Annotated in this window: 110 protein-coding genes, 4 tRNA genes and 1 riboswitch (2 of these 115 only partly in view); of the genes, 66 read left to right on the top strand and 48 right to left on the bottom strand. The window is 71.3% G+C overall.

Annotated features, from left to right (window positions below):
* On the top strand, positions 1-245 hold the 3' portion of the coding sequence (locus tag AC1Z4A_RS09080) for a hypothetical protein (protein ID WP_483677364.1). Its footprint begins 217 nt before the window's first position; only the last 245 of its 462 coding nucleotides appear in the window; the start codon falls outside the window, past its left edge; its stop codon occupies positions 243-245.
* A 76-nt stretch (positions 246-321) separates the two neighbouring features.
* Here AC1Z4A_RS09080 and AC1Z4A_RS09075 read toward each other — a convergent pair whose 3' ends face one another.
* Complete coding sequence (locus tag AC1Z4A_RS09075) at positions 322-1,464, bottom strand: Fic family protein (protein WP_483677363.1); 1,143 nt, start codon at positions 1,462-1,464, stop codon at positions 322-324.
* Positions 1,465-1,677: 213 nt separating this feature from the next.
* Between AC1Z4A_RS09075 and AC1Z4A_RS09070 the strand changes: the two genes are divergently transcribed.
* Both AC1Z4A_RS09070 and AC1Z4A_RS09065 read left to right on the top strand, forming a co-directional pair.
* Positions 1,678-2,037 carry a hypothetical protein gene (locus tag AC1Z4A_RS09070; protein ID WP_483677362.1) on the top strand — a complete coding sequence of 120 codons (360 nt, stop codon included), beginning with the start codon at positions 1,678-1,680 and terminating at the stop codon, positions 2,035-2,037.
* A gap of 4 nt (positions 2,038-2,041) precedes the next feature.
* Positions 2,042-2,130, top strand: a riboswitch (ZMP/ZTP riboswitch).
* 20 nt (positions 2,131-2,150) lie between these two features.
* Complete coding sequence (locus AC1Z4A_RS09065; RefSeq protein WP_483677361.1) at positions 2,151-2,936, top strand: maleylpyruvate isomerase family mycothiol-dependent enzyme; 786 nt, start codon at positions 2,151-2,153, stop codon at positions 2,934-2,936.
* Between the two features lie 39 nt (positions 2,937-2,975).
* Here AC1Z4A_RS09065 and AC1Z4A_RS09060 read toward each other — a convergent pair whose 3' ends face one another.
* On the bottom strand, positions 2,976-3,323 hold the full coding sequence (locus tag AC1Z4A_RS09060; protein ID WP_483677360.1) for a DUF1330 domain-containing protein: 348 nt from the start codon (positions 3,321-3,323) through the stop codon (positions 2,976-2,978).
* A 290-nt stretch (positions 3,324-3,613) separates the two neighbouring features.
* Between AC1Z4A_RS09060 and AC1Z4A_RS09055 the strand changes: the two genes are divergently transcribed.
* The 3 genes from AC1Z4A_RS09055 (at position 3,614) to AC1Z4A_RS09045 (ending at position 6,966) form a co-directional block, all read left to right on the top strand.
* Entirely contained in the window at positions 3,614-4,897 is a 1,284-nt protein-coding gene (locus AC1Z4A_RS09055; protein ID WP_483677359.1) for a sensor histidine kinase, read from the top strand.
* Positions 4,894-5,547, top strand: a complete 654-nt coding sequence (locus AC1Z4A_RS09050) for a response regulator (RefSeq protein ID WP_483677358.1) — start codon at positions 4,894-4,896, stop codon at positions 5,545-5,547. Before AC1Z4A_RS09055 ends, AC1Z4A_RS09050 begins: the two co-directional genes overlap by 4 nt.
* Before the next feature lie 159 nt (positions 5,548-5,706).
* Complete coding sequence (locus tag AC1Z4A_RS09045) at positions 5,707-6,966, top strand: serine hydrolase domain-containing protein (protein WP_483677357.1); 1,260 nt, start codon at positions 5,707-5,709, stop codon at positions 6,964-6,966.
* 85 nt (positions 6,967-7,051) lie between these two features.
* Here AC1Z4A_RS09045 and AC1Z4A_RS09040 read toward each other — a convergent pair whose 3' ends face one another.
* The gene (locus AC1Z4A_RS09040; protein ID WP_483677356.1) at positions 7,052-8,275 is read right to left on the bottom strand and encodes a hypothetical protein; all 1,224 of its coding nucleotides are present in this window, start codon (positions 8,273-8,275) and stop codon (positions 7,052-7,054) included.
* Between the two features lie 193 nt (positions 8,276-8,468).
* Between AC1Z4A_RS09040 and AC1Z4A_RS09035 the strand changes: the two genes are divergently transcribed.
* From AC1Z4A_RS09035 to AC1Z4A_RS09010, 6 genes are all read left to right on the top strand, one after another.
* Complete coding sequence (locus AC1Z4A_RS09035; RefSeq protein ID WP_483677355.1) at positions 8,469-9,602, top strand: redoxin domain-containing protein; 1,134 nt, start codon at positions 8,469-8,471, stop codon at positions 9,600-9,602.
* 43 nt (positions 9,603-9,645) lie between these two features.
* A complete protein-coding gene (locus AC1Z4A_RS09030; RefSeq protein ID WP_483677354.1) occupies positions 9,646-10,266 on the top strand; it encodes a TetR/AcrR family transcriptional regulator in 621 nt (206 codons plus the stop codon).
* 57 nt (positions 10,267-10,323) lie between these two features.
* A complete protein-coding gene (locus tag AC1Z4A_RS09025) occupies positions 10,324-10,986 on the top strand; it encodes a hypothetical protein (RefSeq protein WP_483677353.1) in 663 nt (220 codons plus the stop codon).
* Positions 10,987-11,095: 109 nt separating this feature from the next.
* A complete protein-coding gene (locus tag AC1Z4A_RS09020) occupies positions 11,096-11,878 on the top strand; it encodes a sulfite exporter TauE/SafE family protein (protein ID WP_483683541.1) in 783 nt (260 codons plus the stop codon).
* 262 nt (positions 11,879-12,140) lie between these two features.
* A complete protein-coding gene (locus tag AC1Z4A_RS09015) occupies positions 12,141-13,088 on the top strand; it encodes a trypsin-like serine peptidase (RefSeq protein WP_483677352.1) in 948 nt (315 codons plus the stop codon).
* Positions 13,089-13,172: 84 nt separating this feature from the next.
* The gene (locus tag AC1Z4A_RS09010) at positions 13,173-14,279 is read left to right on the top strand and encodes a hypothetical protein (protein ID WP_483677351.1); all 1,107 of its coding nucleotides are present in this window, start codon (positions 13,173-13,175) and stop codon (positions 14,277-14,279) included.
* Positions 14,280-14,333: 54 nt separating this feature from the next.
* Here the strand turns inward: AC1Z4A_RS09010 and AC1Z4A_RS09005 are convergent, their stop codons facing one another.
* Positions 14,334-15,050, bottom strand: a complete 717-nt coding sequence (locus AC1Z4A_RS09005) for a SanA/YdcF family protein (RefSeq protein WP_483677350.1) — start codon at positions 15,048-15,050, stop codon at positions 14,334-14,336.
* 187 nt (positions 15,051-15,237) lie between these two features.
* On the opposite strand from AC1Z4A_RS09005, the gene AC1Z4A_RS09000 reads away from it, so the two are divergent.
* The 4 genes from AC1Z4A_RS09000 (at position 15,238) to AC1Z4A_RS08985 (ending at position 21,717) form a co-directional block, all read left to right on the top strand.
* Complete coding sequence (locus AC1Z4A_RS09000; RefSeq protein ID WP_483677349.1) at positions 15,238-16,629, top strand: deoxyguanosinetriphosphate triphosphohydrolase; 1,392 nt, start codon at positions 15,238-15,240, stop codon at positions 16,627-16,629.
* A 152-nt stretch (positions 16,630-16,781) separates the two neighbouring features.
* A complete protein-coding gene (locus AC1Z4A_RS08995) occupies positions 16,782-18,041 on the top strand; it encodes an NAD(P)/FAD-dependent oxidoreductase (protein WP_483677348.1) in 1,260 nt (419 codons plus the stop codon).
* 376 nt (positions 18,042-18,417) lie between these two features.
* Positions 18,418-20,328, top strand: a complete 1,911-nt coding sequence (dnaG, locus tag AC1Z4A_RS08990; protein WP_483677347.1) for a DNA primase — start codon at positions 18,418-18,420, stop codon at positions 20,326-20,328.
* A gap of 141 nt (positions 20,329-20,469) precedes the next feature.
* Positions 20,470-21,717: an RNA polymerase sigma factor gene (locus AC1Z4A_RS08985; RefSeq protein ID WP_483677346.1), complete on the top strand. Its 1,248-nt coding sequence runs from the start codon at positions 20,470-20,472 to the stop codon at positions 21,715-21,717.
* Positions 21,718-21,739: 22 nt separating this feature from the next.
* On the opposite strand, the gene AC1Z4A_RS08980 is transcribed toward AC1Z4A_RS08985, so the two are convergent.
* Both AC1Z4A_RS08980 and AC1Z4A_RS08975 read right to left on the bottom strand, forming a co-directional pair.
* Entirely contained in the window at positions 21,740-23,176 is a 1,437-nt protein-coding gene (locus AC1Z4A_RS08980) for an FGGY family carbohydrate kinase (RefSeq protein WP_483677345.1), read from the bottom strand.
* Between the two features lie 87 nt (positions 23,177-23,263).
* The gene (locus AC1Z4A_RS08975; protein ID WP_483677344.1) at positions 23,264-23,563 is read right to left on the bottom strand and encodes a YtxH domain-containing protein; all 300 of its coding nucleotides are present in this window, start codon (positions 23,561-23,563) and stop codon (positions 23,264-23,266) included.
* 185 nt (positions 23,564-23,748) lie between these two features.
* Between AC1Z4A_RS08975 and AC1Z4A_RS08970 the strand changes: the two genes are divergently transcribed.
* The 5 genes from AC1Z4A_RS08970 (at position 23,749) to AC1Z4A_RS08950 (ending at position 26,785) form a co-directional block, all read left to right on the top strand.
* A tRNA-Asn gene (locus AC1Z4A_RS08970) sits at positions 23,749-23,821 on the top strand.
* A 7-nt stretch (positions 23,822-23,828) separates the two neighbouring features.
* A tRNA-Asn gene (locus AC1Z4A_RS08965) sits at positions 23,829-23,901 on the top strand.
* Positions 23,902-24,083: 182 nt separating this feature from the next.
* Positions 24,084-24,157, top strand: a tRNA-Ile gene (locus tag AC1Z4A_RS08960).
* Between the two features lie 471 nt (positions 24,158-24,628).
* Positions 24,629-26,305, top strand: coding sequence for an NRAMP family divalent metal transporter (locus AC1Z4A_RS08955; RefSeq protein WP_483677343.1), 1,677 nt, complete (start codon positions 24,629-24,631; stop codon positions 26,303-26,305).
* 63 nt (positions 26,306-26,368) lie between these two features.
* Positions 26,369-26,785 (top strand): ArsR/SmtB family transcription factor, encoded by a 417-nt coding sequence (locus AC1Z4A_RS08950; protein ID WP_483677342.1) that lies wholly within the window; start codon positions 26,369-26,371, stop codon positions 26,783-26,785.
* 4 nt (positions 26,786-26,789) lie between these two features.
* Here the strand turns inward: AC1Z4A_RS08950 and AC1Z4A_RS08945 are convergent, their stop codons facing one another.
* Complete coding sequence (locus AC1Z4A_RS08945) at positions 26,790-28,166, bottom strand: ABC transporter ATP-binding protein (protein WP_483677341.1); 1,377 nt, start codon at positions 28,164-28,166, stop codon at positions 26,790-26,792.
* A 27-nt stretch (positions 28,167-28,193) separates the two neighbouring features.
* Positions 28,194-29,948 carry an ABC transporter permease gene (locus AC1Z4A_RS08940; RefSeq protein ID WP_483677340.1) on the bottom strand — a complete coding sequence of 585 codons (1,755 nt, stop codon included), beginning with the start codon at positions 29,946-29,948 and terminating at the stop codon, positions 28,194-28,196.
* 228 nt (positions 29,949-30,176) lie between these two features.
* On the opposite strand from AC1Z4A_RS08940, the gene trxA reads away from it, so the two are divergent.
* The 3 genes from trxA (at position 30,177) to AC1Z4A_RS08925 (ending at position 31,733) form a co-directional block, all read left to right on the top strand.
* Positions 30,177-30,572 carry a thioredoxin gene (gene trxA / locus AC1Z4A_RS08935; RefSeq protein ID WP_483677339.1) on the top strand — a complete coding sequence of 132 codons (396 nt, stop codon included), beginning with the start codon at positions 30,177-30,179 and terminating at the stop codon, positions 30,570-30,572.
* Positions 30,565-31,203: a histidine phosphatase family protein gene (locus AC1Z4A_RS08930; RefSeq protein WP_483677338.1), complete on the top strand. Its 639-nt coding sequence runs from the start codon at positions 30,565-30,567 to the stop codon at positions 31,201-31,203. The genes trxA and AC1Z4A_RS08930 overlap by 8 nt, the downstream gene beginning before the upstream one ends.
* Positions 31,204-31,307: 104 nt before the next feature.
* Positions 31,308-31,733, top strand: coding sequence for an OsmC family peroxiredoxin (locus tag AC1Z4A_RS08925; protein ID WP_483677337.1), 426 nt, complete (start codon positions 31,308-31,310; stop codon positions 31,731-31,733).
* A gap of 18 nt (positions 31,734-31,751) precedes the next feature.
* On the opposite strand, the gene AC1Z4A_RS08920 is transcribed toward AC1Z4A_RS08925, so the two are convergent.
* Together AC1Z4A_RS08920 and AC1Z4A_RS08915 are read right to left on the bottom strand one after the other, a co-directional pair.
* Positions 31,752-32,348, bottom strand: a complete 597-nt coding sequence (locus tag AC1Z4A_RS08920; RefSeq protein ID WP_483677336.1) for a class F sortase — start codon at positions 32,346-32,348, stop codon at positions 31,752-31,754.
* Positions 32,349-32,469: 121 nt separating this feature from the next.
* Positions 32,470-33,069 (bottom strand): hypothetical protein, encoded by a 600-nt coding sequence (locus AC1Z4A_RS08915; protein ID WP_483677335.1) that lies wholly within the window; start codon positions 33,067-33,069, stop codon positions 32,470-32,472.
* 183 nt (positions 33,070-33,252) lie between these two features.
* Between AC1Z4A_RS08915 and AC1Z4A_RS08910 the strand changes: the two genes are divergently transcribed.
* Entirely contained in the window at positions 33,253-33,768 is a 516-nt protein-coding gene (locus tag AC1Z4A_RS08910; RefSeq protein WP_483677334.1) for an isochorismatase family protein, read from the top strand.
* A gap of 41 nt (positions 33,769-33,809) precedes the next feature.
* On the opposite strand, the gene AC1Z4A_RS08905 is transcribed toward AC1Z4A_RS08910, so the two are convergent.
* Positions 33,810-34,253, bottom strand: coding sequence for a MarR family winged helix-turn-helix transcriptional regulator (locus tag AC1Z4A_RS08905; RefSeq protein WP_483677333.1), 444 nt, complete (start codon positions 34,251-34,253; stop codon positions 33,810-33,812).
* An 88-nt stretch (positions 34,254-34,341) separates the two neighbouring features.
* Between AC1Z4A_RS08905 and AC1Z4A_RS08900 the strand changes: the two genes are divergently transcribed.
* Genes AC1Z4A_RS08900 through AC1Z4A_RS08890 form a run of 3 tightly spaced genes read left to right on the top strand, consistent with a single transcriptional unit; the run spans position 34,342 to position 36,641 of the window.
* Positions 34,342-35,382: an NADP-dependent oxidoreductase gene (locus tag AC1Z4A_RS08900; RefSeq protein ID WP_483677332.1), complete on the top strand. Its 1,041-nt coding sequence runs from the start codon at positions 34,342-34,344 to the stop codon at positions 35,380-35,382.
* 44 nt (positions 35,383-35,426) lie between these two features.
* Positions 35,427-35,855, top strand: a complete 429-nt coding sequence (locus AC1Z4A_RS08895) for an organic hydroperoxide resistance protein (RefSeq protein ID WP_483677331.1) — start codon at positions 35,427-35,429, stop codon at positions 35,853-35,855.
* Between the two features lie 18 nt (positions 35,856-35,873).
* Entirely contained in the window at positions 35,874-36,641 is a 768-nt protein-coding gene (locus AC1Z4A_RS08890; RefSeq protein ID WP_483677330.1) for an EI24 domain-containing protein, read from the top strand.
* A gap of 146 nt (positions 36,642-36,787) precedes the next feature.
* Here AC1Z4A_RS08890 and AC1Z4A_RS08885 read toward each other — a convergent pair whose 3' ends face one another.
* A complete protein-coding gene (locus AC1Z4A_RS08885) occupies positions 36,788-37,510 on the bottom strand; it encodes a carbon-nitrogen hydrolase family protein (RefSeq protein WP_483677329.1) in 723 nt (240 codons plus the stop codon).
* A gap of 7 nt (positions 37,511-37,517) precedes the next feature.
* Positions 37,518-38,861: a pyroglutamyl-peptidase I gene (locus AC1Z4A_RS08880; protein WP_483677328.1), complete on the bottom strand. Its 1,344-nt coding sequence runs from the start codon at positions 38,859-38,861 to the stop codon at positions 37,518-37,520.
* 114 nt (positions 38,862-38,975) lie between these two features.
* On the opposite strand from AC1Z4A_RS08880, the gene AC1Z4A_RS08875 reads away from it, so the two are divergent.
* On the top strand, positions 38,976-39,773 hold the full coding sequence (locus AC1Z4A_RS08875) for an MgtC/SapB family protein (RefSeq protein WP_483677327.1): 798 nt from the start codon (positions 38,976-38,978) through the stop codon (positions 39,771-39,773).
* Positions 39,774-40,074: 301 nt separating this feature from the next.
* Here AC1Z4A_RS08875 and AC1Z4A_RS08870 read toward each other — a convergent pair whose 3' ends face one another.
* Complete coding sequence (locus AC1Z4A_RS08870; protein ID WP_483677326.1) at positions 40,075-41,019, bottom strand: SGNH/GDSL hydrolase family protein; 945 nt, start codon at positions 41,017-41,019, stop codon at positions 40,075-40,077.
* A 241-nt stretch (positions 41,020-41,260) separates the two neighbouring features.
* Between AC1Z4A_RS08870 and AC1Z4A_RS08865 the strand changes: the two genes are divergently transcribed.
* Together AC1Z4A_RS08865 and AC1Z4A_RS08860 are read left to right on the top strand one after the other, a co-directional pair.
* The gene (locus AC1Z4A_RS08865) at positions 41,261-41,755 is read left to right on the top strand and encodes a DUF3145 domain-containing protein (protein WP_483677325.1); all 495 of its coding nucleotides are present in this window, start codon (positions 41,261-41,263) and stop codon (positions 41,753-41,755) included.
* 73 nt (positions 41,756-41,828) lie between these two features.
* Positions 41,829-42,713, top strand: a complete 885-nt coding sequence (locus AC1Z4A_RS08860) for an NAD(P)-dependent oxidoreductase (RefSeq protein ID WP_483677324.1) — start codon at positions 41,829-41,831, stop codon at positions 42,711-42,713.
* A 93-nt stretch (positions 42,714-42,806) separates the two neighbouring features.
* Here AC1Z4A_RS08860 and fabF read toward each other — a convergent pair whose 3' ends face one another.
* The 5 genes from fabF to AC1Z4A_RS08835 all read right to left on the bottom strand — a co-directional run bounded on the left by fabF (position 42,807) and on the right by AC1Z4A_RS08835 (position 47,757).
* On the bottom strand, positions 42,807-44,069 hold the full coding sequence (fabF, locus tag AC1Z4A_RS08855; protein WP_483677323.1) for a beta-ketoacyl-ACP synthase II: 1,263 nt from the start codon (positions 44,067-44,069) through the stop codon (positions 42,807-42,809).
* A gap of 73 nt (positions 44,070-44,142) precedes the next feature.
* A complete protein-coding gene (locus tag AC1Z4A_RS08850) occupies positions 44,143-44,391 on the bottom strand; it encodes an acyl carrier protein (protein ID WP_483677322.1) in 249 nt (82 codons plus the stop codon).
* Between the two features lie 105 nt (positions 44,392-44,496).
* Positions 44,497-45,501, bottom strand: coding sequence for a beta-ketoacyl-ACP synthase 3 (locus AC1Z4A_RS08845; protein WP_483677321.1), 1,005 nt, complete (start codon positions 45,499-45,501; stop codon positions 44,497-44,499).
* 13 nt (positions 45,502-45,514) lie between these two features.
* On the bottom strand, positions 45,515-46,483 hold the full coding sequence (locus AC1Z4A_RS08840) for an ACP S-malonyltransferase (protein WP_483677320.1): 969 nt from the start codon (positions 46,481-46,483) through the stop codon (positions 45,515-45,517).
* A gap of 98 nt (positions 46,484-46,581) precedes the next feature.
* Positions 46,582-47,757, bottom strand: coding sequence for a PucR family transcriptional regulator (locus tag AC1Z4A_RS08835; protein WP_483677319.1), 1,176 nt, complete (start codon positions 47,755-47,757; stop codon positions 46,582-46,584).
* Between the two features lie 80 nt (positions 47,758-47,837).
* Between AC1Z4A_RS08835 and AC1Z4A_RS08830 the strand changes: the two genes are divergently transcribed.
* Positions 47,838-48,512, top strand: coding sequence for a pirin family protein (locus AC1Z4A_RS08830; RefSeq protein WP_483677318.1), 675 nt, complete (start codon positions 47,838-47,840; stop codon positions 48,510-48,512).
* Positions 48,513-48,601: 89 nt separating this feature from the next.
* On the opposite strand, the gene AC1Z4A_RS08825 is transcribed toward AC1Z4A_RS08830, so the two are convergent.
* Positions 48,602-49,420 carry a serine hydrolase domain-containing protein gene (locus AC1Z4A_RS08825; protein ID WP_483677317.1) on the bottom strand — a complete coding sequence of 273 codons (819 nt, stop codon included), beginning with the start codon at positions 49,418-49,420 and terminating at the stop codon, positions 48,602-48,604.
* 88 nt (positions 49,421-49,508) lie between these two features.
* On the opposite strand from AC1Z4A_RS08825, the gene AC1Z4A_RS08820 reads away from it, so the two are divergent.
* Complete coding sequence (locus tag AC1Z4A_RS08820) at positions 49,509-49,982, top strand: MerR family transcriptional regulator (RefSeq protein ID WP_483677316.1); 474 nt, start codon at positions 49,509-49,511, stop codon at positions 49,980-49,982.
* 7 nt (positions 49,983-49,989) lie between these two features.
* Positions 49,990-51,018, top strand: a complete 1,029-nt coding sequence (locus AC1Z4A_RS08815; protein ID WP_483677315.1) for an aldo/keto reductase — start codon at positions 49,990-49,992, stop codon at positions 51,016-51,018.
* A 116-nt stretch (positions 51,019-51,134) separates the two neighbouring features.
* Here the strand turns inward: AC1Z4A_RS08815 and AC1Z4A_RS08810 are convergent, their stop codons facing one another.
* The 5 genes from AC1Z4A_RS08810 to AC1Z4A_RS08790 form a co-directional block, all read right to left on the bottom strand.
* Complete coding sequence (locus AC1Z4A_RS08810; RefSeq protein ID WP_483677314.1) at positions 51,135-51,809, bottom strand: response regulator; 675 nt, start codon at positions 51,807-51,809, stop codon at positions 51,135-51,137.
* Positions 51,806-53,155: a sensor histidine kinase gene (locus AC1Z4A_RS08805; protein WP_483677313.1), complete on the bottom strand. Its 1,350-nt coding sequence runs from the start codon at positions 53,153-53,155 to the stop codon at positions 51,806-51,808. The genes AC1Z4A_RS08810 and AC1Z4A_RS08805 overlap by 4 nt, the downstream gene beginning before the upstream one ends.
* A 236-nt stretch (positions 53,156-53,391) precedes the next feature.
* Positions 53,392-54,261 carry a DUF4429 domain-containing protein gene (locus AC1Z4A_RS08800; RefSeq protein WP_483677312.1) on the bottom strand — a complete coding sequence of 290 codons (870 nt, stop codon included), beginning with the start codon at positions 54,259-54,261 and terminating at the stop codon, positions 53,392-53,394.
* A 65-nt stretch (positions 54,262-54,326) separates the two neighbouring features.
* Positions 54,327-55,574: an alpha/beta hydrolase gene (locus tag AC1Z4A_RS08795; protein ID WP_483677311.1), complete on the bottom strand. Its 1,248-nt coding sequence runs from the start codon at positions 55,572-55,574 to the stop codon at positions 54,327-54,329.
* A gap of 99 nt (positions 55,575-55,673) precedes the next feature.
* Complete coding sequence (locus tag AC1Z4A_RS08790; RefSeq protein WP_483677310.1) at positions 55,674-56,336, bottom strand: TetR family transcriptional regulator; 663 nt, start codon at positions 56,334-56,336, stop codon at positions 55,674-55,676.
* A gap of 112 nt (positions 56,337-56,448) precedes the next feature.
* On the opposite strand from AC1Z4A_RS08790, the gene AC1Z4A_RS08785 reads away from it, so the two are divergent.
* Together AC1Z4A_RS08785 and AC1Z4A_RS08780 are read left to right on the top strand one after the other, a co-directional pair.
* Positions 56,449-58,041, top strand: coding sequence for an MFS transporter (locus tag AC1Z4A_RS08785; protein WP_483677309.1), 1,593 nt, complete (start codon positions 56,449-56,451; stop codon positions 58,039-58,041).
* 105 nt (positions 58,042-58,146) lie between these two features.
* On the top strand, positions 58,147-58,611 hold the full coding sequence (locus tag AC1Z4A_RS08780) for a peptidase inhibitor family I36 protein (protein WP_483677308.1): 465 nt from the start codon (positions 58,147-58,149) through the stop codon (positions 58,609-58,611).
* 202 nt (positions 58,612-58,813) lie between these two features.
* On the opposite strand, the gene aceE is transcribed toward AC1Z4A_RS08780, so the two are convergent.
* Entirely contained in the window at positions 58,814-61,546 is a 2,733-nt protein-coding gene (gene aceE / locus AC1Z4A_RS08775; RefSeq protein WP_483677307.1) for a pyruvate dehydrogenase (acetyl-transferring), homodimeric type, read from the bottom strand.
* Between the two features lie 501 nt (positions 61,547-62,047).
* Between aceE and AC1Z4A_RS08770 the strand changes: the two genes are divergently transcribed.
* From AC1Z4A_RS08770 to AC1Z4A_RS08745, 6 genes are all read left to right on the top strand, one after another.
* Positions 62,048-62,470, top strand: a complete 423-nt coding sequence (locus AC1Z4A_RS08770) for a DUF3052 domain-containing protein (protein ID WP_483677306.1) — start codon at positions 62,048-62,050, stop codon at positions 62,468-62,470.
* Between the two features lie 329 nt (positions 62,471-62,799).
* Entirely contained in the window at positions 62,800-63,258 is a 459-nt protein-coding gene (locus tag AC1Z4A_RS08765; protein ID WP_483677305.1) for a peroxiredoxin, read from the top strand.
* A 177-nt stretch (positions 63,259-63,435) separates the two neighbouring features.
* A complete protein-coding gene (locus AC1Z4A_RS08760) occupies positions 63,436-64,011 on the top strand; it encodes a TerD family protein (protein WP_483677304.1) in 576 nt (191 codons plus the stop codon).
* A 129-nt stretch (positions 64,012-64,140) separates the two neighbouring features.
* Positions 64,141-64,716, top strand: a complete 576-nt coding sequence (locus AC1Z4A_RS08755; protein WP_483677303.1) for a TerD family protein — start codon at positions 64,141-64,143, stop codon at positions 64,714-64,716.
* A gap of 48 nt (positions 64,717-64,764) precedes the next feature.
* Complete coding sequence (locus AC1Z4A_RS08750; RefSeq protein WP_483677302.1) at positions 64,765-65,916, top strand: DUF475 domain-containing protein; 1,152 nt, start codon at positions 64,765-64,767, stop codon at positions 65,914-65,916.
* 98 nt (positions 65,917-66,014) lie between these two features.
* Complete coding sequence (locus AC1Z4A_RS08745) at positions 66,015-66,761, top strand: TerD family protein (protein ID WP_483677301.1); 747 nt, start codon at positions 66,015-66,017, stop codon at positions 66,759-66,761.
* Positions 66,762-67,077: 316 nt separating this feature from the next.
* Here the strand turns inward: AC1Z4A_RS08745 and AC1Z4A_RS08740 are convergent, their stop codons facing one another.
* On the bottom strand, positions 67,078-67,998 hold the full coding sequence (locus AC1Z4A_RS08740; RefSeq protein WP_483677300.1) for a TerD family protein: 921 nt from the start codon (positions 67,996-67,998) through the stop codon (positions 67,078-67,080).
* A 209-nt stretch (positions 67,999-68,207) separates the two neighbouring features.
* On the opposite strand from AC1Z4A_RS08740, the gene AC1Z4A_RS08735 reads away from it, so the two are divergent.
* From AC1Z4A_RS08735 to AC1Z4A_RS08720, 4 genes are all read left to right on the top strand, one after another.
* Positions 68,208-69,389 carry an HpcH/HpaI aldolase/citrate lyase family protein gene (locus AC1Z4A_RS08735; RefSeq protein WP_483677299.1) on the top strand — a complete coding sequence of 394 codons (1,182 nt, stop codon included), beginning with the start codon at positions 68,208-68,210 and terminating at the stop codon, positions 69,387-69,389.
* Entirely contained in the window at positions 69,386-71,938 is a 2,553-nt protein-coding gene (locus AC1Z4A_RS08730) for a phosphoribosyltransferase (protein WP_483677298.1), read from the top strand. The genes AC1Z4A_RS08735 and AC1Z4A_RS08730 overlap by 4 nt, the downstream gene beginning before the upstream one ends.
* The gene (locus AC1Z4A_RS08725; protein WP_483677297.1) at positions 71,935-72,759 is read left to right on the top strand and encodes an HAD family hydrolase; all 825 of its coding nucleotides are present in this window, start codon (positions 71,935-71,937) and stop codon (positions 72,757-72,759) included. The genes AC1Z4A_RS08730 and AC1Z4A_RS08725 overlap by 4 nt, the downstream gene beginning before the upstream one ends.
* A 108-nt stretch (positions 72,760-72,867) precedes the next feature.
* Entirely contained in the window at positions 72,868-73,533 is a 666-nt protein-coding gene (locus AC1Z4A_RS08720) for an O-methyltransferase (protein ID WP_483677296.1), read from the top strand.
* 18 nt (positions 73,534-73,551) lie between these two features.
* Here AC1Z4A_RS08720 and AC1Z4A_RS08715 read toward each other — a convergent pair whose 3' ends face one another.
* The 3 genes from AC1Z4A_RS08715 to AC1Z4A_RS08705 form a co-directional block, all read right to left on the bottom strand.
* Complete coding sequence (locus tag AC1Z4A_RS08715; RefSeq protein WP_483677295.1) at positions 73,552-73,770, bottom strand: FmdB family zinc ribbon protein; 219 nt, start codon at positions 73,768-73,770, stop codon at positions 73,552-73,554.
* A gap of 33 nt (positions 73,771-73,803) precedes the next feature.
* Positions 73,804-75,162, bottom strand: coding sequence for a hypothetical protein (locus AC1Z4A_RS08710; protein ID WP_483677294.1), 1,359 nt, complete (start codon positions 75,160-75,162; stop codon positions 73,804-73,806).
* Between the two features lie 101 nt (positions 75,163-75,263).
* Entirely contained in the window at positions 75,264-76,031 is a 768-nt protein-coding gene (locus tag AC1Z4A_RS08705; RefSeq protein ID WP_483677293.1) for a DUF4097 family beta strand repeat-containing protein, read from the bottom strand.
* Positions 76,032-76,284: 253 nt separating this feature from the next.
* On the opposite strand from AC1Z4A_RS08705, the gene AC1Z4A_RS08700 reads away from it, so the two are divergent.
* Positions 76,285-76,359 (top strand) — tRNA-Val (locus tag AC1Z4A_RS08700).
* 135 nt (positions 76,360-76,494) lie between these two features.
* On the opposite strand, the gene AC1Z4A_RS08695 is transcribed toward AC1Z4A_RS08700, so the two are convergent.
* Both AC1Z4A_RS08695 and AC1Z4A_RS08690 read right to left on the bottom strand, forming a co-directional pair.
* On the bottom strand, positions 76,495-77,346 hold the full coding sequence (locus tag AC1Z4A_RS08695) for a nuclease-related domain-containing protein (protein ID WP_483677292.1): 852 nt from the start codon (positions 77,344-77,346) through the stop codon (positions 76,495-76,497).
* Between the two features lie 124 nt (positions 77,347-77,470).
* Positions 77,471-77,995, bottom strand: coding sequence for a hypothetical protein (locus AC1Z4A_RS08690; protein WP_483677291.1), 525 nt, complete (start codon positions 77,993-77,995; stop codon positions 77,471-77,473).
* A 210-nt stretch (positions 77,996-78,205) separates the two neighbouring features.
* Between AC1Z4A_RS08690 and AC1Z4A_RS08685 the strand changes: the two genes are divergently transcribed.
* The 3 genes from AC1Z4A_RS08685 to AC1Z4A_RS08675 all read left to right on the top strand — a co-directional run bounded on the left by AC1Z4A_RS08685 (position 78,206) and on the right by AC1Z4A_RS08675 (position 81,237).
* Positions 78,206-79,330 carry an NsdA family TPR-like regulatory protein gene (locus tag AC1Z4A_RS08685; RefSeq protein ID WP_483677289.1) on the top strand — a complete coding sequence of 375 codons (1,125 nt, stop codon included), beginning with the start codon at positions 78,206-78,208 and terminating at the stop codon, positions 79,328-79,330.
* A 35-nt stretch (positions 79,331-79,365) separates the two neighbouring features.
* Positions 79,366-79,806, top strand: coding sequence for a 2'-5' RNA ligase family protein (locus AC1Z4A_RS08680; RefSeq protein WP_483677288.1), 441 nt, complete (start codon positions 79,366-79,368; stop codon positions 79,804-79,806).
* A 138-nt stretch (positions 79,807-79,944) separates the two neighbouring features.
* The gene (locus AC1Z4A_RS08675) at positions 79,945-81,237 is read left to right on the top strand and encodes a hypothetical protein (protein WP_483677287.1); all 1,293 of its coding nucleotides are present in this window, start codon (positions 79,945-79,947) and stop codon (positions 81,235-81,237) included.
* A gap of 985 nt (positions 81,238-82,222) precedes the next feature.
* Here the strand turns inward: AC1Z4A_RS08675 and AC1Z4A_RS08670 are convergent.
* The gene (locus tag AC1Z4A_RS08670) at positions 82,223-83,194 is read right to left on the bottom strand and encodes a LysR family transcriptional regulator (protein ID WP_483677286.1); all 972 of its coding nucleotides are present in this window, start codon (positions 83,192-83,194) and stop codon (positions 82,223-82,225) included.
* 267 nt (positions 83,195-83,461) lie between these two features.
* Between AC1Z4A_RS08670 and snpA the strand changes: the two genes are divergently transcribed.
* Positions 83,462-84,127 carry a snapalysin gene (snpA, locus tag AC1Z4A_RS08665; RefSeq protein WP_483677285.1) on the top strand — a complete coding sequence of 222 codons (666 nt, stop codon included), beginning with the start codon at positions 83,462-83,464 and terminating at the stop codon, positions 84,125-84,127.
* Positions 84,128-84,218: 91 nt separating this feature from the next.
* On the opposite strand, the gene AC1Z4A_RS08660 is transcribed toward snpA, so the two are convergent.
* The 3 genes from AC1Z4A_RS08660 to AC1Z4A_RS08650 all read right to left on the bottom strand — a co-directional run bounded on the left by AC1Z4A_RS08660 (position 84,219) and on the right by AC1Z4A_RS08650 (position 86,444).
* Entirely contained in the window at positions 84,219-84,872 is a 654-nt protein-coding gene (locus AC1Z4A_RS08660) for a DedA family protein (protein ID WP_483677284.1), read from the bottom strand.
* Positions 84,873-85,151: 279 nt separating this feature from the next.
* Complete coding sequence (locus AC1Z4A_RS08655) at positions 85,152-85,637, bottom strand: DoxX family protein (RefSeq protein ID WP_483677283.1); 486 nt, start codon at positions 85,635-85,637, stop codon at positions 85,152-85,154.
* Between the two features lie 165 nt (positions 85,638-85,802).
* Positions 85,803-86,444, bottom strand: coding sequence for an HNH endonuclease family protein (locus AC1Z4A_RS08650; protein WP_483677282.1), 642 nt, complete (start codon positions 86,442-86,444; stop codon positions 85,803-85,805).
* Positions 86,445-86,783: 339 nt separating this feature from the next.
* Between AC1Z4A_RS08650 and AC1Z4A_RS08645 the strand changes: the two genes are divergently transcribed.
* The 8 genes from AC1Z4A_RS08645 (at position 86,784) to AC1Z4A_RS08610 (ending at position 92,789) form a co-directional block, all read left to right on the top strand.
* A complete protein-coding gene (locus tag AC1Z4A_RS08645) occupies positions 86,784-87,518 on the top strand; it encodes an ABC transporter permease (protein ID WP_483683540.1) in 735 nt (244 codons plus the stop codon).
* A 214-nt stretch (positions 87,519-87,732) separates the two neighbouring features.
* Positions 87,733-88,314 carry a TMEM165/GDT1 family protein gene (locus tag AC1Z4A_RS08640; RefSeq protein WP_483677281.1) on the top strand — a complete coding sequence of 194 codons (582 nt, stop codon included), beginning with the start codon at positions 87,733-87,735 and terminating at the stop codon, positions 88,312-88,314.
* A 112-nt stretch (positions 88,315-88,426) separates the two neighbouring features.
* On the top strand, positions 88,427-90,088 hold the full coding sequence (locus AC1Z4A_RS08635; RefSeq protein WP_483677280.1) for a serine/threonine-protein kinase: 1,662 nt from the start codon (positions 88,427-88,429) through the stop codon (positions 90,086-90,088).
* Between the two features lie 30 nt (positions 90,089-90,118).
* A complete protein-coding gene (locus AC1Z4A_RS08630) occupies positions 90,119-90,553 on the top strand; it encodes a hypothetical protein (RefSeq protein WP_483677278.1) in 435 nt (144 codons plus the stop codon).
* Complete coding sequence (locus AC1Z4A_RS08625; protein WP_483677276.1) at positions 90,517-91,425, top strand: amidase domain-containing protein; 909 nt, start codon at positions 90,517-90,519, stop codon at positions 91,423-91,425. The genes AC1Z4A_RS08630 and AC1Z4A_RS08625 overlap by 37 nt, the downstream gene beginning before the upstream one ends.
* On the top strand, positions 91,425-91,859 hold the full coding sequence (locus AC1Z4A_RS08620) for a hypothetical protein (RefSeq protein ID WP_483677275.1): 435 nt from the start codon (positions 91,425-91,427) through the stop codon (positions 91,857-91,859). Before AC1Z4A_RS08625 ends, AC1Z4A_RS08620 begins: the two co-directional genes overlap by 1 nt.
* Before the next feature lie 2 nt (positions 91,860-91,861).
* Positions 91,862-92,302, top strand: coding sequence for a hypothetical protein (locus AC1Z4A_RS08615; RefSeq protein ID WP_483677274.1), 441 nt, complete (start codon positions 91,862-91,864; stop codon positions 92,300-92,302).
* Between the two features lie 151 nt (positions 92,303-92,453).
* Positions 92,454-92,789, top strand: a complete 336-nt coding sequence (locus AC1Z4A_RS08610) for an NIPSNAP family protein (RefSeq protein ID WP_483677273.1) — start codon at positions 92,454-92,456, stop codon at positions 92,787-92,789.
* Positions 92,790-92,938: 149 nt separating this feature from the next.
* Here the strand turns inward: AC1Z4A_RS08610 and AC1Z4A_RS08605 are convergent, their stop codons facing one another.
* Together AC1Z4A_RS08605 and AC1Z4A_RS08600 are read right to left on the bottom strand one after the other, a co-directional pair.
* Positions 92,939-93,586: a hypothetical protein gene (locus tag AC1Z4A_RS08605; protein ID WP_483677272.1), complete on the bottom strand. Its 648-nt coding sequence runs from the start codon at positions 93,584-93,586 to the stop codon at positions 92,939-92,941.
* A 171-nt stretch (positions 93,587-93,757) separates the two neighbouring features.
* On the bottom strand, positions 93,758-94,057 hold the full coding sequence (locus AC1Z4A_RS08600; RefSeq protein ID WP_483677271.1) for a DUF6255 family natural product biosynthesis protein: 300 nt from the start codon (positions 94,055-94,057) through the stop codon (positions 93,758-93,760).
* A gap of 372 nt (positions 94,058-94,429) precedes the next feature.
* On the opposite strand from AC1Z4A_RS08600, the gene AC1Z4A_RS08595 reads away from it, so the two are divergent.
* On the top strand, positions 94,430-94,738 hold the full coding sequence (locus AC1Z4A_RS08595) for a putative quinol monooxygenase (RefSeq protein WP_483677270.1): 309 nt from the start codon (positions 94,430-94,432) through the stop codon (positions 94,736-94,738).
* An 8-nt stretch (positions 94,739-94,746) separates the two neighbouring features.
* Complete coding sequence (locus AC1Z4A_RS08590) at positions 94,747-95,982, top strand: helix-turn-helix domain-containing protein (RefSeq protein WP_483677269.1); 1,236 nt, start codon at positions 94,747-94,749, stop codon at positions 95,980-95,982.
* A 35-nt stretch (positions 95,983-96,017) separates the two neighbouring features.
* Here the strand turns inward: AC1Z4A_RS08590 and AC1Z4A_RS08585 are convergent, their stop codons facing one another.
* Positions 96,018-96,374 (bottom strand): deoxyxylulose-5-phosphate synthase, encoded by a 357-nt coding sequence (locus tag AC1Z4A_RS08585; RefSeq protein ID WP_483677268.1) that lies wholly within the window; start codon positions 96,372-96,374, stop codon positions 96,018-96,020.
* 135 nt (positions 96,375-96,509) lie between these two features.
* Here AC1Z4A_RS08585 and AC1Z4A_RS08580 point away from each other — a divergent pair, with 135 nt between their 5' ends.
* Positions 96,510-97,196 (top strand): HdeD family acid-resistance protein, encoded by a 687-nt coding sequence (locus AC1Z4A_RS08580; protein ID WP_483677267.1) that lies wholly within the window; start codon positions 96,510-96,512, stop codon positions 97,194-97,196.
* Positions 97,197-97,227: 31 nt separating this feature from the next.
* On the opposite strand, the gene AC1Z4A_RS08575 is transcribed toward AC1Z4A_RS08580, so the two are convergent.
* Positions 97,228-97,860, bottom strand: a complete 633-nt coding sequence (locus AC1Z4A_RS08575) for an AAA family ATPase (RefSeq protein ID WP_483677266.1) — start codon at positions 97,858-97,860, stop codon at positions 97,228-97,230.
* Between the two features lie 69 nt (positions 97,861-97,929).
* On the opposite strand from AC1Z4A_RS08575, the gene AC1Z4A_RS08570 reads away from it, so the two are divergent.
* Positions 97,930-98,295, top strand: coding sequence for a cupin domain-containing protein (locus AC1Z4A_RS08570; protein ID WP_483677265.1), 366 nt, complete (start codon positions 97,930-97,932; stop codon positions 98,293-98,295).
* A 41-nt stretch (positions 98,296-98,336) separates the two neighbouring features.
* Here the strand turns inward: AC1Z4A_RS08570 and AC1Z4A_RS08565 are convergent, their stop codons facing one another.
* Positions 98,337-98,993: an HAD-IA family hydrolase gene (locus AC1Z4A_RS08565; protein WP_483677264.1), complete on the bottom strand. Its 657-nt coding sequence runs from the start codon at positions 98,991-98,993 to the stop codon at positions 98,337-98,339.
* Between the two features lie 213 nt (positions 98,994-99,206).
* Between AC1Z4A_RS08565 and AC1Z4A_RS08560 the strand changes: the two genes are divergently transcribed.
* The gene (locus AC1Z4A_RS08560) at positions 99,207-101,282 is read left to right on the top strand and encodes an MFS transporter (RefSeq protein WP_483677263.1); all 2,076 of its coding nucleotides are present in this window, start codon (positions 99,207-99,209) and stop codon (positions 101,280-101,282) included.
* A gap of 16 nt (positions 101,283-101,298) precedes the next feature.
* Here AC1Z4A_RS08560 and AC1Z4A_RS08555 read toward each other — a convergent pair whose 3' ends face one another.
* Positions 101,299-101,832 (bottom strand): GNAT family N-acetyltransferase, encoded by a 534-nt coding sequence (locus AC1Z4A_RS08555; protein ID WP_483677262.1) that lies wholly within the window; start codon positions 101,830-101,832, stop codon positions 101,299-101,301.
* A gap of 102 nt (positions 101,833-101,934) precedes the next feature.
* Positions 101,935-102,261 (bottom strand): antibiotic biosynthesis monooxygenase family protein, encoded by a 327-nt coding sequence (locus AC1Z4A_RS08550; RefSeq protein ID WP_483677261.1) that lies wholly within the window; start codon positions 102,259-102,261, stop codon positions 101,935-101,937.
* Positions 102,262-102,490: 229 nt separating this feature from the next.
* On the opposite strand from AC1Z4A_RS08550, the gene AC1Z4A_RS08545 reads away from it, so the two are divergent.
* Positions 102,491-104,479: a bifunctional glycosyltransferase 87/phosphatase PAP2 family protein gene (locus AC1Z4A_RS08545; RefSeq protein WP_483683539.1), complete on the top strand. Its 1,989-nt coding sequence runs from the start codon at positions 102,491-102,493 to the stop codon at positions 104,477-104,479.
* 27 nt (positions 104,480-104,506) lie between these two features.
* Here the strand turns inward: AC1Z4A_RS08545 and AC1Z4A_RS08540 are convergent, their stop codons facing one another.
* From AC1Z4A_RS08540 to AC1Z4A_RS08525, 4 genes are all read right to left on the bottom strand, one after another.
* A complete protein-coding gene (locus tag AC1Z4A_RS08540; RefSeq protein ID WP_483677260.1) occupies positions 104,507-105,190 on the bottom strand; it encodes a hypothetical protein in 684 nt (227 codons plus the stop codon).
* A gap of 162 nt (positions 105,191-105,352) precedes the next feature.
* Positions 105,353-105,766, bottom strand: a complete 414-nt coding sequence (locus tag AC1Z4A_RS08535; RefSeq protein ID WP_483677259.1) for a DUF6114 domain-containing protein — start codon at positions 105,764-105,766, stop codon at positions 105,353-105,355.
* Positions 105,753-106,373: a DUF6230 family protein gene (locus tag AC1Z4A_RS08530; RefSeq protein WP_483677258.1), complete on the bottom strand. Its 621-nt coding sequence runs from the start codon at positions 106,371-106,373 to the stop codon at positions 105,753-105,755. The genes AC1Z4A_RS08535 and AC1Z4A_RS08530 overlap by 14 nt, the downstream gene beginning before the upstream one ends.
* Before the next feature lie 192 nt (positions 106,374-106,565).
* On the bottom strand, positions 106,566-107,816 hold the full coding sequence (locus tag AC1Z4A_RS08525; protein WP_483677257.1) for a cytochrome P450: 1,251 nt from the start codon (positions 107,814-107,816) through the stop codon (positions 106,566-106,568).
* Positions 107,817-108,102: 286 nt separating this feature from the next.
* On the opposite strand from AC1Z4A_RS08525, the gene AC1Z4A_RS08520 reads away from it, so the two are divergent.
* Entirely contained in the window at positions 108,103-109,272 is a 1,170-nt protein-coding gene (locus AC1Z4A_RS08520; protein ID WP_483677256.1) for a steroid 3-ketoacyl-CoA thiolase, read from the top strand.
* Here AC1Z4A_RS08520 and AC1Z4A_RS08515 read toward each other — a convergent pair.
* Positions 109,256-109,645, bottom strand: partial view of an ECF transporter S component gene (locus AC1Z4A_RS08515; protein WP_483677255.1) — the 3' end only. It continues 558 nt past the right edge of the window; the window shows 390 of its 948 coding nt (coding positions 559-948); its start codon lies beyond the right edge, outside the window; the stop codon is at positions 109,256-109,258. The two genes, AC1Z4A_RS08520 and AC1Z4A_RS08515, sit on opposite strands and share 17 nt — an antisense overlap.

The following is a 109,645-nucleotide window of genomic DNA, read 5'->3' as shown; positions in this document are numbered from 1 at the left end:
CGAGAGCCGCATGGTGGCTGCTGCCCCTCGGGACTGGCTACCGTCTCATCGGTGCGGCAGGAGTGACGCTGTACGCCGCCGGGCGGACGCTCCTCGCGCCTTCGCCCTCGACGTTCGTACGGGACCGCGTCTGGATCATGCCGGCCCGGAATGCCATGTTGACCTGGTCTGATGATCTGCGCGAGGCGTTGGAAGCCGTGCAGAAGCTGACCGAGGCAAGGGGAAGGGGGTTCCCATGCCGATGAGCCGCCGGACCGTTCCGAAGTCCGGATCCACCCGGGCCGAGGTCAGGCCGACGAGGACCAGTCGCTCGCCCTCGTACTACGTTGCGTAGGGGTTGGCGATCGTGTGCGGCCGCTGTGCGGTGGCCAGTACGTCCTTCGGGAACTCAGGTCCGGCGACGTAGTAGCGGCCCTTGGTCTGGCCCACGGCGGTGAGCAGCCCGGCGCGGGTGAGGGCCTGCATGTCCCGCGTCGCCTGCTGTGTGTTGAGCCCTTCGGCCTCCTCGTAGCGCGAGCGCCGGACACGGCCCGCCATCGCCACCTCGTGCAGGGCCGTCACCTGCCGCTCGGTGACTCCGCCGGTCTCGGCCGCCGCCATCAGCTGCATCCAGCACTCGTTGGACCGGTCGACGCGGCGTTGCACCCGCTGGGCCTGCTGGTGGTAGGCGAGGAGGTTGAACTTGATCCACGGCAGGGTGTCGCGTTCGGGCGACCAGACAGGGCCGCCGACTTCGCGGAGCACCTTGTAGTACTCCCAGGTGTTGCCCGGCATGCCCAGCCACTCCTCGATCGAGGAGAACTCGGGCGCGAGGACGCCGCCGCGGGCGATGAGCAGGGTCTGCAGGGAGCGGGACATCCGGCCGTTGCCGTCGGACCGCGGATGGATCTTCACCAGGTTCAGGTGCGCCATGGCGGCCCGGATCAGGACGTGCTGATCGAGGTCGCCCTCGTTGAGCCAGCCGACGAGTTCGCTCATGAGCCCGGGGACCAGCTCCTGGCCCGGCCCCTCGTAGTCGGTGGCGAGTTCGTCGCCGGGGGCCGTGATGCGGATGTGGGTCCTGCGCCACTGGCCGGCGGTCCTGATCGGGTGGTGGCGGCCCTGGAGCATCCAGTGCAGAGCGTTCAGCAGCTCCTTGCTGTACCGGAAATCGGCCACATCGTGGAGGGACTGGATGTACGTCATGGCCTGCTGATAGGCCAGTGTCTCCGCCTTGTTCTCCTCGCTCGCCTCGACGGCCTCGCGCTCGCCGTCCATCAGGTCGGCGACGTCCTTGGCGTCGACGCGATAGCCCTCGATCGTGTTCGACGCTGCTATCGCGCTCGCCGTGAGCGCCTTGTGCAGATCCTGGGTCCACTTCATCGGGATCTGCTGCACCGCACGACGCAGCTGTTCCCGCATGGCATCGACCTGGTTCAGGACCTCACGATCGACGGGCTCCAGGCGCGGCGTCTCATACAGCATGAATCAATCATTGCTACATATCTCCTGTCATTGCGTCGATGCTGGGATCTCGGTCCCCGGGGCGTGCCGTGACCGGGTGTTCACGGGGTGGGCTGCCGTGCCCCGGCCAGGCGGCCTCAGGGGATATTGGCTGGCTGATAGCTGGTTGGGCCGGTATGGTCCGAGCCCTTGATCCATTGCCTCGGCAGCCAACACGCCCGGAAAGTGACCCTCATGACCAGCCGACCCGCAACGACAACCCTGTGGCGCCCGACGGGCCCCGTGGAGCTGGAGCTGGTCCGGCAGCTGGAGTGGCGGGCCTGGCCGCCCCGTCTGCCCGAGCAGCCGATCTTCTATCCGGTCCTCAACGAGGACTACGCGATCAGGATCGCCAGGGACTGGAACGTCAAGCACGACGGCGCCGGCTTCGTGACCCGTTTCGAGGTCGAGACCGAGTTCCTGGCCAGGTATCCCGTGCAGCAGGCAGGTGGGCAGACGATCCTCGAACTGTGGGTCCCGGCCGAGGAGCTGGATGACTTCAACGCTCACATCGTCGGTGAGATCAAGGTGATTCACGAGTTCCACACCTCGTAGGGTGAGTGAGGGCCGTGACTGGCGCTGAAGGTGGAGTACCACCGGGGAGCGGCTCGGCCGTCGTGGCCTGTGCCGCGCGCCTGGGCGATTCACGGCAAGGCTCAGGAGTGTGCGTGACCAGTCCCGTTGCGTTGAGTACGACCGACATCGATGGCCTGATCGATGACGTCGTCCGGTCGAGCAGCCGGCTTACCGAGGCCGTAGCCGGCCGGACCGACGCCGAATTGCGAGCCCCCTCGCGGCTCGAGCGCTGGACGCGTGGCCATGTGCTTGCCCACGTGGCCCGGACCGCCGACGCCTACGTGTGGCTGCTGCGCCTGGCCCGTACGGGCACCGAGCCGGGGCCGCGTGGGGATGCGGCCGCCCTGGCCCGGGCGACGGAGGAGACCGCCGCGCTGCCCGCTGCCGACCTCGTCGCCGAGGTACGTGGCTGCCTGGCGCGGTTCGCGGCGGAGACGCAGCGCATGCCTGCAGCGGCGTGGGGCAGCATGGTCACGGCCCTGGCAGGGTGGCGGCACCCCGCCTGGTACATCCTCCGGCGGTGCCTGCGGGAACTGGAAACCCATCACCTGGACCTGGACGTCGGCTACCGCACGGCGGACTGGCCGACTGCCTACGTGTCCTGGGCACTCGACGACACACTCGCCGCACTCACGGCCCAGGGCTTTGCCCTCTCCTCGGTCGAAGCAGTGGATCTCGGCCGGTCCTGGAAAGTCGGCGACGACGGCGGTCATGCGATCGTCGGTCCCGGACACGCACTGCTCGGCTGGCTCAGCGGCCGGACTTCCGTCGCCGGGCTCGTGTCCGACCAAGTGCCGACGGCGCTGCCGCGTCCGCCGGCCTGGCCGCAACCGCCGTCCCCGGGCTGGGGGCGGGTCGGCGAAGGCGGCGGCGTATGAAGCAGATCGCGCCATGCACGCCCGGCCCGAACCCGAGGGCTACTCGGTAGGCAGGGCCTTTCGCATCGCCTCTGCCGTGCCGGCCGGGTCGTAGTCCTCGGGCACGCCCGGGACAAGGATGATGTCGCCCTCGATGTGCCGCGAGCGCAGCGGTGCGATTTCCTGGTACGCGGGTGACTCCCACCAGGCCCGCGCCTCGGTGATCCCCGGGAAGGAGATCACCACGACGTGTCCGGGCCAGCTGCCCTCCTTGACCTCGTGCTGAGTGGCGTGCACGAGGAAACGGCCGCCGTACGGCTCGAAGGTGGCGGTGATGCGCTCGATGTACTCGGCGATCTCCGGGTGCGGGGCGGCTTCCTGCAAGTGAGCTATGGCGTAGGCGGGCATGACGTCCTTCCGGTCGGTCCGGCTCCGTACGCCGACGATCGTGGCATGCGGGCGTGCCGGGGTCGATGACCTGACAGGTAAGGGCCCTCGGACGCGGGGCGGCGGCTGGGATCGGGGCTGGAGCGGCGAACTCCGTTTGTCCTCGCCCGGCATCCCCGGCACCGCGCCCCCCCCGGAAGCTACCCGCACCCCATCAGGGGTATCGCCGCGGGTAGGCCCCAAAGCCGCCGATAGTCAGGCGAAAGAGTGCGAGCTGGAGCCCGTCCGCCCCACCAGTCGATACTGTCCTGATGTTCGACACGTTCGACCGGATTCGCGGCCCCTGGAGTCAACGGAGTCCCTGGGCCGTCGACGCCCTGATCACCGTCGTCGTCCAGGCGGCCGTGACCATTCCCTTCGTCGTGCCTCGCTCGGCCGATGTGCCGCCCGCGACCTGGGCGTTCTACGGGATGACCACGTTGTCCGTCCTGCCGCTCCTGTGGCGCACCCGGGCGCCGCTGGTCTGCCTGCTGGCGATCACCCTGGCCGGGTTCGCCTATCTGCCGATGGACGGGCCCGGCCAGCCGATGCCCTACAGCCCGCTGGTGGCGATCTTCACGGTCGCCGCGCAGGGAGGGGTGCGGCAGCGGCGGGTGACCATCGGCATCGGGCTGCCGCTCGTCGCCGCCGCGGTCGCCCTGCGGACCAACACCGCGCGCGAATACCTCTTCGCCTTCTTCCTCTTCACGATGGCGTACGTGCTCGGTGTGCTGGCCCGGACCCGGCAGGCGTACACGCAGGCTGTCGAGGCGCGTGCCGCCGCCTTGGAGCGGGCGCGGGAGAGGGAGGCCGAGCAGGCCGCCGAGAGGGAACGCGCCCGGATCGCCCGCGAGATGCACGACGTCCTTTCGCACGCCGTCAGCCTGATGGTGGTTCAGGCCGAGGCCGGCCCCCTGGTCGTACGGTCGGATCCCGAGCGGGCGGAGGCGGCGTTCGATGCGATCGCCGGGGCCGGGCGGGACGCCATGGTGCAGTTGCGGCGCATGCTGGGCGTGCTCAGGGAGGAACCGGCCGGCAGCACGCTCACGGCTCGCGCCCGTAGCCCTCAGCCCACGCTGGACGGGCTCCACGACCTGGTCGGCCAGGTGCGGCGGGCCGGGCTCTCCGTGGCTCTGCTGACGGAGGGCGAGCCACGGCCGCTCGCAGCCGACGTACAGGTCACCGTCTACCGCGTCGTCCAGGAGGCGCTGACGAACGTCCTCAAGCACTCCGACGCCCGCACCGTGACCGTGCGGCTCGCCTGGGCGTGCGGTGGCGCTCCCGACCGGCTGACGGTCACCGTGACCGACGACGGCTCCGGCGTCCGCAAGCCCGGCGGTGAGGGGAGCGGCAGGGGCTTGATCGGCGTCCGCGAGCGGGCCGTCGCACACGGCGGGACGGCGTCGGCCGGGCCGGGGCCGGACGGCCGCGGCTACCGCGTTTGTCTGCGCCTGCCCTTCGTGGTCTCCTCACAGGCAGGTGTTGCAAGTGCTGCAGATGTTGCAGGTGTTTCTGCGGAGGCGGGGGAGATGGGGGAGATGGGGGAGATGACGTGACGATCCGTGTGGTGGTGGCCGACGACCAGGAGCTGGTGCGGAGCGGCTTCGCGATGATCCTGTCCGCTCAGCCGGACATCGAGGTCGTGGCGGAGGCCGGTGACGGCGCCGAGGCCGTGGCGGCCGTTCGCCGGCACGCGCCCGACGTCGTCCTGCTCGACATCCGTATGCCGCGCATGGACGGCATCGAGGCGGCCCGGACGATCTGCGCGGAGAGCGCCTGCAAGGCCGTCATGCTCACCATCTTCGATCAGGACGACTACGTCTACGAGGCGCTGCACGCGGGTGCGAGCGGGTTTCTGCTGAAGGACGTGCGCCGGGACGACCTCGTGCACGCCGTACGCGTCGTCGTGGCCGGGGACTCCCTGCTCGCGCCATCCGTGGCCCGCCGCCTGGTCGCCGACTTCACCAGCCGCGGGCAGGCCGCTGCCGCCGGGCCGGAGCTGGCGGCGCTCACCGCGCGCGAGCGGGAGACTCTGGTGCTGCTCGGGCGCGGCCTGTCGAACGCGGAGATCGCGGCCGAGCTGGTGGTCAGCGAGCACACCGTGAAGACCCACGTCAGCAATGTGCTGTCGAAGCTGGGGCTGCGCGACCGGATCCAGGCGGTCATCTGCGCGTACGAGACCGGACTGATCGCCCCCGGCGGCTGACCCGGTCCGCCCGCCACTGCGCAGTCGGTCCTCGGCGTCTCCCTCGCGCGAGGGAGACGGACCGCGGCCGATACCCCTCGCGTCGGCGATTCGCCGGCCGGCACGGATCACGAGGATGGAATCCGTTGTGAAGATCCGGCATCACCAGGGGGAATCCTCATGCGCCGTAACCGCATTGCCGTCCTTGCCGCCATCGCCGTCGCGTTGGGGGTGACGGCCGCGCCCGCCATTGCCGCGGCCTCCCACGTCACCTCTCAGGCATCTCGGGCATCTCAGGCCTCCCAGGTGACCACCCATGCCTCCGCGACTCCGGCGCCGTCCGCCGCCAAGGCCGCTGCGCTGCAGAAGGCGATCGACGGTCTGCCGGACGGCACCGCCACGGCCGCGCAGGTCCGCTACAAGGACAAGGACCTGCGCTGGAGCGGGGCTTCGGGACAGGCCGACGTGTGTACGCGCCAGCCGGTCAAGGGCGATGAGCGGTTCCGCGCGGGCAGCATCACCAAGACGTTCACGGCGGCCGTCGTACTGCAGCTCGTCCACGAGGGGAAGCTGGACCTGGACGGGACGGTGCAGCACTACCTGCCGGACCTGCTGCCCGCCCGCTACCCCGACGTCAAGGTCGGGCAGTTGCTCAACTACACCAGCGGCCTGCCGGGCGGCGACACCCGGGGGACCCCGAAGGCCCCCGACTGGGACAAGGGCCGCTACACCACCTGGGACCACAGCGCCCTTGTCAAGGCAGGTTTCGGCAAGCCCATGGAGTTCACGCCCGGCACCCAGCAGCACTACTCCAACATCGGCTACAACGTGCTGGGCCTGCTGATCGAGAAGGTCACGGGACGGACGTACGAGCAGGAGCTGCGCGACCGGGTGATCGATCGGGCCGGTCTCAAGGACACCTACAGCCCGGGGACGAGCTTCGGCATCAAGGGCCGCCACACGCACGGCTACGAGGCGCTCAAGGACGACAAGGGCGTCACCCGGCTCGTCGACACGACCGAGTGGGACCAGTCCGAGACCTGGGCCTCCGGTGACCTCATCACCACGACCGCGGACCTGGACCGTTTCATCTCCGCCCTCTTCTCCGGCCGCATCGTGCCGAAGCCCGAGCTGGAGCTGATGTTCACGGTGCCGAAGGTCCCCCAGTACGAGGGCACGGAGGTCCCCCGGCCCGGGGGCACGAAGCCCGCCGTCTACGGCAGCGGCCTGGCGCGCGTCCAGCTGACCAAGGACGGCCCCGTCTACTGGGGCAAGACCGGCAGCCGCTACGGCTACCTGAGCGGCTTCGCCGCGACGAGGGACGGTTCGCAGTCGCTGATCTACTCCGTGAACTCCACGGACGCGAAGAGCGAGGACGCCTCGCCGGACTCGCGCGTCGGCCGGATCATCGCGGCCGGGTTCGGCAAGCCGGCCGCGTAGAGGGGGTCTCGCCGCTCCGGCCAACCCCATCGAGCCTCAAGGTCAACTACTGGAGGCTCTTGAGTGCACCGCGGCGATACGCCCATCAGCCCATGTTGGCCCCGGGCTCGTAGTTGGTGAGGACACAGCCCGGGACGGACGCCTTCTCCAGCCGGTAGCCCTGGGGCGCGCTGAAGCCGGGCTCGCAGTTCAGGTAGAGGAACTGCTGCTGGTAGAGGCCGACACGGGCGGCTTGGTTATTGGTCTCCACCGCGATGTTCTGGCCGACGAGCACCATGCTCGCCGTGGCCTTGAGACGGCCGTCGTCCTGCAGGTCCTGCAGCTGTGCGGCCTTGGCCTTCGCCTGGAACGCCGCCATGTCGTTCACGGTGTCCAGCCAGGTGAGGTCGTGGGCACGCATGCCGCCGGACGCCGGGTATCCGCACATGCCGCGGTCGCTGATGCCCCAGGCGTGGGGATCGCCCGTCACGGCGGGCTGGTAGTCGATGGACTGGATGCCGACGGACTGGGGATCCGTGGTGAACTTCTTGCAGTCGACGCTCGAGCCGATCAGCTTCTTCAGGTCGGCCATGCTGTCGGCACGCGGCAGCCCCATGCTGCTCGTATCCGGCGTCCGCGGCTCACCGCTCGCGCCGCCGGGCGTGGCCTCGTCCTGGTGCGGCTGTTCGGGATTCGCACTGCCCCGCCCGTCCGTACTGTCGACGAAATTGCTGAGCACACAGCCGTCGACGAGGGCCTGCTCCTTCTTGTACCCGTCGGGCACGGCGAAGGTCGGGTTGCACGTCAGGACGCGCAGCCCCGACTTGGCGAGTGAGACGGCCGTCTTCGTCTCCGTCGGCTCGACGGCGAAGCCCTTGCCGACGAAGACGTGGCTGAAGAGGCCGTACGTCGGCTTCTTGGCAAGGTGGTCCATGACGCGCTTCTTGTAGCTCGCCTGGAACTCCTTCATGTCCGAGACGACGTAGAGGGAGTTGCGCCCGCGGTCGGGCCGGTCTTCGCAGATGCCGTGCGCGGTGATGGACCACTGCCCCACGTGGGCGAGCGAATCGTGGTCGAAGTGCTTGTCGTAGACGGCGCTCGGGTCGTTTTCGTCGGCCAGGTTCTCGCACGAGGTGTACTTCTGGACGTACTTCTGCGCTTCGGCCAGGGAGTTCGCCGTCGGCGTCCGCGTCACGGACGGTGCGATGACGCCGCCACCCGGCGGTGCCGCGGGCCCGTTGCTGTGCGCACTGCTTCCCTGTCCGCCGCCTTTGCAGGAGGCGAGGGCGGCGAGTGCCGCGGTTACGGCCAATATTCGCTTGATGCGCATGTGTTGCTTTCGTCGCGTGGGGACGGGACGCCCGGCCGGACAAGACCGGATCGGGCCTGGTCTGGATGGCGTGCACATGCTAGTGGGCTGCCGGGTGAGGGGTGGTCGGCGTTTCGGCAGGATGGTTGACGCCGTGGCGATAACGCTGTTTTTATTGAGTAACAGCGTTTTTCGAAACGGAGGGGGAAGCGCCATGCGCACGACTGCGACTGCGATCACGACCGCGACCGAGAGCACCACCCGGACCGTCCTCGGGCTGACAGTCCTGGACGACCACGTCGAGAGCCGGGCCGACGCCGAGTTCCGAGCCGCCGAGGACGGCGCGGGCCCGCACGTGTGGCTCGCCTTCGCAGACGCCGAGCGCACGCTCGGCTTCACGCGCAAGCCGCAGGGCTGGTGCCGGGGTGACGTCTGCATCCCGGCGGCCGCCGTCGCGCGGATCGAGGGCGCAGATGCAGGCGCAGACGCCGGGATGCTGGACGTCACCGCCTTCGCCGAACTGCTGGGCCGGCCGGTGGCGGTGGAGCCCGATGCGGGGGTCATGGCGCTCGGTGCGTCGGCGGCAGACCGGTCGGCGGCCCTGGTCGGCGGCGTGGCACCCGACTTCACACTGCCGGACGCCGACGGTGTCGAGCACTCGCTGGGCGAGCTGCGCGGGCGGAAGGTGGCGCTCGTCTTCTGGGCCTCGTGGTGCGGCTGCCGTTACGACCTCCCCGAGTGGGAGCGCCAGCACGCGGCGTTGGCCGCCGTGGGATTCTCGGTGCTGAGTGTCGCCGTGGACCGCCGGATCGAGGACGCGGCGCCCTGGATCGCCGAGGCCGCGCCGACGCACCCCGCGCTGATCGACGTCGACGGCCGGGTCGCGGACCTGTACCAGCTGCTGAACGTCCCGACCGTGGTCTGGATCGACGAGGAGGGCCGCATCGCCCGTCCCAACGACACCCAGTTCGCGACCGACCTCTTCCGCTCCATGAGCGGCCTGGACTCCGCGAAGGCGCTCGGCGCGCTGCGGCGATGGGTGACGACCGGCGACTCGGGCCTGGACGCCGACTCGGTCGCCGAGCTGACCCGGTCGAGCACCCCGGAGCAACAGCGTGCCCGCACGGAGGCCGCGCTGGCGCTGTGGCTGCTGCGCCACGGCCACCAGCAGGCCGCGCAGCGGCACTTCGCGGTGGCGTCCGAGCTGGCGCCGGAGGACGTGACGACATGGCGCAGCGCGATGCCGCTCCTGGGGGTGGACCCGATGGGCGACGAGTACTTCGCCCGGCGGGCGGCGCTGGAGGAGGCCGGCGTGCCGGTCTACCGGCCGTTGCCGGACTGGCAGTAGCGGCCGGCCGCCGCGCCCGACAATCACCAGGAGGAACGTTCCCATGCCCGCCAGTTCACCCACCGGCGCCTTCGCCCGGGCCCAGGCCCAGGGCGAGGCGGCCCTGCGCGCCGCCATGCTCGACATTGCCGCCGGGCTGCTGGCCGCCGAGGGCCCGGCCGCGCTGAGCATGCGCCGCCTGGCCGCCGCCGCCGACTGTTCGACCACCGTCCTCTACCGTCTGTTCGGCGCCAAGGACGGCATCGCAGCGGCGCTGTACCGCGAAGGCTTCGCCCGGCTGAGCCGCCGCCTCGGTGCCGTGCCGCGCGGCGACGACCCGGCCGAGTACCTCGCCGCCCTCGGCCGCGCCTACCGCGCCAACGCCCTGGAGGAGCCCAACTTCTACCGCGTCATGCACGGCGAGGCCATCCCAGGTTTCGTTCCGGATGAGGAGTCCCGCGCTGCAGCCGCGGCCAGTCTGGACGTGCTGCGGGAGGCGGCCCGTGCCGCTGTCGAGGCGGGCGTGCTGCGAGCGGACGCCGACGTCGACGAGATCACCGACACGCTGTGGGCGGCGGCCCACGGGGTGATCAGCCTGGAACTCGGCGGGCACTTCCCGGGCGGCCTGGGCGACGAGCGGTTCCGGACCCTTACCCGGGCGGCGGTGGGGGCGTTCCTGCCCTGAGGGCGGATGCCTCCTGTGACGGTACGTCAGGACATGGGCCGTTGATACGTTCTCGACATGTCACAGACACACGCATCAGCGACCCCCGCCCGCACCCCCGTCACCCCCGACGACCTCGAGGAAGTCATCCGCCTCGCCGTCGGCTTCCTGCGTGCCGCGCCCGCCGACAGCTGGGCCGTGCCGGCCGGGGAGCTGGAGTGGGACTGCTGGGAGGCCATCGAGCATCTCGCCGATGACATGTTCTGCTACGCCCTGCAACTGTCCCCGCCCGTCCCGCCGCTGGACGGGTACGTGCCCACCGTGCTCAATCGGCTGCGGCCCGGCGGGCCCAACGAGACCGTGCACGCCGATCGTGACGCCGGACTCGACGGGTTGGTCCAGGTCCTCGAGGGGTGCACGGGGCTGCTGGTCGCCGTCGTGCGGACCAAGTCGCCCGCGACCCGGGCCTTCCACTCCTACGGCGTCTCGGACCCCGAAGGGTTCGCCGCCATGGGCATCATCGAGGCCGTTGTGCACATGTACGACGTCGCCAAGGGGCTCGGTGTCGCCTGGGAGCCGCCTCTCGGCATCTGTGAGCGCGTGATGGCGAGGCTGTTCTCCGATGTGGTCATCGGGGACGAGGGGGCGTGGCAGGCCCTGCTCTGGGCCGCGGGGCGCATCGAGCTGCCTGGGCGGGCCCGACGGGACTCGTGGCGGTGGAACGGTGCCCCCTTGGCCTGAGGTCTGAGCACCAACTGGCTTCACGACGGGCCCTTTTGCGGTTGATCGGCAGCCCATTCATGGGTGACCCGCCGTCGCCCACGCCCGTACGATCACGCCGGTGAACCTCATCTCCGACATATCCCCGGCGACGCTCCTGGCCCTCTGCCTCGCCGCCGCAGCCGCCGGGTGGATCGACGCCGTGGTCGGCGGCGGTGGGCTGCTCCAGCTCCCGGCGCTCATGGTGGGGCTGCCTCACGTGGCGCCCGCGCACGTGCTCGGCACCAACAAGGCCGTGGCCATTTGCGGGACGACCGCCGCCGCCGTCGCGTACAGCCGCAAGGCGTCCCTGGACCTCCGCACCGCCGTGCGGATCGGGCTCGCCGCCCTCGGCGGTTCGCTCGCGGGGGCGTTCTTCGCGTCCGGGATCAACAGCGCCGTACTGCGGCCGCTGATCATGGCCGTGCTGCTGGCCGTGCTCGCCTTCGTCCTCCTGCGGCCCTCCTTCGGTTCCGCGAACCCCTCCACCGAGCCGCCCACCCGCCGCCGGGTCCTGGCCGCGATCCTCGTGGCCGGGCTCGGCATCGGCTTCTACGACGGGCTCATAGGTCCCGGCACCGGGACGTTCCTCGTCCTCGCCCTCGCCGGAATCCTGCACATGGACCTGGTCTCGGCCTCCGGCACGGCGAAGATCGTCAACGTCTGCACCAACATCGGCGCCCTGGTCACCTTCTCGCTCCAGGGCTCCGTGCTGTGGCAGGTGGCGGCGCCGATGGCCGTCTGCAACCTCACGGGTGGGGCGCTGGGGGCGCGGATGGCGCTCAAGAGGGGGAGCGGATTTGTGCGCGGGGTGTTGCTCGTCGTCGTGGTGGCGCTGGTGTGCAAGCTGGCGTACGACCAGTGGGGCGGGTGAGACGAGGGCCGGCGCATGGTTCCGTTTGATGCCGATCGGCCGGCGATGGGCCAAGTCCGGGGTGATCGTCCCCTACAGCCTGTTCATCTCCTGTGCACCCTATTCATTCCCTGTGAATCCGCCCGTTCGCTTGCCCCCTGCCGTCACGGGTGACAGATTCGACCAGGGTTTGTCAGTCATTCGTACTACTGACCATGCGGAAAGCAGTCCGGTGCCAGGTGAACCGGTTGGTTCCGGTTAGCCTGTCGACTACCTTCCTGACGTGGTGGGGGTGCATGTGCGTTTCTCCCGGTGGCGGCGGGCCCGGTGGGTCCGGGCCGTGCTCGCGGGGCTCTATGTGGTCACGCTGGCGGCCGCCGTGCCCAGGGGGGCCGGCGGGCACGGCCGGGACGGCAACTGGTCCAGCGAGGAGGCCCGGCGGTTCTGGGGCCCCTCGCGGATGTCGACCGCGACCCAGGAGGACGACGCCGACGGCGATGCCGCGGACGGCGCCCAGCGCATCACCGGCAGCGCCCGCCACTTCGACGGGGTGCCCTCGGTGGGGGTGCTTTTCTACGTCGGTGACGACCTGAAGGACCACTACTGCACGGCCAGCGTGGTGCACAGCCCCAAGGGCAACATGCTCATCACCGCCGGGCACTGCTCGCACACCGACGAGGCCCCGTCCGCCTTCGTGCCGGACTACCAGCAGGGCTCGGACAAGCAGCCGTACGGCGTGTGGGCCGTCGACCGCTCCTTCGTCGATCCCCGCCGTGACAGCACCGGCGAGGGCTCCGACCTCGACTTCGCCTTCGTCACCCTCAAGCCCGACCGCCTCGGCCGCCAGATCGAGCGCGTGACGGGCGCCAACCGGCTGATCCGCACGCCGGACTGGACGAACCGGACCACCGTCATCGGCTACCCCAGCTCGGACGCCGACCCCGTCGACCGGGCCATCCGCTGCACGGCCATGACCACCCGGCTGGACGGCTACAAGCAGCTGAAGATGCTCTGCAACGGCTTCTACTCCGGCACCTCGGGCAGCCCCTGGCTCGTCCACTTCAACGAGAAGACGAAGACCGGCGACCTGATCGGAGTCCTCGGCGGCCTCAACGGCGGCGGCCCCGACGGCGAGGAGAGCGACAAGGTCTCGTACAGCCCCATAAACGACGACGAGATCTTCAAGCTCTACCTCGACGCCATAAACGACCGGGAGCCCAAACGCGGCTGACGGAAACCCGCCAGTCGGCGCATTACCGGCGCCGGCCGGGACGGCGGCGGGCAGGGTGTGTCCTCCACACAGAGGGGGACAGCCATGCCTCACATACCTCGTCGGAGTCGTGCCGTCGTGGTGACGGCCGTGCTCGGCGGTCTGCTGGTGCCGGCCGCCACCGGTACCGCTTCGGCCGCCGGGCCGAATCCGGGTACGAGCAGTACGAGCACAGCAGCGCAGCAGAGAGCTGACGAACCGTCGGGGCCGCAGCTTCACGCCCGCGTGCTTGCCAGGCTCAACGGCGACTTCGGCATCGCCCGCGCGATCAACAAACACGGCGACGTCGCCTACCGCACCGCCGACGGCGTGCCCACGGTCTGGAATCCGCGCACCGATCGGCGCCGGGTGCTGGAGGCGCCGGGGGGCGGGATGCCGACCGACATCGCCGACGACGGCAGGGTCGTGGGCATCATGGGCGGCGGGCTGGCGCTGTGGGACAGCGCGGGGGCTCCCACCGTTGCCGGTGTGCCGGACGGTGAAACATGGGTCCAGGGCGTGCCCCGGCTGGGGGAGGACGGCACGGTGCTGCTGGAGGCCGGCCACTGGATCATCGGCTGGCCGGGCGGTCACCCGCGCGTGGTTTCGTCGTACTACCGCTGGCAGGCCGGCGCCGGGTTCCAGAAGATCGCCGGTCCGGGCGACGGCAGCGTCCCCTACGCCATCAACGACGAGGGTCTGATCGTCGGTTGGACGTCCGCGTCCGCCACCGCCTGGCGGCCCGACGGCCGGACCGACGCCTACGCCGCGACGCCGGGGCACATCTCCCGCAGCTGGGCGTGGGGCGTCAACAACAGCGAGACGCTCGTGGGCGGTCAGCTGCGCCCGGACGGTCTGACGAGCACGCCCACGAAGTGGGCCGCGCCCGACGCCCCGGAGGAGCTGACCGACCTCGGCTTCGGAGGGTCGGCCACCGGAATCAACGACCGGGGCTGGATCGCCGGCCACGTCCGTACGGAGTCGGCCGGCGGCCCCGACGTCGCGGTGGTGTGGGACCCGCACGGCGGACTGCACCGGCTCGACGAGCTGCTGGATCCCGGGGAGGGCGGCAGGCCGGAGACGGTCGAGGCGATCGGCGACCACAACGAGCTGCTGGTCCTCGTGCGCGGTGCCGACCAGAAGGTGTCCCGGCTGATCGTCCAGCTCGACTGAATCCCGATTCGAGTCCCCACGCGAGTCCCCACTCGGGGGCCGGTCGCCGCCCCGCTATCGGCCCCCGCCCGTCAGCGCCCGCTCCACCCCCGGCTCGTGCGGGCCCAGGAACGTCGGCGACGGGCGCAGCAGCGCGTCGAACGCCGCCTTGCCCGACGCGAGGACCTCGCGGGCGCCGCCCGCGTACCAGGTCACGTCATGGGCGTCGCCCGCCGCCCCGACCCCGTACGCGTCGATGCCCGCCGCCTCGCACAGCGCCAGCGCGCGCCGTATGTGGAAGCCCTGGCTCACCAGCACCGCCTTCTTCACGCCGAAGACGCGCTCGGCGCGGGCGCACGAGTCCCAGGTGTCGAAGCCCGCGAAATCGCTGACGATCCGCCCGGTGGGCACGCCGTGCCGGACCAGGTATGCGCGCATGGCGTCCGGCTCGTCGTAGTCGTCGCGGCTGTTGTCGCCGGTCACCAGCACCACGCGGACCTTGCCCACGCGGTACAGCTCCGCCGCCGTGTCCAGCCGGTGCGCGAGGTACGGGGACGGTTCGCCCTCCCACAGGCCCGCGCCGAAGACCATCGCCACCGGCGCCGGGGGCACGTCCGCCAGGCCCCGTACGCGCGGCGTGGCCGAGACCCACACCCAGGTGACGGGCGCGAGCGCCAGTACGCAGGCCGTCATGAGCGCCCACAGGGCGCGCCGCTTGCCGCGCCTGGTCGAGGGCAGCCGGAAGCGCGGCCGCAGCCGGACCGACGACAGCAGCCTTCGTGCCGAACCCATGCGGACCTACCTCCCCGTTCGCCAGTGATCAACGCCCCCGGCCGCCGCGCGGTTCCCGGCACGCGGCTCCGATGTGCGGCTCCGATGTGCGCCCGGACCTGCGGAAAGGAGCCGGGACGGCCGGAGCCGCACCCCTCGGGACGGACGCGTATCGCCGCTGTCAGACCCGGCGGCTACCGTCGGGGATATGAACGGCAGCAGCTCAGGCAGCAGGAGTCCGCACACCGGCGTCGGCCCGCAGAGCGGCGGCGGTCCGCACACCGGCACCGCGACCGAGAACGGCATCGCCGGATACGACGCGGCCGACCTGGAGCGGTGGGCCCCCGAGCCCGACAAGCGGCCCGGCCGCACCGCCTTCCAGCGCGACCGGGCCCGCGTGCTGCACTCCGCCGCCCTGCGCCGCCTCGCCGGCAAGACCCAGGTCGTCACCCCGGGCGTGAGCGCCCAGGCCTGGGATGCCAGCCCCCGCACCCGCCTGACCCACTCCCTGGAGTGCGCGCAGGTGGGCCGGGAGCTGGGGGCCGCCCTCGGCTGCGACCCCGACCTGGTCGAGGTCGCCTGCCTGGCGCACGACCTCGGCCACCCGCCCTTCGGGCACAACGGCGAGCAGGCGCTCGACGAAGTCGCCGCGCCCTGCGGCGGCTTCGAGGGCAACGCCCAGTCGCTGCGCCTGCTCACACGGCTGGAGCCCAAGCGCTTCGTGCCCGGCCCCGGTGCGGGGGAGCTGGTCAGCGTCGGCCTCAACCTCACCCGCGCCGCCCTCGACGCCGCCACCAAGTACCCCTGGCCGCGCGGCGGGCACCCCACCGACCCGGCCTCCCGCAAGTTCGGCGTCTACGCCGACGACGTGCCCGTCTTCGAGTGGTTCCGGCAGGGCGCGCCTGCCCACCGCAAGAGCTTCGAGGCCCAGGTCATGGACTGGTCCGACGACGTCGCCTACTCCGTGCACGACGTGGAGGACGGCCTGCACGCCGGCCACCTCGACCCCAACGTCCTGCTCGCCGACCCCGAGCGCCGCGAGGTCTTCGAGGTCGCCGCCGCCCGCTACGCCCCCGGGGCCGCCCACGAGGAGCTGGCCGATGCCCTCAACCGGCTGCTGGAGCAGGAGTGGTGGCCGCACGGCTACGACGGCTCGGCCGTCGCCCAGGCCCGGCTCAAGGACGCCACCAGCCAGCTCATCGGCCGCTTCTGCCTCGCCGCGGAGGGGGCCACCCGGGCCGCGTGGGGGCCCGGCCGGCTCGGCCGCTACCGGGCCGAGCTGGTCGTCCCGCGGGAGACCAGGCTGGAGTGCGCGGTGCTGAAGGCCGTCGCCGACCGGTACGTCATACAGCGCGAGGACCAGGAGAAGCTCCGCGCCGAGCAGCGCGTCGTCATCGCCGAGCTGGGCGAGGCGCTGGCCGCCCGCGCGCCCGACGGCCTCGACCCGCAGTTCCGCACCCTGTTCACCGAGGCCCCGGACGACGCCGGGCGGCTCCGCGCGGTCGTGGACCAGATCGCGGCCCTCACCGACAGCTCCGCGCGGTCCCTGCACGCCCGGCTCACCGGGCGGCCGGACGGCCCCCGGGTGGTGCCCGCGTGACCCCTTGCGGGCCGTTACCCGTCCGGGGTAGTCCCTCTACCGGCGGCACCCGGGGTGCGGGACGCTCGGCAGTGGCGCTTTCGGACCGGGGGCGACTAACGCAGGCGTGAGACCGACCGATCACGGACTGCGCGGCAGCGAGGAGGCAGCAAGTGGTGGACGCACACGAGACGTTCGTCATCGTCGGAGGAGGTCTGGCCGGTGCGAAGGCCGCCGAGACCCTCCGCAGTGAGGGCTTCACCGGCCGGGTGATCCTCATCTGCGACGAACGCGAGCACCCCTATGAGCGCCCGCCGCTCTCCAAGGGGTACCTCACGGGCCGCGACGCCCGCGACAGCGTCTTCGTCCACAAGCCCGACTGGTACGCCAGGGCCGACGTCGAACTGCACCTCGGCCAGCCCGCCGTCCACCTGGACCGCGCGGCCAAGTCCGTGCGCCTGGGCGACGGCACCCTCGTCCACTACGACAAGCTGCTGCTCGCCACCGGCGCCGAGCCCCGCCGCCTGGACATCCCCGGCACCGGTCTGGCCGGCGTCCACCACCTGCGCCGCCTCGCCCACGCCGAGCGGCTGCGCCAGGTGCTCGGTGCCCTCGGCCGCGACAACGGCCACCTCGTCATCGCCGGAGCCGGCTGGATCGGGCTGGAGGTCGCGGCGGCCGCCCGCGGCTACGGGGCCGAGGTGACGATCGTCGAGCCCGAGCCCACCCCGCTGCACACCGTCCTCGGCCCCGAACTCGGCCAGCTCTTCACCGAGCTGCACAGCGAGCACGGCGTCCGCTTCCACTTCGGGGCCCGCCTCACCGAGATCGCCGGGCAGGACGGGATGGTCCTGGCCGCCCGCACCGACGACGGCGAGGAGCACCCCGCCCACGGCGTCCTCGCCGCCATCGGGGCCGCCCCGCGCACCGCCCTCGCCGAGGCCGCGGGCCTCGCGCTCGTCGACCGCGCCGACGGCGGGGGCGTCGCCGTCGACGCCTCGCTGCGCACCTCCGACCCCGACATCTACGCGGCGGGCGACGTGGCCGCCGCCGAGCACCCGTGGCTGGGCACCCGCCTGCGCGTCGAGCACTGGGCCAACGCCCTCCACGAGGGCCCGGCCGCGGCCCGCGCCATGCTCGGGCAGGAGGTCTCCTACGACCGGGTGCCCTACTTCTTCTCCGACCAGTACGACCTGGGCATGGAGTACTCCGGCTACGCGCCGCCGGGCTCGTACGACCAGGTGGTGTGCCGGGGGGACGTGGGCAAGCGCGAGTTCGTCGCCTTCTGGCTGGCGGAGGGGCGGCTGCTGGCGGGCATGAACGTGAACGTGTGGGACGTCACGGAGCCGGTCCAGCGGCTGATCCGGTCCGGGGCGCGCCTCGATCCGGAGGCGCTGGCGGATCCGGCGGTGCCGCTGGATTCGCTGGAGTGACTTTTCCCCACCCCGCCCCTTCCCGAACTGGGGCTGCGCCCCAGACCCCGGGCCCCTCGCGCTGCGCGCGGCAAGGCTCGGGGGCTCCGCCCCCGGACCCCCGGTCCTCAAACTCCCCCAGCTACCTCCCCCAGCTACCGCTGGGGGTGCCCCCAGGAGGTGCCCCCAGACGGGCTGAATTTCAGCCCGTCCGGCGTTTGAGGCTGCGCTCGATTTGCGGCTCCGCCGCGTGGCGCGCGCAGCGCGGTCCCGGGGTCTGGGGCGCAGCCCCCCACGCGGCGGAGCCGCAAATCGATACAGCCGGGAAGGGGCGGGATCGGGGAAAGAAACAGCCGGCCCGGCCAGGCATGTCCTACCCCCGCCGTAGAATTCACGCGTGGCAGGCAGGATCAACGATGACGATGTGAGGGCGGTCCGGGACGCGGTCCCGATCGACGCCGTCGTGTCCGAGTACCTCCAGCTGCGCAACGCGGGCGGCGGCAATCTCAAGGGCCTGTGCCCGTTCCACGACGAGAAGTCCCCATCCTTCCAGGTCAGCCCCGCCAAGGGGCTCTTCTACTGCTTCGGCTGCCAGGAGGGCGGGGACACCGTCGACTTCATCATGAAGATCGACCACCTCTCCTTCACCGAGACGATCGAGCGCCTCGCCTCCCAGGCCGGCATCACCCTGCGGTACGAGGAGGGCGGCTACACCCCCGGCCGCCAGCAGGGCGAGCGGATCCGCCTGGTCGAGGCCCACAAGATCGCCGCGCAGTTCTACGCCGAGCAGCTGGCGAGCCCCGAGGCCGAGATCGGCCGCACGTTCCTCGCCGGGCGCGGCTTCGACCAGGCCGCCGCCGAGCACTTCGGCGTGGGCTACAGCCCGGCCGGCTGGGACCACCTCACCCGCTTCCTGCGCGGCAGGGGCTTCTCCGACAAGGAGCTGCTGCTCTCCGGCCTCGCCCAGGACAGCCGCAGCGGCAAGCCCATCGACCGCTTCCGCGGCCGGCTGATGTGGCCCATCCGCGACATCACCGGCGAGGTCGTCGGCTTCGGCGCCCGCAAGCTGCGCGACGACGACAACGGCCCGAAGTACCTCAACACCCCCGAGACCGCGATCTACAAGAAGTCGAACGTCCTCTACGGCATCGACCTCGCCAAGAAGGAGATCGCCAGGACCAACCGCGCCGTGGTCGTCGAGGGCTACACCGACGTCATGGCCTGCCACCTGGCCGGCGTCACCACCGCCATCGCCACCTGTGGCACCGCCTTCGCGGGCGACCACATCAAGATCCTGCGCCGGCTGCTGATGGACAACGCAGCCTCGGAGGTCGTCTTCACCTTCGACGGCGACGCCGCCGGGCAGAAGGCCGCGCTGCGCGCCTTCGAGGACGACCAGAAGTTCGCCGCCGAGACCTCCATCGCCATCACCCCCGGCGGTATGGACCCCTGCGAGCTGCGCCTCGCCGAGGGCGACGCGGCCGTGGCGGCCCTGGTCGAGTCCCGCACCCCGCTGTTCGCCTTCGCCATCCGGCAGGTCGTCGCCCGGCACAACCTGGACACCGCCGAGGGGCGCGCCGCCGCCCTGGAGGCCGCCGCGCCCATCGTCGCGAACATCAAGAACGGCGCCATCCAGCACGAGTACGCCGTCCAGCTCGCGGGCATGCTCGGCATCCTCGACACCCAGTTCGTGGTGCGCCGCGTGGGCCAGCTCGCCCGCTGGGCCCGTGAGCGCGGCGCCCGGCGTCCGGGTGCGGAGCAGGGGCGCGGCCCGCACGGCGGGGCGGCCGCGGCCGTGCAGGCGCCCCCGCAGGCCCCGCGCGGCGGCCCCGCGCTCAACCTGCGCAGCCCCGCCCACCGCACCGAGCGCGAGCTGCTCAAGCTCGCCCTCCAGCGCCCCGAGCTGGTCGCCCCCGCCTTCGACGCCTACGGCGCGGACGAGTTCACCGCCCCGCCCTACGCCGTGGTGCGCGGCTGCATCGAGCAGGCCGGCGGCGTCACCGCGGCCGGCGGCGACTACCTCACCGCCGTCCGCGAGGCCGCCCCCGACGACACCGTCCGCGCCCTGGTCACCGAGCTGGCCGTGGAGGCGATCCACGCCCGTACGGTCGACGAGGTCTACGCCGGCACCCAGCTGGTGCACGTCCGGCTGCGGGCCGTGGAGCGCCGCGTCGAGGAGGTCCAGGCGAACCTCGTGCGCCTCGGCCCGCACGCCGCCCCCGAGCAGCTGGCGGCCGTGCAGAACGAGCTGTGGGTCCTCCAGCAGTACGGCAAGTCCCTCAAGGACCGCGGCGCGGCCGCGCTGTAAGCGCCGGGGCGGCCCTCCTGAGCGGTGGAGGCCGGGCCCGTAAGCGGTGGGGGCCGGCCCCCTTCGCCGCCGCCCTGTAACCGCCCGGTCACGGTCCGGGCTCAGAAAGTGCCCGCACGCCCCTCGTGGCGGGCCCGCGTCGTGCCCCACACTGGTGGGCGGTGCCCGAGTCCCGGAGCGCGGCAGGTCCGGCCTGCCGGCCCGAACTCCCCCCGAGCCGCGCCGGCCCCCGGCACGGGCGGCGGCCCGGCGGTCGCCGCGCCCGACTGCTCCGCCGCACGTTCTGCCGCACGCTCTGCCGCCTCAGCAGCGATCACACTGGAGGTCGCCCCCGTGCAGACCCGGACCCCGACCCTGCCTCAGGCCCCGGCCCCGCCGGCACCGACCGTGCCGCAGCAGGCCGAGCCCCCCGCGTCCGAGACCCTGGCCCTCACCGAGGAGGCGGCGCCGGAGCCGGCCGTGCGGGCCGATACCAGCGGTCCCTCCTCCGACCTCTTCCGCCAGTACCTCCGCGAGATCGGCCGCATCCCGCTGCTCACGGCGGCCGAGGAGGTGGAGCTGGCCCGCCGCGTCGAAGCGGGCCTCTTCGCCGAGGAGAAGCTGGCCAGCACCCCCGACCTCGACACCCAGCTCGCCCTGGACCTCGACCGGCTGGTCGTCCTCGGCCGGATGGCCAAGCGCCGCCTCATCGAGGCCAACCTGCGCCTGGTCGTCTCCGTCGCCAAGCGCTACATCGGCCGCGGGCTGACCATGCTCGACCTCGTCCAGGAGGGAAACCTCGGTCTCATCAGGGCCGTCGAGAAGTTCGACTACGCGCGCGGCTACAAGTTCTCGACCTATGCGACCTGGTGGATCCGCCAGGCCATGTCGCGGGCGCTCGCCGACCAGGCCCGTACGATCCGGGTCCCCGTGCACGTGGTGGAGCTGATCAACCGTGTGGTGCGGGTCCAGCGGCGCATGCTCCAGGAGCGCGGCTACGAGCCCACCCCGGAGGAGGTCGCCGCCCACCTCGACCTGTCCGAGGAGCGGGTGAGCGAGGTGCTGCGCCTGGCCCAGGAGCCGGTCTCGCTGCACGCGCCCGTGGGGGAGGAGGACGACGTCGCCCTCGGCGACCTCATCGAGGACGGGGACGCCACCTCGCCCGTGGAGTCCGCCGCCTTCCTGCTGCTGCGCGAGCACCTGGAGGCCGTGCTCTCCACCCTGGGCGAGCGCGAGCGCAAGGTCGTCCAGCTGCGGTACGGGCTGGTCGACGGGCGGCCCCGGACCCTGGAGGAGATCGGGCGGATATTCGGCGTCACGCGGGAGCGGATCCGGCAGATCGAGTCGAAGACGCTCAACAAGCTCCGCGACCACGCCTTCGCCGACCAGCTGCGCGGCTACCTCGACTGATCCCGGGCCTGGGACGGGGTCGTCAGACGGCGTCGAAGGCCCCGGGGTGGGTCTGCTCGCGCACGGTCGTGTACTGCTGCCGCACCGACTGCCCGACCGCGAGATCGTCGCCCGTCGGCTCGAACACCTGGCTGGCGGCGGCCGGCCACAGCGGGGCCTGCTGCGGGGAGAGCGTGCCCTCCTGCACGCCCAGCGCCCAGGCCGCCTGCCGGGCCGCGCCGATCGCCGCGTAGTCGGCCGGCTGGGGTACGACGACCTGCGTGCCGAACAGCGCGGGGGCCATCGCCTGCACGGCGGGCAGCTCCGCCGCCGCGCCCAGCAGGAAGACCCGCCGCACCTCCACGCCGCGCCCGCGCAGCACGTCCAGCGCGTCCGTCAGCCCGCAGAGCATGCCCTCGAAGGCGGCCCGGGCCAGGTGTTCCCGCTTCATGCTCTCGCGCCGCAGGCCGGTGAGGGTGCCCGCGGTGTGCGGCAGGTGCGGGGTCCGCTCGCCCTCCAGGTAGGGCAGCAGCACCATGCCGTACGAGCCGGGCGAGGAGTGCAGCGCGAGGTCGGAGAGGCCCGGCAGGTCCGTGCCCAGCAGCTCGGCGGTGCCGCGCAGGACGCGCACGGCGTTGAGGGTGTGCACGACGGGCAGGTGCAGGCCGGTGGCGTCCGCGAAGGACGTGATGGTGCCCGTGGAGTCCGCGAGCGCCGAGTGGTGCACGGCGAAGACCGAGCCGGAGGCGCCCAGGGAGATCACCGCGTCGCCGGGGCCGACGCCCAGGCCGAAGGCCGCGGCCATCGTCTCGCCCGTCCCGGCGGAGATCAGCAGGCCCTCCGGGGTGTGCCCGGCCGGCTCGGCGGGGCCCAGCACGTCCGGCAGCACCGCCTGCCGGCCCAGCGCCAGCTCCACGAGGTCCGGCCGCCAGTCGCCGGTGGCCGCCGACCAGAAGCCCGTGCCGGAGGCGTCCCCGCGGTCCGTCGTACGGCGCAGGGGGCGGCCCAGCAGCTGCCAGACCAGCCAGTCGTGCGGCTGGAGCACGGCCGCGACCCGGGCCGCGGACTCCGGCTCGTTCCGGGCCATCCAGCGCAGCTTCGCCAGCGGCTGCGCCGCCTGCGGCACCGTTCCGACGGCCTCCGCCCACGCGCCACGGCCGCCCAGGGCCTCGGTGAGTTCGGCCGCCGCGGCCTGCATGCGCTTGTCGTTGCCGAGCAGGGCGGGGCGTACGAGCACCCCGCCGGCGTCCAGGGTGAGCAGCCCGTGCTGCTGGGCCGAGACGCCGATGGCCTGGACGCCCTCCAGCAGGCCGCCGGTGGCGGCTTCACCGAGCGAGATCAGCCATGCCTGCGGGTCGCCCTCGGGCGAGGAGGCGGGATGGGGCGCATAGCCCTGCCGGAGCACGGCGCCCGTGTCCGTATCGCAGACCACGATCCGCGTGCTCTCTGAGGAACTGTCCAACCCGGCGACTATGCCCATGCCGAGATGATGCCAAACCTTTGACCGCGGAACCGCATCCGGCCGGGATCCGGTCAGGATCCGGCCGGGGATGTACCGGCTGTTCGCTCAGGTGTTGCTGGTGCCCCAGTCGTCCTCGTCCGAGGCGCGCTGCTCCCGCAGCGAGCGGACCCGCTCGGCCACGGAGCCGGGCAGCCGCTCGCCGACCCTGTCGCCGATCTTGCTGCAGGTCTTGGTGACCAGTGCGCGGCCGTTCACCGCGGCCGATTCCGCGGTGTTGCGGACCACCGGGTTCTGCGCGATCCGCTGCGCCCCCTTACGCAGCTCCTCGTACCGCTCGCGCCCGGCCCGCGCGCCGAGCACATAGCCGACAGCTGCTCCGGTGATGAACGTCAGCCGGTAGCGCATCGCGCCCCATCCTTCCGTCGGATCCGCCGTGCCCGCCGCCTACCCGGCCGGGCCGAAGGTCACTCCCGGGCCCGCGGGCATACCGATTGGCGGAGCACCCCCCTGCTTGCGCTAATGTATGTCTCGCAGCGAGCGCGCGCCGCCCGGGAGACCGAGCGGACGGGCATTCGAGGCACACGCGCCGATCCCCTGTAGCTCAATTGGCAGAGCAGCCGGCTGTTAACCGGCAGGTTACTGGTTCGAGTCCAGTCGGGGGAGCGCGCGATCCTCTGTAGCTCAATTGGCAGAGCAGCCGGCTGTTAACCGGCAGGTTACTGGTTCGAGTCCAGTCGGGGGAGCGGTAGGAAGAGAGGACTCCTGAGGGGGTCCTTTTTTCATGCCGGGTGGGAACCGAACCGGCGTGATCGAAGTCCTCATGGTCAGACCGATCACACGATACGGCCCCACCGGGGCAACAGATCGTATGAGCGGCTATGCTGCGGCAGACGGCGCGCACAGATGTGCGCGACGCGCCGTGAACGGGGCGGTAGCTCAGCCGGTTAGAGCAGCGGACTCATAATCCGTCGGCCGTGGGTTCGAGTCCCACCCGCCCCACTTCACGTTGCAGGTGCAGAAACGATCTGTCCTGCGCTTTCGGAGCCCCGCCCGGTGATCACCGGGCGGGGCTCCGTGCTGTCGGGGGTAGATCGCGGGCCCGGCCGGGCGGGCGTCAAAGCTTGGGTCAAGTACTTGCGTGTTTGCGCAAGTATCACGCTATGCTGCTGGACGGTCCTGTCACGGCGCCCGCGTGCGCCCCGGCCGGGAGGAGGCGAGAGACATGGACGGCAGTAGTCACAGTCCGGGTCACAGTAGGCCCCGCATCCGTATGTCCTCGTTGACCTCCGGTACGCGGTAACGACCTTCCCTGCGCGCGTCCCACGCGCCACAGCGCATCCATGCGCCACAGCTCCCGCAGTCGGTACCCGTGCGGCACCCCGCCGCCTCGGGTCCTCGTGCTGCCCGCTCGCAGGGGGGATTGCTGCTGCGTGCCCCAATCCTCCCCCGGACGGGGGACGGGAGGCTGTCATGACCGACCTCACCACCACCGCAGGCACCACCGCACCGACCGTGTCCGCACCACCGGTTCCCGCCCCGCGCACCGCCGTGCTCGACGACGCCCACGTCGGCGACATCCGCGGCGCCCTGGGCACCATCAGGCTGGACGACACCGCCCCGCGCCGGGGGCTGTCCGCCAGGCTCAAGACGCTGCTCGCGATCGTCGGCCCGGGCCTGATCGTGATGGTGGGCGACAACGACGCCGGTGCCTTCGGCACATACGGCCAGGCCGGGCAGAACTACGGCACCAGCCTGCTGTGGACGCTGCTCCTGCTGATACCGGTGCTCTATGTGAACCAGGAGATGGTGCTGCGGCTCGGCGCGGTCACCGGGGTCGGGCACGCACGGCTGATCCTGGAGCGCTTCGGCAAGTTCTGGGGCGCCTTCTCCGTCATCGACCTGTTCCTGCTGAACGCGCTGACCATTGTCACGGAGTTCATCGGCATCACCCTGGCCGTGGGCTACCTGGGCCTGCCGAAGGTGCCCAGCGTGCTGCTGGCGGCCGTGATCGTGGTCGCCGCCGCGTCCACCGGATCGTTCCGCCGGTTCGAGCGCACCGCGATCCTCCTGTGCGCGGGCTCGCTGCTGCTGATCCCGGTCTACTTCATCGTCCACCCCTCGACCGGACAGATGGCGCACGACTTCGTCGTGCCGGGCATGCCGCACGGCTCCCGGCTCTCGGACGTCATGCTGCTGATCATCGCCATCGTGGGCACCACCGTGGCGCCGTGGCAGCTGTTCTTCCAGCAGTCGTACGTCATCGACAAGCGCATCACCCCGCGCTTCATGCGCTACGAGAAGGCCGACCTGGTCCTCGGCATCGGCATCGTCGTCATCGGCGCCGCCGCCATGATGGGCTTCTGCGCCGCCGCGTTCGCCGGCCACCCGGAGTCCGGCACCTTCACCGACGCCGCCGGCGTCGCCGCCGGGCTGGAGAAGTACGCGGGCAAGACCGCGGGCGTGCTGTTCGCCATCGCGCTGCTCGACGCCTCGATCATCGGCGCCAGCGCCGTCTCCCTGTCGACGGCCTACGCCATCGGCGACGTCATGGGCCTCAAGCACTCGCTGCACCGGGGCATCGGCGGGGCCAAGGGCTTCTACGCGGTCTTCGCCGGGCTGATCCTGACGGCCGCGATCGTCGTGATCATCCCGGGCTCGCCGCTCGGCCTGCTCACCGAGGGCGTCCAGACCCTGGCCGGCGTCCTGCTGCCCTCCGCCTCGGTCTTCCTGCTCCTGCTCTGCAACGACAAGACCGTCCTGGGCCCCTGGGTCAACGGGCGCGCGACGAACATCTTCACGTCCGTCGTCGTGGCCGTCCTGGTCACCCTCTCCGTCATCCTGACCGCCGCCGTCGTCTTCCCGGACATCACCTCCGGGGCGATCCTCGACATCATGGGCGTGTGCGGCGTCGCGGGCATCCTGGCCCTCGGCTACGCCGAGACGCGCCGCCGCCGCAAGGGCTGGGCCGTGGCCGGGCCCGTCGACCGCACGGGCAAGGAGGACTGGCGGATGCCGCCGCTGGAGCAGCTGCCCAAGCCGGTCATCTCCACCGGCCGCAAGGTCGGCCTCACGGCCCTGCGCACCTATCTGCTCGCCGCGATGGTCCTCGTGATCGTCCGCATCGTGCAGCTCGCGCTCGGCCACTGACCGCCCGGATTCCCGGTGATCTTCCTCCTCGCCGGGGACCACGCGGCGTCCTAGACTCCTTGCATGGATGCGCAAGATTCACCGGATGCCGCCCCGAGGATCGAGCAGGCCGTCGCCGTGCTGAAGGCCGTGGCCGACACGACGCGCTTCCAGGTGCTGTGGGCGCTGGCCCAGCGGGAGCACTCCGTGGGGCAGCTCGCCGAGCTGGCCGGTGCCCATGTGGCGGCGGTCTCCCAGCACCTGGCGCGGCTGCGCACGGCGGGGCTGGTGGTCTCGCGCCGCGACGGCACGCGTATCTACTACCGGGTCGCCGGGGACCACGTGCGGACGCTGCTCGAGGGCGCCGTGCTGGCCTCCCAGGCCGAGCCGGCGGCGGACGGGGCGGCAGACCGGACGGAGACCGCCGCCGCGGCGGAGGCCGCCGTGGTGAAGGGCGCGGTACGGGGCCGCCTGCGGCCGCGGCCCGCGCCGGGCGGCTGACCCGTCAGACACCCCCCGGGCCGGCGCCGCCCTCGTCGAGCGCGTACTGCTCGGGCCCGGCGTCGTAGGAGTACAGCTCGGCGTAGCGGCCCCAGTCGGTGGCCGTCTCCAGCTGCTGGACGACCTGCTCGCTGGTGTAGTGGTGGGCCAGCAGGTCGCGGAAGAAGCCGGCGCGCAGGGTGCCGTCGCTGCGCTGGAGGCTGGTGAGGACGAGGCGGACCAGCGGCGCGGTGTCCAGGACGGCCCGGGCGAAGATCTTCTTGGACTCCTGGACGTCCGCGCCCGCGAAGTCGCGTCCGGCCGGGGTGAGCATCAGCTCGCCGTTGCGGACGACGGCGAAGCCCAGCAGGTCCAGGGCGTCGACCAGGGGCAGCAGGTCGTCGACCTCCAGGCCCAGCTCCTCGGCCAGGTCGGCGAGGTCGCAGCGGTTGCCGTGCCGGCCGAGGATCTCGGCCAGGCCGGAGATGCCGTCGACGCCGGCCTGGGGCAGCGGGGTGCCGGCGACGGTGCGCTTCGCGGGCTCGCCCGCCTCGTGCCCGCCCCGGCCCAGCAGGGCGGGGGCCGCGGCCTTCTCACGGCCCGTCATGACGTGGTAGATGCCGTCGATGAGGGCGTCGAACTCGGGCGCGTTGCGGTCCCGGGGGTGTTCCAGGGGCACGTCGAAGGACGCCTTGAGGGAGCCGGGGCGGGAGCCGAGCACGAGGACGCGGTCGGCCATCAGCACGGCCTCCTCGATGTTGTGGGTGACCAGGAGGACGGCGCGGGTGGGGAACTGGCCCGAGGCCCACAGCTCCATCAGCTCGCCGCGCAGGTTCTCGGCGGTGAGCACGTCGAGGGCGGAGAACGGCTCGTCCATCATCAGCACGTCGGGCTCGACGACCAGGGCGCGGGCGAAGCCGACGCGCTGGCGCATGCCGCCGGACAGCTCCTTGGGGTAGGCGGACTCGAAGCCGTCGAGCCCGATGAGGTCGATGGCCTGGAGCGCGGCGGCCGCGCGCTGCCCGGCGGGCACGCCGCGCGCCTCGAGGCCGAGTTCGACGTTCTGCTGCACGGTGAGCCAGGGCAGCAGCGCGAAGGTCTGGAAGACCAGGGCGGTGCCGGGGTTGGCGCCGGACAGCGGCTTGCCGCGGTAGGCGACGGTGCCCGAGCTGGCGGGGATGAGCCCGGCCAGGCAGCGCAGCAGCGTGGACTTCCCGGAGCCGGAGCGGCCCAGCAGGGCGACGATCTCCCCGGCCCGCACCTCCAGGTCGATGCCGGCCAGGACGGGCAGTTCGCGGTCGGCTCCGGCGTAGGACTTGGTCAGGGCCCGGGCGGCGAGCAGCACCTCGCCGTCGGCGGGGCGGGGGCGGGCGGCCCGGTCGGGGCCGGCGTGGGACGCCATGGCGAGGCTCCTTTCGAAGGGCCGGGGTCAGAGGGAGTAGCGGGTCTCGGCGAGGCGGAGGAGCCTGCGCCACAGCAGCCGGTTGAGGCCGACGACGTAGACGGCCATCACCGCGATGCCGGCGATCAGGTGCGGGTAGTCGCCCTCCGACGTGGCCCGGGAGATGTAGGCGCCCAGGCCGGTGGCGGTCAGCGTGGTGCCTCCGAAGGTGACGATCTCGGAGACGATCGAGGCGTTCCAGGCGCCGCCCGAGGCGGTGATCGCGCCCGTGACGTAGGCCGGGAAGATGCCCGGGATGATCAGGCGTTTCCACCGCTGCCGGCCGTGGACGCCCAGGTCGTCCATGGCCTCGCGCAGGTCGGTGGGGATGGCGGAGGCACCGGCGATGGTGTTGAAGAGGATGTACCACTGGGCGCCCAGCGCCATCAGGAGCATGCCGCCGACGTTCAGCGACAGCCCGGTGCGCAGGAAGAACCAGGTGGCCAGCGGGAAGAGGAAGTTGGCGGGGAAGCTCGCCAGGATCTGCACCAGCGGCTGGGCGATCCGGGCCAGCCGCGGCGAGAAGCCGATCCGCACCCCTACGGGCACCCAGACCAGCGTCGCCACCGCCACCAGCACCACGACGCGCGCGAGCGTCGCCAGACCGAGCAGCAACGGCTCCCAGAAGACGCCCAGGCCGGTGCGGTGGTCGAGGTAGCCGAGCAGGTCGGCCAGCCCCCAGGCGATCAGCCCGCCCGCCACCACGCCGAAGGCCAGGTCGCCGGCGCGCCTGCGGCCCGGGCTGACCCTCAGCGGCCGGTCGTCGACGCCGAAGACCCGCCCGGCCCGGCCCAGCAGTTCGCCGACCGGGCGGAGCAGGCGCCCCAGCAGGCGCGGCCAGGACGAGCGGCGCAGGAAGTCCAGCACCAGCGACCGCGGGACGTCGGTGGCCTCGGACTGCTCGTTCTTGAACCGCTCGGTCCACGCGGTCAGCGGCCGCCAGAAGAAGAAGTTCACCCCGACGACCATCACGGTCATGGCCGCCACCGCCCAGCCGACCTTCCCCAGGTCGCCCTCGGCGATGGCCGTGCCCGCGAACGACCCCACGCCGGGCAGGGCGTACTTGTGGCTGGAGACGCTGATGGCCTCGGAGGCGACGAGGAAGAACCAGCCGCCGCCGAAGCTCATCATCCCGTTCCACACCAGGCCGATGGCCCCGGCGGGCAGCTCCACCTTCCAGAACCGCATCCAGCGGGTGAACCCGAACGAGCGCGAGACCTCGTCCAGTTCACGCGGCAGGGTGATGAGCGAGTGGTAGAAGCCGAAGGTCATGTTCCATGCCTGCGACGTGAAGATCGCGAAGATCGACGCGCACTCCAGCCCCAGCACCGAGCCCGGGAAGAGCGAGACGAAGCCGGACACCGCCACTGTCAGGAAGCCCAGCACCGGCACGGACTGGAGGATGTCCAGGGCCGGGATCAGCACCCGCTCCAGCCGCCGGCTGCGCGCCGCGGCATAGCCGTACACCAGCGTGAAGACGACGGAGACGGCCAGCGCGGCGAACATCCGAAGCAGGCTCCGTGCCGCGTAGTACGGCAGCTTCGCCGGGTCGGTGTCCACCTTCGCCACATGGGCCGGGTCGAAGGAGACGGTCGCGCCCCTGCCGACCCGCAGCAGCAGGTACATCCCCACCAGCACCGCCGCCGCCACCGCGAGGTCCACCCAGGACAGCCGGGACAGCCGCCCGGCCACCCGCGCGGGCAGGGAGGCCCGCGACGCGGCGGAACGCGACGGAAACGTCATGGGACAACCCCCGGAGCACGGCGGCCTGCGAACTGACGATAGGACAGGCAGGCCGCATCGGAGCGGACGCGGCGCAGGCTCCGCCCCTGCGGCGGGGATGCCGCGCTGAGTCTGCCGCTGGTTGCGTACATACGCAAATATATGCGACAGGAATACGCCGCCTCCCGGCCCCGTTGCCGCCCGTGGGCCACACTGGACGGACGAGACACCGGAAGCGGGTAGGCGCTCATGAGCAACAGCACCGTGGAGCTGACCAAGGACAACTTCGACGAGGTCGTCTCCGGCAGCGGATTCGTGCTCATCGACTTCTGGGCCGAGTGGTGCGGCCCCTGCCGCAGCTTCGCGCCGGTCTTCGAGCGCGCGGCCGAGCGCCACGACGACCTGGTGTTCGCCAAGGTCGACACCGAGGCGCAGCCCGAGCTGGCCGCCACCTTCGAGATCCGGTCGATTCCCACGCTGATGATCGTCCGCGACAACATCGCCGTGTTCGCCCAGCCCGGCGCCCTGCCGGAGGTCGCGCTGGAGGACGTCATCCGGCAGGCCCGCGAGCTGGACATGGACGAGGTGCGGGCCTCCGTCGCGGCCGCGCAGCAGGCGGGCGGGGCCGCGGGCGGCGATGAGTGAGCTGCTGCTGATCCGGCACGGCGAGACCGAGTGGAGCCGTGCCGGGCGGCACACCAGCTGGACGGACCTCCCGCTGACCGAGCGGGGGGAGCGCGAGGCGGAGGCGCTGCGCCCGCTGCTGGCGGAGCGGCGCATCGGGCTTGTCCTGACGAGCCCCATGGCCCGGGCCGCCCGGACGGCCGAGCTGGCCGGGCTGACGGGCGCGGGGGCCGATACGGAGACCGACACCGACCTGCGGGAGTGGGACTACGGGGGGTACGAGGGGATCACCACACAGGAGATCCAGCGCGGCCGGCCCGGGTGGTTCCTGTTCGAGGACGGGGTGGTGCCGGGGCCGCCGGGCCATCCCGGCGAGACGCCCGGGCAGGTGGGGGAGCGGGCCGACCGGGTGCTGGCGCGGATCGCTCCGCGGCTGGCGGAGACGGACGGCGGCGACGTCGTGCTCGTCGCCCATGCGCACTTTCTGCGGGTCCTGACGGCCCGTAGGCTCGGGCTTCCGCCGTCGGCCGGGGCGCTGTTCCGGCTGGACACCGGGACCGTCAGCCGGATCGGCACCGAGCACGGGCGTCCCGCGCTGCTCGTCTGGAACGGGCGTGTCGGAACCGGTGGGGATGCGGCGGGGGCACGATGATCGGGCATTGAACCCGATCGTCATATGAGACGTTCGACTGGGTGTTCGGCAAAGGCCGTGCGCTCTCGTTCCGTTCGGCACGTTTCTTCCCGGAAGGAATCACCGTGGCCACCAACCGCATCGCGACCACCGTCTGGACCGGCGAGCTGATCAAGGGCAATGGCGAGATCACCTTCGAGTCGTCCGGCATCGGGAAGTACCCGGTCACCTGGGCCTCCCGCGCGGAGCAGGCCAACGGCAAGACCAGCCCCGAGGAGCTGATCGCGGCCGCGCACTCCAGCTGCTTCTCGATGGCCCTCTCCCACGCGCTGACCGGGGCCGGGACGCCGCCCACCCGCTTGGAGACCAAGGCCGAGGTCACCTTCCAGCCGGGCGAGGGCATCACCGGCATCCACCTCACCGTCCGGGGCGAGGTGCCCGGCCTGGACGAGGAGGCCTTCGCCGCGGCGGCCGAGGACGCCAAGAAGAACTGCCCGGTCAGCCAGGCCCTGGCCGGTACGACGATCACGCTCGCCGCCGAGATCGCCTAGCCGCCGCAATCGCTTGCGTCAGGACTTCAGCGTCGCGTAGACGATGAGGTTCTCCGCCGGGTGGCCGTCGCCGGCCGGCTCGCCCGCGCAGGTGACCAGGCGCAGCGCCCTCTCCTTGGTCGGGCCGTAGACCTTGCGGGTGGGGAAGGCGCTCTTCCGGGCCTTCTCGGTGCCGGTCACGGTGAAGTGCAGCACCTTGCCGTCACCGCGCTTGACGTCGACGACCGTGCCCTCGGTCAGCTTGTGCAGGTCATGGAAGACGGCCTTCCCGTCGCGGGCGTCGTCGTGGCCGACGATCACGGCCGCGCCGGGGTCGCCGGGGCGGGCGCCGCCCGTGTACCAGCCGGCGGTCATGCCCTTCTCCGGCGGCGGCACCTGAACGCCGTCGCCCTTGTCCGGGCCCAGCCGGATCAGCGGGCTGTCCACGCCGATGGCCGGTATGACGACCCGCGACGGCTCCTCGGGCGCGGCCGGACCGCCGATGACCTTGTCCGTGCCGCCGCCCGGCGCGCAGGCGGCCAGCAGCAGCGCCGACAGTGCGGCGGCGGGCAGGGCTGCGGTCGCCACGAGGGCGCGGAAGGGCTTGCGGCGGCCGTTGCGGGGCTTGCGCGACATGCCGACCACCGTAGGGGGCCGCCCGCGGCCCGCGCCTCGGCCGATCGGCCACTTCGCGCTCCGCCCGGAGACGGAGTGCGCCCCCTGTCGCGCCCCCGCGTCCTGCCCCTGCCCCGCTCCGTCACGGCACCAGCCGCTGGAAGAGCCCCCAGGTGAACTCCGCCACGCAGTCGCGGCGCACCCCGGCGGCGTCCGGTGCGGTGAAGGCCAGCTGCCAGCGGGTGGGTGCCGTGCCCTCCATCGGCCGGGCGGGCGCGAAGGCGCGGGCCACCTCGTCCACCGTGCACGACCAGGGCCGCAGGTCCTCGATCGTGCGCAGGACGGGCCCGGGCGCGCCCGGGGCGCGCACCAGCCACTCGTTCCAGACGGCGCCGCCGGGCGCGGCCAGCACCTCGAACCGCAGGTCCGGCCAGAGCGGCACGCGCCACGTCATGGCCTCGAAGGCCAGGTCCCCGACGCAGCGTTCGCCGGTGGTCCCGGGCGGGCCGAGCACGGACCGGTAGCGGGGCCCGGCCGCGCGTCCGCGCGGTGCGTGCAGCATGGCCTGCCAGCGGCGGTTGGCCTCGCGCATCTCGGCGCGCGGGACGCCCAGTTCGCGCAGCGCGTCCTCGACCAGGCCGGGCTGGTGGTCGGCCATCCGGCGGAGCAGGACGAGCTGGAACTGGAGGGGCCCGAAGGCGTGGTCGGTACCCCGGGGTGCGGGGTCGGGAGCCGGTTTCATGGGTGTCATCGTGGCGCATCGGGCGGGTGGTTCGGGTGATCCGGCGGGAAACCGAAGGGAGTTGCGGTGCGGCGGAGCCGCGCCGGGCCGCGGCGGGGCTTTCGCGCAAGCTTTACCTCCCGGCAGCCGGGAGCTGGCCGGGAGGCCGCCCATGCCGAGTTCGCGGCCGGTACGGTCTGGGCCATGACGGAAATCGACCCCCAGCGCAGCGCACTCGTCCTCGTCGACCTCATGGAACGCCTGGTGGCGTTGCCGCTCGCCCCGCACCGGGGCGATCAAGTGGCCGAGAACGCCGTGGAGTTGGCGCGCGCCTTCCGCAAGGCGGGGGCGCCGGTGGTGGTCGTGCGGGTGGAGCGGCCGGGCCTCGCCGAACAGCCGCCCGGCAGCGGGCTGCTGGAAGGGATCGCCGAGCCCGGGGACATCGAGGTCGTCAAGCGGACGGTCGGGGCGTTCCACGGCACGGACCTCGACGCCCGGCTGCGGGAGCGCGGGGTGCGGACGCTGGTGCTGGCGGGGGTGGCCACGAATCTCGGTGTGGAGTCCACGGCCCGGGCCGCGGCGGACCACGGCTACGACCTGGTGTTCGTGGAGGACGCGATGAGCGCCCTGACCGCCGAGGAGCACCGGGCGTCGGTGACGCTGGACATGCCGCGGCTCGGGACGGTCGTCACGGCGGCGGAGCTGCGACTGCCCGGCTAGCCGGGCAGTGGGCGGGCGGTTTGCTCGGCCCGGCGGCCTCGTCAGCCCGTGGCGCCGTTGCCCAGCATGCGGCGCAGCAGGTCGCGCAGCGCCGTGCGTTCGTCCTTCGAGAGTTCGGCCAGCGGCTCGCGCGCGAAGTGCAGGGTTTCCCGCAGCCGGGCCGAGGTCGCGCGGCCCTCGTCCGTCGCGGCGGCCAGCTTGACGCGGCGGTCGTCCGGGTCGGGGCGGCGCTCGACCAGGCCCCGGACCTCCAGGCGGTCCACGATGCCGGTGACGTTCGAGGGCTCGCACTTGAGCTTCTGGGCTATTCGCCGCATCGGCATCGGCTCGCGCGCGAGGAGGGCCAGCACGCGCGCCTGGGCGCCCGTGAGGGAGTGCTTGCCGGCGGCCTCCTCGTACTCCTCGTGGTAGCGCGCCACGACGGTGCCGATGAGTTCGACCACCTCGAGGGTCAGGGCGTCGGTCGGGGGCGTGTGGGGAGTCATGGGAACCAGGCTACTCCTTTGCTTGACAACATGAAATATCGAGGCGCATGGTTGTTTCAGTTCGTGAAGCATTAGGAAGGTCGGTCCCATGTCCGCCACAGCTGCCGGAACCCCCGCCATCCCCGCCACCAGCCGCGAATGGCACCTGATCGCCCGCCCCGAGGGCTGGCCCAAGCCGGAGGACTTCGCCCTGCGCGAGGTCCCGGTGCCGGAGCCCGGTGAGGGGTGGCTCCTGGTGCGCAACACCCACCTCTCGGTGGACCCCTACATGCGCGGCCGCATGTCGGACCGGAAGTCGTACATCCCGCCCTTCGAGCTGGACAAGCCGATGACCGGCGGCGCGATCGGCCAGGTCGTCGAGTCCCGGGCCGAGGGCTTCGCGCCCGGCGACTACGTCCTGCACGACTTCGGCTGGCGCGAGTACGCGGTGGTCCACGGCAAGCAGGCCCTCAAGGTCGACCCGGACGCCGCCCCGCTCTCCGCCTACCTCGGTGTACTGGGCATGCCGGGCCTGACCGCCTACGCGGGCCTGCTGGAGGTCGCCTCCTTCAAGCCGGGCGACACCGTCTTCGTCTCCGGCGCCGCCGGGGCCGTCGGCAGCGCCGTGGGCCAGATCGCCCGGCTCAAGGGCGCCGCGCGCGTCATCGGCAGCGCGGGCTCGGACGCCAAGGTGAAGGCCCTGACGGAGGAGTTCGGCTTCGACGCCGCCTTCAACTACAAGAACGGCCCGGTCGCCGAGCAGCTGAGGGCCGCCGCGCCCGACGGCATCGACGTCTACTTCGAGAACGTCGGCGGCGAGCACCTGGAGGCCGCGATCGACTCGATGAACGTGCACGGCCGGATCACCATCTGCGGCCTGATCGCCCAGTACAACGCCACCGAGCCGCCGCCCGGGCCGCGCAACCTCGCGCTGGTCCTCGGCAAGCGGATCCGCATGCAGGGCATGATCGTCATGGACCACCAGGCGCTGCGGCCGCAGTTCCTCGCGGAGGTCGGCGGCTGGATCCGCTCGGGGGAGTTCAAGCGCCCCGAGACGGTCGTCAGCGGTATCGAAAACACCGTTGAGGCATTCCTCGGCCTGCTGCGCGGCGAGAACATCGGCAAGATGATCGTCGCTCTCGACGCCTGACCCTCCCTCCCCTTCCCCACGTCACTTCTTTCCTGGAGAACATCGTGTCCGTACAGCCCGTGGACGTCCTCTACACCGCCGTCGCCACCGCCGAGAACGGCCGTGACGGCCGCGTCGCCAGCGACGACGGCAAGCTCGACGTCGTCGTCAACCCCCCGAAGGAGCTGGGCGGCAGCGGCGCCGGCACCAACCCGGAGCAGCTCTTCGCGGCCGGCTACAGCGCCTGCTTCCAGGGTGCGCTGGGCGTCGTCGCCCGCCAGGAGAAGGCCGACATCTCCGGCTCGACCGTCACCGCCGAGGTCGGCATCGGCAAGACCCCGGGCGGCGGCTTCGGCCTCAAGGTCGCCATCTCGGCGACCATCCCGAACGTCGACGAGGCCACCGCCCGCGCCCTGGTCGAGAAGGCCCACCAGGTCTGCCCGTACTCCCAGGCCACGCGCGGGAACATCGAGGTCACGCTGACCGTCGGCTGACGGCTACGCTTGCCCGCCATGCGAGATCTTGTGGCGGGCATGTCGTACCTGGTCAAGGGCCAGCGGTGGGTGGGGCGCAACCGCCGGCAGTGGGGGTTCGGGCTGCTGCCCGGGCTGATCACGCTGGTCGGTTACGCGGCCGCCGTGGTCGCGCTGGTCGCATGGTCGGACGACGTCATCGCCTGGGTCACGCCCTTCGCCAACGGCTGGGGCTCGCCCTGGCTCGGGCTCTTCCGGGGCGTATTGACGGCGCTGTTCTTCGGCGGCTGCCTGGTGCTTGCGATGATCTCGTTCACGGCGGTGACGCTGCTGGTCGGGCAGCCCTTCTACGAGGAGCTGTCGGCGCGGGTCGACCTTGCGGAGGGCGGCTACGCGCCCGAGTCGGGGATGCCGCTGTGGAAGGAGCTGTGGGTCTCCGCGCGGGAGGGCCTGGCCGTGGTGGTGCGGGCGGCGCTGTGGGGGCTGCTGTTCTTCGTGCTGGGCTTTGTGCCGGTGATCGGGCAGACCGTGGTGCCGGCTGTGGGTATCTGCGTCTCCGCGTTCTTCCTCACCGAGGAACTCACGGCCGTGGCGCTGCAGCGCCGGGGGATGCCGCTGGGGGAGCGGCTGCGGTTGCTGCGGTCGCGGCGCATGCTGGCGCTGGGTTTCGGGGTGCCGCTGGCGTTGCTGTTTCTGGTGCCGGTGGTGGCGGTGCTGGTGATGCCGGGGGCGGTGGCGGGGGCGACGATGCTGGTGCGGGACCTGCTGGCGGAGGGGGCTTTTCCCCAATCCCGCCCCTTCCCGTAACCGGGGGCTCTGCCCCCGGACCCCCGGTCCTCAAACTCCCCCAGCTACCGCTGGGGGTGCCCCCAGGAGGTGCCCCCGGACGGGCTGAAAAATCAGCCCGTCCGGCGTTTGAGGACGATCGCGCGCAGCGCGGTCCTGGGGAAAAGTCACCCCACCTCCGCCGGCACCAGGCACTCCCCGGCCCCCGGGCCCTCCGCCCGGACGTCGCCCTCCGGCCCCCACACCCCGCTCAGCCCGCACGCGTCGTACGGGCCCGACCGGCCCACGTGGTTGGCCAGCAGCACGTACAGGCCGTTGTCCTTCGCCAGGCGCGGGAAGACCTCCGCGCGCTCCGCCTCGCCCCCGCCCCGCCCGTACAGCGAACTCGCCAGCAGCACCCGGCACTTGTCCGCCGCCGCCCGCGCCGCGAGGTCCGGGAAGTGGGCGTCGAAGCAGATGGCGAGGGCGAAGTCCACGCCGTGCAGCGAGAAGCGGCCGCACCCCGTGCCCGCGACGAAGCCCGCCGCCTGCTCGGTGGGCGTCACATGCACCTTGTCGTAGCGGGTCAGCAGCTCGCCGTCCGGCCCGTACACGTACGAGCTGATCGTCGGGCCCTGCGCCGTGCGCCCGGCGCAGTTGACCACGGCCGCCACGCCCGCCGCCCGGCACGCCTCGCGGACCGGGGCGAGCCGGGGGTCGTCCGGGGCCGTGGTGAGCCGGTCCTGGTCGGCGACCACGGCGTCCAGCTCGTAGCCGGTGAGCGCCAGCTCGGCGAAGACCACGAGCGCCGCACCCCGCTCCCCGGCCTCGGTGACGAATCCGGCCATGCGGGCCGCATTGCCCTCGATGTCGCACGGCCGGGGGGCGAACTGCGCTGCTGAAATGATCATGCCGACATCATGGCCGCCCGAGGGTCCCCACCGCGACCCCGAGCAGCGACCGGATCTGCGCGGTGATCGCCAGCCGGTTCCGTACGAGGCCGGGGTCGGTGACCCGGCCCGTCGCCGGATCGCCGTTGCCCTCCCCGAACTCCAGCACCGGCGTGTGCAGGTGCCCGCCCGGCACCCGCAGCCGCACGGCGTCGCGCAGCAGCGTCGCCCGGTAGGCGATCTCGTTGGAGAGGTAGTCGCCCCCGCCGCCCGCCCGGGCCGTGGAGCCCGGCGTCGGGCCGTCCGCGCGCACCACGGGACCGGTGCCGCCGGCCGGGATCTCGGTGACCGAGGTGTGGTCGTGCACCGGGAACGGCCCGCTGTCCGCGGCCGTGAGCGCGGCGTACGGCAGGCTGGTCGTCGTCCACTGCGGCTGCGGGCGGACCGTCGGCACCCCGGCCGGCACGGGGACGGTCTCCGTCCGTGAGACGTCCGCGTTGTCCGGGTAGCCGCCGCGCCAGGCGCCGTTGGTGCGCTCCACGTCGAAGCGGCCGGGCCGGCCCTGGCTGATCGTGGTGAACAGGTCCACCTGCCGCGGCCCGGGCCGGAAGTGCGGCAGCAGCGTGCGCTCCACCGTGCCGTCCGCGAAGTCCGCCCAGCGCACCGGGAAGACGACCGCCTCGACGCGGGCCGGGCCCGCCGGGGTGTCGAGCACGGTGCCGTCCAGGGCGAGCGCCGCCGCACCGGAGGGGTTGGAGCGCCGGATGTCGGAGTCGAGCTGGAACGGATCGAAGCCGGTGATCAGCACCCGCTTCACCGCGTTCCCCGCCGGCAGCTCCACGGAGTCCTGGCCGCGCGAGCCGCGCTCCACCCGTGCCACCAGGCCGGCGCGCCCCCGCTCGTCCAGCGCGAAGTCCGGCCGCCACTCGCGCAGCGCCCGCGTCATGCCCAGCCGCGCCCAGTACAGCGGCCGGTCGTCGTCCCGGCTCAGGTCCCCGCCGTCCGGGCCCCTGCCCTGCGCCCGGTCCACGGCCCGCCGCCACAGCCGCCGCCCCTCCCCGGCCGTCAGCCGCTCGGCCTGCGCGAGCGAGCGGGTACGGGCCAGGGCGCGGGCGAAGCCCGGGGCGACGTCGTCGAACCCGCTGCGGCGCAGGATCTCCTGCGGCACGGCGCCGGCCAGCCGCTGCTCCTCGACGGTGAGCGGCGCACCCTCGGGGCGCGGGGCGGCCGAGGCGGGGGTGGCCAGGGCGAGCGGGACGCAGACGAGGAGGGCGGCGCCGAGCACGCCGAGCCGGACGGTGCGACGGGGTGTGCGGCTGGGTGTGCGGCTGGATGTGCGACGGGGTGTGTGCCGGGGGACAGCCTGAGGCATGCGAGGTATCCATGTGGGTCTCATGAGGCCGAAGGAAATCACCGTGGCCGCTTTGACGGCCAGAGGGCCGCCAACTCCCTTCTGCGGAAGTCGGTTTCAGGCCACAATGGCCTGATGGGCATAGTGGAGTTCCTCACGGACCCGTTCGCACCCTTCGGAAGAGACCGCGCCGCCCCGCTGTTCGACCCCGGCAGCGGCCAAGGCGCCCGGCAGTTCGCGGAGTTGGCCTTCGCGTTATTGCTGTCGTCACTGATCGGGCTGGAGCGCGAACTCCATCAGAAGAGCGCCGGGCTGCGCACCCACACGCTGGTGGGCGTGGGCAGTGCGCTGTTCATGGAGGTGTCGATCCACGGCTTCGGCGCGCTGGGCGGGGACGTCCGGACGGACGGCTCGCGGGTGGCCGCGCAGATCGTGTCGGGCATCGGATTCATCGGCGGCGGCCTGATCTTCGTCCGCCGCGACGCGGTGCGCGGCCTGACGACGGCCGCGACGATCTGGCTGACCTGCGCCGTCGGCATGGCCTGCGGCGGCGGTCTGCTGCTGCTCGGCACGGCCGCGACCCTGGTGCACTTCCTGGTGGTCCGCGGCTTCCCGGTGATGACCAGGCGGCTCGCGGTGGCGCCGACCACCCGCAGGATCGAGCTGCGGCTGTCCTACCGGACCCGGCGCGGACTGCTGGGCCGGGTACTGGAGCTGTGCACCCAGCGCGGCTTCCAGGTGACGGACGTGCGCATCGACGCCGTGACGGCGGCGGGCGAGGGGCACGAGCCGGGCCGGGGCAAGCCCAAGCAGGCGGGCGTGGTGCTGGGCCTGGAGGGCAAGGCGTCCCCGCATCCGCTCGTGGAGGAGCTGACGGACTGGGAGGGCATCCTGGGGGTCGGCCTCAGGGCCCAGCGCGACAGCACCGAGTGACGGGCCGGCGGCGGGGGTTGTTCCCCGGGGCGGGTGAACTCGCTTGTGAGAACGGCCTCTTCATCCGATAACGTGCTGCGCAGAGGGCGAGCGCGGGATCCGCGTCCGTCCTCGGCCGAGGCCTGGGCCCCGACGGCGGGGTGCGCGGGGCGCTGGTCAGCCCGGGGCGAGGGTACGGGCGTCCGTGCCGCGTTCGCGCCCCCGGTGCCGGTGGCGGTCCGGGCCGCTCCCGGGGGCGGGGCCACCTGACAGGCCCCGCCCCCGCTTCCTCGGCCGACCGCTTCGTCAGCCGGCCGCTTCGTCAGCCGGCCGCCGGGCCGTCGGCGGGTCGGTCGCCTGCGGCGGTGATCGTGCGGTACGCCATCTCGGCCAGCTGCCCCTGGCCCTTCTTGCTGGGGTGGAACCAGTCCCACTTGCTCAGCTCCTGCCCCGTGAAGCCGTAGCCGTGCACGCTGTCGTCGAAGCGGCACAGCGCATCCCGCGAGCAGACGTCCTTGAGCGCGGCGTTGTACTCGCCGATCCGCTGGTCGACCCGGTCGCGCCGGGCCTGTGCCGCCGCGTCGTCCGACTCGGCGTCGTGCAGCATCGAGGGGCAGACGCGGCCCAGCTTCCACACCTGGCGGCCGATCAGGTTCTTCCGCCCCTCGGACCACAGCCGCTTGAGGTCCGGCACCCCGGCCACGTACACCTGGGCGGTGGGCAGGGCCTGGCGCAGCTCGTGGAGGGACGCCTCGAAGTCCGCGCGGTAGCTGTCGACGGGCGTCATCTGGTCCTCGTCGGCGCGGCAGGCGTCGTTGGCCCCGAGGAGCACGGTCACCAGCTGGGGCTTCCGCTCGACGGCCGACTGCATCTGGCCGGGCAGGTCGGTCATCCGGGCGCCGGTCTTCGCGTAGTTCCAGCTGGCGGCCTCCGGGGAGGTCAGCAGCCGGCGGGCGAGGCTGTAGACCTGGGTGCCGGTGGCCCAGGAGGCGTCGGGGCAGTCCTCGAGCATGGTGCAGGCGTCGAAGCCGCGGGTGATGGAGTCGCCCAGGGAAGCGATCGACCGGGGGTGGGTGTTCCAGACGGGGCCGGTGGGCCTGGCCTTGGGCTTGGCGCTGGGGGCGGCCTCCGCCTTGGTCTCGCTGTTGCCGCTGTCGCAGCCGGTGGCGAGGAGCGCCGTGGCGAGCACCGCCGCGGCCGCCCGCACGGCCGTCCGCGCGGTCGCCCGTGCGCCTCCCGCCGGCTTGCCCCACCTGCTCGCGACCATTGTGTTTCCCCCTCCGGCCGGGTGATATCTCTCCGGGACCGACGGTACGTCACCCCTGGGCGGTTCCCGCACGGTAGCTTGGGCGGGGGTGATCAACTCTTTCCGGCATCTTTCGCACCGCGGCGACACCACATCACAACACGTCACATCCTGTCCCTTTTCAGGAGAAATGCTCCCCGATGGTGTTTACTGTAGGTAACCTCGCGAGCTGGTGCGGGAGCGCCCATTACTGGAGGACCCGGTGACGACACGTGGAGTTCTGTACGTGCACTCCGCGCCCCGAGCGCTCTGCCCGCACGTCGAATGGGCCGTGACGGGCGTCCTCGGAGTGCGCGTCACCCTCGACTGGATCCGGCAGCCCGCCGCCCCCGGCACCTGGCGCTCCGAACTCTCCTGGCAGGGCCAGGCCGGTACCGCCTCCAAGCTCGCCTCGGCGCTGCGCGGCTGGCACCTGCTGCGCTTCGAGGTGACCTCCGAGCCCTGCGCCACCGCCGAGGGCGAGCGCTACAGCTCCACCCCCGACCTCGGCATCTTCCACGCCGTCACCGGCATGCACGGCGACATCCTCGTGCCCGAGGACCGGCTGCGGGCCGCTCTGGCGCGGGCGGCGCGGGGGGAGACGGAGCTGGAGGCCGAGGTGGCCAAGCTGCTCGGGAAGCCGTGGGACGACGAGTTGGAGCCGTTCCGGTATGCGGGGGAGGGGGCGCCGGTGCGGTGGCTCCACCAGGTGGTGTGAGGGGCACCTCCTGAGCCCCCCCCGCGCGCGGCGGGGTTGTCCTTGAGTGCGCTTCAGCGCCTAGCTTCGGGGCATGTCGGAAACTCGCACCGCCTCAGTCAGCGTCCTCGGCACCGGGATCATGGGTGCCGCCATGGCCCGTAACCTCGCCCGTGCCGGGCTGTCCGTAAGCGTCTGGAACCGCAGCCGGGAGAAGGCCGAGCCGCTGGCCGCGGACGGGATCACCGTGGCCGCCACGCCCGCCGCCGCGGTGGAAGGCGCCGACGCCGTCATCACCATGCTGTACGACGGCCCGGCCGCCCTCGACGTGATGCGCGCCGCCGCCCCGGGGCTGCGCCCCGGCACCCCGTGGGTCCAGTCCACGACCGCCGGGCTCGACAGCTTCGGCGACTTCGCCGCCTTCGCCCGCGCACAGGGCCTGGTTCTCGTGGACGCGCCCGTCCTGGGCACCCGGCAGCCCGCCGAGGAGGGCAAGCTCGTCGTCCTCGCCGCCGGGCCGGAGGAGGTCCGTGCGGGCCTGGCGCCCGTCTTCGACGCCATCGGCACCCGTACGGTGTGGGTGGGCGACGACGCGGCCGCCGGGACCGCGACCCGGCTCAAACTCGTCTGCAACAGCTGGGTGCTGGCCGTCACCCACGGCACCGCCGAGGCGCTCGCCCTGGCGAAGGGCCTCGGCGTGGACCCGGCCGGCTTCCTCGACGCGGTCGCGGGCGGGCCGCTGGACATGGGCTACCTGCGGGCCAAGGCGGCCGTCATCCTCGGCGGCGGCTTCACCCCGCCGAGCTTCGCCACCACCACCGCCGAGAAGGACGCCCGTCTGATCGTCGAAGCGGGCGAGGCGGCCGGAGTGCGGATGGACGTCGCGGCCGCGGGCGCGGAGCGGTTCCGTCGGGCCGTCGAGCAGGGACACGGGGACGAGGACATGGCGGCCTCGTACTTCGCGGGGTTCGGGAAGTAGCCCGGCAGATCCGGCGGATACGTGCATGCATGCGGCGAGGGCCCGCCCCGGGAAACCGGAGCGGGCCCTCGGACGCTCGTCGCGAAAGGTCGGTCAGACCGTCCGCAGGGCGAGCACCACGTTGTGGCCGCCGAAGCCGAAGGAGTTGTTGATCGCGGCGATCGGGCCCTCCGGGAGCTTGCGGGGCTCGCCGATCACGATGTCCGCGTCGATGTCCTCGTCCAGCTCGTCGACGTTGATGGTCGGCGGAGCCGTGCGGTGGTGCAGCGCGAGGACGGTCGTGACCGTCTCGATGCCGCCCGCGCCACCGAGCAGGTGACCCGTCATCGACTTGGTGGCGGAGACCGCGACGTGGTCGAGGTCCTCGCCGAGGATCGAGCGCAGCGCCTTGATCTCGGCGGCGTCGCCCTGCGGCGTGGAGGTGGCGTGCGCGTTGAGGTGCACGACCTCCGACGGCTTCAGGTCGGTGCTGTCGAGCAGGTTCTGCAGCGCGGCCGCGATGCCCCGGCCGGTCGGCTCGGGCTGGGCGATGTGGTGGCTGTCCGCGGACAGGCCCTGGCCCAGCACCTCGCAGTAGACCCGGGCGCCGCGCTTGGCGGCGTGCTCGGCCGACTCCAGGATGACGATGCCGGCGCCCTCGCCGAGGACAAAGCCGTCACGGCCCTTGTCGTACGGACGGGAGGCCTTGGTGGGCTCGTCGTTGTTCTTGGACATCGCCATCATGCTGGCGAACGCCGCGATGGGCAGCGGGTGGATGGCCGCCTCGGTACCGCCCGCGACGACGACGTCGGCACGGCCGGAGCGGATCATCTCGTAGGCGTAGCCGATGGCCTCGGCGCCGGACGCACAGGCGCTGACCGGGGTGTGCACGCCCGCCTGGGCGTTCACCTCCAGGCCGACGTTGGCGGACGGGCTGTTGGGCATCAGCATCGGCACGGTGTGCGGGGAGACGCGGCGGGCGCCCTTCTCCTTGAGCACGTCGTACTGGTCGAGCAGGGTGGTCACGCCGCCGATGCCGGAGGCGACGACCGTGCCCAGGCGCTCGGGGACGACGGACTCGTCGTCGCCGGCCTTGGCGGTGAAGCCCGCGTCGGCCCACGCCTCACGGGCGGCGATCAGCGCGAGCTGGGCCGACCGGTCCAGCTTGCGGACCAGGGGACGGGGCAGTACGTCGACGGGGTCGACGGCGGCAGGCGCGGCGATGCGGACCGGCAGGTCGGCAAAGCGCTCGCCCTCCAGGGGCTTGACGCCGGAACGCCCGGCGAGCAGCCCTTCCCAGGTCGATGCGCTGTCGCCACCCAGCGGTGTGGTTGCGCCGATACCGGTGACGACCACGGTGCGATTGGTCGAGTTCACAGGAATTCTGTCTCCACGTGTAGAGGTGCTGGAACCGCCACCGCATGGGTGGCGACTAGCGCGGTGCCCGAGATCAGGCCTGGTGGTCCAGGATGTACTGGGCGGCGTCGCCGACGGTCTTGAGGTTCTTGACGTCCTCGTCCGGGATCTTCACGTCGAAGCGCTCCTCGGCGGCGACGACGACCTCGACCATGGACAGCGAGTCGACGTCCAGGTCGTCGGTGAAGGACTTGTCCAGCTTGACGTCCTCGACCGGGATGCCCGCGATCTCGTTGACGATCTCGGCGAGGCCCTCGAGGATCTCTTCCTGGGTGGCGGCCATGTGCGGCGCTCCTTCTATCGATAGTGCGGTGGAACTGCGGTAAGGGAACTGCTGAGGCGGGGGACCTCCGGCGGCCGGCCGGGGCCGGCGCCGTGGATCCTGTGCCTAGGGGAGGGTAACGACCGTCGCGGCGTAGACGAGACCCGCCCCGAAACCGATGAGGAGGGCGGTGTCCCCGCTCTTGGCCGCCCCGGTCGCCAGGAGGCGCTCCATGGCCAGCGGAATGGAGGCCGCGGAGGTGTTGCCCGTGGTCTCCACGTCACGGGCGACCGTGACGCTCTCGGGAAGCTTCAGGGTCTTGACCATCGAGTCGATGATCCGCATGTTCGCCTGGTGCGGGATGAAGACGTCCAGGTCCTCGGGGCGGACCCCGGCCTCGTCCAGCGCCTGCTGGGCGATCTTCGCCATTTCGAAGACGGCCCAGCGGAAGACCGCCTGACCCTCCTGGGTGATGGCGGGGAAGCGGACGTCCGTCTCCTCGCGGTACACGTCCCAGGCGACGGTCTGCCGGATGGTCTCGGCCTTGTCGCCCTCGGAGCCCCAGACGATCGGGCCGATCGCCGGCTCCTGCGACGGGCCGACGACCACGGCGCCCGCGCCGTCGCCGAACAGGAAGGCCGTGGCGCGGTCCTCCAGGTCGGTCAGGTCGGAGAGCCGCTCCACGCCGATGACGAGGACGTGCTCCGCGGAACCGCCGGTGACCATGTCCTTGGCGAGCGTCAGGCCGTAGCCGAAGCCCGCACAGCCGGCCGAGATGTCGAAGGCGGCGGGCTTGCCCGCGCCGACCCGGTGGGAGATCTCGGTCGCGATGGCCGGGGTCTGCTTGAAGTGCGAGACCGTGGCGACGACGACGGCGCCGATCTGCTCCGGGGTGATGCCCGCGTCGGCGATGGCCTTGCCGGCCGCCTCGATGGACATCGCGGCCACGGTCTCCTCCGGGCCGGCCCAGTGCCGGGTGGCGATGCCCGAACGCGAGCGGATCCACTCGTCGGAGGAGTCGATGTGCTTGAGGATCTCCTCGTTCGGCACCACCCGGGTGGGGCGGTAGCCGCCCACGCCGAGGATGCGCGCGTACGGCGCCCCCTTGGCGGCCTTGATCTTGGTGGTCATGCTCTGGGGCTCCTTATTCGGCCGGGACCGCGCCGTCGGCCGGGGCGGCCTCGGCGGCGTGCTCGGCGATCAGCTCGCGAGCGGCGTCGAGGTTGTCCGGGGTCTTCAGCGCGAGGGTCTTCACGCCCGGCAGGGCGCGCTTGGCCAGGCCCACGAGAGTGCCGCCCGGCGCCACCTCGATGATCGCCGTGACGCCGAGCTCCTTGAAGGTCTCCATGCACAGGTCCCAGCGGACCGGGTTGGCCACCTGGCCCACCAGCCGGGAGACGACCTCCTGGCCGGAGGAGACGACCTGCCCGTCCTTGTTGGAGACGTAGCGGGTGTGCGGGTCGGCCGGGGTCAGCTCCCGGACCGCGGCGTCGAGGGCCGAGACGGCGGGCGCCATGTGGTGGGTGTGGAACGCGCCCGCGACCTTCAGTGTCACGACCTTGCGGGTGCCCTCGGGCTTGTCCTCGACCAGCGCGTCGATCTGCGCCTTGGTGCCGGCCGCCACGATCTGCCCCGCGCCGTTCACATTGGCCGGAGTCAGGCCGAGCTTCTCCAGGTGAGGGAAGACGGCCTCGGGCTCGCCGCCGAGGAGGGCGGCCATGCCGGTCTCGGTGACCGCGGCGGCCTCGGCCATGGCCAGCCCGCGCCTGCGGACCAGCTCCATGGCGGAGCGCTCGGACAGCACACCGGTGAGCGCGGCGGCGGCCAGCTCGCCCACGCTGTGCCCGGCGGCGGCGCCGACCAGGCGGCCGAAGTCCTCGGGCGTGGCGAACAGCTGCCCCGCCGACACCAGGGCGGAGGCGACCAGCAGCGGCTGGGCCACCGCGGTGTCGCGGATCTCGTCGGCGTCGGCGTTCGTGCCGTAGTGGACAAGGTCCAGGTCGATGGCGGCAGACCAGTCCCGCAGGCGGTCTTCAACACCGGGGAGGTCGAGCCAGGGGGTCAGGAAGCCGGGCGTCTGAGCGCCCTGGCCGGGAGCGACGAGTACGAGCACCCTCACACTCTCTCTCGGGGACGGCATCGGCCACCCGTGGGGACAGGGACGAAGAACCGTCGGGGGAATTGTTGGCGTTCGACAAAAGCCTAAGGGTGTCACTCCGTGTCGGCCAGACGCCCGAGGATCAAGGCGATCCGCAGCGTGAATGCCGAGCGGACATCGGAGGGTGACCAGCCGGTGACGTCCGTCACACGTCGGAGCCGGTATCGCACGGTGTTGGGGTGGACGAACAACATGCGGGCCGCGCCCTCCAGGCTGCTCGCCTGCTCCAGGTACACGCTGAGGGTCTCCAGCAGGGCCGAGCCCGCTTCCTCCAGCGGTCTGTAGATCTCCTCCACCAGCTGTTCCCGCGCGACAGGATCCCCGGCCATCGCCCGCTCCGGCAGGAGATCGTCGGCGAGCACGGGCCGGGGGGCGTCGGGCCAGGCCGCGCTCGCCTTCAGGCCGGCCGCCGCCGCCTGCGCGGACCGGGTCGCCGCGAGCAGGTCGCCCACCACGGGGCCGGCCACCACCGGGCCCGGCGCGAACGGGCCGATCAGCGCCTTCGCGGCCTGGATCGGGCTCTCCGCGCCGCCCGCGATCACCACCAGCCGGTCGCCGAGCACCCCCGTCAGCACCTGCACCTTGGCGTGCCGTGCGGCCCGGCGGATCGCCTCCACCGTCAGCTCGCTGTCCCCGTTGGGGGCCGTGCCCAGCACCACGCAGACGTTGTCGGGCGAACTCCAGCCGAGCGCCGCCGCCCGCGACAGGGCGCCCTCGTCCGCCTCGCCCGACAGCACCGCGTTGACGACCAGCGACTCCAGCCGGGCGTCCCAGGCGCCGCGCGCCTCGGCGGCCTGTGCGTACACCTGGGCCGTGGCGAAGGCGATCTCCCGCGCGTACACCAGCAGCGCCTCGCGCAGCGAGCGCTCGTCGCCCGGCGCGGCCACCTCGTCGATGGCCGATTCCATGACCTCGATGGTGGTCCGCACCATCTCCACGGTCTGGCGCAGGGTGATCGCCCGGGTCAGCTCGCGGGGCGCCGTGCCGAACACGTCGGTGCTGATGGCCTGCGGGGTCTCCGGATGCCGGAACCACTCCGTGAAGGCCGCGATGCCGGCCTGGGCCACCAGGCCGATCCAGGAGCGGTTCTCCGGGGGCATCGCCCGGTACCACGGCAGCTGGGCGTCCATCCGGGCGATGGCCGCGGCGGCCAGCGTTCCGGAGGACTTCTCCAGGTTGCGCAGGGTGGCGCTGTGGGGGTGCGGGGTCTCAGCAGCTGGTTCAGGCACGGGACAAGCCTGCCTTATTCGGGTGCGGTCCGGAGCCGCCGGGACCCCTGCGAGGTGTCTCACAGGGCTACGGTGGGCCGATGACGTACGTGCAGCGGGCCGCCGAGCGCTACCGGGGCGGCGAACCGGCGGCCGGGATCGAGACCTGGCACGCCTTCTCCTTCTCCGGCTTCTACGACCCCGACAACGTGCGGTTCGGGCCGCTCGCCGCCTGCAACGAGGAGCGCCTGGCGGGCGGCGCGGGCTTCGCCGCGCATCCGCACCGGGACGTGGAGATCGTCACCTGGGTGATCGAGGGCGAACTCACTCACGAGGACTCCACCGGGCATGTGGTCACGGTACGCCCCGGCGACGTCCAGCGGCTCAGTGCGGGCTCCGGCGTGCGCCACTCGGAGCGCAACGAGGGGTCCGTTCCGCTGCGGTTCGTCCAGATGTGGCTGACCCCGTCCGAGTTCGGGGGCGAGCCCTCGTACGAGGTGGTGCGGGGCATCGCCGACGGCACGCCGTTCGCGCTGACGCGGGCGGAGGCGGTGCTGCACGTGCGGCGCCTGGGGCGTGCCGAGCGGGCGGCGCTGCCGGATGCGCCGTGGTTGTACGTGCATGTGGTGCGCGGAGCGGTCCGCCTGGCCGGCGAGGTATTGCGCGAGGGGGATGCCGCACGCCTCCTGGACGCGAAGGGCGTCACCGCCGAGGCCATCACCTTCCCCGCGGAGTTGCTGGCGTGGGAGATGCACGCCGAGCCGCATTTCGGGTAGCCCCGGCGCTGCGCGCCGGGGATTCCGCCCACCCGCCCGCCCGTTACCCGGCACGTCATGGTGCAGTGGGCAACGGACGGGCGGGCGGGTCATGCCGAGCGGAGTTCGGCGAGGACCGCGTCCGTCAGGGGCGGCCATGCCTCCACGGCCCACGGGCCGAAGTTGCGGTCCGCGAGGGCCACGCAGGCCGCGCCCGCCTCCGGATCGACCCACAGGAACGTGCCGGCCTGGCCGAAGTGCCCGTAGGTGCGGGGCGAGGACGAACTCCCCGTCCAGTGCGGCGACTTGGCGTCCCGGATCTCGAAGCCGAGCCCCCAGTCGTTGGGGCGCTGGTGCCCGTAGCCCGGCAGCACGCCCGTGACCCCGGGGAAGGCCACCGAGGTGGCCTCCGCCACCGTGCCGGGCGACAGCAGCCGCGGCGCCTGCAGCTCCGCGGCGAAGCGGAGCAGGTCCTCCACCGTGGAGACGCCGTCCTTGGCCGGCGAGCCGGGGAGGTCCGTCGACGTCATGCCGAGCGGCTCCAGGACGGCCTGGCGCAGGTACTCGGCGAAGGGGATGTCCGTGGCCTTGGCGATGTGGTCGCCCAGCACCTCGAAGCCCGCGTTGGAGTACAGCCGCCGGGTGCCCGGCTCGGCCATGGCGCGGTGCTCGTCGAAGGCCAGCCCGGAGGTGTGCGCCAGCAGGTGCCGCACCGTGGCCCCGGCGGGCCCGGCCGGCTCGTCCAGCTCGATCGCGCCCTCCTCGACGGCGATCAGCGCGGCGTAGGCGGCCAGCGGCTTGGTCACGGACGCCAGCGCGAACCGGCGCTCCGTCGGCCCGTACCGCCCGGCCACCGTGCCGTCGGCGCGGACGACGGCCGCGGCGGCGTTCTCCACCGGCCAGTTCTCGATCAACTGCAGGCTTTCCATGCGGTGGAGCCTACTTGCTTGGAGTGCACTCCAACTCTCTAGCGTTGGGGACGACGCATGAACGTGCGGCTCGCGAGGGGGAAGTGGCATGACCGTGGTGGAGAGCATCCCGGTACCGGAGCTGGTCCGGGTGCGCAGGTGCGCGGAACTCGACCGGCACCGCGACCGGCGGCCGGAGGGCCGGGACCGCTACACGATCAGTGAGGTGGCCGCCTACGCCGGGCTGTCCGCCCACACCCTGCGCTGGTACGAGCGGATCGGGCTGATGCCGCACGTCGACCGTTCCCACACGGGCCAGCGCCGCTACACCGACCGCGACCTCGACTGGCTGGACCTGGTGGGCCGGCTGCGGCTGACGGGCATGCCCGTGGCCGACATGGTCCGCTACGCGGAGCTGGTCCGGCAGGGGGAGCACACCGTCGCCGAACGCGAGCGGCTGCTGAGCGTGCACCGCGAGGACGTACGCAGGCGCATCGACGAACTGCGCAGCACGCTCGACGTGCTCGACTACAAGATTGACATCTATGCCGACGCCCGCCGCCGGGCGTCCGAAGGGGCATGACGTACACATGAGCAGTGAGAAGATCGCAACCGTCGCACTCGGCAACGGCGGCCCCGAGGTCGGCGTCCAGGGCCTCGGCTGCATGGGCATGAGCTTCGCCTACGGCCCGACCACGGACGAGGGCGAGGCGCGGGCGGTGCTGGAGCGGGCGCTGGAGCTGGGCATCACGCTCTACGACACCGCCGACATGTACGGGATGGGGGAGAACGAGAAGTTCATCGCGCCCTTCATCCGTGCCAACCGCGAACACGTGGTGCTGGCCACGAAGTTCGCGATCGCCCCGGACCCCGAGGACCCGACGAACACCTCGAAGCGCACCATCCGCAACGACCGCGCGTACATCCGCCAGGCCGTCGAGGGCAGCCTGCGGCGGCTGGGCGTCGACGAGATCGACCTGTACTACATGCACCGGCGCAACCCCGAGGTCCCGCTGGCGGAGTCGGTCGGCACGATGGCCGAGCTGGTGGCGGAGGGCAAGGTCAAGCACCTGGGCCTCAGCGAGGTGACGGGCAGTGAGCTGCGCGAGGCGCAGGCGATCCACCCGATCGCGGCGGTGCAGTCGGAGTGGTCGCTGTTCAGCCGGGACATCGAGACGAACGTGGTGCCGACGGCGAAGGAGCTGGGCGTCGCCCTGGTGCCGTACTCGCCGCTCGGCCGGGGCTTCCTGACCGGTGCGTTCGTCAGCGCGGACAAGGAGCTGTCGAGCGACGACTGGCGGCGCACGCAGCCGCGCTTCACGGGTGACAACGCGGCGGCCAACGCGGCGCTGCTGGAGCCGGTGCGGAGCATTGCCGAGGCGCACGGTGCGACGGTGGGTCAGGTCGCGCTGGCGTGGGTGCAGCAGCGGGCGGCGGTGCACGGCCTGCCGGTCGTCCCGATCCCGGGCACGCGGCGGCGGTCGCGGCTGGAGGAGAACGCTGGGGCGACGCGGGTGTTGCTGAGCGCGGAGGAGTTTGGGGCGCTGGAGCCGATTGCGGGAAAGGTGGCCGGGGGGCGGTACGCGGACATGGCGTACACGTCGGAGGGGCGCGAGTAGGCGCCTGCGGCGGGCCCTTTCCCCACCCCGCCCCTTCCCGTAACCGGGGGCAGAGCCCCCGCCCTGCGGCGGAGCCGCATATCGGATACAGCGGGAAGGGGCGGGGTGGGGAAAAGTCACCCCTCACCCGGCGTCACCAGCCCCGACTCGTACGCAAAGATCACTGCCTGCGCCCGGTCCCGCAGGCCCAGCTTCGCCAGCACCCGCCCCACATGCGTCTTCACCGTCTGCTCCGCCAGCACCAGCGACGCCGCGATCTCCTGGTTGGACAGCCCGCGGGCGATCAGCTCCAGGACCTCCGTCTCCCGCGGCGTCAGCCCGTTCAGCCGGACCGAGCGGTTGCGCCGGGGCGCCGGGCGCTTGGCGAAGTCGGCGATGAGGCGGCGGGTGACGGAGGGCGCCAGCAGGGCCTCCCCGGCCGCGATCACCCGCACCGCGGAGATCAGGTCCGCCGGCGGGGCGTCCTTGAGGAGGAAGCCGGAGGCGCCCGCGCGCAGCGCCTCGTAGACGTAGTCGTCCACGTCGAAGGTCGTCAGCATCAGCACCTTCGGGCGGTGCACCACACCCGGCGGCGGGTCGAGGATCTGGCGTGCGGCCTCCAGGCCGTCCATCTCCGGCATCCGGACGTCCATCAGGACCACGTCCGGGTGCGCGGAGCGGCTCAGCGCCACGCCCTGCCGCCCGTCCGGCGCGTCGCCGACGACGTCGATGTCGGCCTGGGCGGCCAGCAACGCGGCGAAGCCCGCCCGCACCATGGCCTGGTCGTCGACGATGATCACCTTGATGGTCATGCGGGGGAACTGTCCTCTTCTCTCGTGAGCGGGAGCCGGGCGGCCACGCGGAAGCCGCCGTCCGGCAGCGGCCCGGTGTCGAGCGTGCCGCCGACCAGGCGGACCCGCTCCCGCATGCCCACCAGGCCGTGGCCGGTGCCGGAGGTCTCCAGCGGCCCGCCGGGCGCCCCGGTCCCGGCCGCGTTGACCACCACGAGCGTCAGGCCCGTGGCGGCCTCGTCGACCGACACCGACACCCGGGTCGCCGCTCCGGGCGCATGCCGGACGACATTGGCCAGGGCCTCCTGGACGATGCGGTACGCCGACAGGTCCACGGCCTGCGGCACCTCCGGCAGCCCGGACACCCCGGGCATCACCAGCTCCACCGGTAGCCCGGCCCGCACGGTCGACTCGACGAGCTGCCCGATCCGCGCCAGGCCGGGCTGCGGCGCCCGCTCCGGGCCGCCGTCCGCGCCGCCGGAGGCGTCCTCGCTGCGCAGCACGCCGAGCAGCCGGCGCATCTCGGTCAGCGACTCCCGTGCGGCGGCGGCGATCGAGGCGAACTCCTCGCGGCCCTCGTCCGGCAGACCGGCGATCCGGTACGGGGCGCTGTCCGCCTGGACCGTGATCACGGACATGTGGTGGGCGACGACGTCGTGCAGTTCGCGCGCGATCCGGGCGCGCTCCTCCAGCAGCGTCCGGCGGGCGCGCTCGGCCTCGCTGATCGTCTCCTGCTCGGCCAGCGCCCGCTGGGCGTCGCCGCGCTCCCGCAGGGCGCCGCCGGTCAGCAGCAGCACGCCGCCGACCAGGAACAGCGCCAGCCAGGCGCCGTTGCTGCGGGCGGGGGAGACGCCCTGGAAGAGGACGCTCACGGCGCCCAGCACGGCCCAGACCGTCAGCAGCGTGCCGCGCCGCTCGCGCAGGCCGAGGGCGAGCAGCAGCAGGAGCATCCCGATGATCCCCATCGGCGTCCACGGCCAGATGCGGTCCATGCGCGCCGCGCCGGCCAGTCCGAGGAGGGCGCCGACGACGTGGGAGGGGAACGCGATCTCCCAGGCGAGCAGCGGCCGGCGCACGGCGATCAGCAGGGGCACGGTCTGGGTGACGGCCAGCAGTGCGGCGAGGGCGGGGTTCAGCCCGTAGACCTTGGTCAGCTGCACGGCCGTCACCGGCAGCAGGATGGCGATGAACAGCGCCGCGACGGCGTACGGCAGGCGCCGCACCCAGCGCCTGCGGGCATGGCCGAGCAGCGGCGCCGGCTCTCCGGCCGGGGTGAAGGACTTGCGCAGGCGTACGAGCACGGAGGGGGCGGAGGGGTCCGGGGCGGCCGCGGACGGCGGGGATGGCGGGGGCGGTGACTTGGGCATGACGCGCTCAGCGTAGATCGCCGGGCGGGTCCGGGGCGTCACACTGGGGTGCCGTATGCGAGGGCGGGACTCATACCCCGGTATTGGTTCGCGTGGCCGGGCAAGGCCGCGGGCCGAAGCGGAGTCGCGGCCGGATCCGGGCTCCTGAGCAGGGGCGTACGTCCCGGCCCGGGCCGGAGCCGAGGCAGGTCGCGCGGGCAAGGCGGCAAGGCGGGCCGGACGGGCCTGCGGCCCGGTTACAGCTCCGCCAGCAGCTCGGCCTTCTTCGTGCTGAACTCGTCGTCCGTCAGCAGCCCCGCATCGTGCAGCTCGCCCAGGTGCCGGATGCGCTCGGCGATCCCGCCGGGGTCCGGGCGGGCGGCGGGCGCGGTGTGCGCGGGCACGGCGGGGGACTTGGCCCGCACCGCGGCCAGGACCGCCGCCGCGAACGGCAGCGACTCGTGGACCAGGCCGTAGCCCCTGCCGAAGACGACGGCGGCCGGATCCTGGTCGGCGGGCTCGGGCCGGTGGCCCTCGGTGCCGCGGCGGACGAGCCGCAGGTGCCCGCCGTGTGCGTCGGCGGCGTCGGGGGAGCGCCACTCCACGCCGGTCAGCTCGTCGACGGGGAAGCGCTGGTCGCCGGCCTTCCACTTGGCGGAGGAGGCGCCGGTCCAGAACCAGCGGAAGGAGACGGCGTCGCCGTCGAAGGACGCCTTGCCGTCGTACGCCTTGAAGGAGAGCGGCGGCACCGGGGCCGCCACCAGGTGGTGCTCGGCGGGCTCGGCGGCGGCGGGGCCGAGCCGGGTCCGTATCTCCTCGGCGTAGTACTCGGCGAGCAGCTCGCGCTCGGCCGGGAGCACCAGCCGGTACGGGTCGTAGGCCTCCTTGAGCCGGCCGCCCGCGGCCTCGACGAGCGGATCGGCGCCGGGTCTGGGCACGGCGCGCAGCACCACCGTCCCGTGCTTCCCGGGGGCCTGCTCGACGCCCGCCAGCGCCTCGTAGGGGATGCGCCGCTCGCCGAGCGCCTGGAGCAGCTTCGGAGTGCGGATCCCCCGTTCGAAGCGGATGAGCACGGAGTCCGCGTCGAACTCCCAGACGGTGTGGAAACCGGCCAGCACATCACCCATGCCGCTCATCGTATGCGCCGCCCGCCCGGTAGTCCCCCTTCCGGGCGCCGGGCGCGCTACGCGCGTCAAGCCGCGGGGACGGCGGCGTCCGCCTCCACGCCGGCCGTGCAGTCACTGGAGTCACCGGCGCACCGGACGGAGCCGGGGTCCCCCACGCCGATGCCGGCGAAGTTGGCCAGACTGGTGGTGCCGGGCGCGAAGTAGCCGGCGTGGCCGCGGGCCCCGGAGGCGGAGAGGACGCGGGCCCCGAAGCCCTCGGAGACCGGGTCGGCGCCATGGCCGAGGCCGCCGACCTCCATGTGGGGCACGCCCTGGATCCAGTCGTCCGGGTCGCGCATCGCCCATATCCGGGCGCTGGTGCGCAGGTCGGAGGCGTGCTCGGCGCGCATGCCGGGGCTGCCGGCGACCGCGACGTCCGTGACGCGCGGGGACATGTCGCGGGCGGCGACGCCGCACACCACCGATCCGTAGCTGTGGCAGATCAGCGAGACCTTGGAGCCGCCGGGCAGCGTGCGCACCAGCTTCCGCAGCCGCAGCGCGCCCTCGGCGGCGAGCTTGCCGGTCGCGGCGTCCATGCCGACGCCCACGGGCGAGGTGTAGTCGGCCCAGGCGATGACGGCCGTCCGGGTGCCGGGGCGGGCCTTCCCCTCGGCGGCGTAGAGGGAGCGGGCCATGCCCACCGGGGCGCTGTAGGCGCGCTGGGTCTTCTCGAACGTGAGGATGTTGGTGTCGACGCCCGGGACGACGACGGAGACCCGCTCGGCCCGGTCGAGGTCGCCGAAGACCTCGGCGACGCGGCCGGGGCCGGCGGGGTCGAAGGCGAGGATCTGCCGGCCGTCGGCGAGCAGGGAGTCGAAGCGGTGCATCCGGCGGCCGGCCTCGTAGCGGCCGGCGGCGGTGAGGGCGTTGTCGTGGGTGCGGCGCTCCTCGACCGTGCGGGCCGCGGCGAGCGCGGCCCGGTTGGCGTGGTAGCGCAGCTCCACGGGGGCGCCGGCGAGGTTGCCGACGACGAAGGGGTAGTGGTCGGCGAGCCACTCGCGCTGGCCGCCGGAGAGCGAGCCGAGGAAGCGCGCCACGGTGCCGGGGTCCGCGTCGGGCGAGGGCAGCGGACGGCCGGCCACGGAGCCGTGCAGCCATGCCTTGAGCGAGGCCGCACGCAGGTCGGTGGCCTCCCGCTGGCCCCGGACGGCGGTCCAGCCGGTGGTGGCGAGCATGACGAACACCACGGCCAGCGCAAGCAGTGCGCGCCAGACCGTGGTCGCGTTCGTCCAGGGAATCGGGGAGGGGGAGCCGAGCTCCGGGAAGGAAGTCACCGCGGACCACAGTAGGAGAAAGCCGCGCGCCGCTGTGAATCCGGTGAGCTATCTCACGTTTGGATCAACGGCAATTGGGCTCACTCGGTCCCCTGCCGTTCAGGAACGCCAGCTTTCCGCCAGGGCCGGTCCGATCTGGTCCAGATACCGTGCGGTGGCCTGCCGCAGCTGGGCCATGTCGCCGTTCACCACGTCGGCCCAGAGCTTGCCGGTCTCCCGCATCACCCCGCTGAACGCGGCGACCAGGATGCGCGGCCGGGGATCGTCCGCGGGCAGCCCCTCCCGCCGCGCCAGCTCCAGGGCCAGCTGGTCCTCCAGCTCGGCGAGGCGGCGCAGATGGGCGGCGAGCAGCTGCGGGGTCTCCTGGATCATCCGGTAGGTGCGGATGTGCAGCTCCAGCGGGACGACCGCCCGGATGGCCTCCTCGATGGTCTCCCAGGAGGCGAGGACCGCGGCCCGGAGTGCGGTCAGCGGCGGCTCCTCGGCGGGGCGCTCGTACACGGCGGCGAAGAAGTGCGACTCCACCATGTGCTGGACGGAGAGGGCGACTTCCTCCTTGTTGGCGAAGTAGCGGAAGAACGTGCGCTGCGAGACGTCCGCCGCACCGGCGATCTCGTCGACGGTCGTGCCCTCGTACCCCTTGGCCGAGAACAGCTCCAGTGCGGACCTGATGAGGGCGTCCCGGGTCCGCTGCTTCTTGCGCTCGCGCAGCCCGGCCGAGGGCGGCACCGCACGCCCCGGCGCTCTCTCGATCGCCTGCATCCTCGCCTCTTCTCGCTGTCTTTCCGCTGCTCAGGATAGCTGTGGTCGATATGACAGATCATGACGGATGAAACTGTTTGTCAAGTGGCAGTGGCTGTCATAATCTCGGAGCATGACGTCTCAGACCACCGTCGCCGACGCGACGCCGGAACTCGGTCCCCGGAACGGACTGCGGGGCCATCCCTGGCTGACACTTGTTACCGTCGCGATTGGCGTGATGATGGTCGCGCTCGACGGCACGATCGTCGCCATCGCCAACCCCGCCATCCAGAAGGACCTGGACGCCTCGCTCGCCGATGTCCAGTGGATCACCAACGCCTATCTCCTCGCCCTCGCCGTGGCCCTGATCACCGCCGGCAAGCTCGGCGACCGCTTCGGCCACCGTCTGATCTTCCTCATCGGCACCGCAGGCTTCGCCGGCTTCTCCGGGCTCATCGCCCTGTCGGGCAGCGTGTCGATGATCATCACCTTCCGTGTACTCCAGGGCCTGTTCGGCGCGTTGCTCATGCCCGCCGCGCTCGCCGTGCTGCGCGCCACCTTCCCGGCCGAGAAGCTCAACATGGCCATCGGCTTATGGGGCATGGTCATCGGTGCCTCGACGGCCGGCGGACCGATCGTCGGCGGACTGCTCGTCGAGCACGTCAACTGGGAGTCCGTGTTCTTCATCAACGTGCCGATCGGCATCCTCGCCGTCGTCCTCGGCCTGGTCATCCTCAAGGACCACCGCGCCGAGGAGACCCCCAAGTCCTTCGACTTCCTGGGCATCGCGCTGCTGTCCGCGGCGATGTTCTGCGTCATCTGGGCGCTGATCAAGGTGTCCGTCTGGCACTGGACGAGCAGCAAGACGCTGCTCTTCCTGGGCGTGTCCTGCCTGTGCTTCATCCTCTTCGCCCTCTGGGAGTCCAGGACGCGCGAGCCCCTGCTGCCGCTCGGCCTGTTCCGGTCGGTGGCGCTGTCCGCCGGTACGGTCCTGATGGTGCTGATGGCCTTCGCCTTCATCGGCGGCGTCTTCTTCGTCACCTTCTACCTGCAGAACATCCACGGGATGGCCCCGGTCAACGCGGGTCTGCACCTGTTGCCCCTCACCGGCATGATGATCGTGGCCTCACCCATCGCGGGCGCGCTCATCACCAAGTACGGACCGCGTGTCCCCCTGGTCGGCGGCATGGTGAGCACGGCGGTCGCCTGCTTCGGGATGGTCACCCTGGACGCCGACACCGGCACGGGCGTGATGTCGGTGTGGTTCGGCCTGCTCGGCTTCGGCCTCGCGCCGGTGATGGTCGGCGCCACCGAGGTCATCGTCGGCAACGCGCCGCTGCGGCACGCCGGTGTCGCGAGCGGCCTCCAGCAGGGCGCCATGCAGATCGGCGGCTCGCTCGGTACGGCCGTGCTGGGCGCGGTCGTCGCCTCCCGGGTCGACAACCTGCTGCCCGACAAGTGGGCCGACGGGGGCCTGCCGCAGCTCCCGCCCGAGCAGATGGACCACGCCAAGGAGGCCGTCCAGCTCGGCATCGCCCCCGTGCCGCCGCACGCCGCGCCCGATGTGGCAGCGAAGATCACGTCCATTGCCCATGACACCTTCATGTCGGGCATGGGACAGGCCTTCACCATCGCCGGGGTCGTCTCCGTCTTCGCCGCGGTCGTCGCCCTGTTCACCAAGCGTGGCGAGAACGTCGAGGCCGGAGGCGGCGCGGCACACATCTGAGCCACCTGAGGCATCTGAGCCACCTGAGCCACTGTGTCCCCCGAAGGGAGCGGGGGCGGTACCTCGGTACCGCCCCCGCTTCTGCTGCGCTTCCCCTATCAGGGCATGGCCGGGTCGGCCCTCTTGGCAGTGCGGATCTTCGGTGACGAGACTCGTCTGACCATTCGACTGTGCGACTGGGGAGGGACCCGTATGCGTAAGTTCCGGCGTAACGCCGTTGTTGCTCTCGGCCTTGCGGCCGTGCTGGGGTGCGCGATTGCGCCTGCGGCCAGTGCGGAGCCTGCGGGCCGTACGGGCAGCTGTGCGGCAGGGCAGCTGTGCATGTGGCCCAAGACGGGGTACCGGGGGGCGCGGACGACGAGCGAGCTGGCGGGCATCGACATCGAGAGCTGTATCGCCTTGCCGGGCGGGGGGACGGCGGCTTCGTTCGTCAACCGGACGGGGCGGCCCGTCACGACGTATCAGAGCGCCACGTGTGCCGAGACCGGGGAGTTCTCGACGTATCCGTCGGGGTCGTGGGTGCCGGAATCGCCGTACGTGGTGCGGGCGTACAAGGTGTGGGAGCAGTAGCGGGGTTGCCGTCTGGGGTGGGCGCCGGTTTCCGGCTGCGGGTGGCTTGCGCCCACCCTCCCCCATTGCCTGAACGGCATGGGGGCACCCCCATCGCCTGGGGGCACCTCCCAGCGGTAGCTGGGGGAGGAACGATTGCCCACAAGCAGGACGGCTCCCGACCGGCAAAGCCGGTCGGGAGCCGTCGTCAACCTGTCAACGCTTACGCGTCGCCGCCCGCTGCGCCCGGGTCGGCTGCTGCCACGTCGAGGAGCTGGTAGCGGTCGATCGCCTGCTTCAGGGCCGAGCGGTCGATCTTGCCGTCCTTGGCCAGCTCGGTGAGCACGCCCAGGACGATCGACTGCGCGTCGATGTGGAAGAAGCGGCGGGCCGCGCCACGCGTGTCCGCGAAGCCGAAGCCGTCCGCGCCCAGCGACTGGTACGTGCCGGGCACCCAGCGCGAGATCTGGTCCGGAACCGCACGCATCCAGTCGGAGACGGCCAGCTTCGGGCCCTCGGCGTCGGCGAGCTTCTTCGTCACGTACGGGACGCGCTGCTCCTCCTCCGGGTGCAGGAGGTTGTGCTCCTCCACCGCGATGGCGTCACGGCGCAGCTCGTTCCAGGAGGTCGCCGACCAGACGTCCGCCTTGACGTTCCACTCCTCGGCGAGGATCTTCTGGGCCTCGAGGGCCCACGGCACGGCCACGCCGGAGGCGAGGATCTGCGCCGGGATGGCGCCGGCCTCGCCCGCCTTGTAGCGGTACAGACCCTTGAGGATGCCCTCGGCGTCCACGTTCTCCGGCTCGGCCGGGTGCTGGATCGGCTCGTTGTAGACGGTGAGGTAGTAGAAGATGTCCTCCGCGTTCTCGCCGTACATGCGGCGGAGACCGTCCTGGACGATGTGCGCGATCTCGTAGCCGAACGCCGGGTCGTACGCGACGACGGCCGGGTTGGTCGAGGCCAGCAGGTGCGAGTGGCCGTCGGCGTGCTGGAGGCCCTCACCGGTGAGGGTGGTGCGACCGGCGGTGGCGCCGAGCACGAAGCCGCGCGCCAGCTGGTCGGCCATCTGCCAGAACTGGTCACCCGTGCGCTGGAACCCGAACATCGAGTAGAAGACGTAGATCGGGATCAGCGGCTCGCCGTGCGTGGCGTAGGCGGAGCCGGCGGCGATCAGCGAGGCGGTGCAGCCCGCCTCGGAGATGCCGTCGTGCAGCATCTGGCCGGTCGGGGACTCCTTGTACGCCAGCAGCAGCTCGCGGTCCACGGCCTCGTACTGCTGGCCCAGCGGGTTGTAGATCTTCGCCGACGGGAACAGCGAGTCCATGCCGAAGGTGCGGTACTCGTCGGGCGCGATCGGCACGAAGCGCTTGCCGATCTCCTTGTCCCGCATGAGGTCCTTCAGCAGGCGGACGAACGCCATGGTGGTGGCGATCGACTGCTGGCCGGAGCCCTTCTTGATCGGGGCGTAGACCTTGTCGCCCGGCAGGTTCAGCGGCTTGGACCGCACGACACGGGTCGGCACATAGCCGCCCAGCGCCTTGCGGCGGTCGTGCATGTACTGGATCTCCTCCGAGTCGCGGCCCGGGTGGTAGTACGGCGGCAGGCCGGACTCCAGCTCCTTGTCGGCGATCGGGATGTGGAGGCGGTCCCGGAAGCGCTTGAGGTCGTCGACCGTCAGCTTCTTCATCTGGTGGGTCGCGTTGCGGCCCTCGAAGTTCGGGCCGAGCGTCCAGCCCTTGACCGTCTGCGCGAGGATCACGGTCGGCTGGCCCTTGTGGGCCTTGGCCGCCGCGTACGCCGCGAAGATCTTCTTGTGGTCGTGACCGCCGCGGCCCAGGTGCAGGATCTGGTCGTCGGTCATGCCCTCGACCATCTTGCGGAGACGCTGGTCGTCGCCGAAGAAGTGCTCGCGGATGTACGCACCGGTCTCGGTGGCGTACGTCTGGAACTGGCCGTCGGGGGTGCTGTTGAGCTTGTTGACCAGGATGCCGTCCCGGTCCTGGGCCAGCAGCGGGTCCCAGGAGCGGTCCCACACCAGCTTGATCACGTTCCAGCCGGCGCCGCGGAACTGCGACTCCAGCTCCTGCATGATCTTGCCGTTGCCGCGCACCGGGCCGTCGAGGCGCTGGAGGTTGCAGTTGACGACGAAGGTCAGGTTGTCCAGACCCTCACGGGCGGCCAGGGACAGCTGGCCGAGCGACTCCGGCTCGTCCATCTCGCCGTCGCCCAGGAACGCCCAGACGTGGGACTTGGAGGTGTCGGCGATGCCGCGCGCCTCCATGTAGCGGTTCATGCGGGCCTGGTAGATCGCGCCGAGCGGGCCGAGGCCCATCGAGACGGTCGGGAACTCCCAGAAGTCCGGCATCAGGCGCGGGTGCGGGTACGACGACAGGCCGTAGGGCGCCTTCGACTTCTCCTGGCGGAAGGCGTCCAGCTGCTGCTCGGACAGTCGGTCCAGCAGGAAGGCGCGGGCGTAGACGCCCGGGGAGGCGTGGCCCTGGAAGAAGATCTGGTCGCCGCCGTCGCCCTCGTCCTTGCCGCGGAAGAAGTGGTTGAAGCCCACGTCGTACAGCGAGGCGGAAGAGGCGAAGGTGGCGATGTGGCCGCCGACGCCGATGCCCGGGCGCTGGGCGCGCGAGACCATGACGGCCGCGTTCCAGCGGGTCGCGTTGAGGACCTTGCGCTCGATCTCCTCGTTGCCGGGGAAGAACGGCTCGTCCTTGGTCGCGATGGTGTTGACGTAGTCCGTGCTGCGCATCTCGGGCACGGCCACGCGCTTCTCACGCGCCCGTTCGATCAGGCGAAGCATGAGGTAGCGGGCACGTTCGCGGCCTCGCTCGTCGACGGCCGCGTCGAGCGAGTCGAGCCATTCCTGGGTCTCTTCGGGATCGAAGTCCGGGACCTGGCTGGGAAGACCGCCAATGATGATCGGGTTGCGATCGGATCCGGAAGCCACGCTGTTCCTTCGCTGTTCGGTCGTGTCGTGTCGTGCACTGCGCGCAGCCTGTTCCTGGCGCGCGCTCTTGCTGTGCACGCGGTCGACACGGTCTTTGCTTATATGTCGCGCCGGCTCCCATCGTGGACCTCGGCGGCGGAAACGTCATCTCTACTGGGCGGTAACCACCACCCATGAGACGAATCGTCCAGGGTCGGTCGCCTGCGGCGGCCAAATCGCAACCATACGCCCCCTATGAGGGAGGCCCGCGTACGGCCGTTCGGGTCCGAGGGGCGTCATCGCAAGGAGTAACTTCATAAACTCGGCAAAATGCTGTGCTGTGAATCACGCGCCGCTCCTGCCTCATGGTGGGAGATGCCCGGAGACCGCCGCACTCGTCACCGTTTCGGCGGGCTCGGCGGCCGGGTACTTGCGCGATCCGCCCGGCACGTGTGGACTACGCCCATCGCTTCGCGTATGCGCGGAGCGGAGTATCTTTCGGAAAATGACAGGAGGAAATCTGTGAGCGCGACCGCGGACCACGCGGAGGAGCGGACCAACCCGGCTGCACGCCTGGGGTTCGAGCCGGGACAGGTGGTCCAGGAGATCGGTTACGACGACGACGTCGATCACGATCTCCGTGAAGGTATCGAGTCCGTCGTCGGCCAGGAGCTCGTCGACGAGGACTACGACGACGTGGCTGACGTCGTCCTGCTGTGGTTCCGGGATGAGGATGGCGACCTCACGGACGCGCTGGTGGATGCCATCGGCTGCCTCGAGGACGGCGGCATGATCTGGCTGCTGACCCCCAAGACCGGCCGCGACGGCTACATCGAGCCGAGCGACATCCAGGACGCCGCGCAGACCGCGGGGCTCTCCCAGACCAAGAGCATCAGCGTCGGCAAGGACTGGTCCGGCACCAAGATGGCCTCCCCCAAGCGGTAGGTCTGTCGGAGGGCGGCCGCGCCGCCGCCCCCGCGTCCCCTCGACGTGTGCCCAGGGCGTGTCCGACGGGCCGGCACAGGCCCCGTGCCTCCCCCGGCCGCCGCTGGGGGTGCCCCAGGAGGTGCCCCGGCGCCGGATGCCGCGGGGCCCTCACCGACCCGTCGGACACGCCCTTGCGCCCCCGCCGCCCCGCGGCCGGGGGCGCAAGGCGTTTTCCGCCACGGGCGCGCCCGCGGCGGCCCGCCGGAGGGTGCCCGCCGCGGGGCGGCCGCGCCGGCAGTGACACACTGGTCCCGCCGACAGGCTCCGTCACCAGAAAGGTGTTACCCATGGCGATCGCCGTAGGCGACAAGGCGCCCGACTTCGCGCTGAAGAACCAGCACGGTGAGACCGTCCGCCTCTCCGACTTCCGGGGCGAGAAGAACGTCGTGTTGCTCTTCTACCCCTTCGCCTTCACCGGCGTCTGCACCGGCGAGCTGTGCGCCCTGCGCGACGAGCTGCCGAAGTTCGCCAACGACGACGTGCAGCTGCTGGCCGTCTCCAACGACTCGCCGTTCTCGCTGCGCGTCTTCGCCGAGCAGGAGGGCCTCGAGTACCCGCTGCTGTCCGACTTCTGGCCGCACGGCGACGCCAGCCGCGCCTACGGCGTCTTCGACGAGGAGAAGGGCTGCGCCCTGCGTGGCACCTTCGTCATCGACAAGGACGGTGTCGTCCGCTGGACGATCGTCAACGGGCTGCCCGACGCGCGTGACCTGAACGAGTACACGAAGGCCCTCGCCGCGCTCTGAGTGACTCCCGGGGCGCCTGGGGCAACCCCCGGCGCCCTGCCCGGCGTCCTTCGCCGCAAGAGCCTGTAATCGGTGGGAACCGGTCACTAGCATCAAACCGTTGATCGGATGCCATCGCACAACCCGGGGGCACGGGCCGCCATCGTCCGCCCGGCCCCTCGAACCTATGGAGGACTCGTGGGAGTCAGTCTCAGCAAGGGCGGCAACGTCTCGCTGACCAAGGCGGCCCCGAACCTGACCGCGGTTGTCGTCGGTCTCGGCTGGGACGCCCGTACCACCACCGGCACGGACTTCGACCTCGACGCCAGCGCGCTGCTGACGAACGACCAGGGCAAGGTCGCCAACGACCAGAACTTCGTCTTCTTCAACAACCTGAAGAGCCCCGACGGCTCCGTCGAGCACCAGGGCGACAACCTCACCGGTGAGGGCGAGGGCGACGACGAGGTCATCAAGGTCAACCTGGCCGGCGTCCCCGCGGACGTGCAGAAGATCGTGTTCCCGGTCTCCATCTACGAGGCCGAGACCCGCCAGCAGAGCTTCGGCCAGGTCCGCAACGCCTACATCCGTGTGGTCAACCAGGCGGACAACACCGAGCTGGCCCGCTACGACCTGAGCGAGGACGCCTCGACCGAGACCGCCATGGTCTTCGGCGAGCTGTACCGCAACGGCGCCGAGTGGAAGTTCCGCGCCATCGGCCAGGGCTACGCCTCCGGCCTGCGCGGCATCGCCCAGGACTTCGGCGTCAACGTCTGACGTCAACGTCCGACGGCCGATACCACCGCGTCCGGCGCCGCACACCCTGCCAGGGAGTGCGGCGCCGGACGTGCACCGCGCAACGACCTGCACCGCGCAACAACGTCATCTCGGGGAGGAACCAAGATCATGGGCGTAACGCTCGCCAAGGGGGGCAATGTCTCCCTCTCCAAGGCCGCACCGAACCTCACCAACGTCACCGTCGGCCTCGGCTGGGACGCGCGCTCCACCACCGGGGCCCCCTTCGACCTCGACGCCAGCGCGCTGCTGTGCGCCTCGGGCCGGGTGCTGGGGGACGAGTACTTCGTCTTCTACAACAACCTCAAGAGCCCCGAGGGCTCCGTCGAGCACACGGGCGACAACCTCACCGGTGAGGGCGAGGGCGACGACGAGTCCATCCTGGTGGACCTCACCAAGGTGCCGGCCGCCTGCGACAAGATCGTCTTCCCGGTCTCCATCCACGAGGCCGATGTGCGCGGCCAGAGCTTCGGGCAGGTCAGCAACGCCTATATCCGGGTCGTCAACCAGGCCGACGGCAGTGAACTGGCCCGCTACGACCTCAGCGAGGACGCCGCCGGCGAGACCGCGATGATCTTCGGCGAGGTCTACCGGTACAGCGGCGAGTGGAAGTTCCGGGCCGTGGGCCAGGGGTACGCGTCCGGGCTGCGCGGCATCGCCCTAGACTTCGGGGTCAACGTTTCGTAAAGCCGCGTTCGCGCGGAGGGACCCGAACAGCGAAGGATTGGGTAGCCAGTGCTCCTGAAAACCTTTGGATGGTCGTTCGCCGTCACGGCGGCCGGACTGGCCTTGGCCGGACTTCTCTGGGGGTGGCAGGGGCTGGCGATTGTCGCGATCCTGTCCGTCCTCGAGATCTCGCTCTCGTTCGACAACGCGGTCATCAACGCCGGAATCCTCCGGAAGATGAACCCGTTCTGGCAGAAGATGTTCCTGACCGTGGGCATCCTCATCGCCGTCTTCGGCATGAGGCTCGTCTTCCCGGTCGTCATCGTGGCCATCACGGCCAAGCTGGGGCCGATCGAGGCGGTCAGAGTCGCGATCAACGACCACGACCGGTACGAGCAGCTGGTGACCAGCGCCCATCCGGCCATCGCCGCCTTCGGCGGGATGTTCCTGCTCATGATCTTCCTGGACTTCATCTTCGAGGACCGGGACATCAAGTGGCTGGAGTGGCTGGAGAAGCCGCTGGCCAGGCTGGGCAAGCTGGAGACCCTCTCCACCGTCGTCGCGCTCGTCGTGCTGCTCGTCGCCGCGACCACCGTCGCCACGGGCGTCCCGGTGCACGGCGGCGAGGGCACGGTCGACAAGGCCGCGACGGTGCTGCTGGCGGGCATCGGCGGTCTGATCACGTACCTGATCGTCGGCGGCATCTCCGACTTCTTCGAGGACCGCCTGGAGTCCGAGGAGGACGAGGACGACGCCGCCGACGGGGCGCAGGGTGCCGCGCCCGCCAAGAAGGGCGGCCCGTCGATCGCCGCGGTGGCCGGCAAGGCCGCGTTCTTCATGTTCCTCTACCTGGAGGTCATCGACGCCTCCTTCTCCTTCGACGGTGTCATCGGCGCCTTCGCCATCACCAACGACATCTTCGAGATCGCGCTGGGTCTGGGCATCGGCGCGATGTACATCCGCTCGCTCACGGTCTTCCTGGTCCGCAAGGGCACCCTGGACGACTACGTGTACCTGGAGCACGGCGCGCACTACGCCATCGGCGCGCTGGCCGTGATCCTGCTGATCACCATCAAGTACGAAGTCAGCGAGGTCGTCACGGGCCTGATCGGCGTCGTGCTGATCGGCCTGTCCTTCCTCTCCTCGGTGGTGCGCAACCGCCGTGAGGCGGGCTCGGACGATGGCTCGGGAACGAGGGCCGAGGTCTCCTCCGGAGTGTGACTCCGGCACATTTGAGGAACGCTCTGTTCGGGGCGGTCGCGAGGATCATCCTCACGACCGCCCCGCTGCGTTTCTGCTCATCCGGTGGGGGTTCGGCAATGAATCTGTGGGACAAGCTCTTCGGCAATCTGGGAGGCGCTGCCGCACGTCAATTCGACAGCATCGGCACGGCCAGCGGTGCGGTCGAACTGACCAAGCGCCATCCGACGTTCTCGCTGACCAAGCAGGGTGCGGTCACGGGCAACCTGCGGGTCAACCTGTCCTGGCGGATGCGGACCTCCGACTTCGCCGACAAGCCCCCCCGCGGCTCGGGGGTGCGGCACCCCTTCCGCAAGTTCACCCCCGAGGTGGTCCAGGCGCAGGGACCGGCCATGGTCAACGTGGACCTCGACCTCGCCTGTATGTACGAGCTGGCGGACGGGTCCAAGGGCGTAGTGCAGCCACTCGGCAACATACTGGGCAGCATCAACTCGCCGCCGTATGTTCAGCTCAGCGGTGACGACCGCTTCGGGTCGGGGTCGGGCGAGACGATCTACATCAACATGGACCACCGCGACCAGTTCCGGCGCCTGCTGATCTTCGTCTATATCTATGACGGCACCCCGGCGTTCGACCGTACGCACGCCATGGTGACGCTCTACCCGGGCAACGGCCCCCGCCTGGAGGTCCCCCTCCACGAGCGCGCCCCGGAGGCGCGGTCCTGCGCGGTGCTGATGATCGAGAACAAGGGGGGCGACATCGTGGTGCGGCGCGAGATGCGGTACGTGTACGGCTTCCAGTCGGAGCTGGACCGGCTCTATGGGTGGGGGCTGCAGTGGGGGCGGGGGTACAAGTCGAAGGTGTGAGGGTTGTTTTCCCCGATCCCGCCCTTTCCCGAACTGGGGCTGCGCCCCAGACCCCGGGGCCCTCGCGCTGCGAGCGGGGCCAGCAGCCGGGGTGGTTGCTGCCCGGTAGGCCGGCTTGTGCCCACCCTCCCCCATTGCCTGAACGGCATGGGGGCACCCCCATCGCCTGGGGGCACCTCCCAGCGGTAGCTGGGGGAGGAACGATTGCCCACAAACTGGGCGGCGTCCAATTCAGCCCCTCCGGCGTTTGAGGAGCGGGGGTCTGGGGGCGGAGCCCCCAGTTTCGGGAAGGGGCGGGATCGGGGAAAGGAAACCCCTACCGCCCCGGCTGGAACTGGGGCCCCTGCGGCGGCAGCCGGAAGGACGGGTCCGGGACCGGGCGCTGCGGGGGGTAGCCGTACGCCGGCTGCGGCGCATGATGCGACTGGTGCTGTGGCGGATACCCGTACGCAGGCTGCGAAGCCGGCGCCGGCGAATGATGCGGATAGCCATAAGCCGGCTGCGGCGGAATCGCGGGCGGCTGCGCAGGCGGCGGCGGATACCCGGGCCCGGGCGCAGGCGGCGCCGGAGATGCCGCAGGCACAGAGGCAGGCGCAGACGCAGACGCAGGCACAGACGCAGGCACGGGCTCCGGCGCCGACTCCGCCCCGTCCGCCCCGTCGCCCTCGTCCACCGAGATGCCGAACTCCGTCGCCAGCCCCACCAGCCCCGACGCATACCCCTGCCCGAGCGCACGGAACTTCCAGCCGTCCCCGCGCCGGTACAGCTCTCCGCAGAGCATCGCGGTCTCGTCGCCCGTCTCGGGCTGCACGTCGAAGCGTGCGACGGGCGCGACGTCGGTCACGGTCGCACCCGCGGTCGCGCCCGCGCCACCCCGCTCCACGTCGTACAGCAGCACGCACAGGTCCTTGACGAGCCCGAACGGCCCGCCGTCCGCGGACGCGGCCAGCACCACGCGGGCCACGGACGCATCGAGGGCCGACAGCTCGGTCTCCACCGAATCGGTCATGCCCTCGACCAGCCGCTTCTTGGGCAGGTGGCGGACCAGGCCGGAGGGGTGCCGCGGCTGGTTGTAGAAGACGAAGTCCTCGTCGGAGCGCACGCGGCCGCCGTCGCCCAGCAGCAGGGCGGAGACATCCACGTCGGGGATGCCCGGGCCTGGGGTCCAGCGCAGTACGGCCCGTACGGTGCGGGCCTCCAGCGGGATGTTCGACCCCTTGAGCATGGCGTGCGTCATGTCCGCAATCCTGCCTTCCCGTGCGGGCGCCGGACAACGCAGGGGTGGCCGGCCGCCTACCGGTTACCGGATCCATCGGCGCCGGTCATGGGTTTTTCACTACCTTGGGGAACTCTTGACCCGCTCCCGGACGTACCATAATCGGCCACGCTTCCGTGCCGGGCCGACCGGAGGGGAAGGCGTCCAGGGTGCGGCAATCGGGGAGAACAATGAGGCATTTCGGACACCTTGCGCCTGCGGTGCGCAGTGGGCTGTTCCACCGGGAGCCGGGCGAGTTCGACGCCGGCTCCCCCGCTCGTACGCTCGCCGTCGCCCTCGGAGCCACCCTCTACAGCCCCGCCACGCGCCCCACCCTCGCCGAGGACATACGCAAGCAGGCGCGGCGCGGGGTCGTCTCCATGGTCCTGTGCCTGGAGGACTCCATCGCCGACGCCGAGGTGGCGGGCGCGGAGGAGAACCTCCTCCGGCAGTTCGCCGAGCTGGCCGCGGGTCCCGGGGATCCCGAGGGCTCCGGCGGGCTGCCGCTGCTGTTCGTCCGGGTCCGCGAGCCCGAGCAGATCGGCAGTCTGGTGCGGAGACTCGGCCCGGCCGGCCGGCTGCTGACCGGATTCGTCCTGCCCAAGTTCACCGAGGACCGCGGACTTCCGTTCCTGGAGGCCCTGACCGAGGCCGAAGCCTTCGGCGGGCAGAGGCTTTTCGCAATGCCCGTCCTGGAATCCCCCGAACTGCTCCATCTGGAGACCCGCACCGAGACCCTGGCCGGCATAGCCCGCACCGTCGAGAAGTACCGCGACCGCGTGCTCGCCCTGCGCCTCGGCGTCACCGACTTCTGCTCCGCGTACGGGCTGCGCCGGGCGCCCGACATGACCGCCTACGACGTCCAGCTCGTCGCCTCCGTCATCGCCGACGTCGTCAATGTGCTGGGGCGCGCGGACGGCAGCGGCTTCACGGTCAGCGGCCCCGTCTGGGAGTACTTCCCGCAGCCCGAGCGGATGTTCAAGCCGCAGCTGCGCCGCAGCCCCTTCGCCGGCCCGGCGGAGGCGCTGCGCACCGCCCTGATCGAGCACGACATGGACGGCCTCCTCCGCGAGATCCAGCTCGACCGCGCCAACGGCCTCCAGGGCAAGACCTGCATCCACCCCTCGCACGTCGCACCCGTGCACGCCCTCTCGGTCGTCAGCCACGAGGAGTTCAGCGATGCACAGGACATCCTCCGGCCGGAGCGGGGCGGTGGTGGAGTACTGCGCTCCGCCTATACGAACAAGATGAACGAAGTGAAGCCGCACCGCGCCTGGGCCGAGCGGACCATGCTGCGCGCCGAGGTGTTCGGCGTGGCGCGGGAGGATGTCAGCTTCGTGGAACTGCTGGCGGCGGGGTTGCAGAGCGCATGAGGAGTGACGGAGTGGGCGGGGCGGACGGGTCTGTCTGGTCGGGGCAGTGGGTCGCGGACCGGCTGGGTGTGCGCCTGGAGGGGGACGCCCGGCTGCCGGGGCTGCTGGGCCTGGCCCTGCGGCGCAACCCCAAGCGGGCACATCTGCTCGTGTCGAACGTCCTGGGCAAGCACGTGCCCCAGCGTCCCTCGGCGGTGTACGAGGCCGGGGCGGGCCTCGGCCGCCGGGTGCGGGCGCTGCTGGGCGAGGAGGCCGCCGCGCGCGCCGTGGTGCTCGGCTATGCCGAGACCGCGACGGGGCTGGGCCACGCGGTGGCGGACGGCGTCGGCCTCGCCCCGTACCTGCACTCGACGCGGCGGGCGGTGGCGGGCGTCGCGCCCGTCGGCGGCTTCGAGGAGGAGCACAGCCACGCCACGTCGCACCTGCTGCTGCCGGAGGATCCCCGCCTCTTCGCGGGCGACGGCCCGCTCGTGCTCGTCGACGACGAGTTCTCGACGGGGCGTACGGTCCTGAACACGATTGCGGCGCTGCATGCGCGGTTTCCGCGGGGGCGGTATGTGGTGGTTGCGCTCGTCGACATGCGGGGCGTGGAGGACCGCGCGCGGTTGCGGGAGTTCGCTGCGGAACTGGGCGCCCGTATCGACCTGGTCGCGCTGGCGACGGGGACGGTGGGGTTGCCGGAGGGGGTGCTGGAGCGGGGGCGGGAGCTGGTGGCGGAGTACGAGTCGGTGGGGGCCGGGGCCGGGGCCGGTTCGGCACCGCCGGGTGCCGCCGCGGTGGCTGATCGCCGTTGCGGCGGAGGGAGTTTCCCCAGTCCCGCCCCTTCCCGAAACCGGGGCTCCGCCCCGGACCCCGCGGCGACCCGTATCGACCTCGCCTGGCCCCCCGCCCTCCCCGACGGCGCCCGCCACGGCTTCACCCCCGCCCACCGGGCGCAGCTCGAAGCCGCCCTGCCGGGCATGGCAGCCCGCATCCGCGAAGCCGTCCCGCAGGGAGCCGAGCGCGTACTCGTCCTCGGCAACGAGGAGTTGATGTACGCCCCGCTGCGGCTCGCCCACGCCCTCGAGCCCGCCTTCGCGGACGTGCGCTTCTCCACGACCACCCGGTCGCCCGTCCTCGCGGTCGACGACCCCGGCTACGCGATCCGCACCCGCCTCGCCTTCCCCGCGCACGACGCGCCCGGTGACGGCCCCGGCGAGCGCTACGCCTACAACGTCGCCGACGGTGGCTTCGACGCGATCGTCGCGGTCGTCGACTCCGTCGGCGACACCCCCGAACTGCACGCCCCCGGCGGCCTCCTGGACCGGCTGTCGGCGCACACCGCGCACCTGCTGCTCGCCGTCATCCCCTCGTACGTACCCGACGCACCCGATCGACAGGCTTCCCCCATGCTGCCCGAACCGCTCCGCGGCCCCGCCTTCTCCTCGTACGACGCCGACGACGTCGGCTGGCTGCTCCAGGACCTCTCCGGCGTGCGGCTCGAGGCGCCCACCGAGGAGCGCGAGGAGGCGATCCAGAGCGGCGGGGCGCACTACGCGGAGTCGCTGCCCGTCGAGTACCAGCCCAGCGAGCGCTACCAGGCGCTCTACCGCGCCGCCCTCGACGCCTCCGCGACCCGCATCGCCCGTGCGGTCGGCACCGTCACCGAGGCGGTGCTGGCGGAGCGGTCGCCCCGGCCGGTGCTGGTCTCGCTGGCCCGCGCCGGGACGCCCGTCGGGGTGCTGATGCGCCGCTGGGCCCGGCACGCGCACGGCCTGGACCTGCCGCACTACGCCGTCTCCATCGTGCGCGGCCGCGGCCTCGACCCCAACGCCCTGCGCTGGCTGGCCGCCCACCACGACCCGGCCGACGTCGTCTTCGTCGACGGCTGGACGGGCAAGGGCGCGATCACCCGCGAACTGGCCGAGGCCGTAAGCGCCCATGGAAAAAATTCAAGGGGCGCGGGCTTCGACGCACGCCTGGCCGTCCTCGCCGACCCCGGCCACTGCGTGGAGACGTACGGCACGCGCGACGACTTCCTCATCCCCTCCGCGTGCCTCAACTCGACCGTGTCCGGCCTGATATCCCGCACGGTGCTGCGCGCCGACCTCGTGGGGCCGCAGGACTTCCACGGCGCCAAGTTCTACCGCGAGCTGGCCGGGGCCGACGTCTCGCGGTCGTTCCTGGAGTCCGTCGCGGCCCGCTTCGCCGCCGCCGAGGACGACGTCGCCGCGGACGTCAAGGAGCTGCTGGCCGCCGACCGCACCCCCACCTGGGTAGGCTGGGCGGCCGTCGAGCGCATCAGCGAGGAGTACGGCATCGACGACGTCAACCTCGTCAAGCCGGGCGTCGGCGAGACCACCCGCGTCCTGCTGCGCCGGGTGCCGTGGAAGATCCTGGCGAAGCGCGGGGCCGGCGCGGACCTGGACCACGTGCGCCTGCTCGCCGAGCAGCGCGGCGTACCGGTCGAGGAGGTGGACGGCCTGCCGTACAGCTGCGTCGGGCTGATCCACCCCCACTACACGCGCGGCGCCACGGGCGCCGACGGCAAGGCGGTGGCCGCGCAGTGACCGCCGCCCCCGTGCTGGTCGCCAGCGACCTCGACCGCACCCTGATCTACTCCACCGCCGCCCTGGCCCTGTCCGTCCCGGACGCGCAGGCGCCGCGCCTGCTGTGCGTGGAGACGTACGAGCAGAAGCCGCTCTCCTACATGACCGAGGCGGCGGCCGCCGGGCTGGCCGAACTGTCCCGCACGGTCACGTTCGTGCCCACCACCACCCGTACCCCCGAGCAGTACGCCCGGGTCCGGCTGCCGGGCCCCTCCCCTGAGTTCGCGATCTGCGCCAACGGCGGGGAGCTGCTCGTGGGCGGCGAGCCGGACCCGGAGTGGCGGGCGCTGGTGCGGCGCAGGCTGGCCGCCGAGTGCGCCCCGCTGGCCGAGGTCGACGAGCGCCTGACGCGCACGGTCGACCCCTCGTGGCTGCTCAAGCGGCGGACCGCGGCGGACCTCTTCGCCTATCTCGTCGTGGACCGCCCGCGGCTGCCCGAGACATGGGTGAAGGACCTGACGGCCTGGGCCGGGGAGCGGGGCTGGACGGTCTCGGTGCAGGGCCGCAAGGTCTACGCGGTGCCGCAGCCGCTCACCAAGAGCGCGGCCGCGGCGGAGGTGGCCCGGCGCACGGGCGCGGCCCGGATGCTGGCCGCCGGCGACTCGCTGCTGGACGCCGACCTGCTGCTGGCCGCCGACCGCGCCTGGCGGCCGGGCCACGGCGAGCTGGCCGACGTGGGCTGGAGCGCGCCGCACGTGACCGCGCTGGCGAGCCGGGGTGTGGCGGCGGGGGAGGAGATCGTGGGCGCATTCGCAGCGGCGGCGGCGCGGGGCGGGGCGTAGGCTCGCTGTCGAATCAACTGAATCAACTGAATCGACTCGACTGAATCAACTCCGTTGACTCGTGCCGACTTCGACGAGCGACTTCAGCGACTTCGACGAGGAGACCACGTGCCCCAGATCAAGAGCGCTCCGCTCACCGCAAGCCTCTACGCGTACGTGCTCGCCAACAACCCGCCCCTCGACCCCGTGCAGCGCGGCCTGGTCGACTCCACCCACGCCCTCTTCCCGGACCGTTCGGTCATGCAGGTGGCAGAGGAACAGGTGGCGCTGCTGGGCTTCCTGGTCCGGCTCACCGGCGCCCGGCAGGTGGTGGAGGTCGGCACCTTCACCGGGCTGTCGGCCCTGGCCATGGCCAGGGCGCTGCCCGCCGGCGGCAGACTGATCGCCCTGGACATCTCGGAGGAGTGGACGGCCCACGCCCGCCGGGCCTGGGCCGAGGCCGGCGTGGCGGACCGGATCGACCTGCGCATCGCCCCCGCCCTGGACTCGCTGCGCGCCCTGCCGGCCGAACCGCACATCGACTTCGCGTTCCTCGACGCGAACAAGGACGGCTACATCGACTACTGGGAGGAGCTGGTGCCGCGGCTGCGCCCGGGCGGCCTGATCGCGGTCGACAACGTCCTCTTCAGCGGCCAGGCCGCGGATCCGGCGGTGGTGAGCGGTACGGGGGCGTACGTCCGGAAGTTCAACGAGCACGTGCTCGCGGACGACCGGATGGAGTCCGTGATGCTCACGGTGGCGGACGGCCTGACGCTGGCCCGCCGGGTGGGCTGACTCAGCCGGTGGGCTGACTCAGCCGCAGCAGCCGCCCCCGCAGCACCCCCCGCCACCTCCGGCGGGCGCGGGGGCGGTCGCCGCACCCGCGGTGCCGGTGACGGCGACGGTCGAGAGCAGCTTGACGGTGTCGGTGTGACCCGCGGGGCAGGTGGCGGGCGCGGAGGACTCGGCCATGGGCCGGTTCAACTCGAAGGTGCTGCCACAGGGCTTGCAGCGGTACTCGTAACGGGGCATGGGGGCAGGATAGCCAGGGCCACCGGACACCCCCTAGCCCCGGCCCGCACCCCCACGCTCCTCCCGGATCTCCCGCACCACCCGCGCCGCGGTCTCCCGCACCGCCTCCGTCTCCCGCAGGAAATGCCACCAGTCCGGATGCCGCCCCTCCAGCCCCGAGACCGCCCGCTCCAGCCGCCCCACCGCCTCGTCCAGCGGCCCCGCATGCCGCGGATCCGGCGTGCTGCGCCCCGTCATCGCCAGCCGCTGGGCGTCGCGGATCGCGAAGCGGGTGCGCTCGACCTCTCCCTGGTGGTCGAAGGACACCTCGTCCAGCCGCCGCAGCCGCTCCCCGGCCGCGGACACCGCCTCGTCGGTCGTGCTCAGCAACGCCCGCACCGTCGCGAGCAGCGCCGTGGCGTCCGGCCAGCGCTGCTCGTCGCGGGCCGCACGGGCCTCCCGCAGCTTCTCCTCCGCCTGCGCGACCGCCCGCTCCGCCTCCTCCGGCACCCGCTGGAGGTCCTGCCAGCAGGCCGCGCTGTAGCGGCGGCGCAGCTCGCTGAGGACGGGGGCGACGCTCGCCGCGCGCGTGGTCAGGGCCTCCGCGCGGGTGCGCAGCGAGACCAGCCGCTTGTCGATCTCCGCCGCCCGCTGCGGCAGCTGCTCCGCATCGCTGCGGATCGCCTCGGCCTCCCGCAGCACGCGGTCGGCGCGGTCGACGGTCTGCTGCACGCCGTGCTGCCCGGCGCCCTGGTTGAGCTTGGTCAGCTCGGGGGAGAGCGCGGCGAGCCGGGCGGCCAGGTCGTCGGCCCTGAGCCCGGTGGCGCGTGCGGCGTCCAGCGCCTCACCGGCCGCGCGCAGCCCCTGCCGGGCGCGCTCCACGGCGGGCGCGAGCTGGGTCAGCTGGTGCTCGGCGCGGGTCAGCAGCGAGGCCAGGCTCTGGTCGAACCGGTCCAGGTCGGCCTTGGCGCGGACCAGCTCGTCCTTGGCCCGGGTCAGCTCGGTGCGGGCGCGGGCGGCGGCCGCGGCGTCCAGGTCGTCACGGTCGAGGTCGTGGGCGTCGACGGCCGCGATGTAGGCGCCGGAGACCTCGTCTATGCGCCGGCCGAAGGCCTCGAAGTCGGCGGACGCCTTGCGCGCGGCGGGGGAGGAGTCGACGGCGGTGATCGTCTCGATGGAGATCCGCAGTTCGCGCTGGGCGGTGTCCAGTTCGTAGAACGCGGCGGCGGCCGCGTCCTTGGCCGCCTGGGCGTCCGCCCGCTGGCCCTCCGCACGGAACCGGCCCCAGCGCCGCGTGCTGCCGCCCGAGAAGGCGGCCGGCGCGGCGGCGGCCAGCAGGGGCAGCGGCAGCAGGACGAGCGCAAGGGTCTCCCGGACCGCAGCCGTCACCGTACGTGCGAAGGTCCCCGTCACTTGCCGTCTCCCGATGGATCGCCCCAGGTCCGGGTGACATTCTCCCATCCACCGGGGGCGAACTCATCAGGGCGGTCGGCCGGGCACGTCAGCCGGGCGGCTCAGTCGGCGGTGCGGATGTCGATGCTGCCGTTGCTGCTGCGCGCGGAGACCGAGTGCCCGGCGGCGTCGTCGCGGGGGACGCCCACCTTGACCTGGCCGTTGCCGGTGCTGGTGTCGACCTTGTAGCCGGCGCGGGGCAGCAGGACGGTGGTGGCGCCGTTGTCGGTGTGGGTGTCGACCTGCTCCGGCACTCGTACGAAGCCCAGCTTGATCTGGCCGTTCAAGGTGGTGGCCGACACCTTCGGGGAGCCGAGGCCCTGGGCGTCGATCCGCCCGTTGGAGGTCTTGATCTCCACGGGCCCGCCGGCATCCCGGACCTCGATGCTCCCATTACTCCCGTTGATCTTCAGCGGGGCCGAGAAGCCGTGGGCCTTGATGGAGCCGTTGTCGTCCTTGACCTTGACGGCGATCCCGCGCGGCACCTCGATCCTGTGCTTGGCCTCGCAGTCCACGCTGATCCCGCTGCACTTCAGCCGCAGCTTGAGGGTGCCGTCGTCGAGCATCTCCCACGTCGCCTTGGCCGACCCGCCCACGGACCACCCGTCGAACCACCGGGTGACCTTCACGTCCTTGCCGTCGCCGCTGCCCTGCACCAGCTCGATGGCGGAGTTGTCCGAGTCCACGGTCAGCTCCTGCCCCTTGACCGAGAAGGCCCGGTCCTCGGGCGTGGCATCGTCCGCGTTGGCCGTGCCGCACCCCGTGAGCACGGCTCCGGCAACGAGCGCTCCGCCGACGAGGGCGGACAGACGGACGGCACGGCGTGCCATGGAGACCTCCGGGTAAGGGTGGGGCAGGTACGTTGTCGATCTTAGGAACGGACGTACGGGCGGGGGATCCCACGGGCTACCGAATCGGGGGTGGGGATAACCCCCGGCTCACCCGGGTACTGGGTACACCCCAGCCCGTGGTCCCCAGTCCGGTCCTCGGCCCCCGGCCGCCCTCGGTCCTGGCCCCAGGCCCCCGGCGAATGCGGGTTTGCCGGGACCCGGTGGAGGCCATGTAGGCTATCGCTTCGTATGCGGGCGCATAGCTCAGCGGTAGAGCGCTGCTCTTACAAAGCAGATGTCGGCGGTTCAAATCCGTCTGTGCCCACCAGAGCAGAGGCCCCCAGTCGATCACGACTGGGGGCCTCTGACATCCGCCGGTGACATCAACGGCGTCGGCGACCGAGCACCGGCCCAGGTGGGCGACCGTCTCCCGCATCAGCTCGCCGGGCACGTTGCCCTGCCGTCAGGCGTCCGACCAGGCACCTCGGTGGCGGGCAATCGAGTACAGGGTGTCGACTTCCTCCGGGGAGAGCCTTCCCGACACCGGTCCGAGGGCAGCGATGTCCCGTTGTCGCCATACCCGTACGTCGGTGAGGGTGGAAGCCTTGGTCACATCCGAGACTCCGACGAAGACGAGGACGGGCTGGACCTGAACTGCCGTTCCGCTGTAAATCTCGAGCACGCGCTGTACTCGCCGTGCCTCGGCCCGGACCTTGCGTGTGTACGGCTGCGGCGGACCGTGGTTGACCTTGGCCGAGTCATTGCCGACCCAGACACTCTTCCCGGGGTGGTTCTTGGTGTTGATGCTGAAGACCCCGCCCGGGCCTATCAGGAGGTGGTCTATGTCCACCGAGTTCGGCGGCAAAGGGATCGAGTGCAAGATGCGCCAGCCACGGCCGGACAAGCGTTCAAGCTCACTCCCCACCCGCCGCTCGCCCACCAGCCCCAGGCGCCAGGTATCCCACCCGGAGTCGCGACGCAGCAGCCAAGAGAGGAGCCGCTCGAAGCGGTTGGGCCCTTCGTTTGCGAGCTTCTCCCTCAGTGACTCTCCTGGGCGGTTGCGGGCCAGATCAAGGTCCGGCGTGAGAGGCGGCAACGAAGGTCGCTGAGGCTGCTCAACCTTTGGAACGGCCCCGTTCGGGTGCGCCCTGTACGGAGCGAGAGCCCTGAGCGCAGCAGACTCGTACTCCTCTCGAAGAATCTTGATCTCACCGGTCCTTCGATCAAGCCACGCCACGACCACGTCATCTGGCAGTACGGCATAAAGGCGATCTCGCCCGGGTTGGTTCCCCTCCACGATCCTGAGATCGTCCACACGAGCCCCCCAACTTCGTGCCATCCCCATCCATATGGCACCAGCCAGGACTCATGACCACAAGACGGCGTGACCGGTCGGAGGGCGCTGGGCGGGGAGGCCGAGTCGAGCGGCACGAGTTCGCTCACGTGGAACCTGTGCCGTGCCCAATGCACTGGGGCGGTCGCCTCTGGAGGAGAGCGCGAACCTCGTCGGCACTTGCGAGCATCGCATCCTCGTGGGGGGGGGGTGACAGAAGCCAGTAGGCTCCCGGACAATCGCGACGGCCCGGATGCGGCGCGCCGAGGTAGTCGTGATTCCTCTTCCCGCCGATGGCCCTCGTGCCGGGCTCATCCCAGTTCTTGGCGGAGCCCGGCCGCACGAGCACCTTGTAGACGTCTTGGCGCCGAGGGACGACCACTCCGGCAGTAATGCCGGCCGCCCTGAAGGCGGCCTCGATCGCAGGGCCGTCCTTGATGCCGTGGATGCTGGATTCCAGCAGGCGAGCGGGAATCTCGATCACGTCGAATCGCTGGCCGATGGGGATGCCGGGAACCCGTCCATCGGCCCACGCCTCGTGTACTTGCCATGGGGAGACGACACGGGACACGAGCCACCGCGCGGCCGGGTTGTTCTGCGTCGGGTACTCGTGGTTCACGGTGTAAGTCATTGCTGCTTCTCCGGAAGGTGGGGGCGTTCGGTCGGCCGGGGCTCACGTGGGGGCTCCGGATGGCAGGTGCAGGCGCAAGGCAGTGGCTCGGTGGAGGCGGTGCGGGGAGGCGCCACCACGAGGCGGATCGGTGTGGCACCGGGACACGCGGGGTGCTGACCGGTACGGCATTGCTCCGTCATGTGAGGGCGAGCCGGTCGGCGTACTGACATGGGGACGGCCTCGGCTTGGCCGGTACCCGGCCGTGCTCTTCCCTGTCCGTGTTCCGCATCGCCTGGGTGCGGTTCGACCAAGCTGGATCGGCGAGACACGATGTACGCCCTTCGGATTCGTGCGCTCTTGTCTCGGTTGACCGGTCACAGCTGTTGCGTGGCGTGGACGGCCGAGGCCACGAACGTCGGCGACATCGCCATCGAGCAGCTCATGGCGGACGCCCGCGCCCTCTCCGAGGACTACCTGACCCGGGACCCGGCATACGTCTTCGTCCAGACCCGCAGACTCCGCGACCGCACCTTCACCCTCCTCGAAGGCCGGCAGCACCCCCGGCAGACCAGCGACCTCTATGTGGTGGCCGGGTACGTCTGCACCCTGCTCGCCTGGATGTCCAGCGACTTGGGCCAACTCCGTGATGCCGAGGCCCACGGCCGTACCGCGTGGCTGTGCGCCGAGCTGGCAGGTCACGCGGGGCTGAGCGCCTGGGTGCTCTCCACCCGATCGAAGATCGCTTTCTGGGATGGGCGGCTGCGCGACGCCATCAACTACGCGCGACGCGGCAGCGCATGCCGAGCACGCGGCACCGTGGCCGTGCTCCTGGCGTCGCAGGAGGCGGACGCATGGGCGGGACTCGGCGCTGCCGACGAGGATCGCGCAGCACTGGCCCGCGCCGCCGATGCCCGTGATCACCTTGGAGGCGACGACGAGATCGGCGGGCTGTTCTCCTGCCCGGAAGTCCGCCGGGCCAATTACGCCGCTGCCGTCCTCATGCGGTCCGGCGACGCCAACGGCGCACTGAGAGAGGCCGATCACGCGCTGCGGAGCCATCCGGCCCGCTCCTACGGCACCAGCGCTCAGATCCACATTGCACGCGCCTCTGCATGTCTGCTGCTCGACTCGCCCGATGGCGCAGCCGACGCGGTCGCTCCTGTGTTGGCTCTCGCGCCTGTACACCGGCTCGAACCGGTCACGTGCCGCATGCGCGAGCTGGCGACCACAGTCGCCCGGTCCCGCTGCTCCGCAGCGCGACCGGCCGTACGCCTCCAGGAAGAGATCGACAGCTGGTGCATGACGACGGCACCGCGGCTTCTCGCCCTCTCGCCAGGCGGCAGCTCGGACTGATTGGATGGTCGGCCATGAGTGCTCAACCATCGACCATGGCCAACCACTGGTGGTGGAGGCCAGGTTGGCGATCAGGGCGACGGTTCTACACCTGGCATTTCACCTTTCAGGATGCCGCAGAGGTGCATCGGCTCGCCGAGGCCTACCGGCAGGGCCTGGCCGAGGTGCCGGGGCTCGACCTGGTACCGGACCTGTGGCTGCACCTGACGATGCAGGGCTTGGGCTTCGTGGACGAGGTTCCGGAGAAGGACGTGCGAGCCATCGTCGAAGCGGCAGCCGTACGTCTGCGCGCGGTGCCCGCGTTCCAGCTGGTTCTTGACCGACCTGAGATCACGCCCGAGGCGATCCGGTGGGAGGCTGCGCCGAACCAGCCGCCGGTCGACGTCCGGGCGGCGATCCGCGTCGAATTGATTGTGCTGAACCGCGATCACCAGATGTACGAATGGGAGACCTTCGCAAGAGTGCCGCTCGGCTGACTGCACGCCACGCCGCTGTTCTCAACAAGCTATAGGTAAGGGCTCTCGCGCGTTGTGGGCGGCTGGGCGCAGATGGAGTACTTGCTCAATGCCTCGGCTGTCCAGCGCATAGATAGTGGTCTCGTGAAACTACCTCATATGCCTAAGACTGCCTGGTCATCGCTCGTCACTCGGCGTCGGTTCATTGAAGCGCTTGTGATGGCTCTTGGTTTGCTGATCAACGGCATCCTGCTCAGCATGCTGGGGGCGGAAGCCCTGGACGGGGCGCTGACCTATGCCGGGAGGCTCGGCGGCTTCCTTGCGATGGTCGCCGGTCTGGTGACGATCGTCGCAGCAGTGGCTGCTATCGACTATGGGGGGAAGCGGGCCAACAAGGCCTCGGGGCCGGTGCTCCTCATCGGTGCTCTCACTATGCTGACCGTCAACCTGATGCTGCTGGTAGTGCAGGCGCTGGGAGGCGAGATCACGCTCTATGTGATCGCGTGGTGCAGTTTGACCGCCTGGTCCGTCTGGGCGCTGTGGACGCTGCTGCATCGCGAGAAGGTGTGGAGAGATATTCATGCTCCACGAACGTTTGCGGTGGGAGTCCTGGTGACTGGGCTGATCGCTGTAGGGAACTTCGCATATGCGCAGGTCTATGCTCCTTACTCATCCCCGGTGCTCCTCACTCTTACCGCAGAATTCGAAAAGCCCATCGCAAACCCGGTGACCGGCGGAACGTCACTGCCACTGCGTCTAACAGTGAAGAACACCGGGAAGGTCGGCGGCTACATCGTCCAGAATCTCTATTCAGTCAGCGGCCTGACCGAGTCGGAAAGCCCGCTCTCGGAAGGCCGTGACTGGCTCAGCCACGTCGGTCAGGGGTATACCGAAGTGCGGAACGGATTCGAGATCAGCGGTGCCACCTTGGTCGAGAGCGGTAATTTCACAGAGCCTGGGGGGTGGCTCGATCCGGGGGATTCTCAAACCGACGAGCGGATCATCGAAATTCCAAAAAATGCACCGTACCGGATGGTGAAAGCCGATGCGCAAATTGTCCTGCTCAGGAAGGACAGAGTGAAGCTCGATTCTCCCGGGCAGGCGGTGGTGTCTTGGGACGAAAAACTCCAGCATGTGAGCGATGCGCCTAGTTGGGTGGCTGACAAGGGCGCAGACTTTGTTCAGCAGACCACCAATCTGCATGAGGGGAACGCCCTGATCGAGGCCGTAAGAAATTCGAAACACATCACCACCTGGTGGGTACTGCAGCGGCCGACGTCCGAAAACCCGCAAAACGTTCCCTACCTGCAGAGCACCATCGCCTCATCGCAGAGCGAAGAGAACACGCCGCGAACCGAGAGTCAGCTGAGCACCCTCCTTGCCCGGTACGGCTTGTCTGTAGTCACAAGCGGCACGGCAGAAATTCCGGTAGGGGAGCTGACGTCTCGGTGAGTGAGAGCATGTGGCAGCCCTCCGGTTGCCGAGGCGAGGCCGGCCGGGAGCGGTGCTGCCCGGTCCAGCGGGCGCTCACACAACCGTGTTGCTTTTCCGGCTAGTTCGCCCCACCAGAAGCCAGGTGTCCTACCGTGTGCCCCACGCACAGCAGCCGGGGCCAGGGGGACACCGTGAGCACGCCGCAACCGTTACAGAGGCCGCCGCGCCCGGATGAAGTCCTCGCCTTCCACAACGGCGACACCCTCAAGGACATCCCCGTCATCCGTGACGCTCCACCTCAGCGCTTCCCCTGGAAAGCCGCCATGTCTGCGGGAGCCGTCGCGATCGTCATCGGTGCTTGCGCAGCCGTGCTCCTGCGCCAGCCGGCGGGGAACGATCGCGCCGTTGACGCCGAAGCGCAGCCCCAGGCGACGCGCAGCACCACGGGAGCTGAGCGGGCGCAGAGCGCTGTCTCCTCCCCGCCTGCGATGCCGTCTCCCTCGGCAAGCGGGGCTCCGCCATGCCTTCGCGTGACGTACAAGTCGGCCGGCGGGATGGCCGGCTGTGAGTCGCAGACCGATATCTGCACTCCAGGGGCACCCTGGCATGTGGACGACATCGAGGCACTCTGCGGCGGGCCCGCGCCCCTCCAAGCCGTTCACGTCATTTCGGAGCCGGCCACCGGCGGAGATCCCGGTTCCACCTACTGCCTCGCATGGACAGGCAGCAGCGATGGTGTCGGGAAGGACGCCACCCTCCTCATGAACGCACCGAGGTATCAGTGCGGGGCATTTCTGGTCGGTGCGGACGGGCAGGCGGTACAAGCGGACGGCACGTCCGTCTTCTCCGCGGGCCTCCCGGATTGCGCGGAGTTGTACCCGGGCACGAGGATGGCCTACCCGGCTGTACTGGACTTCCCCAACGATGGGGGTGCGCGACCCCCTGAGTACGTTTGCGTTCTGACGAACGCAGGTGCCTGAGCACCGGCCGTCCTCCGCTGCGCTCAGTGGCTCCCCACCGACGGCAGCAGCGGGCTTCCTTTGCGGTCCAGCCAGGCGCGGTAGGTGGCGTTGGCCGCGGCCAGGGCCACGTATGCGGCCATCAAGTCGGCGAACAGCGCGTCCAGTTCCCGCAGTGGCAGCGAGCCCGAGCGGGAGGCCAGGGACAGCTGGGTGGTGAGGGGGTCGCCGTGCAGGGGGCGGATGACCGTGCCCGGGGCCGGGTCGGCCGTGGGCTGGGTGGTGCGGACGGCCTCGCCGGAGGCGACCAGCTCCGCGGCCGTGGTGTTGTCGCGGACGTGCAGCAGGCGGGGGTCGAGCCCGGCGGCGGTGAAGGCCCGGCGCAGGGCCGTGACCTCGTCGTCGGCGGTGGGGTCGACGATCCAGGCGTCCCGGGCCAGGTCGCCGAGGTGGACCACCGGGCGGTCCGCCGCCGGGTGCCGGGCCGGGAGGGAGACGAAGCGCGGCTCGCTCGCGATGAGCACGCGGCGCTCCACGCCGTCCGGGACGGCCAGCGGGAAGCCCGGCGACTCGTGGACGAAGGCCACGTCGAGCTGGTTGGTGGCCAGCAGCTGGAGGAGGGTGTTGGAGGACACCTCTATATGGATCGTCGTATCGGTGTCCGGCAGCCGCTGGTGGATGCGGCGCAGCCAGCCCGTCACGGTGCGGCTGCCGACGCTGCCGATGCGCAGCCGCAGCCCGCCCGCGCCCAGGGCCGCCTCCCGGGCCGCGGAGACCAGGGCGGTCATCTCGGCGATGATGGGCCGGGCGCGGGAGAGCACCGAGTGGCCGAGGGGCGTGGGGCGGCTGCCGGTCTGGCCGCGGGTGAACAGCAGGCCGCCGACGGCCGCTTCGATGCGGCGGAGCTGAGTGGTGAGCGAGGGCTGGGTCATGCCCAGTTGCACCGCGGCCTTCCGCACGCTTCCGGCGTCCGCAATGGCGCAAAGCGCACGGAGGTGCCTGACCTCAAGCTCCATCGGGGAAGGATAACGGCGCCTCGTACGTCACACCAGACACACGCCGGACACATGCCGGGCGCTTGAACGGCGTTGGTGAGGCCTGGCTGGAACCGGGTGGCGCAGGATAGGCGATTGAACGGCGCTATGGCCAACTGGCATCATCCGCACCATTGATATCTCGTCAGAGACTCAAGGGGAACAAGAGTTCACCCGGTGGACCCCTGCCGTCGCGTCCCACCTCGCGGCGGCCGAAGAGGTCCTCGGCATGAATGAGGAGTCCCCCACATGAATCGCTCCACGATGGTGCTGTCGGCTGCCATCGGCCTCGGGCTGGCCGCCACGATGACCGCCGTTCCCGCCTCCGCCGTCACCACGGACCGGCAGGCGTCGCACACCTCGGTCACCACGTCCTCGTACGTGGGCTCGAAGGCCGAGGAGGCCAACAACAAGGCCTTCTTCGAGGCCGTGATGAAGTCCGCGAAGGCCAAGCAGGCCGCGTCGCCCGGGCTGCAGACCGTCACCGTCACCTACGACGCCAGCCAGGCGCCGAGCTTCCAGACGGAGATAGCCAACAGCGCGCGGATCTGGAACAGCTCGGTCCGTAACGTCCAGCTGCGCGCCGGCTCGAACGCCGACTTCAGATACTACGAGGGCGACGACGAGCGCGGCTCGTACGCCTCCACCGACGGTCACGGTCGCGGCTACGTCTTCCTCGACTACCAGCAGAACCAGCAGTACGACTCCACCCGCGTCACTGCGCACGAGACCGGCCACGTGCTCGGCCTCCCGGACCACTACTCCGGCCCGTGCAGCGAGCTGATGTCCGGCGGCGGCCCCGGCCCGTCCTGCACCAACCCGTACCCCAACTCCACCGAGCGTTCCCGGGTGAACCAGCTCTGGGCGAACGGCCTGCGGGCCTTCGACAAGGACGCGTTCACCAAGGCGCACTGAGTGCGGTAGACGCGCGGCGGTAGACGGCCGACGAAAGGGCAACGGCCCGGCTCCCCTTGGGGAACCGGGCCGTTGCCCCATCGGATATGCCTTAGTGGGCCTGCTGCGGCTGCGGCGGTGCCTCCGCCTCCACCGGCCGGCGCATGAGGTACACCGCCCCCGAGCCCGCCAGGAAGAGCGCGAGCACCGAGACCGCCGTGCTCAGCCAGCTGGCGCCCAGCCAGTGCCCGCCGAAGTAGCCGAGGCTCACGCTGTACGCCGCCCAGGTCAGGCCCGCCAGTGCGGACCACGGGAGGAATTCGGTCACCCTGCGGTGCATGACGCCAGCGCCGAGGCTGACCACCGAGCGTCCGGCGGGCGCGAAGCGGGCCAGCACCACGAGGGGGCCGCCGCCGCGCAGCAGGGCCGTGCCCAGCTTGGCCTGGGCCGCGGTGAGCCGGCGGGAGCGGGCGATGGCGCGGTCGAAGCGGTCGCCGCCGCGCCAGGCGAGCCGGTAGGCGACCATGTCGCCCAGCACGGACGCGGTGGCGGCGCACATCACGAGCGCGAACATGTCGGAGAAGCCTGCGTGGCCTTGGGCGGCCTCGCCCACCGCGCCTGCGGCGGAGCCCGCGGCCGCGGTGGCGGCGGTGATCACCAGCACGCCGCTGGGCAGCACGGGCAGGAACACGTCCAGGAGTACGGAAAGGCCGACGATCACGTATATCCACGGGGTGTCGGCCAAGGCCCCCAACTGCTCCAGCACGTCCTGATCTCCCGGTACGGTCCCCCGCCGCGACGTCGCAGGGGAGCGGCAGGGGCGGCCTTCACAACCGTACAGCGTACGCCTGGGGCTGATGGGGAAAGGGCATAGGGTCCGCGATGTTGTTCGAATCACGCCACGGCAGGACCCCGGGCCCGTGGGGCACCGGGGTCTGCCGTTCAAGTGGCGCACAAGTGAGAGCCGGTCAGCTCCTCCGTGCGTTCTTGTGCACTTCCGCTCTGCCGTTCTTCGAAGCTCTTCCGGTTTTCTGCTCGGGCGGCGTCAGCTCTGCTGCTTGCGGCCGATGAAACGATCCAGCGCCAGCGGGCCGGGGCCGGTGAAGACCAGCAGCAGGAGCGCCCAGCAGAACATCGCGGAGGCCTCACCGCCGTTCTGGATCGGCCACAGGGCCACCTTCTGGTGGACGTCGAAGTACGCGTAGGCCATGGACCCCGAGGAGATGAAGGCCGCGCTGCGGCTGCCCAGGCCGAGCAGCACCAGGCCGCCGCCGACAAGCTGGATCGCCGCCGCGTACCACCCCGGCCAGGTGCCCGCCGCGACCGTGCCGCCGTGGCTGCCGGGCGCCCCGCCGAGCACTCCGAAGAGGGAGGCGGCGCCGTGGCAGAGGAAGAGGAGGCCCACGACGATGCGGAACAGGGACAGGACGTACGGGCGGGCCTCGTCCAGGCGCTGGGTGAGCGACGGAGCGGAGCCGCCCGAGGAGGACCGGGCCGAGGTGGGCGCGGCCGCGGTGGGCGTGGGGGACATGGGTCGGGCTCCTCGAGGTAGGGGACGGTACGACGAGGGGTTCAGGTTAGGTGGGCCTTAGAGTACTTGCAAGTTCAAGTTTCTTGATTTCTTGCTTACGACACGAGTTTTTTACGCGGGCCTACCCGGCGGCAGGCCCACCGCCGGGCGGCCCCCCGCCCCGGCTCAGCAGCCGCCGAGGATGCGGGTCAGGGCGTTCTTCTCCGCCGAGTCGGCCGACAGCTTGTACGTGTACTTCACCGCGACCCACATCTCCGCGTACGTGCAGCGGTAGGAGTTCAGCGGCGGCATCCACTTCGCCGGGTCCTTGTCGCCCTTCTCCCGGTTGACGCTGTTGGTGACCGCGACCAGCTGCGGGTGGGTGAGGTCGTTGGCGAACGCCTGGCGCTGCGCGGTGGTCCAGCCGCTGGCGCCCGACCGCCAGGCCTCGGCGAGCGGCACGAGGTGATCGATGTCGATGTCGGAGGCGTCGTTCCAGGTGGCGCCGTCGTACGGGGAGACCCAGGTGCCGGAGACCGCCGCACACCGCTCGTCCTGCTCCACGTCCCGGCCGTCCCGCTTCAGCACGACCTCGCGGGTGTTGCACTGCCCGTACTGGGTGATCCAGTGCGGGAACTTGGCGCGGCTGTAGCCGTTCATCGAGCCCTCGGACTTGACCGTCAGCTGCGCCAGGTAGGTGCGGGCGGTGGCGGCGTCCGGCACGCCGGGCGGTGCCGCGTGGGCCGCCGGGCCGCTGAGTGCGAGGGTGCCGACGAGGGCGGCGAGGCCCGCTCCGACGGCGGTGCGACGCGCGTAGACGCTGAACATGGGAACTCCCTTGGTGGTGGAGGGGTATGGAGTTGCCGTTCGAGAGATTGCGGCCAGGATCGCGGCGGTGGATGGCAGGGGGGTGGTCACCAGGTGACAGGATGGCGACGCGCTCATGTCAAGGCAAGGGTTTCGGCGTGCGTGGCCCGAAGCTGCCGCCGCCGCTTCTCCGCCCCTGTCGCCGACTCCCCGGACCTGTCGCCGCCTCTCCAGCCCTGTTGCTGACACGCCGCCAGGAGGGCGGACGGGGGCGGGGGTTGGCGGCCGTAGGGTGGCCGCGTGCCCGTCGCCGCAGCTCTGCTGCCCGTCAACGCCACCCTCGGTGTGGTGCTCGCCGTCATGCTCGCCGCCGCCGTGACGGTGGCCGCGGTCGCCCGCCTGGCGGACTCCCGGGAGCGCGGCTACGCCCGCGCGATCGGCCTCGCCGGAGTGCGCGCGGCCGTTCAACTGGCCGCCGTCTCGGCGCTCATCGGGTGGGTGGTACGGGCCGTTCCGCTGCTCCTCGGCTTCCTCGTACTGATGTTCGGTGTGGCCGTGCGCACGGCCGGGCGCCGCATCACGGACAACGACACGTGGTGGTGGGCGGCGGTCCCGATCGCGGCGGGCGTGCTGCCGGCGGTCCTGACGCTGCTGCTGACCGGGCTCGTCCCGCTCAAGGGCATCGCCCTGGTCCCGGTCACCGGCATCCTCATCGGCGGGGCGCTGACCGGGACGGTGCTGTCCGGCCGCCGTGCCCTCGACGAGCTGCACACGCGCCACGGCGAGGTCGAGGCGGGCCTGGCGCTGGGCCTGCTGCCCCGCGAGGCCCGCCTGGAGATCGCCCGCCCGGCCGCCTCCGACGCCCTGCTGCCCGGTCTGGACCAGACCAGGACTGTGGGGCTGGTCACGCTGCCGGGGGCCTTCGTGGGGATGCTGCTGGGCGGCGCATCGCCGCTGCTGGCCGGGGCTGTGCAGCTGTTCGTGCTGGTCGCGCTGATGATGGTGCAGGCGGTGGCGGTGACGGTCGTCCTGGAGCTGGTGGCGCGCGGACTGCTGTACCGATCACGTACCCTGGGGGGAGCAGAAGGGGAGTAGCTCTTCGCCGGACCGTCGACATACTGCTGGGCCTCGCGCCCGGCCGGCGCCCGGAGGCCGCGCGTTCCGCGCGTGGGCCAGCGAGACCTTCGGCCGCAGTGTCCACGACGCTGCCGTGCCGAAGCGACCCCTGATTCCTTGCAATTCCTTGCACAGGCCGGTGTTTCGGCGGGGCGGCGTCACCGCCAACCGACGACAGAGGAAAACGACCCCTGTGTTCAGCTTCACCATCGCCGCCCTGGTCTTCGGCGTGATCTTCCTTGCCGAGCTGCCGGACAAGACGGCCCTGGCCTCCCTGATGCTCGGCACCCGCTACCGCGCCTCGTACGTCTTCGCGGGCGTCGCGGCGGCCTTCCTCGTCCACGTGGCCCTGGCCATCGCGGCGGGCAGCCTGCTCACCCTCCTCCCGCACCGTCTCCTCCAGGCGATCGTCGGCCTGGCCTTCCTGGCGGGCGCGGCGATGCTGCTGCTGAACAAGGACGACGACGAGGAGGAGATCAAGAAGCCCGCCGACCAGTCCTTCTGGAAGGTGTCCGGGGCGGGCTTCATGCTGATCCTGGTCGCGGAATTCGGCGACCTCACCCAGATCATGACCGCGAACCTCGCCGCCCGCTACGACGACCCGGTGGCGGTGGGCGTGGGCGCGACGCTCGGCCTGTGGGCCGTGGCGGGCCTGGGCATCGTGGGCGGGAAGACGCTGATGCGGCACGTGCCGCTGAGGCTGATCACGAAGGTGGCGGCGCTGGTGATGCTGGCGCTGGCGGGGTTCAGCTTGTACGAGGTGGCGGTGGGGTAGCGGGGGAGCGCTGCTCCGGGGCGCCGGGGCCTTCTACCCTTCTACCCTTCTACCCTTGTGCCCGCCGGTCCGGCAGCCGGCATGTGACGAGCACGAGGGAACGGAGCGAACGGTGGCCACGGGGGAGTCGAAGGACGGCGAGCTGGTCGGGAAGATACTCGGAGGGCGTTACCGGGTGACCGCGGTCATCGGGCGCGGCGGCATGGGAGTGGTCGCTCGGGCGATGGACGAACTGCTCAACCGAGAGGTTGCCGTCAAGGTCCTGCGGGCCTACACCGACGCCTCCGCGCCGGAACTGTCCGATCTGCGGGCCCGGATGCAGCGGGAGGCCCAGGCGGCCGCCCGTATCCGGCACGCCGGAGTGGTCACCGTGCACGACGTGACCGAGGAGGAGGGCCTGCCGGTCATCGTCATGGAACTCGTCGACGGACCCTCGCTCGACGACGTCCTGGCGGAGCGCGGCACGCTGGAGCCGCACGAGGCCGCGGCCATCGGCGCCAAGCTGATGGAGGCCCTGGACGCCGCGCACCGGGTCGGCGTACTGCACCGGGACGTCAAGCCGGGGAACGTGCTGCTGGAGCGCGGCGGCCGGGTCGTGCTGACCGACTTCGGCATCGCCACCGTGGAAGCCTCCGACGGGGATGCCGTGAGCAAGCTGACCCAGAGCGGCCAGATCATCGGCTCCATCGACTATCTGCCGCCCGAGCGGGCACAGGGCAGGGAGCCCGGTCCCGCATCCGACATCTGGTCGCTCGGTATGACGCTGTACGCGGCCGTGGAGGGCGCTGCGCCGTTCCGCCGCACGTCCGTGTGGTCCACGATGACGGCGATCGTCAACGAGCCGCTGCCGGAGCCCCGGCGGGCCGGACCGCTCACGCCGGTGCTGCAGGCGCTGATGGCGAAGGAGCCGGAGCACCGGCCTACCGCCGATGAGGCGCGCCGGATGCTGGAGCAGGTCGCCGCGGGTGGGGTGGCGAACTCTGTTCCACCGACGCCCGTTCCTGCGGCGCCCGTTCCTCCGGTCGTACCCACGCCCACTGCCGTCGTCACGCCGCCTCCGCCGGGGGCGGCCGGCGCCGTACCGTTTCACCAGCCGCAGCCGCAGCCGCAGCCGCAGCCGCAGGTCGGCTTCCCGCCGGTCGGCGGGCCGCCCGCCCTCGTTGCCCAGCCCGGCGCACCGGACGCGGGACGTGCGCGGCGCCGCAGCCGTGCCGTGATCGCGGCGGCGGCCGCGGCCGCCGTACTCGCGGGAGGCGGCGTCACCTACGCCTTGGTGGGCCAGGACGGCGGTACGGGCGGTGACAAGGCGCAGGCGGCGTCCCGCACCGTCTCCCCTTCGCACGACGGCCGGCACAGCGGGCACAAGGGCGCCGACGCCACGAACTCCTCGAGCGCTTCACCGTCCGACGCCCCCTCACCCTCAAAAAAACCGAGCGGCGATCCCGACACCAAGACGCCGCGCGCGTCGGCTCCTCCCTCTCCGTCGGCCAAACCCAGCTCGGTGTCGAAGAGTTGCAACGGTTGGAACCACCGGGACCCGGCCCCCGGCGCGTACGGCTATATGTCCGGCAGCTACCACATACAGACCGGGCCGTACGAGGAGTGCCCCTCCGTGTCTCTGGCCAAGGCCGGCACGAAGCTCTGGTACCACTGTTCCGCCGTCAACGCATACGGCAACACGTGGACGTACGTCCGCGTGGCCGGCACGAGCACCGCAGGCTGGATGTCCAACGACAACCTCACGCGGCAGAGCGGAGAGCCGCCCCGCTGCTAGCCGGGGGCATCCGACGAGGTCAGGCTGCTGATGCACCTCCCGCGTGACAACGACCTGCACGACTGCCGCGTCGACCAGTGGAAGAAGGTGGCCGACGACTGGGTCGCCCTCTCCCGGCGCTCCGAGCGCGCTGCCGAGGACATCCGCGCCCAGGGCAAGAAGCCGCTCGACGAACACTGGCCGGACGCCACGGGCAAGAAGGCCGGCAAGCGCCTGGAGGACCTCGCCGACCGCATGGAGGCCGGCGGCGACATCACCAAGGGCGTGGCCATGGTGCTCGACGGGCTGGCCTCGTCGATGGAGTGGGCCCAGCGCACGCTGTTCCACGCGGTGGAGCTGGCGAACGAATACGGGCTGCGTATCCAGGACGGCCGTGCTGTGGGCCCGTACACGGGTGCCGCACCCACGGGCCCAATATTCCGCAGAACGTGCGCGATGACTACTCCAAGGATTGTGCGCACATAGCCGAGATCGACGGCCTGATCGAAGAGGCCCTGCGGCAGGCTTCGCAGGCGGACTCGAAGGCGTCCGCCGAACTGGCCAAACTGGCGAAGACGGTCAACATCGCCAACACGAGCAAGGCACACAACGAGCTTGAGGTCGAGGCCTCACAGGTCGAGTTCGCCATGCTCAGGGGAAGCATCCCGGTCGGCAAGGACCCGCACCTCGTCCGCGCCTGGTGGGACGGCTTGAAGCCGGAGCAGCAGAAGGCCCTGATGCGGGCCGATCCCGTGACCATCGCTGACCTCAAGGGGATCCCCGAGGACGCCTATTGGGAACTCCATGGACGAGACAACAAGATCGACAGAGTCGAAATGGTGCGGTACGCCCTGGACCACTGGAACAAGGGGGATGACACGAACTACGGGAGTGTCGGTAACTGCACCAATTTCGTGTCGTCAGCCCTCGAAGCCGGCGGCATGGAGAAGAAGCTTGACCCCTGGCTGGGGCTTCATGGCGGCAACACGTGGGGCCGGGAGAAGGGCTTCGGATGGGGTTGGCTGGACAGGCCCCTGTTTCACTCCGATTCGTGGGCGCGGGCCGAGGGCCTGCAGAACTTCCTGCGGCGCAACGGCGGCAAGGAAGTCACAAGGTCGGAGGCACGGCCGGGTGACATCATCTTCTATGAGCAGCTGGCCCCCGGCGCTGAGACGGCCCAGGGCGAGACCCATCACGCCGCCATCGTCACCTCGGTGACCCCTGATAGAGACATCAAGTTGACCCAGCACACCAACTCCTTCCAGAACGTGAGCCTGGAAAACCGAGAACACGTCACCACTAGGAACGATGGGGAGCAGCGGGTCCGCATCGTCCGACCGCATCCGAATTGGTACTGATGGCTACTTCACCTTCCTCCGCCACACTCGACAACACCACGCCGAAGCGCCCGATCCCGCCCGGCATGGCGATCGCTGCACTGTTGGTGCCGGTCATGACCGTTGCCGGTGTGGTCAGTTCCCAGCATGCGCAGGACATCCAGAGGGACTGGCACTGGCGGCAAGAGCTTGAGCACCGACAAATGCCCTTTCCTGTGGCGGAGTACGCAGCCGCGTGGCTGGGGGTGATGTTCGGCGTGGCAGCCGTGGTCGTCTGCGTACTGGTCGGCAAGTGGATTCACCGTCGGGACAACGTCCCGCTCTGGCGGAGATGGCCGGGGCTGGTGGCCTTCATTTGCGTGTGGCCCAACATGCTGACCATTCCGTTGGAGCTGGTCATGCTGTATGACGCGTACTCCGTGGCCAGGTCGGGCGTGTACTTGGGGGACTTGTGAGGGTGCCGACGACCACTTCCCCTACCGCCGCACCTGATGCAGCCATCCCGCAGCGGCCCGTCACGCCCGGCACGGTGATTGCGGCACTGTGGGTGCCGATCGCGACCATTGTCGGCGTGGTCACTTCCTGGCAGGTGCAAGGCATCGACCGCGACTGGGTCGAACGGCAACAGGCGGCATGCCGGCACATGCCCTTCCCGAAGATGGAATATGTCGCCGCGTGGACGGGGCCGGTCCTCTGTATTTCAGCAGTGGTTGTTTGCAGGCTGCTCGCCAAGCGAATCCGTCGGCTGTACGGCGTCCCGCTCCAGGAGACGAAGCGAGGACTCGTGGCCTACATCGGTGCATGGCCCGCAGTGCTGACGATCCCTTTGGGGCTTTTCCTGCTGTATGCGACGTACTCGCCCGTCGACTCGGGTCCCATCCTGGGCGACTGCGGGTGAGCGTCCCTGCCTGAGCGGCCTGCGGGGTGATCGAGGATCCGATGTGGTCGGCTTGCTCGTTGGGGGTGTCAGTGACCGCCAGTAGTGTCGAGTGTGACGGGCATGGAGTGCTGTGCCGAGTGTTGACCCGCTATACCGCAGGAGACTGGCTGTGATTTTTGAGATCCGCACGTACCGGCTGAAGCCGGGCACCGGCGACGAGTTCGTTCGTGTGATGCGGGAGGAGTCTGTGCCGTTGCTGGAGAAGGCCGGTATCCGGGTTGTGGACTGCGGGGCCTCTCTGGTGGCAGAGGGCGGGCACGAGGAGGCGTACCTGATCCGCGCGTTCGCTTCTCTTGAGGAACACCGCGTTCAGGAGGAAGCGTTCTACGGCAGCGACGCGTGGCGGCACGGTCCGCGCGAAGCCATCGTGTCCCGGATCGACGGCTGCCACTCGATCGTTCTCGACGCTTCGGAAGAGATCGCTGAGGCGTTCCAGCGCAGGTGACGCACGCGCGGGCCGACGGGTGTCTTTGGTGTCGGCCCTTGCGAGCCTGTCGTGACATGGCAGCGGCCCTACGGGTTGGCGGCCTGCTGATCAACCACCGGCCGACCCACCAGGTCGGCGTGCCCCAACCTCAATCGCGGACCGAGTCGTCAGCCGTCCAGCAGATTGGTGATCAGCTTCCGCAACCGTCCCTCGCGGACGGTCGCCACGCCGTGGACGAGCTGGGCGCCGTAGACGACGGCGGTCCCGGTGGGCGGGGCGCTGGTCCAGCGGGTGCGGGGGATGCGGCTGAGTGCGGCTGTGGCCTCGAGGCCGCCGTGGTGCGATATTTCGCGGGCGAAGCGCGTGCCGGGCGCGAAGGCGCTGCCGGGACCGGCGGTCCGGTCGGTCCACAGCTTCTCGGAGGAGGCGGTTTCGACGTAGAACTCCCCGCCGTGCTCGGCCTCCTGGAGGTGGAAGGCCACGCGTGCCACGCGCTGCGGCCGCCTGTCGGGCTCGCCCACGCCGTGGAGGTGCGGGTCGATGCGGTCGCCGGGGCGGAGGTCGTGGTAGTCCCACGGCGTGGCGGTGGCCACGGACGGGAAGACGCGGCGTATGGCGGGCAGCGCCCGCGCGATGCCGGCGGCCAGGATCTCCTGGACCTCGTCGGGGGCGACCATTCCGTCGCTGGGGCGCGCGGGCGCCCAGCCGGTGGCGATGAGGTGCTCGTCCAGGAGCTTGGTGAGCCGGTCGGTCTCGTCGGGGGTGAGGAAACCCTCCACGGTGTGGACGGCCAGGGTCTCGGTCATGTGGATCACGATCGGACTCCTCTCGCGGGGCCCGCGGGTGCTCGCGGGGAACGGCGCCTCGCATTCCAGTTCAGCTGGTGCGGATTGCCAAGTGCTGCAGCAGAGGGCGTGGGAGCAATGGGGGCGCACGCGGGCGCGTTTGGGGGCTCTTGCAGCTGGGGCGAGGGCCGGTGCGGTGACTTACGGCTTGCCCCTGGCGCTCCGCCGGTTCGCTTCGCGGAGCTTTCGGAGGAGTTCGGTGCGGGTCCGTGGGGGCGGCGTCGGTCTGTTGGTCATGGGGCCGGTACAGGTGGCTGTCGGTGCGTAGAGCGCGGTCCGCTCGGGCAGCTCCAGGGCGTGGGCGAGAGCCTGGAAGTCGAGGATGCGCTGCGTGCCGCATCTGCCGCATGTCCTGATGCCGTTGTCGGTGGCGCAGTCGGCCTGGGGATGAGGGCAGTTGACGTACGGCGCGCGCCGTTCCTGCAGGTGGGGGACTGTCATCACGAGTGTGCCGCTCGCAGGTGCCGACCCATGGCCATGGTCATGGGTCGGCTGTCTGTGAGTCGCCCTGTCGAAGGGCTTCGTAGCGGGTCGCCTTGATTGCTTTGCACCTGGTGCAGTTCCACGGCGGGGGCTGGGCGCTGTCAGCTGTTGGCGTGTCGGCCTGAGAGTGCATCGAACCTCCTGCTCGGATCAGGGGTTGAGATGTCGGCCTGCTCGCGAGGCCTACCTGCGCAGTGATGGCGCAATCGCAGAAAGTAGCAGGCTAACTGCGAAGCTACTCGCAGTTTTTCTGCTAGTCAAGGAAAACTGTGGCTATCTCCCTTCTTCGCGTTCTGAGAGTCTTGGTGTGACCTGAGGGGAGGGCGAAACATGGCCGCAGGCTTTGGCCTGGTCGTACGCTTCACGCTGCGTGACCTGGAAGCCGCCGAGGCCTTCGACGAGTTGGTCTCTCGCACGCTGGATGGGATCCGGCAACAGGAGCCGGGCACGGTCGTCTACGTGAACCACCGGGTGCCGGGCGAGCCGAACGTACGGATCTTCTACGAGTTGTACGAGGATCGAGCTGCGTTCGAAGCTCATGAGCAGCAGTCGCACACGAGGCATTTCCTCGAACAGCGCGAGAAGTTCGTGACCAAGACCGATGTGACCTTCCTGGAGCACCTCGACGGAAAGGCGTGAGAAGTCCGATGAGCCCCGATGGGCAGCGTGCGTTCGGTGCGCGAGTAGCGGAATTGCGTACGGAGCGGGGGCTGACCCAGAAGGGCCTGGCAGCCGAGATCGGCCGCACGACAAGCTGGTTGTCCCAAGTGGAGCGTGGCGTCCAGCCGGTCAATCGGTTGGACGTCTTGCGCCTGCTGGCCGATGCACTCGGTGTCCCAGTGCATGAACTGCGCCCGGACGCTCCTCAACCGACCCCATCGGTCGAGCCCGCACCAGTGCCGAACGATCTCGATCAGGTTCGGCTTCTCCTCTCGGGGCCCCCGGCGCTCGAGGTCATCCTCGACCCGGAACCGAGACATGCGAGGGCCTCGCTCGCCGACCTTCGGGGAGCTGTTGACCAGGCATGGTCGCTCGTCCATGGCAACCGCTTCTCGGAGCTGAGCGTTTCACTCGGTTCGGCCATCCCGACGCTGGAGCGCATGGCTCGGACAGTTGGCAGGCGAGATCAGACTGAGGCGTATGTCCTGCTCGCTCGCGCATATCAGGCGATGTCGGCTGCCTTCGTGCGTCAGGGCGAGGCGGACGCGGCCTGGGTGGCCGCGGATCGCTCCATCGCTGCCGCCGAGCGGTCCGGTCGTGCACTTGAAGTGGTAGCAGGGACGTTTCGGCTTACCCACGCCTGCGTACGGCTCAAGCGATACGATCAGGCTGAACATGTGGCCCAGTCCGCTGCCAATGCCCTCGCCCGGCACATCGAACGGGTTGGTGCATCACCGGAGAGGCTGTCTCTCCTGGGTTCCATGCATCTGGCGCTCGCCCTGGTGCACGCGCGGTGCAAGAACCGTGCCGATGCTCGCTGCGAGATGCAGCAGGCACGCCTGGTGGCTACGCAACTGGGCGAAGACCGCAACGACTTCGACCTTGAATTCGGGCCGACGAATGTCGAGATCCAGGCCGTTTCCATAGCGGTCGATCTCGGTGATGCCGGTGAAGCTCTTGAAATCGGCTCGCAGTTGGATGCTTCCGGCCTGTCCATCGAGCGTCAGGCCAGGCTCGCACTTGACCTGGGCCGGGCGCATGCGCAACTCCGGCACGTCGATGACGCTCTTGAGTGCTTCCTCAAGGCTGAACGACTGGCCCCGGAGATGGTTCAGACCCACGTCACAGCGCGCGCGGCAGTCCGGGACCTGATGCTCGTGGCCGGTCGGTCCGCTTCGTCGGAACTGCGGGCGCTTGCGCGGCGCACCGATGCGATGTCCTGAAGCGACGATTTGAGGACAGCCCCGGGCAAAGTGCGTCAGCCCTTGGGGCTCCGCACCTCCCGCCGCACCAGCGCCCGCGCAATCGGCTCCCCCGAACGCCCCGCATACGCCATCCGCTCGCGCACCTCGCTCAGCGTGCGAGGCCGGTAGCCCGGGCCGTCGCCGCAGCAGCCCTTGTGGAAGCGGATGCCCGCGTGCAGCAGGACCGAGAGCGTGCGCCATGCCGCCTTGTTGCGGCGGCGTGGGGGTGCGAACGCCGAGCCGACGTGGATCAGGGGTTCTGTGCAGCGCGGGCACGGCCGGGGGCGGGCTGCGTCGTGCAGGCCGGGGTACGGCTGCTTGTACGAGGCCCGGCAGGGCAGGCACACGTACGAGGTCTTCGTGTGGGGCACTCGCGCAGCCTAGGAGGCTTCCCTGCGCTGTGCACGCCAGTTCCGTTGTCGCCCCGGAGAAAACTGTGCAAGCCTGACAGCAAGGAGATTTCTGCCTGGATATCGGCATCTTGTTTCCCTGGGGAGGCAAGCCCTATGAGTTTCTCCTCCAGCGGCCCCAACGAGCCCAACACTTCCGGCATCCCCCACGAAGAGCAGCCACCCCTCGGCATCCCCGCCGGCCTGCGCATGTTGGCCAATGCCGGCTGGCAGGTGATGGTGAGCGCGGGCGTCGCCTCCCTGGCGCTCGGGGTGATCGTCCTGGCCTGGCCGGGCGCCAGCCTCGCCGTGGTCGGTGTGCTGTTCGGCATCTATCTGCTGGCAATCGGCGTGTTCCAGCTTGCCGGGGCCTTCGGCTCCCATGTCCCGGGGCACATGCGTGTTCTCGGGTTCGTCAGCGGTGCCCTTTGTGTGCTACTCGGGCTGGTTGCCTTTCGCGGGCCCGCGCAGTCGCTCCTCCTGCTCGCCCTCTGGATCGGGTTCGGCTGGCTGCTGCGTGGCGTCATGCTGACGGGCGTGGCGCTGTCCGTTCCGGAGCTTCCGGCCCGCGGCTGGCAGATCTTCCTCGGGCTTGTCAGCGTTCTGGCCGGGATCGTGGTGATCTCCTCGCCCTTCGCATCGATCGCCGTCCTGACCATGGTGGTCGGCATCCTGCTGATCGTCATGGGCCTCATCGAGGTCGGGCACGGCATTCAGCTGCGCACCCGCCTCGGCAAGCTCTCCGGGCACGGCGCGCACCGGGGTGGGCATGGTCATCGCTGGCACCTGCGTCCGCAGCACTAGCAGGCCGGGCCGGTACCGAGGGCGTCCCCCCTCAGACGAAGCGGATGTGCTTCGCCCCCGTCCACGCCCTCCGCAGGCGTCCCTTCAGCGGGCCGTCCGTGTTCGGGGTGAGTGCCAGGCTCGCCGATGCCGCCATCTTCTCCGCCACCTGCGGGATCGTCAGGTCGTCCGTCCAGATGTGGTCCGCGAACTCCGGGCCGCGCAGGCGGTCCAGGCACATGTCCAGCTTCGACACCGCGAAGCTCTCCCTGCGCAGCGGGGCGTCCTTGCCCGCGATCAGCTGCATCGCGTGGCCGAAGCCGCGCTCGCGCAGTCGGCGGAGGACCGTGCTGCGGTCGGCCAGTAGGGCGAAGTGGCGGACGTCGTGGCCGCGGTCCCGGAGGCGGCCCACCGTTTCGGCGAAGTACGTCGGGTCCACGACCGTCATCGGGACGATCACCGGGCCCCCGTGCCGCGTCAGGGCCAGGTCCAGCACCTCGTAGACGCCCTGGCGCCACGCCGCGAGGTCCTGGAAGTCGCCCCGCAGCGCCGGTGGCAGCATCCGGTGCAGGCCGAAGCCCGCGTGTTCGGGGTCGCAGATGACGCTTCCCGGCAGGCGGCGTTTCAGCTCGTGCGCGGTCTGTGTCTTGCCGCCGCCGAAGGGGCCGTTGATCCACAGGAGCATGTGCGGACCCTATTCCACCCTGCCTATCGTGAGAGTGGGCGGCCTCCCCGTGGACGAGGAGGAGGAATCATGACGTCGACAACGCGCGAGGACACGCCGGTCACGATCCAGGGCGAAGGCGTCGAGATGCGCACGCAGGAGATCGGCGGCGACATGACCGTGCTGTACGCGCGCGCGGCCAAGGGCCTGGATCTCGGGGCGTCCCTCAAGGGTCTGCCCGACGATCTGTGCCCGTGTCCGCACTGGGGTCTCATGACCAAGGGCACGGTCAAGCTGCGGACGAAGAGCGGTGAGGAGACGTACGAGGCCGGGCAGGCGTTCTACTGGGCGCCCGGTCATGCCCCCGAAGCCGTCGAGGACAGCGAGTTCATGCTGTTCTCGCCGACGGCGGAGTTCAACACGGTCGTTGCGCACATGCAGAAGCAGGCGGGCTGAGTCGGCTGACCCGCCTGCCTGCCTACCTACCTGCCTGCCGCTCAGACCTCGTCGATCCGCAGGACGATCCGGCCCGACGGGCCCGCCGTCACCCGGACCTGCGACAGGTCCGCCACCGCCGCGTCCGGCCCGTGCGCCGCCGCGCGCGGGCCCACGCCCACGACCCGCATCCCGGCCGCCTTCGCCGCGGCGATGCCCGCCTCCGAGTCCTCGAAGACCACGCACTCCGCTGCCGCGAAGCCCAGCTCCGCCGCGCCCTTGAGGAAGCCCTCCGGGTCCGGCTTGCTGGCGCTGACGGACTCGGCCGTCACCCGGACCGTCGGCATCGGCAGGCCCGCGGCGCCCATGCGGGCCCCGGCGAGGGCGCGGTCCGCGGAGGTGACCAGGGCGTGGGGGAGATCCGCCAGCGCGGCCATGAAATCAGCGGCACCCACCACCGGGACCACGCCGTCCATGTCGGCCGTCTCCGCGTCCAGCATGCGGCGGTTGTCCTCGTGGTTCTGCGCCATGGGGCGGTCCGGGAGCAGGACGGCCATCGTGGCGTAGCCCTGGCGGCCGTGGACGACCTTCATGACCTCGTCGCCGTCCAGGCCCTGCTCCTCGGCCCAGCGGCGCCAGCAGCGCTCCACGACCGCGTCGGAGTTGACGATCGTCCCGTCCATGTCCAGGAGCAGGGCACGTGCCGTGAGAGTGGTCATGGGGCAGCTCCAGAGCGCGCGGAAGAAAGACAAGCGGCTCCACCCGCCGGTCAGGGAGTGCGGGCGGAGCCACTTTGTTTCTCAAAGATACAAAACGAATCCGGCCAAACGCCAACGGCCCTGGTCGAGCCCTGGTCGGCGTAGCCCGGCAGGCCGGAAACCCCCGCTCGGCGGAACATGGGAGGGAGCGACCCCGAAACCGGAGGAGCTGCCATGGCCCAGGACACCCCGGGCCCCGCACCGGTCGCCACGGGCCCCGCGCCCCTGCCCGGCGAGGGGCAGTCGCGGAGATCCGTGTTCGCCGCGATCGGCGCCCTGCTGCTCGGCATGCTGCTGGCCGCCCTGGACCAGACCATCGTCTCCACCGCCCTGCCCACGATCGTCAGCGATCTCGGCGGGCTGGAGCACCTGTCCTGGGTCGTCACCGCCTACATGCTGGCCTCCACCGCGGCCACCCCGCTCTGGGGCAAGCTCGGCGACCAGTACGGGCGCAAGAAGCTGTTCCAGACCGCGATCGTGATCTTCCTGGCAGGCTCCGCCCTGTGCGGCATCGCCCGCGACATGCCCCAGCTGATCGGCTTCCGGGCCCTCCAGGGCCTCGGCGGCGGCGGGCTGATGGTGCTGTCGATGGCGATCGTCGGCGACCTCGTGCCGCCCCGCGACCGGGGCCGCTACCAGGGGCTCTTCGGCGCGGTCTTCGGCGGTACGAGCGTCCTGGGACCGCTCCTCGGCGGCCTGTTCGTCGATCACCTCAGCTGGCGCTGGGTCTTCTACATCAACCTGCCCATCGGCGTCGTCGCCCTCCTGGTGGTCGCCGCCGTGCTGCACATCCCCGCCAGCCGCGTCCCGCACCGCATCGACTACCTCGGCACCTTCCTCATCGCCGCCGTCGCCGTCTGCCTGGTCCTGATGACCTCCCTCGGCGGCACCACCTACCCGTGGTCGTCCTGGCAGATCATCGGCCTAGGTGTGCTGGGCGTGGTGCTGCTCGTGCCCTTCCTGCTCGTCGAGCAGCGCGCCGCCGAGCCCGTCCTCCCGCTCGGGCTGTTCCGGATCCACGCCTTCGCGCTCTGCTCGGTGATCGGCTTCGTCGTCGGCTTCGCGATGTTCGGGTCCATGACCTACCTGCCGACGTTCCTCCAGGTCGTCAAGGGCGTCTCGCCGACCCTGTCCGGCGTCCACATGCTGCCGATGGTGGCCGGTCTGCTGATCTCCTCGACCGGCTCCGGCCAGATCGTCAGCCGCACCGGGCGCTACAAGGTCTTCCCGATCACCGGCACCGCCGTGATGACCCTCGGCCTGCTCCTGCTCCACCAGCTCGCCCCGGCCACCACCACCTCGGTGATGAGCCTGTACTTCTTCGTCTTCGGCTTCGGGCTCGGCCTGGTCATGCAGGTGCTCGTGCTGATCGTGCAGAACTCCGTCGGCTACGAGAACCTCGGCGTCGCCACCTCCGGCGCCACGTTCTTCCGCTCCATCGGCGCCTCCTTCGGCGTCTCCGTCTTCGGCACGATCTTCAGCAACAAGCTCGGCCCGCGCATCGCCGACGCCCTCGCGGGCGTGCACCTGCCGCCAGGCGTCACCCCCGCCTCCCTCCAGGCCGACCCGCGCGCGCTGCACCGGCTGCCCCCGGCCCAGCGCACGGGCGTCCTGGCCGCCTACTCCCAGTCGATCACCGATGTCTTCGTCTACGCCGTGCCCCCCGCCCTGCTCGCCTTCGCCCTCGCCTGGCTGCTCCGGGAACAGCCGCTGCGCGGCAGCGTCACCGTCCCCGACACCAGCGAGGTCGTCGCCAGCAACCCCGTCGAGCGGTCCTCGCACGAGGAGTGCGCCCGCGCCCTGTCCGCGATCGGCAGCCGCGAGGGCCGGCGCAAGGCCTACGAGAAGATCACCGAACGGGCGGGCCTCGACCTCAAACCCGCCGCCAGCTGGATGCTGCTGCGCATCAAACGCGACGGGCACGCCGAGCCCGCCCTGCTCGCCGAGCGCGTGGACGTGCCGGTGCGGGTCGTCACGGAGGCCGACCGGCAGCTGGAGTCACGCGGGCTGGTGGTGCGCGAGGGGCTGGGGCTGGTCCTCACGGACGAGGGGCGGCGCCAGGCCGAGCTGCTGTTCCGGGCGCGCGAGCAGATGCTCGCGGAGCTGCTGGGGGACTGGTGGACGGCCGCGGACCGGCCGCACGATCTCCAGCAGCTCGTCGAGGAGCTGAACCGGGAGCTGAGCGGATCGGACGCGGAGCAGCCGCACAACGGCGACGCGGGGGGCCCCAAGCCCGACCACCGCCGTTAGGGGGACGGGGACGCCTCTAGGGCGTGACCAGCTCCTTGCCGAGCCACACCTCCGCGTACGCGTCGCCCTCCTTGTACGGCGCGACCTCCCCGAAGCCGTGCCGCGCGTACAGCGCCCGCGCCTCCACCAGGTCCAGCCGGGTCTCCAGCACGATCCGCCGCGCACCCCACTCGCGCGCAGCCTCCTCCCCCGCGCCCAGCAGCGCGGCCGAGCCGCCCAGGCCGCGCCGGTCCGCCCGTACGTACATCCGGCACAGCTCCGCCGTACGGGCGTCCAGCCGCCGCAGGCCTGCGCAGCCCGCCGGCTCCCCGCCGTACCGGGCCACCAGCAGCACGCCGTCCGGCGGGACGAGGTCGTCGCTGGGCATCTCGGCCAGGTGCCGCTCGATCTCCTCCGGCGTGGACGCGCGGCCGCGGTGCAGCTCGTACCAGCGGTCGGCGACGTCGACGAGGTACTCCCGCAGCAGCGCGGCCGACTCCGGCGAGCCGACCGGCTGCGGGGACACGCTCCAGGCGGGCGTGGGCATGGGCGTGGGCGTGGTTATGGGCATGGGCGATGGCATGGGCATGGGCATGGGCATGCGGCGGATGCTCGCACGCCGGCCGACGGGCAGTCAGCCCGTTTTCGCCCCGGCCCTTTTCGGCCTTCCGGCTCAGCCCTTCTTCGGCGCCGCCTGCTGGACGACCTCGAAGGACCACAGCGTGGAGCCGGAGGCGGCCGGGCGCTGCTTGGGCGCACCCTCGCCGCCGCTCTGGTGGGCGGCCTTCATCGGGCCCTCCATCCACGCCTGGAAGTCCTCCTCGCTGCGCCAGCGCGTGTAGACGAGGTAGTTGTCGGTGCCGTCGACCGGACGGAGCAGTTCGAACCACTCGAAGCCGTCGGAGCTCTCCACGGAGCCCGCGCGGCCCGCGAAACGCTGCTCAAGGACCTCGCGCTGCTCGGCCGGCACGGTCAGGACGTTGATCTTCACGATGCTCATGACGGCACCCTAATGGCCGGTCTTGGTCGCTGACGCGTTGGATTCGGTCCACCTGTGGGAGGTTGTCAGGTGACCTGGGGGTGACCTGCGTCTGTTCTGCGGGCCTCAGTAAGGTTCAAAGAGTCCATTCGAGGGTGACCGAGCCGGTCGACCGGAGGAGCGGCAGAGCGTGGCGGATGCGGAGCGGGGCGGGTTGGGGAGTCCGCCGAGGGCGGGCTCACGGACCGGCATGGTCCTGGGAGTGCTGTGGCTGCTCGCCGGACTGCTGGCTGTGCGTCAGGCGGCAGCGGTGCTGCGGCTGCCACCGGAGCGCCGGTTCACCGATCTGGAGACCTGGATCGGCGAGAACGGCGTCCTGCACGTCAAGGGATCCCTCTACGACACCGACAAGTTCACCGGAACCCCCTTCGCCGGGCTCGTCCTCAAACCGCTCACCAAGGCGGCCGAACAGAGCCTCGGCGTCGTCTGGACCTTCGGCACCCTGCTCCTCGTGGTCGCCGTCGCCCTCGTCGCCGCGCGGGCCCTGCCCGGGCGCGGCACCGAGGGGCCGGTCAGCCGGCGCACCGCGCTGCTGGCGGCGCCCGTCGCCGTCAGCCTGACCGTCCTCTCGCTGCCCGTGCGCAACACCTTCACCCTCGGGCAGACCAGCATCATCCCGGTGCTGCTCGTGCTCCTGGGCTGCTGCCTGCCCCGGATCGCCGGGGGCCCCGGCCGGGCGACCGGCGTGCTCGTCGGTGTCGCCGCCGCACTCCAGCCCGCCGTGCTGCTCTTCGCCCCGCTGCTCTGGCTGACCGGCCGCCGCCGCGCGGCCGTCACCGGCGCCGCCACTTTCGCCGCGTGCACGGCCCTGGCCTGGGTGGCCATGGCCGACGACTCGTGGACGTACTGGATCCACCACATCGCCGGGGCCGGCCTCGGCGAGAAGCCCGACGGGCTCGCCAACCAGTCCCTGCACGGCCTGCTGCTGCGCATCGGCCTGCGCGGCCCGGCCGAGCTGGCCCTGTACGCGCTGCTGTGCGCCGGAGTCGTCTGGATCGGCCTCCGCCGCGCCGTGCGCTACGCCAAGGACGGGCAGCCGCTGCTCGCCACGGCCATCACCGGCTGCGCCGCGGTCGCCGTCTCGCCCACCGCCTGGCAGCACCAGCAGCTGTGGATCCTGCTCGCCGTCGCCGGCCGGGTCGGCAGACGGCGCGCCGACCGGCCCGTGTGGCCGGTGCTCGTCGTGCTCGTCATGACGCTGACCAGCACCGTCCTCGTCCCGCCCAACCCCGTCATGGGTCCCGTCGGAGAGAACGCCCCGCTGCTCGCCGCCCTCGCGGCGGCCTGCGCGGTGCCCTTCCTGTCCCGTGCCTCGGGGCTGTGGGACCGGCCCGTGCCGACCCCGGTCGCCGAGCCGCAGCGCGGCCGCTTCTCCTGGGTGCCGCTGCTGGGCTTCTTCAAGCGCTCCCTCAACCGGCCGAACCTGGTGCTGGAGCTGATGCTGATACGGCTCTTCTACTGGGCCTACTCCTACGTCCGCGCCCAGGCCCCGGACTCGCGCAGCCTCGCCGAGTCCCACGGCCGGCAGATCCTCGGCATCGAGGAGTTCCTGCACATAGACGTCGAGCACGCCTTCAACCACTTCGTGGCGGGCGCGGACTGGCTCGCGGACAGCATGGACTACTACTACGGCACCTTCCACTTCCTGGTGCCGCTGTCCCTGCTGGGCTTCCTGTACCTGCGCCGCCCGGCGACCTACCGCTGGGCGCGCACGGCGCTGGGCTTCGCCACGCTGATGGCGCTCGTGGGCTTCTGGGTCTACCCGCTGGCTCCGCCGCGGCTGATGCCGGGCCGCGGCTTCATCGACACCGCCAACGGTCCGCAGGACCTGTCCAACCCCGACTTCGGGGCGCTGACCGAGCTGTCCAACCAGTACGCGGCGATGCCCTCGCTGCACATCGGCTGGTCGCTGTGGTGCGGCGTCGTGATCGCCGTGGTGGCGCCGAAGCTGTGGATGAAGTGGCTCGGCATGCTCTACCCGCTGCTGACCTTCTCGGTCATCATCGGCACCGCCAACCACTACGTCCTGGACGCCGTCGGCGGTGCGCTCGTGGTGGCTTGCGGCTTCGGTATCCAGTACGCGCTGACCGGCCCCGGCCGGGTGGCGCTGGCGGTGATCCCGGGTGCGCGCGGGGAGAGCGACGCGCTGCGTCCGGAGCCGGTACGGGCCGGGAGCTGATCCTCCCGGCCCGCAGCGCAGTGGCGGTCAGCCGCCGACCGTGATCTGCGATGCCGGGTCGGTGACGTCCGTGACGTCGTACACGGCGTTGAACAGCGAGAACGTCGCGCTGGTGGGGCAGCCGAAGCCGCCCTCGGCCTTCACGGGGACGGCTCCGTCGGTGACGGTGATCTGGGACGGGGCCCCGTTGGTGAAGGTGGCGGGGAAGGTCGCGGGGCCGTCGGGCGCGGCGGTGACGGTGCAGTTGGCCAGGCCGGTGGTCTTGAGTACCAGACCGCCGCTGGGAATGGTCAGCGAGGCCGTGATCGGGGACCCGTTCTGCATGGAGACGCCCCAGGCGCCGGAGGTGGTGACGGTGACGTCCACGCCGGGCAGGCTGGCGGAACAGTCCGAGTACGTCGGCGGGTTGAGGGCGCTGACGACGGGGCCCGCGGGGTTGGCGTTGCCCGGGGCCGCGGGCACCTGGTTGGCGCCGCTCGCGCCGCCGCCGCCCGGCTGGGAGCTGGAGACGTTGCAGGTGACGGTGACGGAGCCGGCCTTGAAGGTGGCGGTGCCGTTGAGGGTGGCGGCGAAGTTGTGGCCGGCGGGCTGCACGGTGGTGGATGCGGCGTCGTCGAGGGTTCTTGCGTCTGCCGTCGCGCTTGCGGCCAGCGCCGCGGCTGCGGTGAGTGCTGCTGCGGTGGCGGCGAGGGCGCGGGGGCGTAAGGACATGGGGTCTCCTTGGGTGAGGGGCGCGTCTGCCGGGTGAGGGTCGTTGGCCGGGTGCGGGCCGGGGGTCGGTTTGTGCCCACCCGTTCCGCCGTGCGGAACGCCTGCCCACAAACCGACGGCGTGCGGGGCAGGCGGAACCGAGGAACGCCTGCCCACAAACCGTCACTCAGGCTCGTGCGGCTGCCAGGCGAAGATCATGGCCCCGCCGATGTTGCCGGCGATCGTGCCGAAGAGGAATCCGCCGAGGTTGGACATCACCAGCGTGGCGGTGGCGACCAGGACCGTGAGGATGCCGGCCAGGGTCCGGTACTGCGGGGCGAACCATGCGGACAGGCCCATCACGATCATGACCAGGCCCATCAGGACCCCGGGGATCCCCGCGATGCCCTGCTCCAGCATGATCTTCAGCGGCGCCAGCGGGATGGCGCAGATCTCCACGCCCGCGACGACGGCGGCCAGGCCGCCCCAGAAGGGGCGCCCCTTGCGCCACTGCCGCCACGCGGCCCAGAGCCGCCGGGGGCGTGCCGGGGCGGTCAGCGGCTCGGCGCCGCCGCCCGGCACGTCAGAAGCACTCATCCTTGCCGAGCTTGATGTTCAGGTTGAGGCCGGCGAGCTTGAACTTCCCGGCGTTGGTCGCCCAGGCGGTCTGGTGCACGTCCGTCATCTTGATGCTCTTGGCCTGCTGCCCGAAGGCGTCCTGCAGGCCCTGGGCGGAGGCGGGGCCCTTGTTGAGGGTCGACGCGTCGCGCCCGATCTCGATGTTCTCGAACTCCGCGTCGCCGGACATCTGCGTGGCGTCGATGAACAGGTCGGTCGCCTCGACGGTCTTCTTGCCCTGTCCGGCGTAGAGCTTGAGCGAGATGTCGCCGAGCACCGGCAGGGTGGTGACCACGGACTGGCACAGGTCGTGGATCTCGGCGTTCTTGATGGCGGTGACGGCCACGGGCAGCAGCTTGCCGCGCGCGTTCTTGTCCACGCCGCCGTACTGCGCGAAGCCGGTGCCGGTCAGGCTCGACGCCCCGACCTTGAACTCCTGCCCGGAGACCGCGAACGAGGCCGCCAGCGCGCCCTGGGCGAGCGCGACGGCCAGTGCGGCGGTGGCGGCGAAACCGGGGACGGCCAGGACGGCGAACTTGCGCCACCTGACGCGGCCCGTCACCTGTCTCCCCTGTGCGTCCTTCATGCTGATGTCCCCTCGTCCTCTCGTCCCCTGGGAGAACTGTTGAACGGCCGACCGGAAGGTGTACCCGAGAGTAAGTCCGGCCGGGGTAGCTGACAAGGGTTCAGGTATGGACCGATTCCCGTCATTCCAGGGGCAGTTGAGGTTGACCGAGACGGTGGGTGTCGATGGGGTGAAGCGGCTGCCGCCGCCCGCCTACGCGCCGTAGTCCACCCTCAGCTCCTTGATCCCGTTCAGCCAGGCCGAGCGCAGCCGCCGGGGCTCGCCCGTGAGCCGGATGTCCGGCAGGACGTCCGCGATCGCGCCGAAGATCAGGCCGATCTCCAGCACCGCGAGGGACTTGCCCAGGCAGAAGTGCGGCCCGCCGCCCCCGAAGCCGAGGTGGGGGTTGGGGTCGCGGGTGATGTCGAAGGTGCCGGGGGAGTCGAAGACCTCGGGGTCGTGGTTGGCGGAGGCGTAGAACAGCCCGACGCGCTGGCCCTCCCGGACGGTCGCGCCGCCCAGCCGGGTGTCGCGGGTGGCGGTGCGCTGGAAGGAGACCACCGGGGTCGCCCAGCGCACGATCTCCTCCGCCGCGGTGACCGGGCGCTCGCGCTTGTACAGCTCCCACTGGTCGGGGTGGGTGAGGAAGGCGTGCATGCCGTGGCTGATGGCGTTGCGGGTGGTCTCGTTGCCGGCGACGGCCAGCATCAGGACGAACAGCCCGAACTCGTCGGAGCCCAGGTTCCCCTCGTCCTCGGCGGCCACGAGGCGGCTGACGATGTCCCGCTCCGGGTGCTCGGTGCGCTCGGCGGCCAGGTTCATGGCATACGAGATCAGCTCCAGCGCGGAGTGTGCGCCGGTCTCCTCGGTGACGGCCAGCTCGGGGTCGTCGTAGGCGATCATCTTGTTGGACCAGTCGAAGATCCTGGCCCGGTCCTCCTGGGGGATGCCGATCAGCTCGGCGATGGCCTGCAGGGGCAGTTCGCAGGCGATGTCGCCGACGAAGTCGCCGCTGCCGTGCTTGGTGGCTGCGGTGACGATGGCGGCCGCCCGGCTGCGCAGGGATGCCTCCAGGGCTTTGATCGCGCGCGGGGTGAAGCCGCGCTGGACGATCCTGCGGACCCGGGTGTGCTCGGGCGGGTCCATGTTGAGCATCATCAGCCGCTGGGCGTCGATGTTCTCCGGCCGGATGTGCGGGTGGAAGCGGATGACGGAGGTGTTGCGGTGCGAGGAGTAGACCTCCGGGCGGGCGGAGACCTCCCTGACGTCCGCGTGCCGGGTTACGACCCAGTAGCCGTCGTCGCCGAAGCCCGCCAGGCCGTGCGGCTGGCTGTTCCACCACACCGGTGCGGTCCGCCGGAGCAGGGCGAACTCCGGCAGCGGGAGGCGGTCCCGGTAGAGGTCGGGGTCGGTGAAGTCGAAGCCGTCGGGCAGGGCGGGGTGGGGGTAGGGGCAGGGTGGCATGGCGACCACTCCCTTCGGCTTTCGCCGGAGTGCTGACAGCCGGCCCCGACCGCCGTTCCCGGCAGTGGGGCTGACGGTCAGTCAGGAGCCCCCCTCGACCCGACGGTAATGACGGGTCGAGGGGGCGGCAACCCGGGTGACGCCATCTGTTGCGCGCGCGGGGGTTGCGCGACCCTTGCGTACCGGGGGCGGCGGTCGTAAGACTGCCGGACAGAACTAGAACGCGTACTAGTTCTGGCCGTGGGCGCCGGGACGCCCTGCGGACCGAGGAGAGGACGAGTCAGTCATGGCTGCGGAACCCGTCATCGTCGAAGCCGTACGCACCCCCATCGGCAAGCGCGGAGGAGCGCTCGCCAACCTCCACCCCGCCTACCTCCTGGGGGAGACCTACCGGGAGGTGCTCGCCCGCACCGGCATCCAGCCCGACTGCGTCGAGCAGATCGTCGGGGGCACCGTCACCCACGCCGGCGAGCAGTCGATGAACCCCCCGCGCACCGCCTGGCTCGCCATGGGCCTCCCGTACGAGACCGCCGCCACGACCGTCGACTGCCAGTGCGGCTCCTCCCAGCAGGCCAACCACATCGTCGCCAACATGATCGCGGCCGGGGTCATCGACATCGGCATCGGCTGCGGCGTCGAGTCCATGTCCCGGGTGCCCCTCGGCAGCGGCTCCAAGCACGGGCCGGGCAAGCCCTTCCCCGACGAGTGGAACGTCGACCTCCCCAACCAGTTCGAGGCCGCCGAGCGCATCGCCCGCAAGCGCGGGCTCACCCGCGAGGACGCCGACGCCCTCGGCCTCCGCTCCCAGGAGCGCGCCGCCCGCGCCTGGGCCGAGGAGCGTTTCAAGCGCGAGACCTTCGCGGTGCAGGTGCCCACCACCGAGGAGGAACAGCTCGCCGGGCAGGGCATGTGGCGCCTCTTCGACCGCGACGAGGGATTACGGGACACCGGCATGGAGGCCCTCGCCGGCCTCAAGCCCGTCATGCCCACCGCCGTCCACACCGCGGGCAACTCCTCCCAGATATCCGACGGCGCGGCGGTCCTGATGTGGGCCTCCAAGCGCATGGCCCGGGCCCTGCGGCTGCGCCCCCGGGCCCGGATCGTCGCCCAGGCCCTCGTCGGCGCCGACCCGCACTTCCACCTGGACGGGCCCGTCGACGCCACGCGCGCGGTGCTGGGCCGGGCGGGCATGTCGCTGCGCGACATCGACCTGGTGGAGATCAACGAGGCGTTCGCGTCCGTGGTGCTGTCCTGGGCCCGGGTCTTCGAGCAGGACCTGGAGAAGGTCAACGTCAACGGCGGCGCGATAGCGCTCGGTCACCCCGTGGGCGCGACCGGCGCCCGCCTGATCACCACGGCGCTGCACGAGCTGGAGCGCCGGGACGGGGAGTTCGCGTTGATCACCATGTGCGCGGGCGGCGGGCTGGCCACGGGGACGATCATTCAGCGGCTGTGACGGACGTGTCCTCCCGATGGTCCCGGGCCGCCTCTGCGAAGGTCACCGGCGCCTCGAAGGCCGCCCGCCGGGTCGCACGGCGCAGCGCCTTGAGGACGGTGGGGCCGACGGTGAGCGTGGCCACCACCGTGACCAGGGCGCGGGGCAGGTCCCAGCCCAGGGAGGTGGCGAGACAGTACGCCGTGAACCGCGCGAGGTTGTCCGGCAGCGGGTCGCCCGGGACGAAGGCGACGTCCGAGACGAGCGAGCCGATGTAGGGCCAGCCCTGGAGGTTCATGACCGTCCCGTAGCAGACGGAGGCCACGGCTCCGTACGCCGCGAGCAGCGCCAGTTCGCGCCGCCCGCGCAGCCGGTCGGCCCCCGGCAGCAGGCC

It is taken from the genome of Streptomyces sp. 17_S59, from assembly GCF_056930295.1.
The sequence above is the reverse complement of the archived record's forward strand: the minus strand, read 5'-3'. Positions and strand labels throughout refer to the sequence as shown.

Excerpts from the sequence above, each read along its gene's own strand:
- AC1Z4A_RS08630 (WP_483677278.1), top strand. The coding sequence starts at position 90,119 with ATGCACCTCCCGCGTGACAACGACCTGCACGACTGCCGCGTCGACCAG.
- trxA (WP_483677339.1), top strand. The coding sequence starts at position 30,177 with ATGAGCAACAGCACCGTGGAGCTGACCAAGGACAACTTCGACGAGGTC.
- AC1Z4A_RS08940 (WP_483677340.1), bottom strand. The coding sequence starts at position 29,948 with ATGACGTTTCCGTCGCGTTCCGCCGCGTCGCGGGCCTCCCTGCCCGCG.
- AC1Z4A_RS08785 (WP_483677309.1), top strand. The coding sequence starts at position 56,449 with ATGACGTCTCAGACCACCGTCGCCGACGCGACGCCGGAACTCGGTCCC.
- AC1Z4A_RS09055 (WP_483677359.1), top strand. The coding sequence starts at position 3,614 with ATGTTCGACACGTTCGACCGGATTCGCGGCCCCTGGAGTCAACGGAGT.
- AC1Z4A_RS08860 (WP_483677324.1), top strand. The coding sequence starts at position 41,829 with ATGTCGGAAACTCGCACCGCCTCAGTCAGCGTCCTCGGCACCGGGATC.
- AC1Z4A_RS08590 (WP_483677269.1), top strand. The coding sequence starts at position 94,747 with ATGAGCCCCGATGGGCAGCGTGCGTTCGGTGCGCGAGTAGCGGAATTG.
- AC1Z4A_RS08870 (WP_483677326.1), bottom strand. The coding sequence starts at position 41,019 with ATGGTCGCGAGCAGGTGGGGCAAGCCGGCGGGAGGCGCACGGGCGACC.
- AC1Z4A_RS08690 (WP_483677291.1), bottom strand. The coding sequence starts at position 77,995 with ATGACTTACACCGTGAACCACGAGTACCCGACGCAGAACAACCCGGCC.
- AC1Z4A_RS08880 (WP_483677328.1), bottom strand. The coding sequence starts at position 38,861 with ATGCCTCAGGCTGTCCCCCGGCACACACCCCGTCGCACATCCAGCCGC.
- AC1Z4A_RS08730 (WP_483677298.1), top strand. The coding sequence starts at position 69,386 with ATGAGGAGTGACGGAGTGGGCGGGGCGGACGGGTCTGTCTGGTCGGGG.
- AC1Z4A_RS08565 (WP_483677264.1), bottom strand. The coding sequence starts at position 98,993 with ATGACCACTCTCACGGCACGTGCCCTGCTCCTGGACATGGACGGGACG.
- AC1Z4A_RS09075 (WP_483677363.1), bottom strand. The coding sequence starts at position 1,464 with ATGCTGTATGAGACGCCGCGCCTGGAGCCCGTCGATCGTGAGGTCCTG.
- AC1Z4A_RS08740 (WP_483677300.1), bottom strand. The coding sequence starts at position 67,998 with ATGACGCACGCCATGCTCAAGGGGTCGAACATCCCGCTGGAGGCCCGC.
- AC1Z4A_RS08830 (WP_483677318.1), top strand. The coding sequence starts at position 47,838 with ATGACGTACGTGCAGCGGGCCGCCGAGCGCTACCGGGGCGGCGAACCG.
- AC1Z4A_RS09070 (WP_483677362.1), top strand. The coding sequence starts at position 1,678 with ATGACCAGCCGACCCGCAACGACAACCCTGTGGCGCCCGACGGGCCCC.
- AC1Z4A_RS08790 (WP_483677310.1), bottom strand. The coding sequence starts at position 56,336 with ATGCAGGCGATCGAGAGAGCGCCGGGGCGTGCGGTGCCGCCCTCGGCC.
- AC1Z4A_RS09030 (WP_483677354.1), top strand. The coding sequence starts at position 9,646 with ATGCCCGCCAGTTCACCCACCGGCGCCTTCGCCCGGGCCCAGGCCCAG.
- AC1Z4A_RS09000 (WP_483677349.1), top strand. The coding sequence starts at position 15,238 with ATGAACGGCAGCAGCTCAGGCAGCAGGAGTCCGCACACCGGCGTCGGC.
- AC1Z4A_RS09035 (WP_483677355.1), top strand. The coding sequence starts at position 8,469 with ATGCGCACGACTGCGACTGCGATCACGACCGCGACCGAGAGCACCACC.
- AC1Z4A_RS08580 (WP_483677267.1), top strand. The coding sequence starts at position 96,510 with ATGAGTTTCTCCTCCAGCGGCCCCAACGAGCCCAACACTTCCGGCATC.
- AC1Z4A_RS08570 (WP_483677265.1), top strand. The coding sequence starts at position 97,930 with ATGACGTCGACAACGCGCGAGGACACGCCGGTCACGATCCAGGGCGAA.
- AC1Z4A_RS08755 (WP_483677303.1), top strand. The coding sequence starts at position 64,141 with ATGGGCGTAACGCTCGCCAAGGGGGGCAATGTCTCCCTCTCCAAGGCC.
- AC1Z4A_RS08950 (WP_483677342.1), top strand. The coding sequence starts at position 26,369 with ATGGATGCGCAAGATTCACCGGATGCCGCCCCGAGGATCGAGCAGGCC.
- AC1Z4A_RS08825 (WP_483677317.1), bottom strand. The coding sequence starts at position 49,420 with ATGGAAAGCCTGCAGTTGATCGAGAACTGGCCGGTGGAGAACGCCGCC.
- AC1Z4A_RS08800 (WP_483677312.1), bottom strand. The coding sequence starts at position 54,261 with ATGGGTGATGTGCTGGCCGGTTTCCACACCGTCTGGGAGTTCGACGCG.
- AC1Z4A_RS08890 (WP_483677330.1), top strand. The coding sequence starts at position 35,874 with ATGCGAGATCTTGTGGCGGGCATGTCGTACCTGGTCAAGGGCCAGCGG.
- AC1Z4A_RS08595 (WP_483677270.1), top strand. The coding sequence starts at position 94,430 with ATGGCCGCAGGCTTTGGCCTGGTCGTACGCTTCACGCTGCGTGACCTG.
- AC1Z4A_RS09010 (WP_483677351.1), top strand. The coding sequence starts at position 13,173 with ATGCCTCACATACCTCGTCGGAGTCGTGCCGTCGTGGTGACGGCCGTG.
- AC1Z4A_RS08980 (WP_483677345.1), bottom strand. The coding sequence starts at position 23,176 with ATGGGCATAGTCGCCGGGTTGGACAGTTCCTCAGAGAGCACGCGGATC.
- AC1Z4A_RS08910 (WP_483677334.1), top strand. The coding sequence starts at position 33,253 with ATGACGGAAATCGACCCCCAGCGCAGCGCACTCGTCCTCGTCGACCTC.
- AC1Z4A_RS09025 (WP_483677353.1), top strand. The coding sequence starts at position 10,324 with ATGTCACAGACACACGCATCAGCGACCCCCGCCCGCACCCCCGTCACC.
- snpA (WP_483677285.1), top strand. The coding sequence starts at position 83,462 with ATGAATCGCTCCACGATGGTGCTGTCGGCTGCCATCGGCCTCGGGCTG.
- AC1Z4A_RS08820 (WP_483677316.1), top strand. The coding sequence starts at position 49,509 with ATGACCGTGGTGGAGAGCATCCCGGTACCGGAGCTGGTCCGGGTGCGC.
- AC1Z4A_RS08975 (WP_483677344.1), bottom strand. The coding sequence starts at position 23,563 with ATGCGCTACCGGCTGACGTTCATCACCGGAGCAGCTGTCGGCTATGTG.
- AC1Z4A_RS08530 (WP_483677258.1), bottom strand. The coding sequence starts at position 106,373 with ATGAAGGACGCACAGGGGAGACAGGTGACGGGCCGCGTCAGGTGGCGC.
- AC1Z4A_RS09005 (WP_483677350.1), bottom strand. The coding sequence starts at position 15,050 with ATGGGTTCGGCACGAAGGCTGCTGTCGTCGGTCCGGCTGCGGCCGCGC.
- AC1Z4A_RS08645 (WP_483683540.1), top strand. The coding sequence starts at position 86,784 with ATGCTCGCCGCCGCCGTGACGGTGGCCGCGGTCGCCCGCCTGGCGGAC.
- AC1Z4A_RS08945 (WP_483677341.1), bottom strand. The coding sequence starts at position 28,166 with ATGGCGTCCCACGCCGGCCCCGACCGGGCCGCCCGCCCCCGCCCCGCC.
- AC1Z4A_RS08805 (WP_483677313.1), bottom strand. The coding sequence starts at position 53,155 with ATGCCCAAGTCACCGCCCCCGCCATCCCCGCCGTCCGCGGCCGCCCCG.
- AC1Z4A_RS08735 (WP_483677299.1), top strand. The coding sequence starts at position 68,208 with ATGAGGCATTTCGGACACCTTGCGCCTGCGGTGCGCAGTGGGCTGTTC.
- AC1Z4A_RS08520 (WP_483677256.1), top strand. The coding sequence starts at position 108,103 with ATGGCTGCGGAACCCGTCATCGTCGAAGCCGTACGCACCCCCATCGGC.
- AC1Z4A_RS08525 (WP_483677257.1), bottom strand. The coding sequence starts at position 107,816 with ATGCCACCCTGCCCCTACCCCCACCCCGCCCTGCCCGACGGCTTCGAC.
- AC1Z4A_RS08930 (WP_483677338.1), top strand. The coding sequence starts at position 30,565 with ATGAGTGAGCTGCTGCTGATCCGGCACGGCGAGACCGAGTGGAGCCGT.
- AC1Z4A_RS08705 (WP_483677293.1), bottom strand. The coding sequence starts at position 76,031 with ATGGCACGCCGTGCCGTCCGTCTGTCCGCCCTCGTCGGCGGAGCGCTC.
- AC1Z4A_RS08680 (WP_483677288.1), top strand. The coding sequence starts at position 79,366 with ATGGCCAACCACTGGTGGTGGAGGCCAGGTTGGCGATCAGGGCGACGG.
- AC1Z4A_RS08655 (WP_483677283.1), bottom strand. The coding sequence starts at position 85,637 with ATGTCCCCCACGCCCACCGCGGCCGCGCCCACCTCGGCCCGGTCCTCC.
- AC1Z4A_RS09060 (WP_483677360.1), bottom strand. The coding sequence starts at position 3,323 with ATGCCCGCCTACGCCATAGCTCACTTGCAGGAAGCCGCCCCGCACCCG.
- AC1Z4A_RS08540 (WP_483677260.1), bottom strand. The coding sequence starts at position 105,190 with ATGTCCTTACGCCCCCGCGCCCTCGCCGCCACCGCAGCAGCACTCACC.
- AC1Z4A_RS08885 (WP_483677329.1), bottom strand. The coding sequence starts at position 37,510 with ATGATCATTTCAGCAGCGCAGTTCGCCCCCCGGCCGTGCGACATCGAG.
- AC1Z4A_RS08535 (WP_483677259.1), bottom strand. The coding sequence starts at position 105,766 with ATGAGTGCTTCTGACGTGCCGGGCGGCGGCGCCGAGCCGCTGACCGCC.
- AC1Z4A_RS08850 (WP_483677322.1), bottom strand. The coding sequence starts at position 44,391 with ATGGCCGCCACCCAGGAAGAGATCCTCGAGGGCCTCGCCGAGATCGTC.
- AC1Z4A_RS08780 (WP_483677308.1), top strand. The coding sequence starts at position 58,147 with ATGGCCGGGTCGGCCCTCTTGGCAGTGCGGATCTTCGGTGACGAGACT.
- AC1Z4A_RS08845 (WP_483677321.1), bottom strand. The coding sequence starts at position 45,501 with ATGACCACCAAGATCAAGGCCGCCAAGGGGGCGCCGTACGCGCGCATC.
- AC1Z4A_RS08550 (WP_483677261.1), bottom strand. The coding sequence starts at position 102,261 with ATGAGCATCGTGAAGATCAACGTCCTGACCGTGCCGGCCGAGCAGCGC.
- AC1Z4A_RS08715 (WP_483677295.1), bottom strand. The coding sequence starts at position 73,770 with ATGCCCCGTTACGAGTACCGCTGCAAGCCCTGTGGCAGCACCTTCGAG.
- AC1Z4A_RS08900 (WP_483677332.1), top strand. The coding sequence starts at position 34,342 with ATGTCCGCCACAGCTGCCGGAACCCCCGCCATCCCCGCCACCAGCCGC.
- AC1Z4A_RS08650 (WP_483677282.1), bottom strand. The coding sequence starts at position 86,444 with ATGTTCAGCGTCTACGCGCGTCGCACCGCCGTCGGAGCGGGCCTCGCC.
- AC1Z4A_RS08915 (WP_483677335.1), bottom strand. The coding sequence starts at position 33,069 with ATGAAACCGGCTCCCGACCCCGCACCCCGGGGTACCGACCACGCCTTC.
- AC1Z4A_RS08600 (WP_483677271.1), bottom strand. The coding sequence starts at position 94,057 with ATGACAGTCCCCCACCTGCAGGAACGGCGCGCGCCGTACGTCAACTGC.
- AC1Z4A_RS08745 (WP_483677301.1), top strand. The coding sequence starts at position 66,015 with ATGAATCTGTGGGACAAGCTCTTCGGCAATCTGGGAGGCGCTGCCGCA.
- AC1Z4A_RS08815 (WP_483677315.1), top strand. The coding sequence starts at position 49,990 with ATGAGCAGTGAGAAGATCGCAACCGTCGCACTCGGCAACGGCGGCCCC.
- AC1Z4A_RS08545 (WP_483683539.1), top strand. The coding sequence starts at position 102,491 with ATGGTCCTGGGAGTGCTGTGGCTGCTCGCCGGACTGCTGGCTGTGCGT.
- AC1Z4A_RS08620 (WP_483677275.1), top strand. The coding sequence starts at position 91,425 with ATGGCTACTTCACCTTCCTCCGCCACACTCGACAACACCACGCCGAAG.
- AC1Z4A_RS08920 (WP_483677336.1), bottom strand. The coding sequence starts at position 32,348 with ATGTCGCGCAAGCCCCGCAACGGCCGCCGCAAGCCCTTCCGCGCCCTC.
- AC1Z4A_RS08670 (WP_483677286.1), bottom strand. The coding sequence starts at position 83,194 with ATGGAGCTTGAGGTCAGGCACCTCCGTGCGCTTTGCGCCATTGCGGAC.
- AC1Z4A_RS08875 (WP_483677327.1), top strand. The coding sequence starts at position 38,976 with ATGGGCATAGTGGAGTTCCTCACGGACCCGTTCGCACCCTTCGGAAGA.
- AC1Z4A_RS09040 (WP_483677356.1), bottom strand. The coding sequence starts at position 8,275 with ATGCGCATCAAGCGAATATTGGCCGTAACCGCGGCACTCGCCGCCCTC.
- AC1Z4A_RS08810 (WP_483677314.1), bottom strand. The coding sequence starts at position 51,809 with ATGACCATCAAGGTGATCATCGTCGACGACCAGGCCATGGTGCGGGCG.
- AC1Z4A_RS09045 (WP_483677357.1), top strand. The coding sequence starts at position 5,707 with ATGCGCCGTAACCGCATTGCCGTCCTTGCCGCCATCGCCGTCGCGTTG.
- AC1Z4A_RS08675 (WP_483677287.1), top strand. The coding sequence starts at position 79,945 with ATGCCTAAGACTGCCTGGTCATCGCTCGTCACTCGGCGTCGGTTCATT.
- AC1Z4A_RS08575 (WP_483677266.1), bottom strand. The coding sequence starts at position 97,860 with ATGCTCCTGTGGATCAACGGCCCCTTCGGCGGCGGCAAGACACAGACC.
- AC1Z4A_RS08685 (WP_483677289.1), top strand. The coding sequence starts at position 78,206 with ATGGGGACGGCCTCGGCTTGGCCGGTACCCGGCCGTGCTCTTCCCTGT.
- AC1Z4A_RS08765 (WP_483677305.1), top strand. The coding sequence starts at position 62,800 with ATGGCGATCGCCGTAGGCGACAAGGCGCCCGACTTCGCGCTGAAGAAC.
- AC1Z4A_RS08955 (WP_483677343.1), top strand. The coding sequence starts at position 24,629 with ATGACCGACCTCACCACCACCGCAGGCACCACCGCACCGACCGTGTCC.
- AC1Z4A_RS08905 (WP_483677333.1), bottom strand. The coding sequence starts at position 34,253 with ATGACTCCCCACACGCCCCCGACCGACGCCCTGACCCTCGAGGTGGTC.
- AC1Z4A_RS08560 (WP_483677263.1), top strand. The coding sequence starts at position 99,207 with ATGGCCCAGGACACCCCGGGCCCCGCACCGGTCGCCACGGGCCCCGCG.
- AC1Z4A_RS08555 (WP_483677262.1), bottom strand. The coding sequence starts at position 101,832 with ATGCCCATAACCACGCCCACGCCCATGCCCACGCCCGCCTGGAGCGTG.